The 115,343-nt window shown below is 55.9% G+C and carries 99 protein-coding genes, 1 pseudogene and 1 riboswitch (2 of these 101 cut by a window edge); of the genes and pseudogenes, 40 read left to right on the top strand and 60 right to left on the bottom strand.

Annotation, left to right across the window (positions count from 1 at the left end):
- On the top strand, positions 1–1,087 hold the 3' portion of the coding sequence (locus HC757_RS12485) for a M28 family metallopeptidase (protein ID WP_169564702.1). It extends 308 nt beyond the left edge of the window; the window shows 1,087 of its 1,395 coding nt (coding positions 309–1,395); the start codon falls outside the window, past its left edge; it ends in the stop codon at positions 1,085–1,087.
- 99 nt (positions 1,088–1,186) lie between these two features.
- On the opposite strand, the gene HC757_RS12480 is transcribed toward HC757_RS12485, so the two are convergent.
- On the bottom strand, positions 1,187–2,377 hold the full coding sequence (locus tag HC757_RS12480) for a class I SAM-dependent rRNA methyltransferase (RefSeq protein ID WP_169564701.1): 1,191 nt from the start codon (positions 2,375–2,377) through the stop codon (positions 1,187–1,189).
- A gap of 314 nt (positions 2,378–2,691) precedes the next feature.
- Here HC757_RS12480 and bufA2 point away from each other — a divergent pair, with 314 nt between their 5' ends.
- The 3 genes from bufA2 (at position 2,692) to HC757_RS12465 (ending at position 4,970) form a co-directional block, all read left to right on the top strand.
- Positions 2,692–3,156, top strand: a complete 465-nt coding sequence (gene bufA2 / locus HC757_RS12475) for a BufA2 family periplasmic bufferin-type metallophore (protein WP_169564700.1) — start codon at positions 2,692–2,694, stop codon at positions 3,154–3,156.
- Positions 3,157–3,225: 69 nt separating this feature from the next.
- Entirely contained in the window at positions 3,226–4,137 is a 912-nt protein-coding gene (gene bufB / locus HC757_RS12470) for an MNIO family bufferin maturase (protein WP_169564699.1), read from the top strand.
- On the top strand, positions 4,134–4,970 hold the full coding sequence (locus HC757_RS12465; RefSeq protein ID WP_169564698.1) for an HvfC/BufC N-terminal domain-containing protein: 837 nt from the start codon (positions 4,134–4,136) through the stop codon (positions 4,968–4,970). The genes bufB and HC757_RS12465 overlap by 4 nt, the downstream gene beginning before the upstream one ends.
- A gap of 31 nt (positions 4,971–5,001) precedes the next feature.
- Here HC757_RS12465 and HC757_RS12460 read toward each other — a convergent pair whose 3' ends face one another.
- Positions 5,002–5,673: a nitroreductase family protein gene (locus HC757_RS12460; protein WP_169564697.1), complete on the bottom strand. Its 672-nt coding sequence runs from the start codon at positions 5,671–5,673 to the stop codon at positions 5,002–5,004.
- A 399-nt stretch (positions 5,674–6,072) separates the two neighbouring features.
- Here HC757_RS12460 and HC757_RS12455 point away from each other — a divergent pair, with 399 nt between their 5' ends.
- The 7 genes and pseudogenes from HC757_RS12455 to HC757_RS12430 all read left to right on the top strand — a co-directional run bounded on the left by HC757_RS12455 (position 6,073) and on the right by HC757_RS12430 (position 11,775).
- Positions 6,073–6,465: a hypothetical protein gene (locus tag HC757_RS12455; protein ID WP_169564696.1), complete on the top strand. Its 393-nt coding sequence runs from the start codon at positions 6,073–6,075 to the stop codon at positions 6,463–6,465.
- Positions 6,466–6,875: 410 nt separating this feature from the next.
- Positions 6,876–7,517, top strand: a pseudogene (locus HC757_RS12450) (DUF72 domain-containing protein); the annotation flags it as partial.
- A gap of 40 nt (positions 7,518–7,557) precedes the next feature.
- The gene (locus HC757_RS19190; protein ID WP_425313965.1) at positions 7,558–7,785 is read left to right on the top strand and encodes a hypothetical protein; all 228 of its coding nucleotides are present in this window, start codon (positions 7,558–7,560) and stop codon (positions 7,783–7,785) included.
- A gap of 312 nt (positions 7,786–8,097) precedes the next feature.
- Positions 8,098–8,889 (top strand): PhzF family phenazine biosynthesis protein, encoded by a 792-nt coding sequence (locus tag HC757_RS12445; protein WP_169564737.1) that lies wholly within the window; start codon positions 8,098–8,100, stop codon positions 8,887–8,889.
- Positions 8,890–9,069: 180 nt separating this feature from the next.
- A complete protein-coding gene (locus HC757_RS12440) occupies positions 9,070–9,843 on the top strand; it encodes a zinc metalloprotease (RefSeq protein ID WP_169564695.1) in 774 nt (257 codons plus the stop codon).
- Positions 9,844–10,211: 368 nt separating this feature from the next.
- The gene (locus HC757_RS12435; protein WP_169564694.1) at positions 10,212–10,415 is read left to right on the top strand and encodes a hypothetical protein; all 204 of its coding nucleotides are present in this window, start codon (positions 10,212–10,214) and stop codon (positions 10,413–10,415) included.
- Positions 10,416–11,094: 679 nt separating this feature from the next.
- A complete protein-coding gene (locus HC757_RS12430; protein ID WP_169564693.1) occupies positions 11,095–11,775 on the top strand; it encodes a sialidase family protein in 681 nt (226 codons plus the stop codon).
- 663 nt (positions 11,776–12,438) lie between these two features.
- On the opposite strand, the gene HC757_RS12425 is transcribed toward HC757_RS12430, so the two are convergent.
- The 7 genes from HC757_RS12425 to ohrR form a co-directional block, all read right to left on the bottom strand.
- A complete protein-coding gene (locus HC757_RS12425; RefSeq protein ID WP_169564692.1) occupies positions 12,439–13,479 on the bottom strand; it encodes a substrate-binding domain-containing protein in 1,041 nt (346 codons plus the stop codon).
- 340 nt (positions 13,480–13,819) lie between these two features.
- Positions 13,820–15,322, bottom strand: coding sequence for a lysine--tRNA ligase (lysS, locus tag HC757_RS12420; protein ID WP_169564691.1), 1,503 nt, complete (start codon positions 15,320–15,322; stop codon positions 13,820–13,822).
- A 53-nt stretch (positions 15,323–15,375) separates the two neighbouring features.
- Positions 15,376–16,474, bottom strand: a protein-coding gene (prfB, locus tag HC757_RS12415) for a peptide chain release factor 2 (protein ID WP_169564690.1) whose coding sequence is annotated in 2 segments (ribosomal slippage) — positions 15,376–16,398 and positions 16,400–16,474 — 1,098 coding nt in all. Because the reading frame shifts where the segments join, the coding sequence is not laid out codon by codon here.
- A gap of 172 nt (positions 16,475–16,646) precedes the next feature.
- Complete coding sequence (gene chrA / locus HC757_RS12410) at positions 16,647–17,810, bottom strand: chromate efflux transporter (RefSeq protein WP_169564689.1); 1,164 nt, start codon at positions 17,808–17,810, stop codon at positions 16,647–16,649.
- 103 nt (positions 17,811–17,913) lie between these two features.
- A complete protein-coding gene (gene rlmC / locus HC757_RS12405) occupies positions 17,914–19,092 on the bottom strand; it encodes a 23S rRNA (uracil(747)-C(5))-methyltransferase RlmC (protein WP_169564688.1) in 1,179 nt (392 codons plus the stop codon).
- A 120-nt stretch (positions 19,093–19,212) separates the two neighbouring features.
- On the bottom strand, positions 19,213–20,388 hold the full coding sequence (locus HC757_RS12400; RefSeq protein ID WP_169564687.1) for an FAD-dependent oxidoreductase: 1,176 nt from the start codon (positions 20,386–20,388) through the stop codon (positions 19,213–19,215).
- 77 nt (positions 20,389–20,465) lie between these two features.
- The gene (gene ohrR, locus HC757_RS12395) at positions 20,466–20,912 is read right to left on the bottom strand and encodes a transcriptional regulator OhrR (protein WP_169564686.1); all 447 of its coding nucleotides are present in this window, start codon (positions 20,910–20,912) and stop codon (positions 20,466–20,468) included.
- Positions 20,913–21,124: 212 nt separating this feature from the next.
- Between ohrR and HC757_RS12390 the strand changes: the two genes are divergently transcribed.
- A complete protein-coding gene (locus HC757_RS12390) occupies positions 21,125–21,316 on the top strand; it encodes a cytoplasmic protein (RefSeq protein ID WP_169564685.1) in 192 nt (63 codons plus the stop codon).
- 110 nt (positions 21,317–21,426) lie between these two features.
- Here HC757_RS12390 and ahpF read toward each other — a convergent pair whose 3' ends face one another.
- From ahpF to HC757_RS12365, 5 genes are all read right to left on the bottom strand, one after another.
- On the bottom strand, positions 21,427–23,034 hold the full coding sequence (gene ahpF, locus HC757_RS12385; protein ID WP_169564684.1) for an alkyl hydroperoxide reductase subunit F: 1,608 nt from the start codon (positions 23,032–23,034) through the stop codon (positions 21,427–21,429).
- A gap of 163 nt (positions 23,035–23,197) precedes the next feature.
- Positions 23,198–23,767 (bottom strand): alkyl hydroperoxide reductase subunit C, encoded by a 570-nt coding sequence (gene ahpC / locus HC757_RS12380; protein WP_169564683.1) that lies wholly within the window; start codon positions 23,765–23,767, stop codon positions 23,198–23,200.
- 235 nt (positions 23,768–24,002) lie between these two features.
- The gene (locus HC757_RS12375) at positions 24,003–24,746 is read right to left on the bottom strand and encodes a spermidine synthase (protein ID WP_169564682.1); all 744 of its coding nucleotides are present in this window, start codon (positions 24,744–24,746) and stop codon (positions 24,003–24,005) included.
- A 192-nt stretch (positions 24,747–24,938) separates the two neighbouring features.
- Positions 24,939–25,676: a dienelactone hydrolase family protein gene (locus HC757_RS12370; protein ID WP_169564681.1), complete on the bottom strand. Its 738-nt coding sequence runs from the start codon at positions 25,674–25,676 to the stop codon at positions 24,939–24,941.
- A gap of 75 nt (positions 25,677–25,751) precedes the next feature.
- Positions 25,752–26,753: a 2-hydroxyacid dehydrogenase gene (locus HC757_RS12365; RefSeq protein WP_169564680.1), complete on the bottom strand. Its 1,002-nt coding sequence runs from the start codon at positions 26,751–26,753 to the stop codon at positions 25,752–25,754.
- A 283-nt stretch (positions 26,754–27,036) separates the two neighbouring features.
- Here HC757_RS12365 and rluA point away from each other — a divergent pair, with 283 nt between their 5' ends.
- On the top strand, positions 27,037–27,711 hold the full coding sequence (gene rluA / locus HC757_RS12360; protein ID WP_169564679.1) for a bifunctional tRNA pseudouridine(32) synthase/23S rRNA pseudouridine(746) synthase RluA: 675 nt from the start codon (positions 27,037–27,039) through the stop codon (positions 27,709–27,711).
- A 95-nt stretch (positions 27,712–27,806) separates the two neighbouring features.
- Complete coding sequence (gene asnC / locus HC757_RS12355; protein ID WP_169564678.1) at positions 27,807–28,268, top strand: transcriptional regulator AsnC; 462 nt, start codon at positions 27,807–27,809, stop codon at positions 28,266–28,268.
- Between the two features lie 181 nt (positions 28,269–28,449).
- On the opposite strand, the gene HC757_RS19110 is transcribed toward asnC, so the two are convergent.
- The 4 genes from HC757_RS19110 to HC757_RS12335 all read right to left on the bottom strand — a co-directional run bounded on the left by HC757_RS19110 (position 28,450) and on the right by HC757_RS12335 (position 36,362).
- Positions 28,450–32,247 carry a S8 family serine peptidase gene (locus HC757_RS19110; protein ID WP_342343067.1) on the bottom strand — a complete coding sequence of 1,266 codons (3,798 nt, stop codon included), beginning with the start codon at positions 32,245–32,247 and terminating at the stop codon, positions 28,450–28,452.
- A gap of 786 nt (positions 32,248–33,033) precedes the next feature.
- Positions 33,034–34,146, bottom strand: a complete 1,113-nt coding sequence (locus HC757_RS12345) for a succinylglutamate desuccinylase/aspartoacylase family protein (RefSeq protein WP_169564677.1) — start codon at positions 34,144–34,146, stop codon at positions 33,034–33,036.
- Between the two features lies 1 nt (position 34,147).
- The gene (lysC, locus tag HC757_RS12340; RefSeq protein ID WP_169564676.1) at positions 34,148–35,503 is read right to left on the bottom strand and encodes a lysine-sensitive aspartokinase 3; all 1,356 of its coding nucleotides are present in this window, start codon (positions 35,501–35,503) and stop codon (positions 34,148–34,150) included.
- A gap of 140 nt (positions 35,504–35,643) precedes the next feature.
- A riboswitch (Lysine riboswitch) is annotated at positions 35,644–35,819 on the bottom strand.
- 111 nt (positions 35,820–35,930) lie between these two features.
- Positions 35,931–36,362, bottom strand: coding sequence for a DUF3293 domain-containing protein (locus HC757_RS12335; protein WP_169564675.1), 432 nt, complete (start codon positions 36,360–36,362; stop codon positions 35,931–35,933).
- 576 nt (positions 36,363–36,938) lie between these two features.
- Between HC757_RS12335 and arcA the strand changes: the two genes are divergently transcribed.
- Positions 36,939–37,655: a two-component system response regulator ArcA gene (gene arcA / locus HC757_RS12330; RefSeq protein ID WP_169564674.1), complete on the top strand. Its 717-nt coding sequence runs from the start codon at positions 36,939–36,941 to the stop codon at positions 37,653–37,655.
- A 129-nt stretch (positions 37,656–37,784) separates the two neighbouring features.
- On the opposite strand, the gene HC757_RS12325 is transcribed toward arcA, so the two are convergent.
- The gene (locus HC757_RS12325) at positions 37,785–40,028 is read right to left on the bottom strand and encodes a S9 family peptidase (protein ID WP_169564673.1); all 2,244 of its coding nucleotides are present in this window, start codon (positions 40,026–40,028) and stop codon (positions 37,785–37,787) included.
- Positions 40,029–40,300: 272 nt separating this feature from the next.
- Between HC757_RS12325 and HC757_RS12320 the strand changes: the two genes are divergently transcribed.
- Together HC757_RS12320 and ppa are read left to right on the top strand one after the other, a co-directional pair.
- Positions 40,301–41,299 carry a class 1 fructose-bisphosphatase gene (locus HC757_RS12320; RefSeq protein ID WP_169564672.1) on the top strand — a complete coding sequence of 333 codons (999 nt, stop codon included), beginning with the start codon at positions 40,301–40,303 and terminating at the stop codon, positions 41,297–41,299.
- Positions 41,300–41,408: 109 nt separating this feature from the next.
- A complete protein-coding gene (gene ppa / locus HC757_RS12315) occupies positions 41,409–41,939 on the top strand; it encodes an inorganic diphosphatase (protein ID WP_169564671.1) in 531 nt (176 codons plus the stop codon).
- A gap of 446 nt (positions 41,940–42,385) precedes the next feature.
- On the opposite strand, the gene HC757_RS12310 is transcribed toward ppa, so the two are convergent.
- From HC757_RS12310 to HC757_RS12280, 7 genes are all read right to left on the bottom strand, one after another.
- Positions 42,386–43,171, bottom strand: a complete 786-nt coding sequence (locus HC757_RS12310; RefSeq protein ID WP_169564670.1) for a toll/interleukin-1 receptor domain-containing protein — start codon at positions 43,169–43,171, stop codon at positions 42,386–42,388.
- A 740-nt stretch (positions 43,172–43,911) separates the two neighbouring features.
- On the bottom strand, positions 43,912–45,159 hold the full coding sequence (locus HC757_RS12305) for a dicarboxylate/amino acid:cation symporter (protein WP_169564669.1): 1,248 nt from the start codon (positions 45,157–45,159) through the stop codon (positions 43,912–43,914).
- 405 nt (positions 45,160–45,564) lie between these two features.
- Positions 45,565–46,785 (bottom strand): phosphoenolpyruvate carboxylase, encoded by a 1,221-nt coding sequence (locus tag HC757_RS12300; RefSeq protein WP_169564668.1) that lies wholly within the window; start codon positions 46,783–46,785, stop codon positions 45,565–45,567.
- A 38-nt stretch (positions 46,786–46,823) separates the two neighbouring features.
- The gene (locus HC757_RS12295) at positions 46,824–47,492 is read right to left on the bottom strand and encodes a hypothetical protein (protein ID WP_169564667.1); all 669 of its coding nucleotides are present in this window, start codon (positions 47,490–47,492) and stop codon (positions 46,824–46,826) included.
- Positions 47,492–51,181 (bottom strand): ATP-binding protein, encoded by a 3,690-nt coding sequence (locus HC757_RS12290; RefSeq protein ID WP_169564666.1) that lies wholly within the window; start codon positions 51,179–51,181, stop codon positions 47,492–47,494. Before HC757_RS12290 ends, HC757_RS12295 begins: the two co-directional genes overlap by 1 nt.
- A 669-nt stretch (positions 51,182–51,850) precedes the next feature.
- Positions 51,851–52,054 carry a hypothetical protein gene (locus tag HC757_RS12285; RefSeq protein ID WP_169564665.1) on the bottom strand — a complete coding sequence of 68 codons (204 nt, stop codon included), beginning with the start codon at positions 52,052–52,054 and terminating at the stop codon, positions 51,851–51,853.
- A gap of 332 nt (positions 52,055–52,386) precedes the next feature.
- On the bottom strand, positions 52,387–52,716 hold the full coding sequence (locus HC757_RS12280; protein WP_169564664.1) for a hypothetical protein: 330 nt from the start codon (positions 52,714–52,716) through the stop codon (positions 52,387–52,389).
- Positions 52,717–54,027: 1,311 nt separating this feature from the next.
- Here HC757_RS12280 and HC757_RS12275 point away from each other — a divergent pair.
- From HC757_RS12275 to HC757_RS12250, 6 genes are all read left to right on the top strand, one after another.
- On the top strand, positions 54,028–54,627 hold the full coding sequence (locus HC757_RS12275; RefSeq protein ID WP_169564663.1) for a hypothetical protein: 600 nt from the start codon (positions 54,028–54,030) through the stop codon (positions 54,625–54,627).
- Positions 54,628–54,694: 67 nt separating this feature from the next.
- Entirely contained in the window at positions 54,695–55,294 is a 600-nt protein-coding gene (locus tag HC757_RS12270; protein WP_169564662.1) for a metallophosphoesterase family protein, read from the top strand.
- Positions 55,295–55,474: 180 nt separating this feature from the next.
- The gene (locus HC757_RS12265) at positions 55,475–56,014 is read left to right on the top strand and encodes a nuclear transport factor 2 family protein (RefSeq protein ID WP_169564661.1); all 540 of its coding nucleotides are present in this window, start codon (positions 55,475–55,477) and stop codon (positions 56,012–56,014) included.
- Positions 56,015–56,236: 222 nt separating this feature from the next.
- Entirely contained in the window at positions 56,237–57,157 is a 921-nt protein-coding gene (locus tag HC757_RS12260; RefSeq protein ID WP_169564660.1) for a manganese-dependent inorganic pyrophosphatase, read from the top strand.
- Positions 57,158–57,397: 240 nt separating this feature from the next.
- Positions 57,398–57,976, top strand: a complete 579-nt coding sequence (locus HC757_RS12255; protein ID WP_211164395.1) for a hypothetical protein — start codon at positions 57,398–57,400, stop codon at positions 57,974–57,976.
- Positions 57,973–58,557: a hypothetical protein gene (locus HC757_RS12250; RefSeq protein WP_169564659.1), complete on the top strand. Its 585-nt coding sequence runs from the start codon at positions 57,973–57,975 to the stop codon at positions 58,555–58,557. Before HC757_RS12255 ends, HC757_RS12250 begins: the two co-directional genes overlap by 4 nt.
- 70 nt (positions 58,558–58,627) lie before the next feature.
- On the opposite strand, the gene HC757_RS12245 is transcribed toward HC757_RS12250, so the two are convergent.
- From HC757_RS12245 to HC757_RS12225, 5 genes are all read right to left on the bottom strand, one after another.
- The gene (locus HC757_RS12245; protein ID WP_169564658.1) at positions 58,628–59,098 is read right to left on the bottom strand and encodes an HAD family hydrolase; all 471 of its coding nucleotides are present in this window, start codon (positions 59,096–59,098) and stop codon (positions 58,628–58,630) included.
- Positions 59,099–59,333: 235 nt separating this feature from the next.
- The gene (gene nudC / locus HC757_RS12240) at positions 59,334–60,263 is read right to left on the bottom strand and encodes an NAD(+) diphosphatase (RefSeq protein ID WP_169564657.1); all 930 of its coding nucleotides are present in this window, start codon (positions 60,261–60,263) and stop codon (positions 59,334–59,336) included.
- Positions 60,256–60,621, bottom strand: coding sequence for a winged helix-turn-helix transcriptional regulator (locus HC757_RS12235; RefSeq protein WP_169564656.1), 366 nt, complete (start codon positions 60,619–60,621; stop codon positions 60,256–60,258). Before HC757_RS12235 ends, nudC begins: the two co-directional genes overlap by 8 nt.
- Positions 60,622–60,865: 244 nt before the next feature.
- Entirely contained in the window at positions 60,866–61,558 is a 693-nt protein-coding gene (locus tag HC757_RS12230) for an MOSC domain-containing protein (RefSeq protein ID WP_169564655.1), read from the bottom strand.
- Positions 61,559–61,604: 46 nt separating this feature from the next.
- Entirely contained in the window at positions 61,605–61,865 is a 261-nt protein-coding gene (locus HC757_RS12225; RefSeq protein WP_169564654.1) for a DUF2024 family protein, read from the bottom strand.
- Between the two features lie 224 nt (positions 61,866–62,089).
- Here HC757_RS12225 and HC757_RS12220 point away from each other — a divergent pair, with 224 nt between their 5' ends.
- Positions 62,090–62,668 (top strand): MarR family winged helix-turn-helix transcriptional regulator, encoded by a 579-nt coding sequence (locus HC757_RS12220; protein ID WP_169564653.1) that lies wholly within the window; start codon positions 62,090–62,092, stop codon positions 62,666–62,668.
- 84 nt (positions 62,669–62,752) lie between these two features.
- Here HC757_RS12220 and HC757_RS12215 read toward each other — a convergent pair whose 3' ends face one another.
- Positions 62,753–63,688: a diiron oxygenase gene (locus tag HC757_RS12215; protein WP_169564652.1), complete on the bottom strand. Its 936-nt coding sequence runs from the start codon at positions 63,686–63,688 to the stop codon at positions 62,753–62,755.
- Positions 63,689–63,964: 276 nt separating this feature from the next.
- Here HC757_RS12215 and HC757_RS12210 point away from each other — a divergent pair, with 276 nt between their 5' ends.
- The 3 genes from HC757_RS12210 (at position 63,965) to HC757_RS18940 (ending at position 67,648) form a co-directional block, all read left to right on the top strand.
- Positions 63,965–64,978 carry an FAD-binding oxidoreductase gene (locus HC757_RS12210; protein WP_169564651.1) on the top strand — a complete coding sequence of 338 codons (1,014 nt, stop codon included), beginning with the start codon at positions 63,965–63,967 and terminating at the stop codon, positions 64,976–64,978.
- A 27-nt stretch (positions 64,979–65,005) separates the two neighbouring features.
- Entirely contained in the window at positions 65,006–66,367 is a 1,362-nt protein-coding gene (locus HC757_RS12205; protein ID WP_169564650.1) for an LVIVD repeat-containing protein, read from the top strand.
- A 66-nt stretch (positions 66,368–66,433) separates the two neighbouring features.
- Positions 66,434–67,648 (top strand): glutamine amidotransferase, encoded by a 1,215-nt coding sequence (locus HC757_RS18940; RefSeq protein WP_211164394.1) that lies wholly within the window; start codon positions 66,434–66,436, stop codon positions 67,646–67,648.
- 399 nt (positions 67,649–68,047) lie between these two features.
- Here the strand turns inward: HC757_RS18940 and HC757_RS12195 are convergent, their stop codons facing one another.
- The 5 genes from HC757_RS12195 to HC757_RS12175 all read right to left on the bottom strand — a co-directional run bounded on the left by HC757_RS12195 (position 68,048) and on the right by HC757_RS12175 (position 74,157).
- Positions 68,048–68,269 (bottom strand): thioredoxin domain-containing protein, encoded by a 222-nt coding sequence (locus tag HC757_RS12195; RefSeq protein WP_211164393.1) that lies wholly within the window; start codon positions 68,267–68,269, stop codon positions 68,048–68,050.
- Between the two features lie 243 nt (positions 68,270–68,512).
- Complete coding sequence (locus HC757_RS12190) at positions 68,513–69,331, bottom strand: isocitrate lyase/PEP mutase family protein (RefSeq protein ID WP_169564649.1); 819 nt, start codon at positions 69,329–69,331, stop codon at positions 68,513–68,515.
- Between the two features lie 234 nt (positions 69,332–69,565).
- Positions 69,566–71,173 (bottom strand): flavin monoamine oxidase family protein, encoded by a 1,608-nt coding sequence (locus tag HC757_RS12185; RefSeq protein WP_169564648.1) that lies wholly within the window; start codon positions 71,171–71,173, stop codon positions 69,566–69,568.
- A gap of 31 nt (positions 71,174–71,204) precedes the next feature.
- A complete protein-coding gene (locus HC757_RS12180) occupies positions 71,205–73,139 on the bottom strand; it encodes a thiamine pyrophosphate-binding protein (protein WP_169564647.1) in 1,935 nt (644 codons plus the stop codon).
- Between the two features lie 316 nt (positions 73,140–73,455).
- Entirely contained in the window at positions 73,456–74,157 is a 702-nt protein-coding gene (locus tag HC757_RS12175) for a DUF3581 domain-containing protein (protein WP_169564646.1), read from the bottom strand.
- A 459-nt stretch (positions 74,158–74,616) separates the two neighbouring features.
- On the opposite strand from HC757_RS12175, the gene HC757_RS12170 reads away from it, so the two are divergent.
- The 3 genes from HC757_RS12170 to HC757_RS12160 all read left to right on the top strand — a co-directional run bounded on the left by HC757_RS12170 (position 74,617) and on the right by HC757_RS12160 (position 77,258).
- Positions 74,617–75,789, top strand: coding sequence for a porin (locus HC757_RS12170; protein ID WP_169564645.1), 1,173 nt, complete (start codon positions 74,617–74,619; stop codon positions 75,787–75,789).
- Between the two features lie 98 nt (positions 75,790–75,887).
- Positions 75,888–76,460 carry an FMN-binding protein gene (locus tag HC757_RS12165; RefSeq protein ID WP_169564644.1) on the top strand — a complete coding sequence of 191 codons (573 nt, stop codon included), beginning with the start codon at positions 75,888–75,890 and terminating at the stop codon, positions 76,458–76,460.
- A gap of 9 nt (positions 76,461–76,469) precedes the next feature.
- Complete coding sequence (locus tag HC757_RS12160; protein WP_169564643.1) at positions 76,470–77,258, top strand: PepSY-associated TM helix domain-containing protein; 789 nt, start codon at positions 76,470–76,472, stop codon at positions 77,256–77,258.
- A gap of 217 nt (positions 77,259–77,475) precedes the next feature.
- On the opposite strand, the gene HC757_RS12155 is transcribed toward HC757_RS12160, so the two are convergent.
- Positions 77,476–79,989: a S8 family serine peptidase gene (locus tag HC757_RS12155; protein WP_169564642.1), complete on the bottom strand. Its 2,514-nt coding sequence runs from the start codon at positions 79,987–79,989 to the stop codon at positions 77,476–77,478.
- A 517-nt stretch (positions 79,990–80,506) separates the two neighbouring features.
- Here HC757_RS12155 and HC757_RS12150 point away from each other — a divergent pair.
- Both HC757_RS12150 and HC757_RS12145 read left to right on the top strand, forming a co-directional pair.
- On the top strand, positions 80,507–80,902 hold the full coding sequence (locus HC757_RS12150; protein ID WP_169564733.1) for a curlin: 396 nt from the start codon (positions 80,507–80,509) through the stop codon (positions 80,900–80,902).
- Between the two features lie 13 nt (positions 80,903–80,915).
- Entirely contained in the window at positions 80,916–82,427 is a 1,512-nt protein-coding gene (locus tag HC757_RS12145) for a curlin (protein ID WP_169564641.1), read from the top strand.
- Between the two features lie 105 nt (positions 82,428–82,532).
- On the opposite strand, the gene HC757_RS12140 is transcribed toward HC757_RS12145, so the two are convergent.
- From HC757_RS12140 to HC757_RS12110, 7 genes are all read right to left on the bottom strand, one after another.
- The gene (locus HC757_RS12140; protein WP_169564732.1) at positions 82,533–83,198 is read right to left on the bottom strand and encodes a response regulator transcription factor; all 666 of its coding nucleotides are present in this window, start codon (positions 83,196–83,198) and stop codon (positions 82,533–82,535) included.
- 273 nt (positions 83,199–83,471) lie between these two features.
- Positions 83,472–84,269: a CsgG/HfaB family protein gene (locus HC757_RS12135; RefSeq protein WP_169564640.1), complete on the bottom strand. Its 798-nt coding sequence runs from the start codon at positions 84,267–84,269 to the stop codon at positions 83,472–83,474.
- Positions 84,270–84,272: 3 nt separating this feature from the next.
- Positions 84,273–84,650 (bottom strand): curli assembly protein CsgF, encoded by a 378-nt coding sequence (locus tag HC757_RS12130; protein ID WP_169564731.1) that lies wholly within the window; start codon positions 84,648–84,650, stop codon positions 84,273–84,275.
- Positions 84,651–84,672: 22 nt separating this feature from the next.
- Positions 84,673–85,047 (bottom strand): curli production assembly/transport protein CsgE, encoded by a 375-nt coding sequence (locus tag HC757_RS12125; protein WP_244623501.1) that lies wholly within the window; start codon positions 85,045–85,047, stop codon positions 84,673–84,675.
- Positions 85,048–85,910: 863 nt separating this feature from the next.
- Positions 85,911–86,282, bottom strand: a complete 372-nt coding sequence (locus HC757_RS12120; protein WP_169564638.1) for a hypothetical protein — start codon at positions 86,280–86,282, stop codon at positions 85,911–85,913.
- A 566-nt stretch (positions 86,283–86,848) separates the two neighbouring features.
- Complete coding sequence (gene ssb, locus HC757_RS12115) at positions 86,849–87,520, bottom strand: single-stranded DNA-binding protein (protein ID WP_169564637.1); 672 nt, start codon at positions 87,518–87,520, stop codon at positions 86,849–86,851.
- A 33-nt stretch (positions 87,521–87,553) separates the two neighbouring features.
- Entirely contained in the window at positions 87,554–88,921 is a 1,368-nt protein-coding gene (locus HC757_RS12110) for an MFS transporter (RefSeq protein ID WP_169564636.1), read from the bottom strand.
- A gap of 197 nt (positions 88,922–89,118) precedes the next feature.
- Between HC757_RS12110 and uvrA the strand changes: the two genes are divergently transcribed.
- The 3 genes from uvrA (at position 89,119) to HC757_RS12095 (ending at position 95,082) form a co-directional block, all read left to right on the top strand.
- Positions 89,119–91,956, top strand: coding sequence for an excinuclease ABC subunit UvrA (uvrA, locus tag HC757_RS12105; protein WP_169564635.1), 2,838 nt, complete (start codon positions 89,119–89,121; stop codon positions 91,954–91,956).
- Positions 91,957–92,096: 140 nt separating this feature from the next.
- Positions 92,097–93,074 carry a M28 family peptidase gene (locus HC757_RS12100; RefSeq protein WP_169564730.1) on the top strand — a complete coding sequence of 326 codons (978 nt, stop codon included), beginning with the start codon at positions 92,097–92,099 and terminating at the stop codon, positions 93,072–93,074.
- Positions 93,075–93,255: 181 nt separating this feature from the next.
- Positions 93,256–95,082 carry a DEAD/DEAH box helicase gene (locus HC757_RS12095; protein WP_169564634.1) on the top strand — a complete coding sequence of 609 codons (1,827 nt, stop codon included), beginning with the start codon at positions 93,256–93,258 and terminating at the stop codon, positions 95,080–95,082.
- A gap of 84 nt (positions 95,083–95,166) precedes the next feature.
- Here HC757_RS12095 and HC757_RS12090 read toward each other — a convergent pair whose 3' ends face one another.
- A complete protein-coding gene (locus HC757_RS12090; RefSeq protein WP_169564633.1) occupies positions 95,167–95,784 on the bottom strand; it encodes an HAD-IA family hydrolase in 618 nt (205 codons plus the stop codon).
- A 298-nt stretch (positions 95,785–96,082) separates the two neighbouring features.
- On the opposite strand from HC757_RS12090, the gene HC757_RS12085 reads away from it, so the two are divergent.
- Positions 96,083–97,015, top strand: coding sequence for a TAXI family TRAP transporter solute-binding subunit (locus tag HC757_RS12085; protein ID WP_169564632.1), 933 nt, complete (start codon positions 96,083–96,085; stop codon positions 97,013–97,015).
- Positions 97,016–97,020: 5 nt separating this feature from the next.
- Positions 97,021–98,925 carry a TRAP transporter permease gene (locus HC757_RS12080; RefSeq protein ID WP_169564631.1) on the top strand — a complete coding sequence of 635 codons (1,905 nt, stop codon included), beginning with the start codon at positions 97,021–97,023 and terminating at the stop codon, positions 98,923–98,925.
- 32 nt (positions 98,926–98,957) lie between these two features.
- Here HC757_RS12080 and HC757_RS12075 read toward each other — a convergent pair whose 3' ends face one another.
- From HC757_RS12075 to metB, 8 genes are all read right to left on the bottom strand, one after another.
- Positions 98,958–99,212 carry a cysteine-rich CWC family protein gene (locus HC757_RS12075; RefSeq protein ID WP_244623489.1) on the bottom strand — a complete coding sequence of 85 codons (255 nt, stop codon included), beginning with the start codon at positions 99,210–99,212 and terminating at the stop codon, positions 98,958–98,960.
- Positions 99,209–99,595 (bottom strand): GFA family protein, encoded by a 387-nt coding sequence (locus HC757_RS12070; protein ID WP_169564630.1) that lies wholly within the window; start codon positions 99,593–99,595, stop codon positions 99,209–99,211. Before HC757_RS12070 ends, HC757_RS12075 begins: the two co-directional genes overlap by 4 nt.
- An 82-nt stretch (positions 99,596–99,677) precedes the next feature.
- The gene (locus HC757_RS12065; protein ID WP_169564629.1) at positions 99,678–100,703 is read right to left on the bottom strand and encodes a DUF2955 domain-containing protein; all 1,026 of its coding nucleotides are present in this window, start codon (positions 100,701–100,703) and stop codon (positions 99,678–99,680) included.
- 15 nt (positions 100,704–100,718) lie between these two features.
- Positions 100,719–101,777, bottom strand: a complete 1,059-nt coding sequence (locus HC757_RS12060) for an HlyD family secretion protein (RefSeq protein WP_169564628.1) — start codon at positions 101,775–101,777, stop codon at positions 100,719–100,721.
- A gap of 21 nt (positions 101,778–101,798) precedes the next feature.
- Positions 101,799–102,284 (bottom strand): MarR family transcriptional regulator, encoded by a 486-nt coding sequence (locus HC757_RS12055; RefSeq protein WP_169564627.1) that lies wholly within the window; start codon positions 102,282–102,284, stop codon positions 101,799–101,801.
- Positions 102,285–102,511: 227 nt separating this feature from the next.
- Complete coding sequence (metF, locus tag HC757_RS12050) at positions 102,512–103,402, bottom strand: methylenetetrahydrofolate reductase (protein WP_169564626.1); 891 nt, start codon at positions 103,400–103,402, stop codon at positions 102,512–102,514.
- A gap of 197 nt (positions 103,403–103,599) precedes the next feature.
- Positions 103,600–105,993 carry a bifunctional aspartate kinase/homoserine dehydrogenase II gene (locus tag HC757_RS12045; protein WP_169564625.1) on the bottom strand — a complete coding sequence of 798 codons (2,394 nt, stop codon included), beginning with the start codon at positions 105,991–105,993 and terminating at the stop codon, positions 103,600–103,602.
- A gap of 33 nt (positions 105,994–106,026) precedes the next feature.
- Positions 106,027–107,193, bottom strand: coding sequence for a cystathionine gamma-synthase (gene metB / locus HC757_RS12040; RefSeq protein WP_169564624.1), 1,167 nt, complete (start codon positions 107,191–107,193; stop codon positions 106,027–106,029).
- Positions 107,194–107,407: 214 nt separating this feature from the next.
- Between metB and metJ the strand changes: the two genes are divergently transcribed.
- Both metJ and HC757_RS12030 read left to right on the top strand, forming a co-directional pair.
- Entirely contained in the window at positions 107,408–107,722 is a 315-nt protein-coding gene (metJ, locus tag HC757_RS12035; protein WP_169564623.1) for a met regulon transcriptional regulator MetJ, read from the top strand.
- A gap of 102 nt (positions 107,723–107,824) precedes the next feature.
- Positions 107,825–108,559: a sulfite exporter TauE/SafE family protein gene (locus HC757_RS12030; RefSeq protein WP_169564622.1), complete on the top strand. Its 735-nt coding sequence runs from the start codon at positions 107,825–107,827 to the stop codon at positions 108,557–108,559.
- 17 nt (positions 108,560–108,576) lie between these two features.
- On the opposite strand, the gene traF is transcribed toward HC757_RS12030, so the two are convergent.
- Positions 108,577–109,386: a conjugal transfer protein TraF gene (traF, locus tag HC757_RS12025; protein WP_169564621.1), complete on the bottom strand. Its 810-nt coding sequence runs from the start codon at positions 109,384–109,386 to the stop codon at positions 108,577–108,579.
- 151 nt (positions 109,387–109,537) lie between these two features.
- On the opposite strand from traF, the gene HC757_RS12020 reads away from it, so the two are divergent.
- On the top strand, positions 109,538–110,647 hold the full coding sequence (locus HC757_RS12020; RefSeq protein ID WP_169564620.1) for an energy transducer TonB: 1,110 nt from the start codon (positions 109,538–109,540) through the stop codon (positions 110,645–110,647).
- 235 nt (positions 110,648–110,882) lie between these two features.
- On the opposite strand, the gene HC757_RS12015 is transcribed toward HC757_RS12020, so the two are convergent.
- The 5 genes from HC757_RS12015 to HC757_RS11995 all read right to left on the bottom strand — a co-directional run.
- On the bottom strand, positions 110,883–111,437 hold the full coding sequence (locus HC757_RS12015; protein WP_169564619.1) for a response regulator transcription factor: 555 nt from the start codon (positions 111,435–111,437) through the stop codon (positions 110,883–110,885).
- Positions 111,434–112,765, bottom strand: a complete 1,332-nt coding sequence (locus HC757_RS12010; RefSeq protein WP_169564618.1) for an ATP-binding protein — start codon at positions 112,763–112,765, stop codon at positions 111,434–111,436. The genes HC757_RS12015 and HC757_RS12010 overlap by 4 nt, the downstream gene beginning before the upstream one ends.
- Positions 112,762–113,691 carry a dTDP-4-dehydrorhamnose reductase family protein gene (locus HC757_RS12005; protein WP_169564617.1) on the bottom strand — a complete coding sequence of 310 codons (930 nt, stop codon included), beginning with the start codon at positions 113,689–113,691 and terminating at the stop codon, positions 112,762–112,764. The genes HC757_RS12010 and HC757_RS12005 overlap by 4 nt, the downstream gene beginning before the upstream one ends.
- 163 nt (positions 113,692–113,854) lie before the next feature.
- Complete coding sequence (locus HC757_RS12000) at positions 113,855–114,772, bottom strand: pseudouridine synthase (RefSeq protein ID WP_169564616.1); 918 nt, start codon at positions 114,770–114,772, stop codon at positions 113,855–113,857.
- A 97-nt stretch (positions 114,773–114,869) separates the two neighbouring features.
- Positions 114,870–115,343: the 3' portion of an LON peptidase substrate-binding domain-containing protein gene (locus HC757_RS11995; RefSeq protein ID WP_169564615.1), read on the bottom strand. Its footprint extends 102 nt past the window's final position; 474 of the gene's 576 nt are visible here — the last part of the coding sequence; the start codon falls outside the window, past its right edge; it ends in the stop codon at positions 114,870–114,872.

The raw sequence follows: 115,343 nt of genomic DNA, 5'->3' as shown, positions 1-115,343 counted from the left end.
CTGCCTGGAGATAGTCAGGGTCGGCGAGACAGTCTCGGGCAAGCGCATTCCCAAGCCCACGGAAGTGGTCAATGTGATCGCCATCCAGAGGGGCAAGCACGATCCCAGGCGGGTGGTGCTGATGAGCGGCGATCTCGACTCGCGGGTCTCGGATGTGCTCGACGCCGACTCGGACGCCCCGGGCGCCAACGACAACGCCTCAGGGGTCGCCGGCACGCTGGAGGCGGCGCGGCTGCTGTCCCAATACCAGTTCGACGGCACTATCGTCTATGCCGTGCTCTCCGGCGAGGAGCAGGGCCTGTACGGCGGTGCCACCCTGGCCAAGTATGCCAGGGAGCATGACTGGCGGATCAAAGCCGTACTCAACAACGACATGATAGGCAATATCGAAGGCATCAATGGCGTCAAGGACAACCACAGCGTGCGGGTATTCTCCGAAGGGGTGCGCATCGCCGAGACGCCGGAGGAGGCCAGGGAGCGTTATTTCAGCGGCGGCGAGAACGACTCGGCCTCACGCAACCTGGCGCGCAAGATCAAGAGCCTGGCGGATCAATACCTCAGCAACCTGGATGTGATGCTGGTGTATCGCCTCGACAGGTTCGGCCGCGGCGGCCATCACCTGCCCTTCAACAAGGCCGGGCTGGCGGCGGTGCGCATCATGGAGACCAACGAGAACTACAACCGCCAGCACCAGGACATTCGGGTCGAGAACGGCATAGCCTACGGTGATGTGCTGGCTGGGGTGGATTTCGACTTCAACGCCAAGCTGACCGCGCTCAATGCCGTCAGCCTGGCGTCCATGGCCTGGGCGCCGGCGCCGCCGGAAGCGGTCAAGATACAGGGTGAAGTCTCGGCCGATACCCGGCTGAGCTGGCAACTGGCGGATGCGGGGAACCTGGCCGGCTATCGTGTCTACTGGCGCCTGACCACTGAGCCCGAATGGAGCCACAGCCGCTATGTCGGCAAGGTGGACAATTTCACCCTCAAGAATCTGGTGATAGACAACTATCTGTTCGGCGTCGCCAGCGTCGCCGCCAACGGCAACGAGAGCCCCGTGGTCTTCCCCGGTGCCGCCGGCGCCTTCTAGCAGGCCGAATGGCTTTTAAAAAAACGGGCACCCAGGCGCCCGTTTTTTTTCGCTTGTGCCCATAGGGGCGCAGCCTGCCACATGCCGTTATCGGGCGGCTTACCAGACGCGGGCCACCAGCCCCTTGAGGTAGAAGCCCTCGGGGAAGGCGCTGCCGATCGGGTGATCGCTCGCCTGGCTCAAACGCTCGATGAACTGGATGTCGCGTTTGGCATCCAGCGCCGCATCGGCGACTATCTTCTGGAATAAGTCTGCCGCCATCAGCCCCGAGCAGGAGAAGGTCAGCAGCACGCCACCCGGGTTGAGCAGCTGCAGGGCGATCATATTGATGTCCTTGTAGCCACGGCAGGCGCCGTTGAGTTGGGCCTTGTTGTCGGCAAACTTGGGCGGATCCAGCACTATCACATCGAAGCGCTTGCCCTCGTCGCGGTATTGGCGCAGCAGCTTGAAGACGTCCGCCTCCTTGTACTCCACATGGCTGTCGTCCAGCTCGTTGATCGCCATGTTGAGCCGCGCCGTGTCCAGCGCCAGGCTGGAAACATCGACGTTTTCGATCGACTTGGCGCCGGCCTTGGCGGCATACAGACCGAAGGTGCCTGTGTAGCAGAAGCAGTTGAGCACAGACTTGCCCTTGGCGAAGCGGCCGGCGATGGCGCGGTTATCGCGTTGATCCAGATAGAAGCCCGTCTTATGGCCCTTGGTGACATCGACGGCTATCTTGATGCCGTTCTCTTCTATGATGAGCGGCATCTCGGGCAGCTCGCCATGCAGCAACCCCGTGACAGGCGCCAGGCCTTCCTTCTTGCGCGCGTCCACGTCCGAGCGCTCATAGATGGCGCAATCGGGGAACTGCAGCGCCAGCTGGGCCACCAGGGTGTCGCGCCAGTAATCTGCGCCTGTGCTCAGCAGCTGACACACCAACACCTTGGCGTATTTGTCTATGGTGACGCCCGGCAGGCCGTCGGATTCGGCCGCCACCAGGCGATAGCCGGTCAGTCCCTGCTCGCGGATCAGATCTTCACGGCCGGCCTGGGCCCGTTGCAGACGCCGGGCGAAGAACTCGGCATCTATCTGCTCTTCCTTGTCGAAGGTCCACACCCGCACCTGAATTTGCGACTCCGGCGACCAGGCGCCGCGGCCAAGCCAACGGCCGTCATGGGCGACCACGTCGACGGTTTCGCCCGCCTGAGGTTTGCCCTTGATGTTATGTATGCCACTGGAAAATACCCAGGGGTGACGACGGTCGAGGGACTTCTCGCGTCCGGGTCTAAGTTTAATTCTGATAGCCATGAGTCTGCCTTATGAGAGGTGCGGCGAACGATAATGGCGCAAGTCTGGTCCACTATCCACAGGCGCGGATCATACCTCTTACGCGCCCGCTGTCAAAGCCGCAGGCCTGGCTCAAGGGAACCTATGCTGCAAATAACGCCATAGGGCTGAAATACCCGGGCCATTCGCAGGGTCTGTTAGAACACCCATGCATTGAGTATGGGGCTCGGATCGGATTGGTGGCTGCCCAAACCAAAATTATGCCTGGCTGGAAAAATGCTACTAATCTTATGCTTGCATCAACAACTGAATGCAATAACAGTAAGGAAGAAACAATGAACAAGAAAACTCAGAGCGCATTATCCGGCGCAGCATTGGCCATGGCCATGGCGAGCATGGCGGGATATGCCGGCGCGGCGGAGCCCATGCCCATGACCAGCGACAGTGCAGATTTAGTACATTGTTATGGCGTCAACGCCTGTAAGGGTCATAACGATTGCAAGACAGCCGAAAACGCCTGCGCCGGTCATGGCAAATGCAAGGGCACTGGCTTCGTCGCCACCACGGCCAAGAGCTGTGACATGGTCGGCGGCAAGGTCGCAGACGACTGGGTTGGCCAGATAGCCAACAGCGAACTGGTGCACTGCTACGGCATCAATGCCTGCAAGGGTCACAACGACTGCAAGACAGCCGAGAATGCCTGTGCCGGTCACGGCAAGTGCAAGGGCATGGGCTTCGTCGCCACCCCCAAGAAAGCCTGCGACAACATGGGCGGTAAGATGATGGACATGGGCAGCTAGCCTCACGCCCGTCTAACGGCAAGTGCCGGCCCCGGACGGGACCGGCCTTCTTCCCTCCAAGGAGAGACAGTGACAAACACAGTGATCACTCAGCCCTTCCTGGGTTTCGGCCTGGGACTGAGGACCCAACATTTCGAACATGTGCTGACACAGCAACCCGAGGTCGACTGGTTCGAGGTGATATCGGAAAATTTCATGGTCGGCGGCGGCAAGCCCAGGTATTACCTTGAGGCGATTGGCGAGCGCTACCCACTGGTGATGCATGGGGTGTCGCTGTCGATCGGCAGCACAGATCCCCTGGACATGGATTATCTCAAGGCGCTGAAACAGCTGGCAAACCAGGTGCAGCCGCGCTGGATCTCGGATCATATCTGCTGGACCTCCATCCACGGCATCAACAGCCACGATCTGCTGCCGCTGCCCTACACAGAGGAAACCGTCAGACACGTGGCCGCCCGGGTGCGCCAAGTGCAGGACTTTCTCGGTCGGCGCATCTTGCTGGAAAATGTCTCCAGCTACCTGTCCTATAAAGACTCCAGCATGGACGAGTGGCAATTCCTCAATGCCGTGGCCGAGGAGGCCGACTGCCTGATCCTGTTCGACGTCAACAACATCTATGTCAGCGCCCGCAATCACGGCTTCGAGCCCCTGGACTATATCCGTCAAATGGATCCCAGGCGGGTGCAACAGATACATCTCGCCGGTCACAGCGACTACGGCGACTATGTGATAGACACCCATGACAGTCCCATCTGCGATCCCGTGTGGGACCTGTACAGTGCGGCTTTAACGCACCTGGGTCCCGTCAGCAGCATGATAGAGAGAGACGCCAACATCCCTGAGTTTTCCGTGCTGGAGCAGGAGTTGGCAATGGCGCGTACCTTAGCCTTGCAGACCCTGCCACAACTGGCGGCCGACCATGGCAAACACCACAGCGCCGGTCTGCCGGGCCAAGATGCCAAGCGGATGGGCAGCCTATGAGCAAAGACCAACAACAGGCGGACAAGGGCCGCCTGCATCAGCTGCAACAGGACTTCATGGCCTACCTGCTGCAGGGCGAGCCCGGGCCGGCGCTGGCCGACAGACTCAAACGCCAGATACGGGATCAGGGCGGCATCAGCCTGGACACCCGCATCGGCATCTATGCCAACGCCTACAGGGTGCGGCTGACGGAAGTGCTGGAGACTGATCACCCCAACTTGGCGCTGTACCTTGGCGACGACCTCTGGAACACCCTAACCTCGGCTTTCATCCAGGCCAGGCCATCCCAGTTCAGATCCCTGCGGGACTTCGGCGATGCCCTGCCGGACTTCCTGCGGCAACACCCTCAATTCAATCAAGATCCCATCCTTGCCGATATCGCCGCCTTCGAGCGCCGGCTGCTGAACGCCTTCGACGCCCCCGAGCAGCCAAGAGCCGCTTTCGAGCAACTGCAAGGCCTGGCGCCGGCCCTCTGGCCCGGCTGTCGATTGAGGTTTCATCCCAGCGTGCAGCTGTTCAAATGCCACAGCAACGCGGTGGAGAGCTGGCAGGCATTGAAACAGGGACAGGCACCGGCAGCGGCAGATTATTCGGCGCAGCGGGCCTGGCTGCTGTGGCGCGGCGAGAGCCGACTGACAGAGTTCATCTCCCTGGCGCCCTACCAGCTGGCGCTGCTCGAAGGCTTCCTCGCCGGCGAGGACTTTGCCACTCAGTGTGCAGCCATGCTCGCCTATGTCGATGCCGATCAGGCCCCTGTGACTGTGCTGCAATCGCTGCAGGCCTGGTTCTCCATGGGACTGATAGCCAGGCTGGACCCAGGCCGGCAAGGCTGATGCAGGGCGCTAGCCGACACTGAGGGCAAGCTCAGAGGAAAGTGCTGATCTGCGCCAATGCCTTCTTGCGAATGGCATGCTCAGGCACAGTCGCATCCTCGGCCGGATAGCCCACCACCAACAACATATAGGGACGCTCATTATCCCTGTCCCGCCGACAGATCTTGCTCAAAAAGCTCATCGGCTTGGGGGTATGGGTCAGGGTGCCGAGCCCGGCATGGTGCAGCGCCTGGATCAGGAAGCCTGTGGCTATGCCAACCGACTCGTGGACATAATAGTTGCTCTTGTCGCCCTCCCCGGCCCCTGAGCGTTTCTGGCTGAAAATCGCAATCAACCAGGGCGCATGTTCGAGATAGGCCTTATTGGCGTCCGTCCCCAGAGGTTTGAGGGCATCGAGCCACTCCTCCCCGGCGCGGCCATCGTAGAAGGCCTGCTCCAACGCCTCGGCCTCCAGGCGGATCTGCGCCTTTATCTCTGGACTGGCTATCGCCACGAAATGCCATGGCTGGTGATTCGCCCCATTGGGGGCGGTTCCCGCCGCCAGCAGGCACTGCTCTATGATGGCCCGGGGAACCTGCCTGTCGGAAAACTTGCGGATAGAATGACGCCGCTTCAGCGCCTGATAGTTATCCGCGGCGCGGCGCAGCATTTCATCTTGGGGGTATTCAACAAAATCCGTTAGGGCTAGATGCAGTTCTGTCATGGCACTTCCTTGAGACTCTAGGTTAATAAACAGGCATATCCGTAAGCTAACAAAGAAATCGCCGACGGCACAGCCACAGAGATCATTTCTGCCATGGGCAATGCCTGACGACATCCGGATACCAGCCCGGATCCAACACAGGGACAGGGACTCAAGCGGTACTTTAAGGCGGCGAAAATCAGCCCCAAAGGCGCGCGGCCCAAGCCGGGCGCCACTCGGCAATCACAAGCTAACAGATTGTTTATGATGTAATAAATATTTCATCTTAGGCTTGCTTGCAAAAGGATCGGGCGTTGACTATTTTTTTTTGGCATCTTTTCGGATGCTGAAATTGGATACGGGTCATTTAGCGTGGTGTGTGCGCTCACCACCGACAACTCTTAAATAAGGAAATTAATCATGAATAACACAATCGATGTGCTGGTAATCGTTGACGCAGAAAGAGCCCTGGCAACAGGTAACTTGGGCGCGCATGTACTGTTAGCCGACAGCACAGGACAAAACAGCAGCACATGGGGCGCTGAGCTCACTACGACTTGCCACAATGGCCAAACCATCAACTGGCGTGTCGAAGCCGTTAGCCCAAGCAGCGCGGTTGCCATAGTGAAGTTTACCGGCCAGGCCATCAACACAGAAGTCATAGCGCCCAACAAGCAAACCAGCGGTTCCAATAATCCTTTCTGGACGTCAGAAGTGGAAACCCGCACTTGTGCCAACTACCAATACTCGATCGTATTGGATCTCGATGGCAAGCAAATGACCTTCGATCCATTCATCAACGTCGTAAGCTAAGCGCCGGCAGTTAGCACCGGCCAAGCTACAGGGCACTTACCCGAGTGACTCAAGTACAAGGCATGGGGCCGCATGGCGCCATGCCTTCTCCACTACCCGACACAGCTGCTTCATCGCCACACCCTGCCGCGCGCATATCATCCATGACAGCACCTCATTCAGCCTGAGCAAGCCGCGATTTGAACATACAGCAGCGCTCCAATGGTTTGACTCGCATTCGAATATCGGCACAATAAGCCTGTCCGGCACCCGCCGGCACCAACAGCCGCGGCCATGGACCGCAGCCGAGCAACGCCAGCGAGGAAACATCGCCCTTGAGCCCCTCATACCCTATCCCCCAGGGACTGAACCCAGCCCCGAACCCTGGCGCTGAACCTGATGCTAAACCTGGCCTCAGGCTGGGGCTGGCCATGTGGTCCCACAACCAGTGGCAACACAGCGTCTATGGCGCCGGCTGCCGCAGTGCCGGGCGCCTCGAACGCTATGCGCAGATCTTCAATACGGTCGAAGGCAACACCAGTTTCTACGCCACCCCGGCAGGTCACACTGTCAACAACTGGCATGCGGCCACCCCGGACAGCTTCCGTTTCACCTTCAAGCTGCCCCAGGTCATCACCCACAGACAACAACTGCAGCACTGCGACAGCGAACTGAGGGATTTCTTCAACGTGATGACCCCGCTCATGGGCAAGACAGGTATCCGGAAAATCCAGCTGCCGGCCCACTTCGGCCCCGAGGCCTTGCCGATACTGGCGCGTTTCCTCGAACGTCTGCCGAGCGGGTTGCCGCTGGGGGTCGAGGTACGCCACCCGGCCTTCTTTGCCAAGGGCGAGGCCGAGCGGGCGCTGAACCGGCTGTTGCATGGCAGAGGCTGCAACCGCATCATAATGGACAGCCGGCCACTGTTTGCGCTGCCGCCCCAAGATGCCGCCATCCGCGATGCCCACAGCAAGAAACCCAGGGTGCCGGTGCATGCCATAGCCACCGCCGCCAACCCTGTCAGGCCAACCGGACGAGGCGATTGCAGGGCTCGCCCAGGCCAATCCGGCGACCCAGCCGCCGCGAGACAACGACGCCTTCTTCGACAACTGGTTGCAACAACTGCCGCTGTGGCTCGGCGAAGGCAAACAGCCTTACCTGTTCATCCACACCCCGGACAACGCCGGGGCTCCCGAGTTGGCGCTGCGGCTATACCAAAAACTGCGCCACAGGCTCGCCATGGATGCCGAGTCTCCCCAAGCCAGACTCAAGCTGCCGGAGCTGGCCTTGTTACCGCCCGAACCACAACAGCCACAGTCACAGCTGGGACTGGAGTGGTAATAAGTCACAGCAGACCCGCCCCCACAGCTTGGGTCGAGCGGCCAAACAGCTAGGTGCAGCGACCCCGGTGGGCTTCGCATCGAATTTTCCCCCGGCCAGGGATGGCAGTCACTCACAGGCTATAGCCGCTTCGATGACCACTCATCGGCCGCCGATAACAGCAATGCTATTTACCTGTTGTTATGGTTGATGATGTAAGAGATAGTTGTTGCTTTCTCATGGGCAGGCTCGATAGCTAAGCAGGGTGAAGGCTGCAGTCAGGCCGACAGCCAGACACACCCCATGGCTCAATCCCCGAAGGAAACCACAGGCATGGAATTGGAAATCTATGTGATAGACGCGTTCACCAGTGAACAGTTCAAGGGCAACTCGGCGGCCGTGGTGCCGGTCGACACCTGGCCCCCGGCAGCATTGATGCAGGCCATCGCGACGGAAAACAACTTATCGGAAACCGCCTTCATCAGGCCCATGGCCGCCAGTGAGTATGATATCAGGTGGTTTTCACCGCTCACGGAAATCGATTTTTGTGGTCATGCCACCCTGGCCGCCTCCTTCGTGCTGTTTGAATATTTCAATGCGCCTGAGCAACTCAGTTTCCACACAGAAAAAGTCGGCAAGCTGACCGTCAGCCAAGGGGCAGAGGGACGGATTGAGATGAGTTTTCCCAATCGAATGCCCAGCCCGCTGGCGACAGTGCCCGCCGAGCTGCTCCAAGGACTGTCAATTCCGCCCAAGACGGTGTTGCTGAGCGAGCAGGCCTACTTCGCCGTCTATGACAGCGAGCAGGATGTATTGCAGGTCGAGACGGATAATGCACAATTGAAACGCCTGGCCCCCTTCGATGTGGTGGTGACCTCGGCCTCCGACAGCTACGATTTTGTCAGCCGCTATTTCTGGCCGGCAAACGGGGGCGATGAAGATCCCGTTACCGGTTCCATTCACGCCGGACTGGTGCCCTATTGGAGTCAGCGGTTGGGCAAAAACGTACTGACGGCCTATCAAGCCTCCTCCCGGGGTGGCCTGTTGTATTGCGCCCTGAGCGGCGCGCGCGTGCTGGTTGCCGGTGACGCCGTACTCTATATGAAAGGCAAGATTTACCTTTAATCCTGTATCAAATCAGTGGCCGCGGCCAAGGCAATGGTTGCGGCAGTTTTCTGGGCAAGGGCGCCGGCATTGACTATGGTTAATTATGCTCTTCAAGCGCATGTGTCGGATATAAACTCAGGCACCCAGGATCGCCGCTCTCTGTCCTGTAGGTGTCGTTTGATAACAGGATATGAGACGATGAATAATCTGCAAAAAACAACCTTGACCCTCGCCCTCCCCGGGCTGTTATTCTCAACTGCCGCACTGGCAACCCACAGCTGGGGCAGCTATCACTGGGCCCGCACCGCCAGCCCTTTCACGCTGCAGGTCATCGACAGCACCAGCGCCGACTGGCAGGGGGAACTCACTGAGTCACTGGCCCAATGGTCCCAGTCTGCAGTGCTGAATCTCCAGATCGGCGCGACAGACAACGGCAGCCGTACCCGCAAACGCTGCGCCATGGTCACAGGCAAGATGCGGGTCTGTAACGCCGCCTATGGCTACAACGGTTGGTTGGGGCTGGCCTCCATCAACCTGGACAGCGCGGGCCACATCATCAAGGGCACCGCCAAGATGAACGACAGTTACGCCAGCTACTGGACCGCAGAAGAAAAGAATCACGTCATGTGCCAGGAAATCGGCCATGTGTTCGGGCTGGGGCACACCAGTGAAGACGGCAGCAGCCAGAATACCTGTATGGATTACAGCCAATCGAGCAGCAGCCAATGGCCCAACACCCACGACTATCAGATGTTGGCCGACATCTATGCCCATCTGGACAGCTACGACAGCTTCGCCGACAGCAGCGAGCCCACCGGTAGCTGCAGGGGCAAGAAATGCGCTAACAAGGGCTTCGGCCTGGGTCACAGGATCTACGGCAACGAACACTTCGAAATCTGGGCCGAAGCCGAAGCCGACGGCACCCTGACGCTGCACCATGTTTACCTGGTCGATGGTCACGCACCACACTAGCCTCAGACTCGCCGCCCCCATCCGGGGACGGCGGTTACATTCAACGGGTAATTAACCTTGTTTTCGAGCGCTTTCCTCAGTAGATTAATACCTTAGGGCACAAGCCCAAGCTGAAGAACAACAGACGAAGGACAACAGACAGAGTCAGGACGACAAGCCTGCTGCCATCCATGGCAAGACTCACGCAATTTGTTCCGTCGCCCTGCGGCAACTCCGAAGGGGAATGACTGTAACCTGTGGCGGTGATTGCTGGCTGGAGCCGGAAATGAGTGATGGATCTCCTCATTCTATATAGTGGCATTAATGATTAAAAAATAAGACGATTCCATTTACCTCTCCTAGTGACATTAGATAAAACGGAGGCTTGTATGAAGTATGAATGCCCAGAATGTTCGCGGACAATTTTTAATCGAAGACTGGATAACTGTGAGTTTTGCTCAGCTGCTATACCCGAGAATTTAAAATTTTCAGATGCTGATAAAAAACAAATAGAAAATGAACATCAAGAATTAATGAAACGTGAGTGTGAAATAGAGCCACCACTGCGTCGATATGTCGGTGGAGCTTTTTAAGTTAAGATGCCCCGTTCACAAATAACTGTGGCATTCCGTCAATTAACACCTGGCTAAAAACCGGCCCATACGCATAAAAAGTGATGGATATTCTTACCCTCTTTACAGGACCTCTTTAAATATTGTTTCCGCACAAGAAGAAACAAGTCTTCTCAGAGTGGAACACTCTGGACACCAACTCGTCACGCTACGAAATGATGGGGAGAATTTTCGAACACCTTACCATCTGATATCATTTAAAAATCAAGGGTGAGCGCTAATGCATTGCAGTTACAAAACAACAAAAACATCAATTGTTTTATTCATCCTCTTTATTTCAGGCTCGATTTCAACTTCAGCAAGTGAAGACAACCGGCCCTTGCGAAAAGAAAATATCGTCAGAATAGAACAGCCTCCTGAAATCCAATACAATAGTGCTCTTATTCAAGAGAAAGGTCTCAACATACTAGTGTATGAATCCTGGGACGGGTATCACGTTCGCAAAGGAAATTTACATTACTCACAAGTGGATATGTCGAAATAAAAAATAAAATTCACTCCCCAAAAGGTTGTTTCAGCACACAAAAATGCAAAAATCAGAACTTCAGTTAGCCAAGTCACAATAAACAATGATGAGTGGCTCTACTATATCGAATCAAAAAGCTACAAGTCTGAGGCTATTGCTTATAGAGCAAAACTTGTGGATAGCAGCCTGGTAGAACAACAAAGACTCTCATTGGAAATGCCTATATCCCCTGCAAGCAATGCCAAGTGGCATGTGGTTGACGGTAATAAAGTGGGCTTGGTCTATAGAGAGAAGCTATGTTGTAAATTATACTTTTCCATCAGCAATAATGGCATAGATTTTGATAAACCTTCATATATAGGAAATTCTGGTTCTATGCCATATCTTTCATCCTTTAGTGATGGAAAGCTTCTTTATTTATTTCAAAAAGGTTTCAAAACAAGCAAGACAAAAGCGAATGGCGAACCAATATTTATTATGAAATCACATTTTAGAATGTCTAACGATATGGGTAAAACATGGGGTGAGCCTACTCCTCTCACTTTAACCAATGCTACTGTTCATGATGCAACAGCTGTTTCGAGATCTGATGGCAACATGGACATTTATTACTCTTATCCTGTCGATGAGGAAGGGGAGCTGTCATTGTGGCGCAGATGTATTAAAAGTAACGCCAAGCTAGGTGATGAGGAATTGGTGGTTGAACATGATTTTGGCAATATTGCCAAGCCTTCTCCTCATCGTTTGAAAAATGGTCAAGTGCTTATCACATTTGTAGAACAAGGAAAGGTAGTATTGGAAGGAGATCATAATATCCATGCAGCCGTGATATCGAGTGATGCAATCTGCAACTGAAAAGAACAAGAGAAACCATAGGTAGAAAGACAGGACAGGCACAACTCTTTACTTACAGGTTTCACCCAGCCCCCTTCGAAGTTGCCGCGGGGCGTTGAAGAAAGTCGCGTAACGCCGACAGGACGTCGGCGTAGCTTTCGGGCTATCGATTCAATCAAGAGCCCGATGCCCCATCGGAAGCGTTAGTGACTTTCGAATAAGCCCAAGGGGCTGTCAACTTCGTGGGGTGGCACGGGGAGCTCCAGAACAGCAGGGTAGGACAGAACTCATTGCGACTCTACTCTGCTGCCAATGAGTACACCAGAATAAGCACTGTTGCGCCAATGGCCGTTGGCGGCATGGATGCCGCCGTCGAGCCGACAGGGATGTCTTCACGGCGTGTCATTGGTGTAACAGTGCGAAAGCCCACGGCAGGTGATGAGTAACACAGATATTTACAGTGACTCTATCAGTAGGATAGCGGCGCCGATACCGACAGTGGGTATCGACATCAGGCTGAACGGATAGTGGCGGATAGTGGGGACAGCCAAAACTCTTTTTCAACCTCAATTGCAGCCGCAGGTTACACATCCCCTTCGGAGTTGCCACGAGCGTTGAAGACGCTTTATTAAACCAAAGTCGCGTAACCTCGACAGGGCGGCAAGGGGTGAGCCAAGGCTGGGCTCAATAGACCCCCCTGGTGCCGGCCGAATCATTCGCTTCGACGCCTGTGCATGTCCCGGTATTCTCCCGGGTGCAGGTATGAAACCCGAGATAGCTGAATTCGGTTGACGGCGCCTTGCCCGTCGTCAGGTACTGGTGGAGCATTTCCGCCCCCAGGCGCCCCATTTCGAAGGGACGCTGGCCGATATTCACGGTAGACAGCGCTTGCTCGAGCGCCTCGAGCTGCAGCGCTTCGGTATCGGCGGAGATGATCACTGTCTCGTGACTACTGATCTGCCGCCTGTAGGGTGTCATCCGCGTTATGTAGTGGGGTGAAAACTGGGCGAATCCCGCCACGGCGATGAACACGGGCACGGACTTTTTCAGCACCAACTCCAGCTGGTTCAACGCCATGTCGCGTTTGCCCGAAGTATAGAAGGGGCACCTGTCATATTCCTTCCAGCCATTCGCGTCATCGAGGCGCTGGCCCGTAGCCTCACCGGATAAGGCGAAGCGCACCCCACGGATCCGCTCATCAAGATTCGGGGTGCTGACGTTGCCGGACTGGATACACACCAAGGTTTGCCCCTGGGTCTTGAACTGCTTGGCGTAGTTGCCCAGGGCGACACCCAGATCGAAATTATTGGTACCGACATAGGCCAGGCGGTAGCCACTATGTTCCGGCAGGAGATCTGAGTCGAAGGTGATGACGGGAATATGCCTGGCTTTGGCCGACACCAGGGCATGCTCGACCAGATATTGAGAGTCTGTGGTCGAAACCAGCAGGCCATCGACGCCGTGCGCTATCATCTCATTGATGGCAATCACCTGCTCCCTTATGTCCTGAAAATACTCGGGCCCACCGTATAGGCAGTCAATCCTTAGTTCGGCACTGGTATGCGCCTTGGCGTAAGCCTGGCAGCCATGCAGTGACTGCTCGTAAAAACTGTCCTTCTTGGTCTTGCCTATCAGCCCCAGGGTTAGCGTCTCCTGGGCCAGAACCTGGGGAATGGCAAACAAGGCCCCCAAACAAAGGAGAGGGAAGAGAGATAAAGCTTTCATGGCGATCGTCCCTGTAGAGCTAGGATTTCCTTTATGGCTTTAAGTAAAAGCCACTAAATATCATAGTACTATACGCCTATAGCGGGAGAAAACGAAAGCCCAGTGCCCAGCCTTTGCGCCAGGTCACACGGCCGAGCCCGGCGCCGCCGGCATACCCAAACGGCCTCGCTGCATGTCACAGGGGGAGCTATGCAGTGACCAATGCCAGACAATGAGTGGCTCGGTAGCCCCCCTTTGACACGGCAAGCCTGGAGCCATAACCAGGATGAATGAGCAAAAAAAACCAGCCCTGAGGCTGGTTTTTTCGTTAGTGCACCGCATCAAGGCGAGCCGTAGCGGCTTAAACCTGTGGCCGCATCGCCGGGAACAGGATCACGTCACGTATGGTGTGGGTGTTGGTAAACAACATCACCAAACGATCTATGCCTATGCCCTGACCCGCAGTCGGTGGCAGGCCGTGTTCCAACGCAGTGATATAGTCGGCGTCGTAGAACATGGCTTCGTCGTCACCCGCGTCCTTGGCATCGACCTGGGCCTTGAAGCGACTGTCCTGATCTTCGGCGTCGTTGAGCTCGCTGAAGCCGTTGGCCACTTCACGGCCACCGATGAAGAACTCGAACCTGTCGGTGATGAAGTGGTTGTCATCGTTGCGACGCGCCAGTGGCGAAATGTCCGCCGGGTAGCCCGTGATGAAGGTAGGCTGCATCAGCTTGGGCTCGGCGGTTTCACCGAAGATCTCTTCCAGCAGCTGACCACAGGTCCAGAAGTCTTCGACCTTCATCCCCAGGCTCAATGCCAGTTCACGCATGAAACCGACGTTCTTGACCTCTTCATAGGTCATGGCCTGGATGGTGGCATTGTCCGGATTGTAATGCTTGATGGCGTCCAGCATGCTCATGCGGGTGTATGGACCGCCGAAGTCGACCGTATGCTCGCCGTAAGGCATGCTGGTGCTGCCCATGAGTTCCAGCGCGATGGAGCTGAGCATCTCTTCGGTCAGATCCATCAGATCTTGGTAGTCGGCATAGGCCATATAGAATTCCATCATGGTGAATTCCGGGTTATGGCGTGGCGACAGACCTTCGTTGCGGAAGTTGCGGTTGATCTCGAACACCCGCTCGAAGCCACCGACCACCAGACGCTTGAGGTACAACTCGGGCGCGATACGCAGGTACATGGCCATGTCGAGGGCATTGTGGTGAGTCACGAAGGGACGCGCCGAGGCACCGCCGGGGATCACGTGCATCATGGGGGTTTCAACTTCCATGAACTCTTTTTTGATCATGAAGTTACGGATAGCCGCAACCACTTTTGAGCGCATGATGAAGGCCTGGCGTGACTCTTCGTTGACGATGAGATCCACGTAACGCTGACGGTAGCGGGTTTCCTGATCCGTCAGGCCATGGAATTTCTCCGGCAAGGGACGCAGCGCCTTGGTCAGCAACTGGTATTCTTCCATGTTGACGTACAGATCGCCCTTGCCCGACAGGTGCAGCTGACCCGTGACCCCTATGATGTCACCTATGTCCAGCCCCTGATAACGCTCCTTCAGCTCACCCTGCACGCTCTTCTCGGCATAGGCCTGGATGCGGCCGGACACGTCCTGGATCACCAGGAAGGGACCACGCTTGGCCATGATGCGACCTGCGATGCTGGTCTTGAAGCCCAGGGCTTCCAGCTCTTCCTTGGTGTTCTGGCCATACTGTGCCTGCAACTCGGCGGCCTTATGGGTACGGCGGAAGGTATTGGGATGCGCATTGGCTTCACAAGTCGGGCGTATGTGCTCCAGCTTGGCACGGCGCTCGGCGATCAGCTTGTTTTCATCTTGTACTAAATCAGTCATCTCGTTTCTCATCTATAGCTTCAATTCGGTAGCGGTGGCTCGTTGCCGGCGGCTTACAGGCCGGACTTCAGGCTGGCTTCGATAAACTTGTCCAGATCGCCGTCGAGCACCTGTTGGGTGTTGCGGTTCTCGACCCCGGTACGCAAGTCTTTGATGCGGGCGTCGTCGAGCACATAGGAGCGGATCTGGCTGCCCCAGCCGATATCCGACTTGGCGTCTTCGGCGGCCTGCTTGTCGGCGTTCTGCTTGAGCATTTCCAGCTCATACAGCTTGGCCTTGAGCTGCTTCATCGCCGCGTCGCGGTTCTTGTGCTGGGACCTGTCGTTCTGGCACTGCACCACGGTATTGGTCGGCAAGTGGGTGATACGAATCGCCGACTCCGTCTTGTTGACGTGCTGACCACCGGCACCCGAGGCGCGGTAGGTATCGATACGCAGTTCCGCCGGATTGATATCTATGGTGATATCGTCATCAATTTCCGGATAAACGAACACTGAGCAGAACGAGGTATGGCGACGGCCGGACGAATCGAACGGCGACTTGCGCACCAGGCGGTGAACCCCGGTCTCGGTACGCAACCAGCCGAAGGCATATTCGCCGCTGAACTTGATGGTCGCGCCCTTGATACCGGCGACATCGCCGTCGGTGACTTCCATCAGCTCAGGGCTGAAGCCATGGGCCTCGCCCCAGCGCAGGTACATGCGCAGCACCATGTTGGCCCAGTCCTGGGCCTCGGTGCCGCCCGAGCCTGACTGGATATCCAGGTAGCAGTCGGAGACATCGTTCGGGCCGGAAAACATCCGGCGGAACTCGAGTTCCGCCAGGCTCTTCTCCAAATCGCTCAGCTCGCTGCTGGCCTCATTGAAGGTATCCTCGTCGGCTTCTTCTATCGCCAGTTCCAGCAGGCCCTCGACATCTTCCAGGCCCGTGTCCATGGTATTGATTGTCTTGACCACTGCCTCGAGCGCGGCGCGCTCTTTCCCCAGCGCCTGGGCGCGTTCGGGATCGTTCCACACTTCCGAGCTTTCCAGCTCGCGGCTGACTTCTTCTAGACGCTCTTGCTTGGCATCATAGTCAAAGATACCCCCTAAGGAGCTGGGTGCGGTCCGCGAGCTCCTTAATCTTGAATTTTACCGGATTGACTTCAAACATGAATTTCCAACTTAAATTAACGGTAGACACTGGTTGCAACCGCATATTTTAACCTAAGCGCGGCTTGAAACCTAGGGGGCTAGTCCAGGTTAGCGCCAGAATAGCGATGATTATTTTTACACCAGGGCCGACTAGGGCGCGTCCGCTCAAAATGCAGCCCCTCAGCGCAAAATTAACCTAACCACACGCCCGTGACCACACCGGCGCAGGCAAAGCCGGCCACCAGCAGCACTATGTGCGGCCGGAATAGCTTGAGGCAGCCGAAGCCCACCAACACCAGCGCCATATCCTGGGGCGAGACCACGCCGTTGCTGAACACAGGCCGGTACAGGGCCGCCAACAGCAGCCCCACCACGCAGGCGTTGACCCCGGCGATGGCGGCGGCAATTCTGGGACGGGCGGCGATGAAATGCCAACTGTCCAGGCCCACCAGCATCAGCAAAAAACCCGGCAGGAAGATGGCCCCGGTCGCCACCAGGGCGCCCAGCAGCGGCTGCTCGAGCCAAAGCTCGGCCCCCAAAAACGTCGCCAGGGTAAACATGGGCCCGGGCACGGCCTGGGCCAGGGCATAGCCTGTGAGGAAGCGATCGCCGCTCATGGCCTGGGCGACATGGGTCTCCAGCAGCGGCAGCACCACATGACCGCCGCCGAACACCAGGCTGCCCACCTGATAGAACTGGGCGAACACCAGAGTCAGGCCACTGCCCTGGGACAGCCAATAGAAGGAGGCCAACAGCAAGGCGCCAAACAGCCCCAGCCAGACCGGATTGAGCCTGATGGCCGGCGCGCTAGTGGCCGCTTCCCCCGCCTGCTGGCCGTTGAGCCAGACAGCACCGGCGATGGCCCCAAGACACAAGAGCAACAGCTGCGCCCCCATGGCGGGCAGCAGCAACATGGTGACGGCGCTCGCCAGCATGAGTCCTTGGGTGAGCTTACGGCGGCAAAACTGGCCGAACATGCCGAGCACCGCATCAAACACCACCACCACGGCCAGCAGTTTGAGACCATGGATGACGCCGTTGAAATAGCCATTGTCCAGCCATTGGGCACTGGTCACCGCCAGCAAATACAAGAGGATGAAGGATGGCAGGGTGAAACCGGCGAAGGCGGCCAGGGCGCCGTTCAATCCGCCGCGGTAATAGCCTATGGCGAAACCCAGCTGGCTGGAGCCAGGCCCGGGCATGAATTGACTCAGGGCCACCAGGCCGGCGAAGCGCTTGTCATCCAGCCAGCCCAGCTCCTTGACGAAGGTCTGGCGGAAATAGCCTATGTGGGCCGCCGGGCCACCGAAACTCACCAGCCCAAGAGAGAGAAAACGTAAAAAGATCTGCCACATATAGCTAAGGTTCCCTGCAATGATACGACTGGGCCAGATTATGACATCAAGATGCCCCAGAGATGACATCCGGGGGAATAATTTTGCCTGGGCCGGGTGCGACTCAGGCCTCGCGTTCCAGCATCAGCAGCACTTCGAAGTGATCCGTGTGGGGGAACATGTCGAACAGCTGCACCTTGGTGATCGCATAACCTTGAATATGGGCCAGATCTTTGGCCAAGGTCTTGGGGTTGCAGCTGGAATAGAGGATAGCCCGGGGGGCGAACTCGCTCAGGGAGCGACACAGGGCCTCGCCTATGCCGCGCCTGGGCGGGTTGACTATGATGAGATCCGGCTTATCTGCAGCGCTTTCGCCCCTGGCGAAATCGGTGGAATCCAGGGCGCTGAAGCTGACCTTTTCCAACCCCATGGCCGCGGCCGACATTTTGGCGCAGGCGATGGCCTCGGCCTCTATCTCTATGCCTGTTAAGCTGATGTCTTTGGCGGCGCAGTGCAGCCCGAAGCCGCCGACGCCGCAGAAGAGATCCCAGAGGCTGGCCGGCTTGAATTCGGCCACCCAATCGCGGGCCGTCCGGTACAGCTGGGCCGCGACCTGCGGGTTGGTCTGGAAGAAACTCTTGGGGCGGATATACAGAGGCACATCGTTGAACCTCTCTTCCAGCCGGGTCTGCCGGGTGAGAAAGATCTCTTCCTCGCCTTCGAGGATCGCCATATGCACAGGCTGTATGTTGACCGACACCAGCTTGATCTGCGGATATTCCGCCAGCAGCTTGGGCAGTTCACGCTCGATGCGCGCTATGGCCTGGTGGGAGCGCAGCACAAACCTGAGCATATACTCACCTTTGGCCTGACTGCGGGTCAGGAGCACAAACTTGAGCTCGCCCTTGGCCTTGGAAACCTGGTAGGGCGGCAGACCCGCTTGGCGCACGAAGGCCTCGAGTCGATGCAGCAACCGCTGCATGTCGTCGGGATAGAGACTGCAATCGCAGAGGCTGACCGCCTCGCCGCTTGGGCTGAGCAGCCCCAGGATTGGCTGATGGGCGGCGCCCAGGGCCACCATCTTGGCCTTGTTGCGAAAGGCGGTTTCGGCACTCAACACGGGCGGCAAGTAGGCTTGCACCGCAAAATTGGCCAGCAGCGCCTGTAGTTCGCGGGTCTTGGCCGCGACTTGCTCGGCCATGGGCAGCCGAATATGACGGCAGGACAGGCATAGACCAGACTCAAAATAGGCACACTTCACGGCAAGATCACTCGGCTGTATCCGAACCCATACAGGGCTCATGTTAGGGCTCATGCCAAGGCTCATATTAGAGTCTCATATTAGAGCCTCATATTAGAGCTTTGGCTGAAAACGCCACACTCTAGCGTTTTTCGGCGCAAAAATCATTATTCATCACCCGGGCTAAGACAATTCCAACTCATCGACATCGGCGAGTCGCGCCCTGGGACCCAAGGTTTGGGTTAACCAGTCGATGGCCTCCTTGGCCGTGCGTCTGAAGGTGGTCAACTTGCCGCCGTACAGGCTCAAGAGCCGCGGGTGGCTGGGCCGGCATTGGAGCAACGCATCCCGCGGCCGCTCGAACGCATTGCCGGACTGACGCGGCAATACCCGCACACCACAGAAACTGTCGAGGATCTTGGCGCTCAGCGCCGCTACATCCCCCGCCGCCGGGAAATAATGCGTATATATGCCCAGCAGATAGTCGATTTCCTCCCGGGTCGGCTCCGGCTTATTCCCCAGTGACGACAGCACAGTCTCAGTGGTGCCGATCAGCGTCTTGCCATACCAGGGCATGACGAAGATCACCCGCTTATCGAAACAGGACTCAAGATACAGTATGCCATCCAGCGCCTGGATATCCAGCAACAGGTGGGTGCCCTGTACCCAGTCTATGGCCTCGGCGGCGATCGCCGGGGTGACGCTTGCCAGCACCCGGTTGACCCAGGGGCCGGCACAGTTGATGACTGCCTTGGCGCCGACCATCCGCTCGGTTCCCTGGTGGCGATAGCCGACGCGGCAGAGCTCGGCACCATGCTCTATCTCCAGGCAGCTGGCCTGGGTCAACACAGTGGCACCGAGGGAGACGGCGCTGCGCCCGACCGCCCGGGTCAGCAGCTTGTCGTCGGTCTGGGCATCCCAGTATTGAAATACGGCCTTCAGCCCCTGCAACTTCAGGCCGTGGATTTTCGGCCAATGCATGGCGGGAATGGATTCGAAGCGTCCCAGGGAATCGAACTCACTCAGCACGGCATACAGGCTCAGACCGGCGCGTATGGTCCATGGGCTGCGCCGGCTGTCGCTGTACACAGGGATATAGAAGCGCACCGGCTTGACCAGGGTTGGCGCCAACCTGAGCAAGGCACGGCGCTCGAGCAAGGACTCGCGCACCAGATGCAACTGGGCGGTTTCCAGATAGCGCAGGCCGCCATGGATCAGCTTGCTGGAATTGGCCGAGGTCTGGGCCCCTATCTCGCCCTGCTCCAGCAGCAGCACGGAATAACCGGCGGCGCTGGCACACTGGGCCACGCCGACGCCGTTGATCCCGCCACCTATGATGACCAAGTCATAACTTTCCATGTAACTTCCTTAAGCTGCGATCCCAATATAAGAGCCCTGCCCTGTGTCTAGAGCCCTGTATCCAGCGTCTCTAATCCTCAGTCCTGGGCCGGGCTGAGCCGCTCCAGCGCCTGCTCGCATAGGGCCTTCAAGGCCAGCAGCTCTTCGGTGGAGCCGCCCACCTTGCAGCGCATCTGTTCGGGAACGCCCCCGGCGGCGAGTTTCAGCTCGCCACCCGCCTGGGTCAGCTGCAGTACCCGCACCCGCTCGTCACGCTCGCTGCGGCCACGGCTCACCAGCCCCTTGGCCTCCAGCCGTTTCAGCAGCGGCGTCAGGGTACCCGAGTCCAGATGCAGCCTATCCCCCAGGGTCTTGACGCTGATCCCTTGCTCCTGCCACAACACCAGCATGACCAGGTATTGGGGATAGGTCAGATCCAGCTTGTCCAGCAGGGGGCGATAGGCCCGCACCATGGCGTTGGCGGCGCTGTAGAGGGCGAAGCACACCTGGTTGTCCAGGCATAGGTTTTCATCGGCTGCAGACATTTTCACACCTAAGAGAGATAATCGATATAAGTTGTGTGCAATATACTTCTATTCCCGGAAGAACGCCATAGCCCATAACGCCATAGCCCAGAGGGCCGCGCGCCATGCCAGAACCCAATATGCGCCGCCGGGAAAACATTGATCATGCAGGCTAAAGTTTGGCCTGCCTGGGCCGATACAAGCTTTATCCATGGAATGTTAGAGAGACCCAGATGCCACTCGCTATCAATGCCCCGGCTCAGCCCAACAATGTCAGCAACGACAACGTCAATGTGAAAGTCATGCAGCTGGCGAAACAGCAACAAGAGATGCAGGGCGAGATGGTCATGCAGCTGATCGATGCCGCCGCCATTGCCCCCGCCCCGGTGAATAACACGGGCCACAACATAGATGTGATGGTCTGATACGGAGAAATGCGGCGGCTCACGCAAGAGCCGGGCGGATGTTCAAACCACAAAAAGCCAGCACTCGTGCTGGCTTTTTGTTGGCTTTTCACTGCCATGCTCCCTGAGCCTTAGGCCGCCTCGACGTCCTTCTCGGGGGCTGCGCCCTTATCTAGGCTCTCATCGCTGTGACGGATCAGGTAGTCGAAGGCCCCGAGTGAGGCGGTCGCACCGCTGCCCATGGCGATGATGATCTGCTTGAATGGCGAGTCGGTCACGTCGCCGGCGGCAAAGACGCCTGGGATAGAGGTTTGCCCGCGGGCATCGACCAAGATCTCCCCCCTGGGCGTGAGCTCGAGCGTGCCCTTGAGCCATTCGGCGTTGGGCACCAGGCCTATCTGCACGAAGATCCCCGCCAGCGCCAGATGATGGCTGGCGCCCGTCTGCCTGTCTGTGTAGTTCAGGCCATTGACCCTGGTGCCATCGCCGGTCACCTCAGTGGTCTGGGCCTGGGTGATGATCTTGATATTGCCCATGGATTGCGCCTTGCGCTGCAACACCTCATCGGCACGCAGCCTGGCATCGAACTCCAGCACCGTCACATGTTCGACCAGGTTGGCCAGATCTATGGCCGCTTCGATACCCGAGTTGCCGCCGCCGATCACCGCCACCCGCTTGCCCTTGAACAGTGGACCGTCGCAGTGGGGGCAGTAAGCCACGCCCTTGCCACGGTATTCCTGCTCGCCTGGCACATTCATTTCACGCCAGCGGGCACCCGTGGCAAGTAATACAGTGCGGCTGCGCAGCTTGGCGCCGCTGGCCAGTTCGAGTTCGAACAGTCCCTGGCTTGTCTGTCCGAGGGAGGCGAGTGACATGGCTCTCTGGTTGTCCATGATGTCGACCTCATAGTCGCGCACATGGGCTTCCAGGTTGGCCACCAGCTTGGGCCCCTGGGTCGCCTGTACCGAGATGAAGTTTTCAATGCCGACGGTTTCGGCCACCTGCCCCCCAAACTTGTCGGCAACTATGCCGGTGCGCAAGCCCTTACGGGCCGCATAAATGGCCGCGGCGGCGCCCGCTGGGCCACCACCGACCACCAGCACCTCGAAGGGGGCTTTGGCATCGATGGCCTCGGCCTTGCGGCTCGCGGCCTTGGTATCCAGCTTGTTGAGTATTTCGGCCAGGCTGATGCGGCCCTGAGCGAAAGGTTCGCCGTTCAGATAGACGGAAGGCACGGCCATTATGTTGCGCTCATTCACTTCGTCCTGAAACAGGGCGCCGTCGATCATCACATTGGTGATATTGGGGTTGATGGCCGCCATCATGTTGAGCGCCTGCACTACATCAGGGCAGTTCTGGCAGCTGAGCGACACATAGGTCTCGAAGCGGTAAGTGCCAGGCAGCTCACGTATCTGCGCTATTTGTTCGTCGCCGAGTTTGGTGGGATGGCCACCGCTATGCAGCAGCGCCAGCACCAGCGAGGTGAATTCGTGGCCCATGGGCAAACCGGCAAAGCTTATCCTGGTGTTGCTCTGTGGGTTGACCAGAGTCATCGCCGGTGTGCGCTCGCCGTCGACGGCCTTGAGGCTCACCAATGGGGAGAGGCTGACAATGTCCTCGGCCAGGCGTCGCAGTTCCAGCGACTTATTGTCCACATCAGCCGACACGAGCAGCTCAACCGGTGTTTTGAGGTTTTGCAAATAGGTTTGCAGTTGATTTTTTAAATTCGTATCTAACATGACGACTCCCTGGACTGTCAGTGATTGGCTGCGCGCACCCGATATAATGATGTGAATGACTGCATTCACCCGAGTCGCTTCTGTAACTTGACTGGCCTGCAAAGGCGGTAAGTTGTCACCCGGGCACAGAACCTGCCCGGGTGACTCAGGCTAAGACCTGGCCTTAGATCTTACCGACCAGATCCAGGGAAGGCGCCAGAGTGTCGTCACCCGGTTGCCATTTGGCCGGACAGACTTCACCGTCATGGGTCGCCACATACTGAGCGGCCTGAATTTTACGCACCAGCTCCTGGGCGCTGCGACCTATGCCCAGATCATGCACTTCGCTGACCTTGATCTGTCCTTCTGGGTTGATCACGAAGGTGCCGCGCAGTGCCAGGCCTTCTTCCTCGATCATCACGCCGAAGTTACGGCTGATGGCACCTGTGGGATCGGCCAGCATGGGGAATTGGATCTTGTTGATGGTATCCGAGGTATCGTGCCAGGCCTTGTGGGTGAAGTGAGTGTCGGTCGATACCGAATAGACTTCCACGCCCATGGCCTGCAGCTTGTCGTAGTAATCGGCCATGTCGCCCAGCTCGGTTGGACAGACGAAGGTAAAGTCGGCCGGGTAGAAGAACACCACGGACCACTTGCCCAGTAGATCTTGCTCTGTCACAGGGACGAATTCGCCCTGGTGGAAGGCGGTGGCGCTGAAAGGTTTGATATGGGTGTTGATGATAGATTGAGTCATTTGACGCTCCATTTTCTGCTTGAAAGTAACAGGAAAACTTCATCTTCCCTGTCGATGGAAGTCATACTACGCAATCGGAAAAATTAATTGTAACGGATAAAAACTATCGGCTTAATCGGTTTTTTATAATGGGATGCCAGGGGCTCATGCCCCGGGCATCCGGCTCAAGGCTGTGAGCCCCCAGGGGGCTGGACTCAGGCAAGGCCATGCAAGTACGGCCATGAAAGTGCGGCGGCTATTCCCATGGGCCGAAGCGGGTCAGGGAACGGCCGAGGGCGAAGTCCAGTTGCTGTGACAAGTCCTGGGCCGCGGCCTTGAGCCCAGACGCCGTGGCGTCCTGGGGCACCTTGGCGGCGAACACCACCCAGTTGCCACCGCCGGTCAGGCAGGCACGAACCTCCTTGAAATGCACTTGCAGATGGGCCAGCAGCTCTCTGTCCTGGCTATGTTCCTTCCAGCAGTTGAGCACCAGATGCCCATCGGCCTTGAGCTGGGCGGCACAATGGCCGATGAACCGCGCCGAGACCTGGCCCTTGTCTATGCCTTTCTCGACATACATGTCGGCGAAGATCACATCGACCTTCTTATGCCCTGCGTCACTCAAAAACTGATTGGCGTCCTGATGAATGATGTTGAGTTTCTTGCCGAGCGGCAGCTGAAAAAAGCGCTTGGCCAGGGCGATCACTTCCTCCCTGAGCTCTACCGCCGACAGCTTGATGCCGGCATCGAAGCGCCGCAGCGCATGGATTAGGGCGCCGCCACCCAGTCCCAGCACTATGGCGCTCTTGGGACGACAAAACAGCAAGATCAACAGCATGGCCTGCACATAGGTGTGCTGGGGAATATGAGGTGCCGCCTTGAGCAACTTGCTCTGCTCGTCATTGTCACCGAAAGACAGGACTCGGGCCGTGCCGTCATCGAACACGCGGATCGGCCCGAGGGCATCCTGGGTTTCATGTAACAACTTCATATCGGACATGGGCTGGCATCTCGGCGCAAGACGGGCTTGAGCAATGGGCAAACGCGGGCGGTTCGTCATCGACTGGATAACGCCGCCGGGCATTCGTCGGGGTTTCAATTGGGCGCTATTATGCCAAATCCCACCCGGCTTGCCTGCATTTATCTCGCCGTTTGCCGGCCTATTTGCGGCGAGAAGCAGGCAAAGCCGGCCTTAGCCGAGCAAGCGCTGGAAGAAGGCATTCGCCTGCAGGTACATCTGCAGCGCCAGGGCGGGATCGTACCTGTCACCTTCGTCACGCATGAAGGCATGCTGGGCATTGACCTCCAGCCAACTGAAGTGACGCCCCGTATCCTCCAGCCTGCGGTGGATCACTTGCCTGCCTGCGCTCGGGACATGGGGATCTTGCTTGCCCCACACCATGAACAGCTCTCCCCGAATGTCCGCCGTGCGGCTCAGAGAGTCATTGCCCGCCTTGCATGGCAAGCTGTTGGAGTGGATATCCGTCGCATACAGACAAAAAGCGCCCTCAAGCCGCGGATTGAGCGCGGCACGGTACGCCAGATGCCCACCTATGCAGACCCCCATGGCGCCGACCTTGCCATTACAAAACGCCTGGCGAGCGGCAAAATCGAGCAATGCCTGGGTATCGCTGTCATGTTGTTCCAGCGGCTTGGCAAACTTATCCTGGTTGCCCTTGTCTTTACCCACATCATCGTAGGCCAGCACAGTGCCCGGGGGATTGAGTTCGTGAAATACCTCGGGCACCAGCACCACAAAGCCATGGCCCGCCAGCATGCAAGCCGCCCTGGCGATGGGAGCGGTTTGCTGGAAGATCTCCGAATAGAAGATCACAGTGCCGAAACGGCCCTCGGCGGCCGGCCGATACACATAGGTGCGCATCTTGCCGGTCTGAGTGTCGATATCCTGAACCTCTGTGGTCACTAACATAATCTCTTACTCTCACTTAAGCGAATTTGGTCCCTCGCTCGCACTGAACTTGCGCGAGAGCCTGACAAATAATTTTTAATACAACTCATTAGCCGATGATTCGCCCCTGAGCAGTGTCTGCACATTGCCCAAGGTGGTACCGGCTATGGCATTGAGCGCCTCTTCGGTGAGGAAGGCCTGATGGCCGGTGAAGATCACATTGTGGCAGGCCGACAGCCGGCGAAACACATCGTCCTGGATGATCTCGTTGGACTTATCTTCGAAGAACAGCTCCTTCTCGTTCTCATACACGTCCATCCCCAGGGCGCCAATCCGGCCCGATTTCAGGGCTTCCATGGCATCCGGGGCATCCAGCAGGCCGCCGCGGCTGGTGTTGATCACCATCACCCCAGGCTTCATCTGCGCGAAGCTATCCTTATTCAGCAGATGCAGATTGTCCGCCGTCAGCGGGCAATGCAGGCTGATGATGTCACACTTGGGGTACAGCTCGGCGAGCGGCAGATAGGCGATACCTAGCTCAGCCACCTTGGGATTGGGGAAAGGATCGTGGGCCAGCACCTTGCAGCCGAATCCCAGTAATATCTTGATGGTGGCCAGGCCTATCTTGCCCGTGCCTATCACCCCGACGGTTTTGCCGAACAGGTTGAAGCCGACCAGGCCCTCGAGGGAAAAGTTGGCGTCCCGGGTGCGTTGATAGGCCTTATGTATCTTGCGGTTCAGGGTCAGGATCAGGGCTATTGTGTGTTCGGCCACAGACTCGGGAGAATAGGCAGGCACATTCACCACCTTGAGCCCCAGGCGCTTGGCGGCCTCGAGATCTACGTTGTTGAAACCGGCGCAGCGCATGGCGATGATCCGGGTGCCGTGCTCGGCCAACTCGCTCAACACGGCGTCACTCAGGTCGTCGTTGACGAAGGCGCAAACTACGCTGGCGCCATGGGCCAGCTTGGCCGTCTTGGGGCATAGCCGGGAATCGAAATAGTCTATCTGAATAGCCGTTCGGGTAGCAGGATCGGCATTGATGCGGTTGAAGTGCTCTATGTCGTAGTGCTTGGCACTGAAGAAAGCCATTTTCATCTTTAAGGCTCCAGACTGGCAGAAAAGTGGGGGTCCAGGCAGAAGTTTAAGTGAATCGCCCCGGCTTGTCCTTGCGTAAGAGCGCATTTTAGCTCGGATTCTCCTTTGCTACTCGCTCTTTGTCAGCCGACACCGGCGGCACCGGCACTTGCCTTTACTGCGGACCTTGGCTGCGGGCCATTCCTCAGATCGGCGCAGCCCAGCAACGGCCCAGATGATAGGGCTTGCACCCATACGAATGCGAGGGTATCTTTGCCGCGCACAGATAACCAGGCCAAATCTCATGACTGACTTTATTTACCAACCGCCGACCACCCCTTGGCTGGAGATACTCTACCAAGACAAAGACATCATGGTGGTGAATAAGCCCTCGGGGCTCTTGTCTGTGCCTGGTCGGGATCCGGCCCACAGCGACAGCATCTATTCACGCATTTTGGCCCAGCATCCCAACAGCCAGATAGTCCACCGATTGGACATGGCGACCTCAGGCGTCATGGTGGTGGCCCTGAGACGCAGCGCCGAGCGTGAACTCAAGCGCCAATTTCGCGACCGCGAGACCCATAAGATCTATTTCGCCCGGGTCGCCGGCCATGTCAGCGCCCCCTGCAGCGTCGAGCTGCCGCTGATCTGTGACTGGCCCAACCGCCCCAAGCAGAAGGTCGATCACCAGCTCGGCAAGCCATCCTTGACCCATGTGGAGATCATCAGCCGCGGCCGGCGTTCGACCCTGGTCAGGCTCACCCCTGTCACCGGCCGCTCCCACCAGCTGAGGGTACACATGATGGCACTCGGTCATCCCATTCTCGGCGATGGCTTCTACGCCGATCCCCTGGCCAAGAGCCTGGCAGCGCGACTCTTGCTGCATGCCGCCGAGCTGAGCTTCACCCATCCCTACAGCGGCGAAGCCATGAGCTTCAGTTGCGAGGTGCCCTTTGCAACCGCCGAGGGAAATCAATAATTCACTGTTTGCATTAAAAGCCGCTTTAGCTCTGGCCAATTATCAGCAAAAGACGTAAATTTATCGCTATTCGTAAATTTATAGAGCACTAAGCTGTGGATGCATCATTTCAACGCGATCAACTAGACAATCAAATCCTTCAGGCCCTGATGCAGGATGCGCGCACCCCCTTCGCCGAACTGGCCAAGCGTTTCGGGGTCAGCGCCGGCACCATTCATGTGCGGGTCGAGAAGATGAAGCAGGCGGGGATCATCACTGGCGCCCAGATCACTGTCAATCCCAAGGCCCTGGGTTACGACGTCTGTTGCTTCATAGGCATCAATCTCAAGAGCGCCGGTGACTACCCGGCCGCCATCGCCAAACTCAACGCCCTGGAAGAAGTGGTCGAAGCCTACTACACCACGGGCAACTACAGCGTCTTCGTCAAGGTCATGTGTCAATCCATCGACGGTCTGCAACATGTGCTGATCAACCGCATCCAGTCCATAGATGAAATCCAGTCCACCGAGACCCTCATCAGCCTGCAAAACCCCATAGTCAGATCGGTAAAGCCTTAATTCATGGCAGTGGAATAGGCGTGAATGGAACAGCCGCAGGAGCAGCAATAACCAACAAACCCATGACGGATATCCTGCCCACTTGCCATATGTGACTCGCTTTATAGCGACCCAGTTGGGGGAAATAAAAAAGGCTAACCTGAGGTTAGCCTTTTTTCGGTACTTATTAACTATCGCAAGTTTATGCCTTCAGTTTACGGCGTGTCCAAGCGAACGGCACCAACAGCAGAGATAACCAACCGAGCGCACCACCATCGTCGCTTGGCTTGTCACTCACGGCAATAGATACTGACTGAGTATCTGAGTTGCCTTGAGTATCGGTCACTGTCAGATTGAACGACAGTACATCACCGCCTTCTCCTACTTCGGGAGCCTTGAAGCTCAAGTTACCGCCTGATGTATCGGTAGCAACGACTTTGCCTGCCGTCTGCACCCATTTATACGTCAGAGCATCATCATTACCATCTGAAGATAAGGTACCATTGACAACTACGTCCTGAAGCTCTTGCACAGCTGTCGGCGCACTTATGTTGGCTACAGGGGCAACCTCCATAACACCAAACTTATAAGTCTTCTCGACCATATCGCCATCGAGCTCATCAGTCAGTTTAAGTGCAAAGGCATCACCCGCCTTAGTCGGCACCAAATCAAACCCAACCGATAAGTTTTCACCCGAGTCCGCTTTCTGAACCACGGTCCAAGTAATAGTGTTGCCTTCCTGAACTCCGCCATTGGAGATATTCTCGACTTTATGTCCGGCGGACATCTGAGCCGTAAATAAATATTCCTTATCTGCATCCGTGAAGTTGGCGGCAACCTCGAAGCTGACTCTGTTCGCTTCTCCGGCAACCATGCTGTCAGAAAGATTGGCAATTTGAGTCACTTCATCTTTACGTGTGATGCTGAACGGCACTTGCTTCATTGCACTCATATCCCCGGACTCGAGAATAAGAATACCATTCGCGTTTTTATCCGTATCCCAGTCGAAAGTTAAGCTGAATTTACCCGCTTCCTCTTTGACTTTCACTGACGCTGTGTCACTCAACGAATCTGCGGTAGGCAGGACTGAGGTTACAGACAAAAGCACATCGTCGCTACCACCCGGAGTAGATGCCTTATAACCATCGACCAGCACATAATATGTACCGGCAGGCAGATTGGTGAAGGCGACTGACTCATTGGAGTCAGGACCTGCACTACTACCTACTAGTTCATCATCATCAACACCATAATGACGAACGATTCTCAGATCCACATCCGGCGCAGTCTCAGATGAAGTGCTGAACTTGATGTTAGGCACTACTTCGCTAAAGGTCAGCGCAATTCCATCATAACCATCTTCAGGCACTGACAATACTTGAGGCGCGATCACATTGCTCGACTTGTCGTAAATACCCGCTTTGATATTGGTCAAGTCTTTCGCTACAAAGCCGCTGTAGGTCATGCTGCCGACGGTACGTCCAGCAACTATATCTATACTGCCCGGTAAGTTATCGCCATTGGCCATAACAGCTACCGGCAATTTAACTTCCGGCATGCCTTCCGCTGCCAGCTTGATATTGGCAAAGTTCCAACCTTCGCTGGCGGCGGCAACATTTGCTGTTACAGTCAATTCCTGAGTCGCGCCCTCAGCCAACTCGAAACTCGCCGGAGTGACAGTCAGTACCAAACCATCGGCCACGCCTAACGTGCTGGCAGTCCAGCTGCCGGCTTTGGTTGCCTTAACAGTACGGGTCCAAGTACAAGTGTCGACACACTTGGCGTTGGCCATAGTCGGTAAGTTGATCTGTGATGGTTGGCCACCCAAGGCAGGATCGGCTTTCACATAATCGACATAAGTTTCATCCATCACCAGTCCCGTCTTGGCGGCAGCTTCAATATCAGCAAAACCCGCGCCCATATCGAAGAAATCCGACGGTGTTTTGCCATCGTCCTTGAGGGTCTTTTGATTCGCTGTCAGCATCAGCGCCGATTGGATCTCGGCTGGCGTCCATTCGGGGTGAATGCTGGCCAACAGAGTCAAGGCGCCGGCAACATGCGGGCTGGCCATGGAGGTACCGCTCAGGAATGCAAAATTGCTGGGATCTGGAAACTCCTTGAAAGCAGCAGACTGAGAGTCGGCATAGGCGGCATAGATGCTCACACCAGGGGCAGCAATCGAAGGTGCGATCACGTCCGGCACAGACTTATTCGGCCCACGCGAGGTAAACTCGGCAGCGACACGTGCCAGCTTGTCATCATGGACGACTTCAGTCCCTGATATGCTGGCAGTGTGACCTTTACCGCTTGCGAGCCAGGCTCTCAGGGTATCCCCCTGGTCCGCATCAATATTGATGGCTGGTAATACGTGAGCATCTGCCACTACGCTGTTGGCGCCACCTTGCACGTTTGCCAGCACGAGTGCCGCTGCACCGCCGGCTTTAACATTTATACCTTTCGCAGTCCTGGCTATTGCACCACGATCGCACACAACAATAGTGTTTGGAGCAAAGGTATTCTCAGGAAACTTTTTCAAACATTGGGCTGGATCGCCTTCTGGGTCGTTAGGATTTTCGAAGTCACCAGCATAGACAATAGAGCCAGTGAAGGCACCGCTAATGGACTTACCTGTGATTTTCGTCGGAGCAGCTGTGTCGCCACCGGTAAAACCATCCAAGGTCTTCTCTGAGAAATCACGATCATGTGTATAGGCAGCTACAGTTGTGATCCAAGGTGCATCTCCGGGAGAACCCACAGTTTCAGGACCAGGACCTGAGTTACCGGCAGAAGTAGCCACATGGATACCCGCCTTACGGGCAGCCAGGAATGCCAATGCATCCGCATCATTCCAAGGATCACTTGAACCGCCGCCGATAGAGTAGTTAAGGGCATCTATACCATGTTCTATAGCATCTTCAACGGCAAGAACCGTCAACGAAGGCAGACAGCCATTAAAACCTATGGCATCATCCTCACCGGGTACACACACTTGGTAAGCAACTATGTTTGCATGCGGTGCCACACCAGACATACGCGCAAATTTGATATCTGTATTACCGCCTTCAGCATCAACAATAGCTTGATCAATCAGCACATTACCTGCAACCGTACTGGCAGTGTGGGAGCCGTGGCCGTTGTGATCCTCACCGTTGGCAGGGACATCAATATCGTGATCTAAATAGCCATCAGTCACCGCCGGCCAGCTATGCACACCAATCAGTTTATCATTACACAATCCAGGGAAGTCACCGGCGCAATCACCAGAGTAAACACCCGGCCCCCATGGATTGGTATGATCGTATCCATCGCCTCCTATGTCGGCAAATGAGGGATGGTCGGTATTGATACCTGTATCTATGATACCTACTATCATACCTTCACCTTTGCTCTCGACACCCGTGGCTTCACCGTTCCAAACGGTCGGGGCCTTGATGATTGCCGGGCCAGAATCAGACATAGGTTTACGCAATATTTCCCGGTTAATATGGGCAATACCTGGGACACTGGCAAGCTTGGTGGCTTGAGCCTGTGTCATTTCGATGACCATACCATTATAAGCTAAGGTTGTGCGTTGCTTTACATTCAACTCACCGAGCAACGCCGTCGCTTTCTGTATTACACTGTCTTGGCGCTTGTTAAGGAATGAACGATATGACTTAACGTTCTGACTGTTAACATCCAGCTTACGACTCTTGCCCTTAACAACATCAGATGATGTGGCTTGGTAGCCTTCGATACCACCTTGATAAAGAGCTACGGGGCTCTCAAGCAGACGAACAAAATAACGATAAGTTCCAGAAGGAAGATTGACCTCAGGCGTAAACACAGCACTATGACCAGCATTCAAATCCTGAGCAAAGCCCTTGGAATGCATAGCAGTGATGAAACCCGATTTTAAATTTGGCTTGGAAATGGAAACTTCTAGTTGGCTCGCGGCTTCGACGCTCATTGCCATAGACATCAGTGCGGCTGACACCGCAATTGCTACTTGACTTTTCACCTGTTATATCCTCAAACACCTGAAAGTGCTTTCTCGTTATAATAAAAATCGTCCATTCACCGATAAACTCTGGTCCGCTGATCCTGCAGAAACCCTCGAGTTAAGATGATACTCTCAGCATAGTTAACCAAGAGCTAGACTTTTTAACACATGAAAAACATATCGGCAAACAAATCACTAAAAAAGCGTCATAAAAATGACTTTTACGCCCAACAAATCACCAACAAAAAACATTAAAACCATGAATCACAAACACTTAGCGTCAAAGTGACGGTAAAATGACAACATCCAATAAATCATACAAACAAGCAACCAATTAACAACATAGCGAGCGGTAAATATCCACTTTATCGCACCGAATAAGGTTTCCTAGCCATCTGGAATAAGCGGCATAGAAAGGCATTGGAGAAAAATACTATTGAAGACTCTATATAACAGAGGACTGGACTGGAGGCGGAATTGGCATTTGAAACACTGAATATATTAAGCGCTAAAAATATACCACCAAGAAATCCCTTTTCATTGGAAATGACGCCTCAAAAATAAACAATAAGTTGTATGTATAGAGTGGATGTTATCTATGCAGCGTACCGATAATTTGGCGTTGCCTCACCATCATGGATTAACCTGGATGCCGCCCATGCTATTGGAGCAGTCTCCACCTATTCTCACATTGCTGAATATCGCTTGAGGTATATTGAGTCGAGCCATAAATGCTGGCTGCCCAAGATGAAATGACCCGAGCTCAGAGCGGGACAAACTCAATCCCGCTCACAGAGCATTTGCCTAAGAGTCGAGTGGAAACACCTCCGTCATCACCTTATACAGCTCTGTGCCCTGATGCACCGACGCCGAGGCGAAGTGCAGTATCGGCACACAATCGACTGGCAATGAGATGCGGGTCAAGGCTTCCTCTGTGCCATAGTGATCCAAACGCAGCAAGTTAACCAGAGGCTCACCCGCCTTCAGGGGCTCGCCCACCCCGGCGACATATTCCACCAGGCCGGCCTTGGGGGCGTGGAACTTCTTATAATTGCGCAAATAACAGCCGTATCTTGCCATGGCTGCTGGCCGGACGCTCTCGGCTATCACACCTCTGTGGCTCAGATAGGTCAATATGCCTAGGGCATCGTGCTCGGCGTCGGCAAGATCTATCCGCTCCTGGCTGGCCAGCTCCAAGGTAAAGGCCGAGACGGCAACCCCCAAGTCACGTCCCTGAGATGCCGCATATTCGCTCAGACGCCACCAGGGGCAGAAGGCCGCCTCATCCATGGCGCCGCCGAAGCTGTTGGGTATCACCAGGGTATAAGGAATGGAGAAGTACTGCGCCGCCGACACTTCATATTCGGGGCAATACAAATGCTTGCATGACTTGGGGCCTGTGTGGAGATCCAGCACTATGTCGGCCCTGTGTGCCATAGACTGCAGGTTCAGCGCCAGTCTGTGGCCCGTGGTGATGCCCCAGTCATTGCTCAGTCTTTGCTGGCAACTCTCTACCAGGGCGCTGCGATAGGCCTGAATGATCCCGGCATCGTCCAGCCGCGCATGTTCGGCATACCAGTGCGGCAGCTCGATAGCAGAGTCCAGGTACTCACGGTTCCAGTTGTTGCCCGTGATGGGATCGAAACGCCCGAGGGTAAACTCACCGCTCTTCTGGTTGATCCCCAAGGGGTTGGCCAGCGGCACCAGAGTGATCTCGCCCAAGAGGCGGTAGTTTTCCAACAGCTTCATCAGCTGGAAGATCACCGCATTGCCCTGCACCTCGGCGCCATGCACGTTGGCCTGGATATAGACACTCGGGCCGGTGTTTGCTTCGGGTTGCAGCCGATATATGGGTATGCAGAGCGCCTGGCCCGCGGCCAGTTCCCCCACCTGCAACGACGACTTGCTCATCCTCATGCTAGGCGCCCTCGAACAGGTTCTGATGCAGCGCCGCCACCACCTGGGCCGCCTCGGATTCGGCCACCAGTACACAGAGGTTATGCGGGCTGGCGCCCTGACATATCATGCGCACATTGTGGGGCTCGAGCACTTCGAATACCCGCCGGCACACGCCCGGCGTAGTGGCAATTCTGTTGCCTATGATGGCCACCAAGGCCAGCTTGTCTTCCACCCTGACCCGGCAATGCTGTGACAGCTCCTGCAGCAGGGCTTCGCTGAGCAGACCATGGCCGCTGGAATCCGACCCCGTCTTGTCCAGGGTCAGCGCCACGTTGACCTCTGAGGTGGTGATGAGATCTACGCTGATCTTATGCCGCGCCAGGGTGGCGAAGGTTTCGGCCAGGAAGCCCTGGGCATGCAGCATCTGCAGGCTATGCAGATTGAGCAGGGTCTGATCCCGGCGCAGGGCGACGGCGCGATAGACGGGGGCGTCCTCCACCTGGTGCCGTATCCAGGTGCCGCCCTTCTGTGGCTCCTTACTCGAGCCGACAAACACTTGAATTTGCTGGCGCACCGCCGGCAGGATAGTCGCCGGATGCAGCACCTTGGCGCCGAAGGTGGCCATCTCGGCCGCTTCGTTGAAGCTGATCTCGGCTATGGGTCTGGCGTTGGGCGCCAGGCGTGGATCTGTGGTGTAAATCCCGGCCACATCCGTCCAGATCTCCACCGCGCTGGCCTTCAGGGCTTCGGCCAACAGGGCGGCGGAATAATCGCTGCCGCCACGGCCAAGGGTGGTCGTCCTGCCTTCATCGTCGGCCCCTATGAATCCCTGGGTGACGATAATCTGGTCTTGCAAGAAGGGTTGCAGGTGCTCATGAGCCAGGCAGGCGATGGCTTCTATCTGCGGCTCGGCCCGGCCGAAATGACTGTCGGTGCGCAGCACCCGGCGCACATCGAAGGCGCTGGCGATGGCCCCCTTCTCCCGCAGCACGGCGGCAAACAGCGCCGAAGAACATTGCTCCCCCAGTGACAGGAGTTCATCCATGACAGCCTTGCTGCGATTGAGCACCAGCATTTCACTCAATACCGCCATACGGCTCAGCAGCTTATCCAGCACTGCTATGATTTCCTGCGGACGCCCCAGCTCATCGACTATCTGATATTGGATCTGGGCTATCTGCTTGAGCAGCTGCAGCCGACGCTCGTCGTTGATGGTCGCCTGAGTCAACTCGACCAAGAGATTGGTGACGCCACTGGAGGCGCTCACTACGACTATGCGGGTAGCGGCATTGGCCAGCACTATATCTGCGCTGCGCCCCATGGCGTCATAATCGGCAACCGAGGTACCACCAAATTTAGCAACAACCAGGGACATTAGCGCACCTCCGCAGACAGCGAAGAAACGGGAAACACACGCGAAACGACTTGAGAAACTAACATGATCACACTCCGAACCTATGAGTTCGAAGAGCCTGGTGCAAAGATAACGCACCCCAAAGAAGGGAAACAGCAATCGTCACCAGAAGCTCTCCACCAAAAATCAGGTGACAATCGCCAGGATTCAACCTGAACGACCGATACCTCAGCGCACGACTCACTGAAATACCTCGGCGTTAATCTCCCTCATAAGCCGTCGCCGGAGTGTGTGCTCCTCAGACTTACTACCTAGTTAACGCTCCTCTTCTGTGCCTTCCCGGAGGAAGGGACGAAAAAAGTAGCAATAAACCCCTTGCCGAGTCAATGGCGTCAGCAAAATAATCCATCGAAAGTCGGTCGGCGGCGGTCCCGTCGACCCAAACGGCCTAGCCGTTCAACTCCGGCAATTCTGTCACTAACTTGACTCGCTCGGTAAAACTGCCCAGCTTAAGTTCATCCCTGGCGGCGATGCAGGGCAACAGACTGAGTCGCCCCTGCTCCACATAATAGATAGCATTTTGGTTGAAGCGCCGCCCCAGTTCGACGGCAAGCTCCCTGTCGATGAACACGGCCCAGCTCTTTTCCATGTGGGTCAAGTCGGCAGCCGCGCCCACCAGGGCCCTGTAGGGCCGGTGCAGTTTTTCGATTTCGGATTGCAATTGCCTGTCGAGCAAACGGTTCTGGCAGGGGGTCAACAGGGTTCCCAGCGGGTTGTGGGCACTTATGATGGCGAAGGAAAGCTGGCAGGAAAGGGATTGAGTCAATAAAAACCGCGTTTCGCTGTAATGGTGCCACAGGCTATCTATTGAGTTATTCATAGTCTCACTTTCGTAAAATGAACCCGATCCAGTGTAGCAGAGAGAATCCGAATGCCAAAGGATGTGAGCCGGCTCACAGTTTGATACGAATTGTTTTCTGTTTAAAATCATGCATTAATCTAAGAACAGTGCTTAAGCCGGCCAGGAGGCGGAAATTTGTTAACATTTCATTTGTTAACAAATGCCTAAAACGAGTACAATGCCGGCGGTTAGCAATCACTTTTTCCCCTGTTACTGCAACACAATTTGTTACATTTAACGGGAGCCATCGAAGTGGCTAGCAATACATACGTCTATAATGTGATCTACATTTGATTTAACAAGTAAACTTCAAAACAAAACAAGGGCTAAGGAACTAACTTAGTTACTGTTTATCGAAGTCGGTAGAGGTCGCGTTTTCCCTTTCTGCGAAAGGAATGCATACTCGACTAATCATGCAGTGTGTTGCCGTCCAGACTAGTCTTTTGAGAAACACTCATGTGGCTCAGTGAATTGCCAGCGTTTTATAGATATGAGGGCGCACAGCAGGCGGCTCTTATGGTTAGAATTGAATTGATTAATATTTAGGTAAATAGCATGCAAAACCCGCACATTCTGATCGTTGAAGATGAAGCCGTTACCCGTAACACGCTGAGAAGTATTTTCGAGGCAGAAGGGTATCTGGTCACTGAAGCTAATGATGGCGCAGAGATGCATAAAGCCATGCAGGAAAATAAGATCAACCTGGTGGTAATGGATATCAACCTGCCAGGCAAAAATGGTTTGCTCTTGGCTCGTGAGCTGCGTGAAATCAACAACATAGGCCTGATTTTCCTGACAGGCCGTGATAACGAAGTCGACAAGATCCTTGGACTCGAAATTGGCGCGGACGATTATATTACCAAGCCGTTCAATCCCCGTGAGTTGACTATTCGTGCCCGTAACCTTCTGACTCGCGTCAACAGCGCAGGCGCCGAAGTCGAAGAGAAAACCTCGGTGGAATACTACAAGTTCAACGGTTGGAGCCTGGAAATCAACAGCCGCTCTCTGGTGAGCCCACAGGGTGAAGCCTATAAGCTGCCACGCAGCGAGTTCAGAGCCATGCTGCACTTCGTCGAGAACCCAGGCAAGATCTTGACCCGTGCCGATCTGCTGATGAAGATGACAGGCCGCGAACTCAAGCCACACGACCGCACAGTCGATGTCACTATCCGTCGTATTCGCAAGCACTTCGAAAGCTTGCCCGATACCCCGGAAATCATCGCCACCATCCACGGTGAAGGCTATCGTTTCTGCGGCAACCTGGAAGATTAATCTTCATTTAGCCGCATAATAAAAATCCGAGTCCATGACTCGGATTTTTTTATGCTTGATGACGTAGGGGGTTAACGCCCCGCCATCCCGAGACCGGCGGCCTCGGGGCCGGCTCCGGCAGAAGCCGCCTTACTTCAGCTTCCTGTCTAAGAAGTCGCTCAGGGTCCGGTACAGATGGTTACGCACCGCCTCGCCGCGCATCGAATGCTTGGAGCCGGGATAATTCACCATCTCGAATAACTTGCCCTCATCCTGCAGGGCCTTGTAGACCCGGGTGCTGTTTTCGAACAAGACGTTATCGTCCGCCATGCCGTGGTACATGAGCAGGCCGGCGCGATAGTCCTTCACATAGGGCAACACGCTGCTGGCCTCATAGCCTTTGGCATTGTGCGCCGGGTTGGCCAGGTAACGCTCGGTATAATGGCTGTCATACAAACGCCAGTCGGTCACGGGCGCGCCGGAAATCGCCGCCTTGAAATAATCCGGCGCCTTGAACAGGCTCATCAGCGCCATGTAGCCGCCGTAACTATGACCATAGATGGCGATATTGTCGGCGTCGACAAACGCCAGGCTGCGCAGATGGTCCACCCCGGCCTTCTGATCTTCGACTTCCGCCGCTCCCAACTGCTTATAGATCACCTGCTCGAAGCGGGTGCCTCTATGGGCCGAGCCGCGATTATCCAACTGGAACACCAGGTAGCCCTGTTGCAGCAAATACTGGCTGAAATAGTCATGCTCACTCCAGCTGTTGGTCACCAGCTGGGCATGGGGCCCACCGTATACCCGTACCACCACGGGGTATTTTTTCTTTGCATCGAAGGGCACCGGCTTGAACAGGCGGTAATTCAGGCTTTGGCCGTCTTCGGCCTTCAGCTCGCCGAACTCCGGCAGCTGCCACAGGCCGAAATACGGATACAAGGGATGCCGCTCATCGACCCTATTCTGCTCGACCCAGGCCAGTTGCCGGCCCAAGGCATCGTGCAGACTGACCTGCGGCGGCTGCGACAGGCTGCTGAAATAGTCCAGATACACGGGTTTATTCTCGGCGAACACGGCATCGTGCATGCCCGAACCTTGGCTGACATTCTCTATCTCGCCGCCGTTAAGCGGCACCCGGTAGAGCTGCTTCTCGATCACCGTATCCTTGCGGCCGGAAAAATAGACCCAACCAGAGGCTTCGTCGACATACTCGAGCGCATCGACGGCCCAGTCGCCGTGTGTCAGCCGCTGCTTGAGCCTACCCTCGAGATCGAACAGGTACAGATGCTTGAAGCCGTCGCGCTCCGAGGCCCAGATGAAGGCCGGCTGTTTTTTCAGGAAGTGCAGATCCTGGTTCAAATTCACCCAGGCGTCGCTGCGCTCCTGCACCAGAGTCCTGGGGTTGCCCAACCCGCTCAGGGCCACCAAGCGCAGATCCAGCGCCTGCTGATCCCGGCTCTGCCATTGGAATGACAAGTGCCGACTGTCCGGCAACCAATCCACCCGCGGCAAATAGATGTCCTTGGCCGCACCCAGGTCGACCCAGTCGATGCGCTTATCCGCCAGAGTCACGACCCCGAGGGCGATCTCGACATTGTTCTTGCCGGCGTAGGGATAGCGCTGCTCGGTCAGTTTGATGCCATCGGCATAGATCTCGTTACGGGTGACAGACTCGACCCCAGACTCGTCGATGCGGGTGAAGGCGATGGCAGCTTCATCCGGTGCCCACCAGTAGCCCGTCATCCTGTCCATCTCCTCCTGGGCGACGAACTCGGCCATGGCGTTCTTGATCAGGCCGCCACCGTCAGTGGTCAATGCCGTTAACTTGTTGTCGGCCAAATTCAGCACATAGAGATTTTGCTCACGCACGAAGGACACATAATGCCCCTTGGGTGACAGGCGGGCATCTGTGGCGAAGCCCTCGCCCGTGGCCAGCGGCTCGACCTTGCCAGTGGCGAGGGAGACATAATACAGCTTGCCCGCGGCGGGGATCAGCAGCGCCCGGCTATCGTCGGCCCAGAAGTATTCCATTATGCCTTCGCCATAGATGCGCTGGCGCTCGCGACGGGCCTTCTCTTCATCCGACAACTCACCGCCCGCCAGCTTATCGGCATCGACCAGTATGCTGCGCTCGCCGCTGACGACATCCATCTGCCACAGATCATAGCGGTACTGGTTATCGGCGCGGCTCGCCAGATAGGTGACCTGTTTGCCGTCGGGGGAGAGCTTCAGCTCCCTCGGGCTGCTGCCGGCCAGCGCCGGCGAGGCATACAGACGTTCTATGGTCAGTGGAGTCTTGTTGCCCTCCAGGGCATTGGCCTGTTTCATACATACCTGACTGGTTAGGAGGAGTGGGATGGCTGTGAGGGCCGAGGCGATCCAATTTTTCGTCATTATTATTCCTGGAAGTACCACGCCGGAGGAAACCACCGGCGGTTAAGAGGCTGCCTCATTGTGCCTCAAGTGCGCAGAAAACCAAAGTCCACCGCCGGACGCCGAGCCCGGGTCCCGGCAAGCGCCGGACGGAGGCGCAGCCGTTGCAGAGAAAATCCGCCCCGTGCGCTGAAATTGTCACCGAACTCAGGTATCATTCGGCGCAAATAATACCAATACTGTATTCGGCCCTATCGGCTCGACCTCATACCCGCATTAGTAAAGGAAACAGCATGCAGACTCTGGCCCAAAACCTGACCTCACAGGCAGTAGATGCCTCACTGAGCCAACTTATCTTAACCCTGGCAGACACCTCCAAGGCCATCAGCCAGGCCGTGCGCCATGGTGCCCTGGCCGGAGTGCTGGGGGCGACAGAGCAGGAAAACGTTCAGGGCGAGACCCAGAAGAAACTCGACATCATCACCAACGAGATGCTCAAGGATGCCCTCAAGGCCGACGGCACAGTGCGCGGCCTGGCCTCGGAAGAAGAAGATCATGTGGTCGAAGTCAGCGAAACCGGCCAATACCTGGTGTGCTTCGACCCGCTCGATGGCTCCTCCAACATAGACATCAACTCCCTGGTGGGCACCATATTCTCTGTGCTGCCGGCGCCAACCGGAGAGCTGAGCGAAGCCAGCTTCCTGCAGCAGGGCCGCGCCCAACTGGCGGCGGGTTATGTGCTCTATGGCCCCTCGACCATGCTGGCATTGACCACGGGCCGGGGGGTACAGATGTTTACCCTCAACCCCGAGACCAACGAATATCTGCTGACCCAAGATGCGGTGAGCATCAGCAAGGACACAGCCGAGTTTGCCATCAACATGTCCAATCAGAGATTCTGGGAAGCGCCAATGCAGACCTATATCGCCGATCTCTTGCTCGGCAAGATAGGCCCGCGTGAGAAGTCGTTCAACATGCGCTGGATTGCCGCCATGGTGGGTGACGTGCACAGGGTGCTGTCCCGTGGCGGCCTCTTTACCTACCCGGCCGACAACAAAGATCCCAACAAGCCCTTTAAGCTGCGCCTGATGTACGAGGCCAACCCCATGGCGCTGCTGGTCGAGCAGGCCGGCGGCAAGGCCTCGACCGGTTACGAAAATATCCTCGACATCCAGCCGGAGCAGATCCACCAGCGAGTAGCTGTGATTTTGGGCTCGGCCAACGAGGTCGATGCTTGCCTGAGCTATCACGGCCTGGATTACAGCCAGGAGCCGGATCCCGAGCTTGGCTGATCACAAGCTGGCCTGAACCCGGCGCCGTCTCCAGGCGCCGGCTCACGGGGATCGCCTATACTGAGAGCCAAGAGCAGCATTTGCTGCCTATGCATCAAAGGAGTTCCCCATGAGCCTGAACGCCGTGCCTGCGGGCAAGTCCCTGCCGGATGATATCTATGTCATCATAGAAATCCCCCAGAATCATGATCCCATCAAGTACGAGGTGGACAAGGACAGCGGGGCGCTATTCGTCGACCGCATCATGACGGCCCCCATGTTCTACCCCTGCAACTATGGCTATGTGAACCAGACCCTGAGCCTGGACGGCGATCCCGTCGATGTGCTGGTGCCGACCCCCTACCCGCTGCAGCCCGGCAGCGTGATCCGTTGCCGCCCTGTGGGGGTGCTCAAGATGACGGACGAGTCAGGCGAAGATGCCAAGATAGTGGCAGTGCCACACGAGAAGCTCTCCAGGGAATACGACCATATTCAGGATGTTAACGACCTGCCACCACTGCTGAAGGCGCAGATCAAACAGTTCTTCGAGCACTACAAAGATCTCGACAGCGGCAAGTGGGTCAGGGTAGATGGCTGGGAAGATGCCGCCGCCGCCCGAGAAGAGATACTCTCCAGCGCAGCGCGTTTTGCCAAGGGCTGAGGGTTAGGGTATGAAAGAACGCTTGAATGAATGTGTTAGATGTACAGGCTCAGAGCTAACCTGACAGTCACCCGATTTTTCTGTGCCCGGCGCCTGAATCGGTGCCAGATGCTATTGTTTCGGGCTCAGGCATAGTCTTCCCCATGGCACGGTGAGTGAAATGAAGTTTCATGCTAACGAACGAGAGGCTGGGAAGCCGAGCAGGCTTGTAAATAGGGATATTGTTGCGAGTCCATCCCTGGATGCTCTACGGACCTTTTCCGTACAGAAAGTCCTTTTTCCGAAGGCCATGGGTCCGACTCTGCCAGCGCCGCTACGCTCACAGGTAACATTTAGGCCATGAACCGCAAGCATCCAGCTTCGTAGCTAAAAGCTTGGCAGGCTGGACGCGTATGTTGAGCTGTAATTTTCAATGTGACACAGAATATTGAACACCCTCTAGATTTTCATTTTACCGCAGCAAGAACGTCATCTAAACCTGAGTTATAATCGTGAGAAAAATTAGCATATTTTTTCATTTTCAAAAGGCTAGGAATCTTACAATCTTCAATTAACAAAGGAAGAACTTGAACCTCTCCTGATTCAATTTCGTCCCAATATTTAGCATGCCACTCTCGCTCAACCCATTTAGATTCAACAGAATTCTTAGACAACACAACAACAATAAAGTCAGCATCGTTTAATCCAGCTTCTATTTTATGTGGTATAGAGTCACCAACTTTTATTTTCCATTCATCTAGCCAAGGTGTATGTCCGAAATTGGATAAGTCTGTACATAATTTTCTAACAAAGCCTTTATCTATTGATGAATGAGATACAAATATTTTCTTACCCACATCTGATTCCCTGTATCGTGCATCTATCATTCTTTCATACAACTCATTTTCAACCCAAAGCAATTCCGTAAACTCATAAATATCAGGTAGATCTTTTTCTAATAAGCCCCAGCCTTGCAATTTATTTCTTAATTCAGATCTTCTTTTTCTTAAATCTTCTGTTGTTGCTGGAGATAAGTATTCATGAGGCACCTCTAGGTAATCTTGACACTCAGAAAGAGAGCCAAAATATACAATTGCATACGCTTCTCCTGGGACGTCGTCAGGATCTCCATTCTTTTCATAATCCCATTCAAAATCTTCGTCAACTTCAAACCCATCGTCATCATAATTACCAATTCTCCCTTTATGAGGCCCTCCGGTAATTAAAACTGTACCAAATAATAATTCGCTCATATTTTCCTTGAAAACATAAAATTTTAATAGTGCAACTTCACAAGCTAGACCCAGCCTGCAAGCTTGGGCAGGGCGCTTCGCACTATTAATCCTCTTTACCCCCAAGTTAACACAGCATCCAGCCATCGTCTGTAGGATATTCGTCATTTTTTACAGCATGTTAGGGTTGCCAGAAAGCATTAAAGAACTACTCTGGGCACCCACACAGTAAATAATGCCTCTATTCATACCAGCGCTATCCATTCGAAGAGATGATGAATCGGGTGCAGGCGCGGCTGTGACCTTCCAAAGCAGGGATGCTTTGGCTGTTCTCACAAGAAAATGCACACAAGGATGCTTGCTGCGTTTCACAGCAGTGCCTGCACTTAGAAGTAAATGCAGGCCAGCCATTATTAATCAGTCCATTCTGGAGTCGGTTTGGCATGACCTTCGCTTGGATGGCCAGGGCAAATCAACTGGACAAGCACTGCCATGGAAGTGACCGTCCGTGGCAGGGATGCCACGGCCGAGCTTACAGGGATTGTACTTGCAGCGTGTCACTGGAATGACAGTACTTAATCTATCGCACCGGCAAATTGATAAGACAAGCACTGCTAAATACTCTGGATGCTACATTGGCTATCGTCGATGTTCACACAGAGAGTGGACTGAGTGTTTCTCAATGCCATCACCCAACTTCCACTAAGAAAAATCCGGCCTGAGCCGGATTTTTATGTTGTCAGTTTACCCGAGAGAAGGAACTAGTCCTCATCCGTCTCAGTGATCTGATGGGCCTTCTCAGTCTGATCGACTATGGTCAACACGGCTGTGTCGCCCACCACGTTGCATGAGGTGAGGATAGTGTCTATCAGGCGGTCCAGCGCCGCGACTATGGCGAAGGCCTCTATCGGCAGGCCCATCTGGTGGATGAGCACCCCTATCATCACCATGCCGCCGCCGGGTACGCCGCCGGCGCCGACGGACAGGAGGAAGACGCTGAACAGGACCACGGGGATCTGCTCAGTGGTGATGGGCATGCCATAGGCGTTGGCGATGAAGAAGGTGGCTATGGTGATGTAGATGGACACACCGCCCATGTTCATGGTCGCGCCGAGGGGCACGCCGAAGCCGGCTACCGCATGGTTGACCCCGAGTTTTTGGGTCAGGGTACGCAGGGTCACGGGAATGGTGGCGTTGGAGCTGGCGGTCGAGAGGGCAAACAGCACCTGCTCACGCGTCTGATGGCGGAACTGTTTGGCCGTTATCGGGGTGAAGAGGCTGACGGCAAAGGGATAAACCACAAAGATCCACAGCGCCAGCATGCCTATGATGAGCCCAAGGTACTGCAACATGCTGAGGAATACCTTAGCCTCAAGCGTCGCCCCCAACTTGAACATCAAGGCGAATACCCCTAAAGGTGCCAGATTCATGACCATGCCGATCAACTTCATCATGATGTTATCCGCCGTCTGGAAGGCCTGCACCGCCCCCTTGGCCGTGTCTCCCAGGGCCTTGATGGCGCCACCGAGCATGAGGGCCATGAAGATCACCTGCAGCATGTTGCCCGACATGAAAGCGGCGATGGGATTGCGCGGTACTATGTCCACCAGCAGGGCCAACAGGCTGGGCAACTCGGTAGCGGTAATGGTCGCGCTGCCGGAGACGCTCATGTCGACGCCCTTGCCCGGGTCGACCAGCATCACCAGAGTGAAGGCCGCGGTAACGGCCACCAGGGTGTTGATGATGTAGAAGCCGAAGGTCTTGCCGCCGAGGCGACCGAAGCTCTGCATGTCCTTGAGCTCACAGACGCCACTGACGATGCTGACAAACACCAGTGGCACCACCAACATCATGATCATGTTGACGAACATGGTGCCGGCGGCACTGGCCAGTTCCACCAGGGTGCCGGAGAAGAAACCGACATCGGCGAGAAAATATTGAACGATTGAGCCCAGGAGCAGACCCGTGAATAGACCCATGAAGATCTTGGCAGACAGTGATTTGATCATGCAGTTAACTTCCCCGATTTCTTATTATATTACGGCACCTTTATCGTCGCGGCGCCTGTATATCTTGCTCACATTGTTAAATGCTGGCCGAGGATAGTGAAACATGCCGGCGGCGAATTCAATGAAAAAAACCAAATTTTTAGCACTTGTTGCTGACAAAGCAGGAATGACGGCCGACTCACAGCACATTCACCCTGGGTCACTTTGGCTATCCAGGGCCGCGTCAGCGCGCCTTGGGAAGTGCTTGGGAGCTGCTTGGGAAGAAGCCGGGAAGAAAGTGGGAAAGGCAATTGGAGAAGGAAATAGGGAAGGCTGGCAATAGAGAAAAGCTGAGGCCGCTTGCCACCGACGGCAAGCCGTGCAGGCCTTGCCATCTGTGGCTCGGGTAACACCAGGATCGAACGCCTAGGCCAACCAGAGTTCGACGTCGCGAATGATGAAGTTGCCGCTGTAGACGGGATGGGGCTCACCCAGCGGCTCGAGCTCGAAATAGGCCTTGTGCTCGTCCGGCAGTCCCTCGTAGCCGCCTATCACCTGGTACAGCCAGCTCTCGCTGTCCCATGGCAATTGCTGCTCGGCCAGATAGGCCAACGCCGACTGGCTCTTGCCCGACTCTATCACGGCGCAGAAATACTCATCCACCGCCAGCTTGAGCGGATTATCCGGAATGTCGAAGTCTTCGCTGACGCTCAGGGACACAGACACATCATGCTCGCGCCGCTTGGGCGGCACCTGGCTATGGCTGATGGTCTTGATCCTGGCAACCATCTCCATCAGCTCGCGCTCCTGCTGGCTGTTATGCACGTCCACCGCGGCCGGTGCCAGCAGGGCCTCGGCGCGGTTGAACAGGCTCGGCACCTGTTTATGGGACACATGATCCCCGGGCCTGTAGTCCGGGTGCAGATCTGTGTACAGCAGCCAGCCCTTGAGCAGCCGGGTACGGCCGCGAATTTGGCGGAAACGTCCCAACAGCTCCAACAACCTGCCCTGTACCAGGCTCAGCTCCTCGGCGTTGCGGCTCAGGCTCTCCTGCAGGGTCGTCACCAGCAACTTGCGCAGCTCGCGCACATCGCCGGCGATTTCCCCCAGCTCGCTGAACTGGAACAGCTCCAGGCCGCTGCGCAACTCACTCACCTGGCTCTGGGCCAACTCGTTCTCGCGGATCTTGGCGTTGATGGTGCCGACATAACCGAACTCGTTGTTGATCCGCCCCCAGAGCACCCGGGTCGAATAGGCCAGGCTCTCGGTGAAGCTGTAGACATGTTCGCTGAGATCGGCGAGGTAGGCCTCGGCGGCGCCATGATCGACGTTGCTCCTGGCCTCCTTGTAATGACTCGCCAGTGTCTTGATGGTGGCGAGCGCCGAGCCGACGTTGGCATCTATCTGGCGATTGCGTTCATCGCTGAGCGCCTCCTCCAGCATGGCGCGCACAGTGCGGGTCAGGCGCAGGTCCTGATCCGCCTCGGGCCGCCACAAGATCCCCGCCTTCTTCAGCTTGTCCACCGCGCTCGGCTCACAGGCCCCCTCGTTGACCGAGCCCGCCTGGTAGGCGTCCATGATGAGCTCGGCGTGGCGTCCCAGCTGCCTGAGCAGCCTGACACCGGCCTGATGCAGATTACTGCTCATGGCGCCCTCCTCTGTTAAGCTTCCTCATTGCGGCCATCCTATAGCAAGTCACGCTGGGTGGCGGTTTCGGCCTGGGCTTCCAGGCTGAGGCCTTCGGTCTCGTCGATGAAGCGGATCACTTCGTAGAGATAGTCCAGCTTGCCTGTGGCTATGTAGATCTGCTTCTCCAGGTTGGGGCGTGTCAGGTAACCCAGCTCCAGCAGGCGCTTGAACACCAGCTTTATCTGGGCATCGACATTGCTGCTGGTCGAGCCGAATAAGCGATACTGGCTGAGTTTCGCCAGCTGCTCACGAAACGCCGGGGTGTCTTCGATGCGGGTCTGCAGCTCGGTCAGGCGCACCGCGGCGCCTTCGGTCAGCGGCGCATCCTGGCCACTGGCCTCCTGCACCAACACCAGCCACTCCACCAGGGGGATCAGCGCCTGGCAGATGTCCTTGAACTGACTGGAGATCACCTTGCGCTCGGCCTCCCCCAACTGCAGATAACCACAGAAGAACACATCGCCCTCGGCGGCCGAAGCCACTGTGCGGTTGATCTGATTCAGGTAAGTCTCGACCCGCTCGCGGCTGGCGGCATTCTTCAGTGCCCGCCAACCGTCTTCGTTGGTGGTGCGGCAGATGAACTCGCCCTTCAATAACTGCTCAATCAGCACGCCGGTGCCCACCAGGGCGCTCTCGCCCGGGTTGTTATTCATGACTTCGGACATCAGACTGCCTCCCTCGCCAGACGCTGGCTCAACTTGTCGGCTATGGGGTTGCTCTTGGGCTTAACCAGCTGCAGCTTCTTGGTTTGTTTGTTGATTATGTAACGGTTGGCAAACAAGTTCAGCACCTCAGACTCAGGGTTCGGGAAGGCCCCGAGCACGGAAATATTGTTGTTCTCACAGGCATCGAAGATCTTCTTCACGTTGGTGTGATGCAGTGTGCCCAGCTCGTCTATCGGCCAGTGGATGGTGACATCGGCGCGGCCCCGCAGCAGGCGGGTGAAGGCCAGCAGGAACTTACACAAGATAAGATAAGCCATGCCGTGGCTGGAGGATTCGTTCAGCTGCCTGTCGGTGCGTATGATGAGATCGCTGTTGCCTTCCTTGAGGCGCAGCTCTATCTCCAGCAGTTTGGCGATGCCGCCGGTCAGGGCGGCGCGGCCTATGATGTCCAGGGCCCGGCGCATGCTGTTGGTGTAATGCTCATCCGGCAGGCCGTCGAAGCCGTCGCTCTTCCAACGCTTGAAGGCCTTGACGAACAACTCAAGCTCGGGCCAGAACTCCAGCTCGCTGATCCGCGAGCGGATGCGCACCGCAGACTCGGACACCCCATCGAGGAACAGCTCCTCGCCCACCTCGCGGGTGATGCGGGCGCTCTGGCTGGCGATGCGGCGGTCGATATCCGCCAACACCTCGTAGAAGGCGGTGAGATCGACGCCGAAGATGCGGCCCTGTTCCCGCAGCGCCGTGATGGACTGGGGCACCATGACGTTGAGCAGCTGCTCCAACTGGGGCACCAGCTTGCGGTAATCCAACAGGCGTATGCCCTTGTCGTTGATGAAGCTGGACTCCTCGCGGGCCCGCTCCCAGGTCTCCGCCAGGCCGGAGCCCGACTTGCTGGCGATCACAGAGTCGAAGTGCTCGACATATTGCTTCACGGATCCCAGCAGGTAGTCGCGCTTGAGCAACAGGTCTTCGCCCTGACGCAGGCGTTCGCCCAAGCTGCCCTGGGCCTCCTCGTTGTTGGCCGGCAACTTGAGATCGGCGAGCTTGCGCATCAGGGCGCGCAGCTTGGTGAGGTTCTCCGAGGCTTCCACCTGGGCGGCATCGGAGGCCTTGCGCTCAGTGTCCAGCGCCTGACGACGCGTCTTGACCTCGGCCGCCTTGGCCTTGAGCTGCTGCTCCAGCTCGCTGACGGCGCGTTTGACATCGCCAAGCTGGGTCTGCAGCTTGGGCTTGCGGGCGCGCCAGGTATGTTGATACCAGTCGTCGAAACGCAACACCTCGCTGCGGCGCTGCTCGGCCCTGGCTAGCTGTTCTTCCAGCGCGCGTATGTCGCGCTTGAGGGCGACTATCTTGTCTTCGTCGACGCCGCGGGACTTGAGCTCGTTCTTGTACCAGGTCTCGCAGGCCTTCTGCTCCGTCTTGGCATTGGCCTTGCGGGCCTCTATGTTGGCCCTGGTCTGGGCCAGCTGGTTATCCAGCACCCCGACCACTTCCTGCCAGTAGGCGTTCTTCTCCATCCGCGCCTCGAGCGCCTGCTCCTTCTGCTCCTCGAGCCAGAGGTTATGGGCATTTCTCAGCTGTTTCAGCTCGCCGTCGAGCTGGGTCAGGCGCTGCTGCGACTGGGCCTTGCGCTCGGCAAGCGCCTTGTTGATCTTCTCCTGCTCGGCGCGCTTCTCGTCGAACAGGCGGCGCAAATCGTCACGGCTATTCTTGTAGGCGGTGCGGGCGAAGGTGAGTTCGCGGCTCAGGCTGTCGAGCTCGGCGTTGGCGGCCACCAGGGCATCCTCGGCCTCGGCCTGCAGCTCCCTGGCCGCCGCCAGGGCTTCTTCGGCCTTGGCATGGCGTGCCCGCAGATCCTGCTCCGAGGCGGCGTACTCGGGCACCTCGAGCGCCTTGAGATCCAGCCCTATGCCGTAGAGACTCCCGAAGCCGGACTCGGATTGCTGCAGGGGCTGCAGATGCGGATGCAGGTCGGTTCTATGCAGCAGCTCGGGGGCTATCACCTTGCCGAAACTCTGCTCCCAGCCCTGGGCTTCCTTGCGCAAAAACTCCAGCAGGGTATGGGACTGGGGGAACAGCATGTGCTGCAACTCGTCCAGCTCCGTCTGGCGCTCGTTGACCCTGAGGCCGGCGATACGCAGGGCTTCGCCGGCCTGATCCCGCTTGGCGCGCAGCTTACGCTCGTCGCTGCTCAATCTGTCGACCTTGAGGTTACAGCTCTCCTGTTCCTCGTCGGCGCGGCTGATGCGCTCGTCGAAAATGGCCAGACTCAGCTTCTCTTCTTCTGTGTAGGTCACGCCGTCGAGCCGCAACTTGAGTTCGGCGGCGCTCAGCTTGAGGCCGTATTCCTGTTCGCTGAAGCCGGCCTTGCCGGCCTCCAGCCGCTCGCGCCATTGCCCGGCCAGCGCCTCCAGCTCGTTGCTTGCCAGCTCACGCTGCTTGTCGCGGGCCTCGCGCTGCTTGTCCTGCTCCAGATGCAGGGCGTCGAGTTCGCGGCCGAGCTGCTCGCCTATCTTGCTGCGCCTGGCGTTGTAGGCCGCCTCTATGTCCTGGTGTTTCTCCGTCTGCAGCTTGTGGCGTTCGCTGAGGTTTTCAAGATCGCTGCGCCAGCTCGGCAGGCTGTCGAGATCGGCTTTCGCCTGCTCTATGTCCGCATCCAGGAAGGCGCCATGCTGGTTCTCTATGGCATCGAGTTCATACTCGAACTTGGCGACATCGCCCTTGGCGGCGGACAAGTCCAGATTGAGTTCGTCGCGCTGCTCCTTCCATTCCTCGTCCAGCATCTTCAGCTGCAGATTCAGCTCCCTGGACAGGATCTGGTTGCTGTCCTGGCGCTGGGCCTCCAGGGTCTCGTCGTGGCGATAGCCCTTGGACAGGCTGGCGAGCCGCAGTTCGCTGCTCAGCAGCTGGTTGAATTCCTGTTCCAGCTTGTCGTACTCGGGGCGGATCACCTCGAAGCCCTGGATCAGCTGACTCTCGCGGATCCAGGCCTCGACCCGCTGGGGATTGAGGCGTGAACTCGGCGGATTGACCCCGTCTTCCTCCAGGATGGCGGCGATCATCGATTTGACCGTCTCCATCTTGCCTTCCTTGGAGTGCACCGCCTTGGCGAGCTTCTCCATGTGGCGCAGTGAGTATTCGGGATCGCAGAGGGAGAACTGGTTGGCATAGGCGCGCAGCTCGCCGCGGTTGCTGCCTGTGCTCAGCAAGGAGCGATCGTTCTGAATGATCGCCCTGAACTCACGGGTGTTGAGCAGATTGGTCACCGCCACCCCGTTACGTTTCATCTCCCGCCCGAGTTCGGCCATGGTGTGGCACAGCACGGTATCGCCGTTGCGCTGCTTGACATAGTCGTCCAGCTCGAAGCCCTTGGCGATGAATCTATAGTTGACCCCCTTGCCGTCGCCGGCCGAGGCCAGCACGGCCTGATACAGCAGGCCGTCGGTCTTGCGGTATTCATAGATGATGTAGCTGGAATCGTGGGGCAGATACCAGCGCTCGAAGCTGTCGCGGGTCGAGGGCACCACGCGGCTGGGGTATTCGCCATAGAATACCGGCACCAGCCGTTGCAGGGTCGTCTTGCCCGAGGCGTTGGTACCACATATGTTGGTGTGGCCGTCGAGGGCGAGTTCCACCACCCCGGGGAGATGGGTGTCGATGAGCACAATTCGAATCAAGCTTGGCATTTCTTTCCTTATTCAAACAAGGTCTAGAGTCGACCAAAAATCGGGCCTTGCTGACTAGGCTCCAGAGGTATTCTGTTCAGCGTCTTGTTATCCGGCGAATGGAGCAAACTGGCTGCGCCATTCGGGACCAAGCTTCTCTGGGCCCATGTTTCTCTGGGCCATAGCTCTCTGGGCTTTGCATGATTCACAGGCAAAGGATCAGCAGGCAAAAATGAGTTCTACGGGGGCAAAACTGGCCGCCAAACGCGGCGCCCCCCAAAATCGAGCCCCTAAAATAAGCCAAAGCAGGGGTATTGGCAATCGAGTGCCGTCCCCCAGGGTTGCCGGGCCCTTGGATGGGTCTTGTCCCCATCCGCAACGGGACGGCAATGATACGCCAAATTGGCGCCTCATGGCTAAAACCAGAGGTGAATAGTTCGCCGGTTGGCATAGAAGAAGGACGCGAAACCAAGCTGTTTATTTCGCTCAAGCCAAAGCTGGTACAAGTTAGCCATCCCATGAATTGAAATCCGGCACTATGACTCCAATGACACGCAGGCTCTTGATTTCAACATCAGCCATCCATGGATGCTCTAGGGCGCAAAAATGCTTCCATGCACACCAGCCAGTTCGCCTTGCGTGCAATAAAAAGCCCAGCGTATTGGCCGGGCTAAGTGCTTGGGTATGCTATTACCTGGATGTAGAGGCAGGGAAATAAGGACGTATATCGCCTAATATTTTTTCTCTGTCTAATATTTCCTTCCGGATTTTATCTGCCTCTGTCGAATCTAACAACCCTCTGTCTGCCAAACTTGCCAGCTGTTGAGTCAAATCATCTATCTCGTCCAGTATCTTATTGCGCAAGTCTTGCGCTTCCATTTCCTTGGTATTCATGTCTTTATCCCTGTTTAACGTTTTAGTTGAATTTCGACACTAGCATATTAATTTTTTGGTTTGAATTTATTTGGTGATGGGATTGAATCGTCCTTTCTGGGAGGTGGCTTGTGACGCCTGGCCGTTAGAAGTCGCCGGCTTGGTCTGATGGTGCCCCATGGGTGTGGCTGGTATAGATGGGTTGGTTTGATTGCTGTGCGGTGACCTGGCCAATTGGGGCGGCGGTGGCGCACTCGATACCGATGCGGTGGTTTTTCTGCAGGCAATAAAAAGCCCAACATCTTGGCTGAGCACATCGAAATTCAGTAATCAGCTATTCACTGGTACAAGTATCAACCTAGCAATTGGGATAACAATTCAACCAGCACATCTATTGCCGATGGTGAGACATTTAAATTCTGAAAAATGTCTGTAATATAGGTATGAACATGATTCAACCGATCAATTTCATCGATCAATCTTTCAAGTCCATCCTGAATAAAGTCTGAATTTCCCTCACAAAATTCAATTAAAGAATCTCTCTCCTTTTGGTTTAAAGCCTCAGCCGCCTTAACCGTGGCTGTAAAGTCTTCAAATATCCTGACCTTTAATGTGTGAAGTGATCCATCGGTCACAACTCCCAGGGTATGTTCTTCTCCTCCTGATACTACCGTTAATGTCATTTCACGCTCCTTGTAACATTCCTCTTCCATTAGTTTATCCCTTTACGATAATTAAAATCTAATAGTGGCTAGCAGTTTAATTTAATCAAGGCTTGATTGTCACTTGGTGATGGGATCGAGTCGTTCTTTCTGGGCGGTGGCTTGTGATGCCTGGCCGTTGAAGTAAGCAGAAAGTCAGGACAGGCAGAACACTTAGTTGAAAAACGATGCGGCCACAGGTTACAACTATCCCCTTCGGAGCTGCCGAGGGTGTTGAAGAAAATGGCGTAACGCCGACAGGAAGTCGGTGTAGCTTTCGGGGGGCATGGATGCACCATCGGAAGCGTTAGCTATTTTCGAATAAGGCCGAGGGCCATTCTTGCAAAAAAGTCAGCTCCGTGGGGCGTCATGGAGGATAACCGCTAGCGGTTGAGATTATGAGCGAGAGGCAGGATAGCCGAGCTGGGAGTGAAGCATATGGATGTGCTTCGCCGAGGTAACAACAGTCGAGCCAGGGCGAGTGAAATTGGTGATTTTAGAGTTTACGAGCGAGAGACATGGATGGCGAACTTAGAAATGCGGGGACAGGCATAACTCTCCCAGCTCTAAAGCTGCACCAATTGCTTGGGGATGCACCCATCCCCTTTGGAGTTGCCGCAGGACGAGCAGACAAATTGCGTGAGTGAGGCATGGATGCCGAGCTAGCCTCAGGTGAGCCAGGGATGGCGAATATGAGGCGCTAGCGAATTTGTCTGTGAGAACAAGGAGATTTCAACTCCGTTGGGGCGCCGGGGGAGATCCAAGAGGGGAACAGGCGCTTTTCCCCTCTTGGTCGGGTGTGGGTTGAAGACCCACGACTTTTACCAAACGCAGTTTGGCCGCTTTATGCTAACGCAAACCACAGTTTATAGAGTTCCCTCTGGGTCGACTATCTATGACAGAATTGGGGGTTGAAGACCCACGACTCTTGCCAAACGCAGTTTAGCCACTTTGTGCTAACGCAAACCACAGTTTATAGAGTTCCCTCTTGGTCGACTCTCTATGACAGAATTGGGGCTAAAGACCCACGACTTTCGCCAAACGCAGTTTGGCCGCTTTATGCTAAGGCCAGCCACAGGTTATAGAGTTGTCTCTTGGTCGACTCTCTATGACTGAATTAGGGGTTGAAGACCCACGACTCTTGCCAAATGCAGTTTGACTATCCTTTGCCACCGGCAATACAAAGAAATACAGGGATTCACTTCCTTGAAAAATCCCCTTTACTGACAATAGCATATTACTTACTGTGTCCCTCAGGTTTGAAGGTGCGCGCTTTTTTTAAGGACATTTTCCATGGATGAGTTGGTATTCACCATTGCCACAAAGGTAGCCGAGCATTACGGCAAGATGCTGACTAAGTTCAGGCCGGCCAGGCCGGGCAGTGAATATCTGGAGCAAAACCTGATCACCCTGTTTGGCCACCAGTATTTGCTGGCCCGGCCCGATGGCGCATTTTTCTCCGAAGTGCCTTTCATGGGCAAAAACTCTGAGCGCGGTTGGCCGAATCGGCTCGATGCCTTCGCCTTCTGTGGCGACACGGGCTATCTCATCGAGGCCAAGGGCATAGGCGAAAACCCAGCCAATATCGCCAAAGTCGTTGCCGATTTGGAACGCCTGAACTCCCCTCAATTACAAGACAGTCTCGATATTATGTTCAAGGATCGTAGTCACGTTCAGCCGAACCAAATCAAAAAGCTGGTGTTGGCCGATTGCTGGAAAAAAGAGATCGCCGACAGCTGGCAAGATCCCAGTGGCAAACTGATTGAAGACGCCGCCAAAGTGGAGATAGCACTCAGTACCAAATCGATTCATATCGGCACCTTTAATAAGTACCATTATTATCTGCTCATAGCGCAAGTCATGGAGTCAGCACAGACGTGCCACGCAGAATAAATTCCAAGTATGTACATGGCCAGAGACGATATTTTGAGCATTGAGATCATGATTGACGAGGTTTTTGATGAAGCTGCTACATGTGTCTGACTTGCACTTTCACCAGGCACAATTTGATTGGGTAATGGCTGCGTGCGAACAGGCAGATCTGCTTTGCATCACCGGCGATTTTCTCGATGACAGACTCGAGCAGTCTGTGACTATCCAGGAGCAGATCGCCTGGATTGGGCAATGGGCGGAAAAATTGCCTGTGCCGCTGCTCGTATGCTCGGGCAACCATGACCTGGTTGGCGAGCCTGGCTCGGTTAGCTGGTTACAGGCACTTCCCGGGGTATATGCCGACAATGCTATAGCCACCTTTGCCGGCATCAGCTTAGGTTGCGTACCCTACGGCACATCAAACTTCGAAGTCTATGCCCGGTGCGATGTGTTATTGCACCATGAACCCCCGGCGGGGTTGAACGTCGCTATCCAAGCCGGCCAGGACTTTGGTTCGCCAGACTTAAAGCTGGCGTTGAAGCATGGCGCGTTAGCGGCCCGCTGGATCTTATGCGGTCATGTGCACAGGCCGGTGAAGAAATTGTCCAAATATAGACAGCATCTCATCTCAAACCCGGGCGCGAACCGGCGGCACCCTATGCCGGACCATCACTGGATTACTATTTGAAACACAAAATGCATAGACAGATCCCTGCTTCAGGCAAGATGCTCTAGCCTTTAACGCCAAGCGCCGACATACTCGTACTCTTTATCCGACGCGCTTTATTCAAAAAAGTTTTAGCCACTTTCCCAGCCATTATCAGCCGTTTACGCTGGATTCAAACATGGGGCCTATCCAGGAGAAACTATGAAAAAAACCTACTTTACGGCGCTGATGACTGTTTACGCTGCCATCTCCATTGCTCAGGAGTCCAGTGCCCAAGAAATCAGTGTCCAGGAGTCCAGTACCCAGGAAATCAGTGCCCAGGCCCTGCCATTCGAAGAGCAGATGAAGTCATTGGATACCTGGGTGTTCGATGCGTTCAATCACTGTGCGGCGCAGGAGAGTCTGGATAAACATGCCAGCTATTTTGCGACGGATGTCGAGTTTTACCATGATAATGGCGGCGTCACCTGGAACCGTGACGCCATGATAGCCAACACCCAAAAATATGCCTGCGGCCATTATACCCGCGAACTCATCCCAGGCACTTTCAAGGCTCACCCGATAAAAGACTTCGGTGCCATTACCGAAGGGGTACACAGGTTTTGTCAGAGCGATACCCAGTCATGCGATGGCAAAGCTGAATTTGTGATGGTCTGGCGCCACGCCCATGATAAGTGGGAAATCACCCGGGTATTGAGCTACGGCCACGGTGCCAACACCCCGGAGCCGCAGGACAAATAAGCAGATTCAAACCTGTCACTGCTCTGGCTGCATGCGGCCAGTTTGCAGGAATCGGTCATCAGCATAGTGGCAGCCAACTTAGTCGCATCCTGGGGTCAAAGGCGCGCCAATCCCAGGGTGTCGCCAGACATATTTCGCGAATTTTCCCTCTGCCCCTCTTGGCTATTTCCCGATCCGCAAGATCTTTGATAAAATCGCGGCAATTTTAGAGGAGAGCCCCGAATGCCAATGTATGTTGTAGGTCACAAGATCCCCGATTCAGATTCCATCTGTGGTGCCATCGCCCTGGCCTACCTGAAAAACCAAATCGGCGAAGAAGCCATTGCCGCCCGTCTGGGCGAACTGTCGCCGGAAACCGCCTTCATCTTGGACAAATTCGGCTTCGAGGCCCCGGAGTACAAGACCAGCTACGCGGGTGAGCAGGTTTATATTGTCGATCACTCCGAGCTGACCCAGGCGCCGGACGACATAGCCGAAGCGACTATCGTCGGCATAGTAGATCACCACAAGCTGGGGGATCTGACCACCTCGACGCCGCTGGAGTGCTGGATCCGTCCCGTGGGCTGCAGCAACACCGTCATCAAGATGATGTATGACTTCTACCAGGTGGCCATCCCGGCCAATATCGCCGGCATCATGCTGTGCGCCATCCTGAGCGATACCGTGATCTTCAAGTCACCCACCTGCACCACAGCCGATATCCGCTGCGTCGAGGCCCTGGCCGAGATCGCCGATGTCGAAGACTTCAAGGCCCTGGGCATGGAGATGTTCAAGGTGAAATCCGCCGTCGAAGGCACCCCGGCGCGGGATCTGGTGATGCGCGATTTCAAGGACTTCAACATGAACGGCAAGCTGGTGGGCATAGGCCAGCTGGAAGTCATAGACCTGTCGGTGTTCGATGACATCAAGGCCGAACTCGAGGCCGACATAGCCGCCCTCAAGGTTGAAGGCCAGCGCCACAGCGTGCTGCTGCTGCTGACCGACATAATGAAGGAAGGCTCCGAGATGCTGGTGGTGTCCGACGACAACGAACTGACCAGCCGCGCCTACGGCAAGGCCACAGTAAACGGCCGCGTCTGGCTCGACGGCGTACTGAGCCGCAAGAAGCAGGTAGTGCCCCAGCTGCAGGAAGCCTTCGCTTAAGTTGCCCTCGCCACAGCCCTAAGCAAAGAGGCCGAACACAAGTTCGGCCTTTTTTGTCATTGGCAGCGAGGAGGGCGAGCCTGAGATGACAAATTGGAAGCTGTAGCCAATTTCCCCATGATGTCCTATTTAACTCAAGTGAGCAGCTTTACCCGACTCGGTTTTTCTTGTACTTTCCCATAACCGTCCAGATAAGTGCGGTCATGACAGCCAAATGGAATATTTTAAAAAGGAATTTAAATGTCGGCTACAGAGACAGATCTTGCTATTACCCCTCAAGAAAGAGCCTACCAAATATCAGGAAACCTAGAAGCATTTTGGAAGAGCCGATTAGATAAAAAAGACCCGGTTGCCCGCATAGGCTACGCATTATGGGTCACTGATGTCGAAAAATTAAGACAAGAAATCGGCAAGGGAGATCCAAAGTTCTGGAACTACAAGGGGTTTTCATACTGGGAATTTATGGCAAGATCGACAGTGGTCAACTTAGCCACCGGCCTGAATAAAGGCGGATTTAGAGGAAACTTTAAGGAAACCAGAGAGAAAATCAAGCAGGTCGGCATACGGGTAGCGCGTTGGCACATACGTTTTGTACAAGATGATTATAAAAACAAAACCGGCAATATAGCCGGAAAGTTAAGTTTAAAACAAATGGCAGATTACCATCATCTGGCGTTCAGTGAGTTTAATATACCCTCAAACTTTTATGGCGGGACCTGGCTTGAAGCCATCCCGGATGCCGCAGAATTTGCCTTGTATGGCGATTTATATTGTCATGATTGTGATTCCGATGAGGGCTACCGGGGGACGAGCCAATGAAGCCATTTTTACTGTTATTCCCTTTGATTTCACTCTCTGGCTGCGATCAGCAAGAGGTTGCATGGCAGCACTGGTGTTTTCCTGCCGAATATCTTTCACCCGCCAGCTCTATTGCATCGAATGCCGGAGACACCGCCTTCGATAGCCAGTTATCTGCGGCCCCCATACTCTTCTTCCCTGCGGAGTATGTGGCTAAGCATGTTACGGGTTTTCGCACCACAATATCCATGCCTGACGCAGGTCAGTTGGTGCAAAACTTGCCCGTCAACTTCCAGCCCGTGAATATCAGCGCCGAACTGCCATCCGACTCAACATTGGAAAGCCTCTTGCCAGGTACAGATCTGCTGGTATTGAAAGCGCACGACCCTTACCAATGGTCCGTTTACAACAAAAAAGAAGAAAAGCTGCAGCTATGGGGCAGTTGCGATCTGAACTCGAAGGAAGATTACGAGTGTTTCAGGACCATTCAGCATGATGGAGTTAACTTGCGATACAGCCTCCATAGAGACAACATCAAAAATTATCATGAGATTGACGAGCTGATAATTAAAAACCTTGAATACTGGCGCTGTGGATCATGACGTAGGAATTAAGACCTGATCTCAAGCTCTCGCTAATAGGCGCTCGCTAATGTAGCAGGCTGGCAAGTGTTCAGGCCCTCAGGGTTGCGATCAAACGCTTGGGATGCAGCAGCAGTTCCAGGGCGTCGACAATATTGCCGGAGACCAGATCTGCGCTTGCCAGGGTGGCGGCCGAGGCTCCTTCCTTCTGCAGCAGCGCGACCCCGACGGCGGCACGGCCCAGCATCAGACGATCGTTGGCACCGTTACCGACGGCGAAGACGCTGTCGGCGCCGAGACGCTCGATCACGGCCAACTTGGCCTCGGCCTGGCGCTCGAGTGGAATGATCTCCAGGGTCACCGGCAGCCCGGCCAGCTGGCTCCGGGCCAGGCCGAAGGTGTCTGCGGTGATCACGTGAATTTGAATCCCGGGCGCCAGCTTTTCAAATAATTCGGCCACGCCTGGGAGCAACTTGCCATCCGCCGCCAGGGTGCCATTGTAGTCCGAGACCAAGTGCTGCAGCGTCAGCGATGTAAAGCCGGGAATGGTGATTTCTATCATGTAAATACCGGATGATTGGCTATTGTTTCAGGCGAGTGCTATTGCCCGCACATTGCCCGTCCAGGTTTCGAGTTGCGGACTCTACTTGAAATTCATGGCAAAATTATTGTATCAGCATGACATTTCCATGAATCGCCACCAGAGAGCCAACCGACTGAAGCCCTCCCCTGCTGCCGGGTCCCGGCTCGTCCAGCCGCTCCTGGCGAGGCCGAAGAAAATCCGCCTGAGATCTGCGCTAACACTTTAAATCGCGCCAATATTCAATCAGGTAGCGCGAGATGGAATCGTGGCGGGTCAGCTTGAGGCCAGGGCCTTCGTCGCCCCACTCGCCAAACTCCGCCAGCTCTGCGCGGGAAAACCAGCGCGCCTCATCTATTTCATCTTTATCTATCCTGATGCTTTCCGTGGTGGCGTCGGCGATGAAACCCAGCATGATGGAGGCCGGAAACGGCCAGGGCTGGGAGGCGATGTAGCGCACATGGGTCACGCTTATGCCGGCCTCCTCCAGCACCTCGCGGCCTACCGCCTGTTCCAGTGTTTCTCCCGGATCGACGAAGCCCGCCAGGGTCGAAAACACCCCTTCGGGCCAGATAGCCTGACGACCGAGGAGGCAGCGCTCCACGCCATCGGCGAAGCGCCGTTGCACCAGCATGATCACCGCGGGATCCGTGCGCGGAAAGGTCAGATGGCCACAGTCGCCGTTGGGGCAAGCGCGCGCATGCCCAGCCTCTATGGCGATATTCTCCGTGCCGCAGCGGCCACAGAACCTATGGCTTCTATGCCAGAAACTCAGTCCCCGCGCCAGTGCCAGCATGGATGCCAGGGGATTCTCCAGTACCAAGGCGGCTTTGCGCAGATCGATAAACTCGCCAGCGGCCAGCGCACCGGACAGGGCAGAGTTGTCGAGGTGGGTCATATCCAGGGCGAAATAGGCGCACTCCTCCTTGGCCTCGTCCAGACCCAGGAAGATCCCCTGGGTCAAGTCCAGATGCGCGACATCGTCATGACTGAGGAGCAATGGCCGGTGGCTGATCTTGCAGAAGAAATTGTCATCAGAATGGGTCAACAACCAGCGACTGGCGTGGTTTATCCTGGCCGCCAGCCACTTGGGATCTTTACGATCAGCGGATGCGCGGTTGAGCATCATGGCACTGTATTTAAGCATGGCTATCATCCTCCGGCGAATTATCCTTCAGCCTCTGTATGTTGTCGGCCCATTGCCGGGCCCAGGGCGCCATGGGTCTGATCAATAACGCCAGCGCCTTGCCATGGGGCGTCAGGCCATAACCCAGGGGCGTTTTCTGTACCAAGTCCAGCTGGAAGAGCTCCTTTAGCCTGGTATTGAGCAAGGTCGGCGAAATATCCTCGCAGCGCGCCTGCAGCTGGCGGAAGGTGGCATTGTCCAGGCTCAATTGCCAAATGATGCCCAGGCACCAGGTGCGGCCCAGGAGATCGAACAGGGCCATGATAGGTTTACCGGTTTTCGAGCCTCGAACCTGGGTTCCAGGGATAGGGAGTGACATATTTTTCTCTTCATCGCCGCCATTTTTTGCAGCATACAATAACCGAATGCCGATTGCTACAGAAAGTGTAGCGTATGGTTTAGCCGTTGATTTGTAAGTTAAACTTAATTTTTATATCCATATGACATTAAAAATCAGCCACCCTGGAGTGAGTGGCTGTTGCTCAGGCGTCGCGCTTGCGTTGGAGCAGTACGGGGAGGAAGTCAGAAAATGCAGCCAGGGCGGCATAGCGCCAAGCCGGGGGTCATGCGGGTAAATCCATAAAACCAAACAGGCGTTTATTCCAATCTTCTACCAGGCCCGATTGCAAACGTTGCCGTACTTTACTTTGCCAGCTCTCTGAAAGCACCTCGCACTCTGAGAGTCGGCCCAGGAAGGCTTTATTCAAGGGGTCGTTAAAGAATCGCCATGCCACTTCCCTGACGGTTAGCTCGGGCCACTGCCGAGCCAGCAATGACATCCTCGCCTCTGGGTGCACATGACCGGGTGTTAGCACCCGAAACAAATACCCCCCATTACCATTGATTTGCACCGTCAAGGCCATGTCGGATCGCATGAAACTGTGATTCAACTTAAAGCAAGGTGAACGCGGCTGACTGACTTGGATCACGGCTTCATCCAATTGAAAAATGTCCCCTATGCATACGGTGCTTTCGAGAAAGCCTGATGCGGAAAGGTTTTCACCGAATGCCCCGGGGTTGAAGCCTGAACTTTCAGGGTAACGTTGCTGCCAGTAGTGATAATGCTCTAACGGATAGAGATGCAAAGCCCGCTCCGAGCCGCCATGGTGCTTCTTATCCGCTTGCTGATCGCCGTTCAACCCTTCCGGACTCAGCCAAATATTCCTCTCTATGGGGCGCTTATCTATGGCACTCGGCAAACCGGTCTCGAGGGGGGCCACCCGCCCGGACAGGACAGTTACATTAGCTGTTTGCATCGATTTGAAGTCCAAGTTTTCGCAGTAAATCCAAGCCGCAGCGCAACTAAGCAGGGCAGCCTTCGAGCTTGTAAATGGCGTATCCGTTGCGTGCCACTTCATCGGCAAATTGGGGTGCATCTGCTACCGTATGACAGAAAGTGCAGCCTCTGGGTTTGATGGTCGCCCCCTGCTCGCCTATGCTGTCGAGCCACTCGATCGCCCTTTGATGTGCCTTAACCTCGTTTCTTTCCGACAGCAACACATCGAAATGCAATATCTTCCCTGTTTTGCTATAGGCAAAAGTGTCAAAAACATGAAGTTTCATAAAAATTCCCTTTACTGTCGAATCGCCAAGCGTACATAGCACCAGGTAGCCTGCAGCTGTGTTTGGCAGACCGAATGCCTGAGTGTTATATGACCGAACCGGCCCGTTTAAGTATCAAGTTCGATAACTCAAAGTTTCGCATCGAAACTTTATTCATTTTATTCAGGATGCTACACTTGTCAACCTTGTTTCGAATGAAAACTTAACTGAGTAAACGGGTAGCTATGAAGAACAATGATGATATTTGCGACTTGCTGGAAAGGTTAAGCACCTTATTCCGTAACGAGGTCCGGCAGGCAGGCCTGGTTCATGGTTTGCACCCGGTTCACCTGGAAGTGTTATTTTATTTGAATAAATGCAACAAATTCAGCGATACACCAGCGGCAGTAAAGGATTTTCTGGGGGCAACCAAAGGCACCACGTCAAAATCAATCACCTTGCTGGAAACCAAAGGATATGTTGTCAAAAAACAAGACACTAAAGACAAGAGAGTCTATCACTTGAGTCTTACCGAAGCGGGTCGACAGATAGCTGCAGACAACATGCCGCCGATGAGCTTGCGGGCCGCTCTCACACGTTGTTCCGACAGTGAAACCTCCCCCCTTAAACAGCAGTTAGAGTCCTTGTTGGTGGATATACAGACGGCGACCAGCAGCCTGAGTTTTGGCCTATGCAAAACATGCAGGTTTCATTTAGCGAAAAATAACACGGCGTTTTTTTGCGAATTAACAGGGGAAGATCTCCCCAGCCAATATGGCGAATTAATTTGTCGTGAACACACGCTCAAGAGCCTCTGCGAATAGCAGCACAGAAAACCGCTTCGCCGGCCGCACTAATAAGCATGAGACAATCACACTTATTAGTGCCGACTTCACGAAAAATCACATTCAAGCGGCAATATTGCGCATATTGGATTCGTCAATGCCAAGACTATTCAATAATTTAGAAATACCTTGAATATCGACATTGATCGCGTTCCTGTTGCGGGCCCGGCAATCCTCGATGATGACTTTATATTTAGGGAAATCGATAGCCTCCAATACTCTTTCCCAAACATCCAGTTCATCATCGCCGAAAGCCTGCACGGCTTTTGGCAATACACTCAAATAGAGGCCTCTTTGCTGCTCGGATAATTTTGAAAAAATTTCCGCCATAGTGTAAGAAAACACGCTCGAATGACTCCACTCATCGGCAGCATGTGCTTCCACTGTTTTGTAGCATAGCGGCTGGAGCATATCGTCCTTGGACAAAGAGCCCAGATAATCTGTGATCAATGTTTCCGAGGCACATGCCACCGCCAGACGCACCAATTTCTTATCGTCATTAGTCTGGCAATCTCCCAGCATCTTATCTAAACGATGGATCAATTCAAACTTGGGCAGTTTGACTCTTTTCAGATCTCGTTCGCGATAAACAATATTGACACTTTTCACTGCCATCAGGGTGTGAAATGCCTCATCGATCAGCGCTTGGCTAATGGCATGTTGAATAACGTCATTTTGAGTACCAGGCAATTCGGCATCTATGATCAGGTCACAAACTGGAGTAATTAGTTTAGATTCAATCTGAATCGTTTTTTCATTATATATAATCCAGCCATAAGACAAGACCTTACGGCGTAATTCGGCATCGGCAGCCAACCAATCCGGATGGGTATGGAAGGGTAATAAATTATCTTTAAAGTCTTCTTTATTCGTATCGAAAGCAATATCCAGACTAGGGTCCCCATCGTGGATCATTGCCCTATTATTCCACAACCCAGTTAAACCATTGATTATGTTTATTATTTGATTATCTTCAGCGCTATGTGTCGAGTGATTCATGATTATCATCCATTGATTAATTAAGAATTTTTTACCGTAAACCATCTTGCTGACAAAAGGTTAAACAACGTTTTTTATATCTAGCCAAGATATTAGGCCAGCCATGGTATCGGTTCGAAACTTTAATGCAAGGCATTTTATTTTACAAGATCATTAAATTTTTACGACTCCAAAATCCTATCTCCACACTCAGGTTCGAGTTATAAAAAAAACTTGAAAAGCATGAAACTATACTTTAAGGTTTCGAACCGAAACAAGCAATCCAAGGGTAATAGAATGGAAAACCAAGCTATTTGCAAGGAAGTAAAGCAAGACGTTGCCGGAGTAAAAACCTTTGTTTTCGAAACAGAAACCAGATTCACATTTTTACCTGGTCAATTTATTACTCTGACCTTGCCGACTCAGCAAGGCCCGTTATTACGCAGTTATACACTGTCTTCATCACCGAAAAATGACAACTTGTTTTCTATCACAGTAAGGGCAGTGCCGAATGGCAAGGGTTCCAACTGGTTACACCAATATTTAGAGCCAGGAATGAGCCTGACTTACACAGGTGCTTATGGTCGTTTCATTCCTGCAGAATATGAAACACAAAAATTGTTATTATTAGCGGCAGGCAGTGGGATCACACCACATTTGTCCACCTTGAGGACATGGCGAGACAAGGCTGTAAGTGTCGATGCCCACTTGATATTCAGCGTTAGAAGCCCGGACCAAATAATTGAATATTATGAGCTATTATCCTTAGCCAATAGTATCAACGGATTAACTCTCACTATACTGCCGGAAATATTGGACAACCAAAGCTGGCACGGCATCAGTGGCCGGCTGGACGCACTATGGTTAACGGCACTCTGCCGCGACATAGCCGAAAGGCAAATATTTACCTGCGGGCCAACACCTTATATGCAGGCAATAAAGAAATATTTAACCGACCAAGAGATTGGCTTGAGCCGCTACCATGAGGAAGCTTTTGTTTCTCCTGACTTTGAGGCTAGCGTCCCTGCAACGGCAGATACCGAAGCCAACAGCTTCTCGGTGCATTTTGCCAAATCTGATATCAAGGTTAGCACTCAAGGACAAGAAAGCTTATTGGATCTCGCTGAAAAAGCAGGAATAAAGGTTAAAAATGCTTGTCGGGCAGGAATTTGTGGCGCGTGCCGAACCTTCAAAAAGTCGGGCAATGTCAACATGAGAGATTTGGGCGGCATACTCCCAAATGAAGTAAACCAAGGCATGGTTTTAATGTGCTGTAGTAAACCTACCAGCGATCTTGTGCTGGATATTTAATCAACACTTTATTTTGAAGGATGAAAAATGAAACCCTCTATACTTCTCGCCGCACTGCTCGCAACTGGAAGCCTGACAGCCAACGCCATGGCAAAGTCCGAAACACTGGCGCCTGCGGTCAACCTTGCCCCAGAACAAGCTGAGCTGACGAGCTATAAGCCTATTTCTCAAAGCGCCAAGCTTAAAAATGTGATGGTCGCTCTGGATATGATGGAGTCGGAGGTCATTTTAATTAACATTGAGACAGATGCCATAATCCAGCAGCGATTGGATGATCTGATCGGCTGGCCAGGTGGCAGGCCCCAGCACGTATTAGTCTCACCCGATGCGAAGTGGATCTATGTCACCACCGACGCCTCGGCAGACGTGGGAGCCAGCATAGTAGTGCTAAGGGTATACAATTATGCATGGAAGTGGGGATTTGCAGAACTGGAGATCACCAAAGTATTGCAGGCCGAACCTGCGGGTACCCCGTCAAGGTTCGATACTCCTATCCAAGTATCCCCCACACAACCTATCGCCAGCTGGACTCAACCAGCCATGACTCAAATACATGGGCCAACAATTTTACCTTATTCTGACTATGTCTATTTCACACAATGGACCGACAATAAAATTCGGGTCATAGATACCGAATTACAAGAATTTGCCAATGTCGATCCCATAGTCATGAATCAGGTCACGGAAAATACCCATGGGGTATTTTTCAACAAGTCAGGCACCCTGGGGATTTCTACCGGTTACTATTATGACAATGGTGATGTTGACTTGTTTTCGGTAGATAAGAAAACCGGTGCCTTGACACTGCAGAAGAAAATTCGTTTGGGCGATGAGCAAGCCTATGCCGCCTTCACCCACTTCAATACCTGGGTAGATGAACGTTATGCAGTGACGGCGTCGATGCAATTTGGTCCTACATCTCATACACCTGCGGGCGTGAGCATCTTGCCCCCGAGCGTTTGGATGATAGATACCTGGGAAGGCAAGGCTTGGCCAATTCTAGGCACAGCCAGTAACGATAATGAGGCTGGGGTATTGCGCTCCGCTTCCGATGTGACTGTCGCCGCAGGCAAACTCTATGTCGCTGAAGAAGACTCTATCGATGGCAGTTATGGTGATGACGGTTTCATCGCTATCTATGATTTAACCGACAAGAGTAACCCTCAGTTTATTAAACGTTTAAAACCTGGACAAGGGTTACCCACGGACTTTGCCGTCGCCCATGGTTTTGGCGTGAGTGCTGACCAACGCTTCATTTACATTTCAAGCTATGCGTCTAAGTACATTTTAAAACTGGATACCTTGACCGACACCATAGTGAAAACCTATGGCCCAGAGGACGGTTTGACCATGCCTCATGGTGGTTTCGTGTCGGGTGCCATTCGTTAACCCATAGTTGAGCGAGCGGGGCGCCAGCCGGCGTTCCGCTCATCCTGTACCCATTGGAAATAAAATATGAAAAAAGTAAATGTGATAAGGCATTTGGCCTTCGAAGATTTAGGCAATATCCAACCCGTCCTCGCCAAATTCAACGCCCAGATCAACTACATAGAAGCGGGTAAGGACGCCATCACCCCGGCACTGAACCAGTGCGATCTATTGGTGGTCCTTGGCGGTCCAATCGGGGTGTACGATGACAATGAATATCCCTTCATTCAAGATGAAATTGAGCTGATCCAACAAAGAGTCGCGGCAAAAAAACCGATACTGGGCATTTGTCTGGGGGCACAATTGATGGCTCGCGCCCTGGGTGCAAGAGTCTACCCAGGACATACCAAAGAGATAGGCTGGGGTAACTTGACCCTGAACCCAAATGTGGCGAACCCATTGGCCGCATTGGGCGAGCAAGCGATACTGCATTGGCATGGCGATACCTTCGACTTACCGCCAGGCGCCACCTTATTGGCCAGCAATGAAAACTATCCCAACCAAGCGTTCGCCATTGAAGATTTTGGCTTGGCGGTGCAATTCCACCCCGAGGTGACAGTCGCAGGTTTGGAGCAATGGTTGATTGGCCATACGGCCGAAATCGCAAGCACGGGCACGACAAACGTGAATTCCTTGCGCCTGGATAATACAGAAATAGGCACAAGATTGCAGCCCATAGCCCAACAGATCTGGGCCGACTGGCTGCGCCGTCAGGGCTGGACTCAGCAGGATGAAACCGGCAGCACTTCATTGAGCTTTAAAGGCAATCCCATAAAGGTTTTGGGGAAATTCCCCGAAGTGGGTCAAACTGCACCGGACTTCAGCTTACTCGACAGCAAATTAGCCCCGCTGACCCTGGCCAATTTACAGGGTAAAAAGGTCGTATTGAATATATTTCCCAGCATAGATACCCCTGTCTGTGCGCTGCAGTTGAAAACCTTCAACCAACACCTGGCGAGCCGGGACGATGTCACTCTGGTATTTGCCTCGCTGGATCTGCCTTTTGCCTATAGCAGATTCTGTGCGGTAGAAGGAATAGAGAACGCGATAACCGCATCCGACTATCAATCCCAGTCATTGGCGGAACATTATGGCGTGAAAATGCAGGGGGGACCGCTATCGGGTCTTTACGCCAGAGCGGTATTGGTGCTGGACGAAAACCAGACCATAGTACATGCCGAACTGGTCGATGAAGTCACGAATGAGCCGGATTACCAGGCCGCGCTGCAGGCATTGTCCTAAACATGGGTCGCAGACAGACCTGCCGGGATGGCAGGCCTTCTGCACACACCCTACCTCTTCGACTCAAACTGCCCTGCCCTGACTGACAGCAATCCTCAACCTCAATAGAAACATCGGGCCTACACTTTCGGCGCGCCATATTGCGAGCGGCATAGCTTTAAAGCGGCATGGTTTTCAAGCGGCGCCGGCGACTAACATGCGCTAACGGGAATAAGCGATTTAGATTAAGCTGCTTAGACCTTAGATTAAGTTACCTGGGTTTAGTTACCTGGATTAAGCCGGACGAGGGAATAGCAGAGGGATTGAGACCGGGGGTTGACGCTCATATCTTGGCGCCGGAGCATGAGTCTTGGAGCAGGGGCATAAAGGTGGCGACGAGCCACCTTTATCATTGTGCACTTACGCTTTCAAATCGGCCAGCGCTGCACCAAAGTTGATGTGGAAAACACCACCATCAAGCAATACCGCAGGTACAGATTTAATACCAGCCGCTTCCGCTTCGGCCAAACGTCCTGGTTGCTCACCCAAGTGAACGATTTCAGCGTTAAGGGCTTTGGCAACAGCTTGTTCAGCTTCAACACAGACAGTACAACCGGCATGGTAAAAAATAGGTTTGCTCATGATTTTATTCCTTTAAGTGTAAACCGCATTTAAGTTTCGTATCGAAACAAACCCAGTTTACCCATTCCTATGTAACTGTCAAATGGTTTCGATTAAAAACCTTTTTAGCTATTGAAACCCAGAATGAATTAACCGGCCTGGCGGTGCCGGACAATAGGCAGAGCCGCATGACTTACACACAGGCAAGCCATAGATGCCGGCGCCAAGGGTAAGGTTTCAGCCAATGACACGTTCGGGTGCAGTTCAGGCAAACAAGTCATTGACCCTGGCGAAGCTTAACTCCTTGGCCTCTGCTTCTGTCTGCTCCTCGCGGCCGCTTCCCAGGAAATGGGACGACGCGCGCAACAGGGCCGCATAGGCACCAAGGAAAGGGGCGGGGCCCTGGCTGAATCTCGATATCCCGGCCTCGAACAGCCCGGCTATCCGGCTGCCGCCATCCAGCAGCATGAAGTTCAGCGGCATATCGAGACCCTCGGCCAAACGCGCTGCGACCTGCTGCGAGTCTATGCCGGGAATGAAGCCGCAATCGGCGCCGGCGGCCCGGTAGGCAGACAGACGGGCCAGGGTCATGGCTATGGCCTCCTCGCCTGCGGCCAAGTCACGCAGGTAGACGTCTGTCCTGGCATTGATGAACACCTCACGGCTCGACGCCGAGGCGCGAATGGCGCCGATTTTATCGACCAGCAGCGCCGGCGGCTTACTCCCGTCTTCCAGGTTGACTCCGACAACCCCGAGGGCAAGCAGATCCGCGACCAAGGCGGCGACGGCCTGAGGCTCATGACTGTAGCCATCTTCTATATCGATACTCACGGGCACCTTGCTGACCCGCATTATGCCTTCGACGGCATGCAGCAACGCCGCTCGCGGCAAGGCGCCACCATCGGCATAGCCCAATGACCAGGCCAGAGCCGCACTGCTGGTCGCTATGGCGGGGGCGCCCGCCATTTGCAACAGGGCGGCACTCGCCGCATCCCAGGCATTGGGTAACAGCAGCGGCACTCTATGTGAGTGTAATAGGGTGAAGCTCTGTAAAAGTGATGCCGACCTGGCTGAGGTTGTCATGGTGTATTTCTCTGTTAGGAATGATGCCTTACTCTAGCCAGGTCGGGACCGAAATCATCGCGGGAAACGGCACTCAATCTCAAACAGGCCGTCGCCTGGGGTAGCGGCGCTGGGCTAAAACTTAAATGATGGCTGAAGTGATGGGCTTAGGTGTATGGAGGCAAAGGTTGCAGCATTCAAGCCTAAGCGGCTGCGAGTCAGGGCCCGGCTTTCGCCGGGCCCTGTGCATCAAGACTAGAGTTGCTTCATCAATCTGGCGAGCATCAGATCTGCCGTCTGCAGCGCTCCTTCGACCCAACCCTGGCCATCCGAATAGGCCTCGCCACAGATGAATAACCTGGCATGCTCCAGCGGCTGCACTATCTTGTGTTTCACCAGATTGCTTTGCACTCCTATGTTCCAGCTATTCCAACCGCCGCCATAGGGATCGTCACCCCAGTCACGAAATGCCGCCTGGGTCGGTTGGCTGTTGGCTTCCTCACTCGGCGATACGTCGTGCATCAGGTTCAGCTGACGGGTCACCTCGGTCACCATGCCGGCGGGGGCTTGGTGGGCGCGCCACTGAGGGTCTATGTCCTGTCGGTTGCACTTGACCGCGCTGAAGGCCTGGGCATCGCTCAGCGGCAGGGTTTCCAGCTGTTGCCGCCACGCCAGGCCACGTTTCTGCCGATAGCCATCCCAGAAGCCGACATTCACCCCGTCGTCGTAGCTGGCCATCAGAATGGCGGGGCCGCTCAGGGCCGGCTTGCCCTCGGAGGTTGGCCAGTAGTAGGTTTGGCGCACCGGCAAGTCTGTGACACTGCGTCCGGCTTCGATACCCGACTGCTCGACCCACCAGGGTTGTTGATAAGCGGTAAAGAGCTTGAACAAGGGCCTGGGGGTCACACTGGAGGTGAGCTGTTTCACCTCGGGCAGCTGTAACAGCGGACAGGTATTCTCCAACAAGTCCAGCGACCGCCGCGGCATCGCCAGCACCAAGTGAGTGGCGCTGCATTGACGCTCGGTCCCGTTGCAGCTGAAGTTCAGCTCGAACCGGCCATCCTCCTGGCTGAAGCCCATCAGTTTATGGCCCATATGCAGCTCACCATTCAGGGCACTGAACTCCTTGGCCAGCGCCAGTGGCACCTGCTGAAACCCCAGCTTGAAGCCGTGATAACTCACGTCATCACCGAAATCGGTCAGAAACCAGGGGATGGCATCGGCGGCATTCCAGTTCGACATGGTCGAGTCATAGCCGCCGGCATCGAGACAATAGTGGTAGTCTTCATTGGTCAGCACCTGTTGCAGCACATTCCAGAAGCCTTGCTCATACAGCATCTTGCCCTGGAATTCGGCCCGCTGCGCCATCTCGCGCCGCTCCCTTTCGGTCAAATGCGCCGCCGTGATGCCCGGCACTATCTCCTCGATGGCATCTATCATCACGGTGCCCGGGGTCTGGGCGAAGGCGGCAAAACTGTAGTTGTAGGGCAAGGCATAGGGATTGCTTTGGTAATCCTGCAGCCGCAGGCGCACCTCGCGCAGATAGGCCAGGTTGACCGGGGTATCCACAGGGAAAGGATAGAGTTCTATGGGTTGAGTTAAGGAGGCAAACTCGTTGATCTGTTTAAGCAAGGCATTGATCAGCGGCTGGCGCTGCGCATCCAGGATGCGCATCCCGCCGAGCTCGGCCACCATATTGTCCACCCCAGGGGCCCTGACCGACAGGAGCCGGCCGCCGATGCGCTCACTGCCTTCGAACAGGGCGATGGAACTACCCGGAAATTGCTTTTTAAGTTGCCAGGCGCTGTAAACACCCGACATGCCGCCGCCCACTATCGCTATATCGAAATGATTGTTCTGCATGGTTTTCATCCTTGATTATCTCTATGAGTTATTACGCCAGATAGCTGCCGGCATCCGGCGATATTTCATCCAGTAAGGCCTTATGGAAATAATTCAATGAAGGCAGTCTGCACACGCCATTGGCGAGCGCACTGCCACCGACGGCCTGAGGATCGCGCTGGGTACGGATATCCAGTACATAGGGCTTGTTCTGGCCGAGGACATAATCCACGGCCAAGGTCAGGGCCGGCTCCAGTTCCTCTACTTTTGCGACCACACGCCCCTGAATCCCCGCCCCCATGGCCGTGGCGATCTGGCAGAAATCCAACTGAGGGTGCTGCAACGACAGATAGTCCACTTCGTAATTGCGGTAGTCGGCACCGTCATCCGTGTCCAAGGTCAGCGGCTTACGTTTCGGCTGCCAGCCATAGGAGTCGATCACCTCCTCCAGGCCATTCTGCAGGGTGTGGTATTCCCTGTTGTTGGTGATGATATAGAGAACAGCCAATTGGTGCTTGGCGGCGGTCCACCAGACCTGTGGATAGAAGAGCGAAGAACCGTCACCCACGGCATTGATCACCAACTTGGGGGTCACCCCCTGCACGGCCCTGGGTTGCAGCTTGATCCCCAGGGACGCAGGCATGGACCACCCCAGGGAGCCACCGGAGACGCAGTAATAACTTATCGGCTGGCTCATTTCCTGAGTCAGCGGCATCAGATACTGAAAGCTGGCGCTGTCGGAGACGGCCTCGTGTACATAGACAAACTCCTTGGCCAAGTTACGGGCGACTATGGTCTGCGCCAGGTAATGGGGGATCAAGGCCGGATTGATACAGTCCTGCAGCCTGGCCTGAGACAGATAAGCCTGCCAGTCCTGGCGGCGCTGCAGACTGAGCCGACTCAAATGTTGATTGCGCTCATCCCGCTCCAGCAGCTGTTGCTTCGTCAGTGTCTGGTAAGCCACAGCCTGATTGATTTTTTCCAGGCTGGCCTTAACGCCACCGAGTACCGCATGGCTGCCGTAATAGTTCTTGCCTATGTCCCAGGTGTTGTTGGCCAGATAGAGAATGTCGACACTGTCGGGGATCAGCGGGCCATCGGCATAGTTGAACACTGTCACCTGCGCCTGGTTGCTGTAACCCACGAGGAAGGCCACGTCGTGCTCACCGAACAGGGCCTGCAGCATGGCCTGATTGCCGGGCAGTTCCCCCTGCCAGTGGTAGTCGTCATTGGGGAAGTTGGCCAGGCTGCTGAAGGTCTGCAACACCACGGGGGCGCCCACGGCTTCGGCCAGGCGTTGCAACTCCGCCGTCGCACCGGCATAACCTACCCCATCGCCGGCGACGATCAACGGTTTTCTTGCCTGGGCGAAACGGGCGGCCAGGCGGGCGATTTCATCGGCATCGCCGGCGAAATTGTCCGGGATCCTGGTGATGCCGGGGAGTCTCTCAGGCAACCCCGGAAGGGGCTTTGCCATCATAAATTCCCAGGGGATGGAGATGAACACAGGGCCGCAGGCGGGTGCCTTGGCCTCTTTGAAGGCGCGCTGCAGCACCAGGGGAAATTCGTAGGCGGTGCGCAATTCATGGGACCATTTACAGTATTGCTTGGCCAGCTCGGCAATGTTGGACGACAGCAAAGGTTCCTGGGTGACCAACTCATTCTGCTGCTGACAACACAAGATCACCAGGGGCACCTGGGAGCGACTGGCGTTGAACAGGTTGCCTATGCCATGGGCGATCCCAGGGGTGATATGCACCAGCAGCACCCCGGGTTCCCCCGTCATACGTGCCGCGCCCATGGCCGCCCCCATGGCGATGTTCTCGTGCAGGCATTCTATGTACTCGACCTTATTTTCCGGATAGGAAGTCCCATCTATTATGGGGATCTCGTTGGTGCCGGGAACACCGAAAATTTGCTTGATATTTAATTGATTGAGTGCGTCGAACAGATAGTCGCGCATTACGCGGGGCGGTAACGATTGCATAACTTTCATCCTTAAAAGCGAGCCAAATGTGAGGGGTGAACACCCGGCAGCCAATACGATGCCGAGTGTTCAAAGGTAGTTCAGGGATCCCCTTTGTTCAAACGCCATGGCAAAATTAAGGAATGTCAGAACAGCCAAATACTTAGGCTCATCCTGGGATGGCTGTCGGGGGGATTCAGTCAAGCAAGTACGGGGGCGGCAATGCAGGCTTCGGCACCTAAGCTTATGCCATGACGGCGACAGGGGAATGGGGAAGGAACACAGGGCATAGTCGGCTATGCCCTGGGATCTGCTCTCAGGCGGTCAATGCGCCGGCTTAGAAGGCGTCACGGTAGGATTCGTACTGGGCACACATCTGTTGTGCCTTGTCTTCCTCATAGGGACGCAGGCCGCTCATCACCAGGGTCTTCACCCCTGTGCCGACCAAGGTATCACCGCTGTGGAGTTCGAATGTCAGGGTCACGTCGCCACGCTTGCCGTCGATTTTCAGCTCTTGATCCACCAGGGACAGGCTGACGTCGACAAAATCCAGGGTGGTGAGATCGAATGACATGCTCTCGTAGATCACCAGGGGACGATCCGGATTGATCATCACCTGGTGCTGTTTCATCATGGGCACCAGGATATGGATGAAGTTCAGTCCCGAGAAGGCCACATAGCTGCGGATGAAGGCTTCGGTCTGGGCATCGCAGCGGCTGATGTCGCCGTGACGCTCGACATGCAAATAGGTCTTGTCGCGCCTGTCACAAATAGAGAAACTGTCGGCGACCGTCTCGGGGAAGATCAGCTCGACGCCATCACCCACCATGCCGGCAAAACTGAAACGCATCTTCTGGCTCAGGCCGTATTGGGTCAAGACCAGGGAAAACAACAAGTCACCGGGCACACAGAAACGTTTGGCGCCGACATCGTGAATAGGATTAAAGTCCTGGGCAATTTTCTTGGCGAAATCGCTGGCTTGCTGTGCTGAAACCGCGAGTGTCTGATCTTGTTTGGAAAAATAAGGCGCTAAAAACATATTTACTCTATCTATGGTGACTCTGCATGGGAGCTGATGACAAAATGAGCCCGCAGTTTACCCTAATTTCGACCAAATACTCATCCTATGACTCGATTCGGGAGCAGATAGCGGCTCGGCCATTCTCGTTCATCCAAATGGCCACAAGATGCCAATCGCCGGCTCGGCTGCGACGCTGACAAGCCACGGCACTTCAGAAGTGCTAGCTTTAACTGCCCCGGCACCTGTGATTGGCTGCTTTCATTTAGCATTCATTTAGTATTCATCCGGCATTTAACTTGCCATTCAGAATCTTAGCTCCGGCTCCCCGTGGGTTCTGTCCTCCATGGCCGGCGACGCCGAGCTCAGCATCTTTGATATAAATCAAAAATAAATGCGAATTATTTGCATTACTCGAATCAATTGGTAAAATCCTGCACAAATTTACACAAGACTTACAAAAATAATCGGGGATATATGATGAAGAAGACACTGCTAGCTACCGCACTGCTTGGCCTGTTTGCCAGCCACCAGGCCATGGCTTCCGAGGAAACTCAGGAACTGCGCAAGATCATAGCGCAGCAACAGAAGGTACTGAAAGACTTAGAGAAGCGTCTGGAAGCCACAGAACAGCGCGTCGAACAGACTGCCGATGTGGTCGAGGCAAGCGCATCGACCAAGAGCGCCACTAACATAGGCGGTTACGGCGAACTGCACTACAACAACATACATAACAACCTCAATGACACAGACAAGAAAGAGATGGATTTCCATCGCTTCGTGCTGTTCTTCGGTCATGAGTTCAACGACAAGACACGTTTCTTCTCCGAACTGGAAGTCGAACACGTTATCGCCTCTCACAAGGAAGAAGACGCAGGTGAAGTCGAGTTGGAACAGGCCTATATAGAACATGATTTCAGCGACAGCCTGACGGGTAAAGCCGGTCTCTTCCTGATGCCTGTGGGTATCATGAACGAAACCCACGAGCCACCTGCCTTCTACGGTGTTGAGCGTAACCCGGTCGAGAAAAACATCCTGCCCGTCACTTGGTGGGAAGGCGGTCTGGCGCTGAACGTCAAGGCGGCTCCAGGCCTGGCATTCGATGCAGCCGTAACCTCGGGTCTGAAAGTAGGAGAAGATTTCAAGGTACGTGGCGGTCGCCAAAAGGTATCTGAAGCCGCCGCCGAGGATCTGGCCTACACAGGCCGGGTGAAATACACTGCGGTCCCTGGCCTGGAACTGGCTGCCACGCTGCAGTATCAGTCTGACATTGCCCAGAGCAGCCTGGCCGACTCTGCCTCTGCCACCCTGTTCAGCGCCCACGCCATCTACAGCATCCAAAACTTCACGGTTAAAGCCCTGTATGCCCAGTGGGATATAGACAATGCCGCCGCCGAAGCCCTGGGCCGTGACAAACAGAAAGGTTTCTACATAGAGCCAGCCTATCGCTTCAACGAAAAAGTCGGCATCTTCGCCCGCTACAACGAGTGGGATAACGAAGCGGGTAACGGCAACGACACAGAAGTGACCCAGACCAATTTCGGTGTAAACTACTGGTTGCATGAGAACGTGGTCTTCAAGGCCGACTACGAAATCGTGGGTGGCGCTAAAGACGCCGACGGCTTTAACCTGGGAGTGGGTTACCAGTTCTAACCCGCCGGCGGTTTAGCCACTTGTCCTGACAAGGACACTCGAGTTAACCGGGGGCCAGATTGGCCCCCGTTTATTCCATAGGCTAAGTGAGGACCTCGATGACATCAGCCTTTATCCGTACCCTCTTGTTGGTCTCGGGCCTGAGTGCCATTTTTCTCTGTTTGCCCGTCCGGGCCGATGTCTATCAAAGCAACGAAGACTTCATAGCCCACGCCTTTAATGAACCCCTTAATCCCCCGGCAACCGGCGAGCCAGGATTAACCCAGCGCATCCCCAAACCCAAGCTGCTCTGGTTAACGGACGACAACAAAGCCGTCATGGCCTCGATCTTGGCCCACGACTATAACAAGCTGCGCTTGCGCTATTGGCAGCGAGGGCAAGATACTGTGTGGATTTTGGAAGAAATCGGCAAGGAATCTCCCATCACGGTCGGCATCCACATTCGCGACCAGCAGATAGTTCAGACCAAGGTGCTCATCTATCGTGAGAGCCGCGGCGACGAAGTGCGCCATGACTTCTTTACTGATCAGTTTAAATCCGCCAGACTAACCCAGGAATTGCAACTCGATAGGCATATAGACGGTATCACCGGCGCCACCTTGTCCGTCAGAGCCTTAACCAAGCTCTCGCGCATCGCCCTTTACCTGAACAGCCAGATCCCCCAAACATAAAAGTAATCTATGATCCGAAAACACCTGGACGCAACCCATAGAGCCTCGAGGCAGAAAAGCTTACGCATCAGAATCTTGCGTCAACTGCGGCCCTGGCATCGGCGTCTTGGCATAGTCAGCGTGCTGTTCGTGCTGCTGTTGACCCTCACGGGAGTCGCCATCAACCATAGCCAGGATTTCAATCTCGCCCAAAAACAAGTCCATCAAGGCTGGCTGCTGGATTATTATGGCATCCAGGTTCCGAACCATGTGGCGCAATTTGGCACAGGCGCGGCGCCCCTGCTCATCACAGACAAGCAGCTCTGGCACGGCAAAGCCTTGTTGTTGGAAACCCAGACCCGGCTCATCAGTGCCGCCCGCCTTGGGGAACTCATACTGGCGATAGATGCCAACCAACTGTACCTATTCGACAACCAGGGGCGGCTGCTGGAAACCCAGAACGCCAGCACAGGCTTACCCCAGGAGCTCCAGGCTCTCGCCGTGATAGGTGAGCAACAAGTCTGGCTCAGGACCCCAAAAGGCTACTATCAGAGCGATGACCAGCTCATCGACTGGGTGCAAGCCATGCCCCTGGCCCCCATAGCCTGGGCGACGCCATTGGCAGCGGCCTCCCCTGAGCTCGTCCAGAATGCCCGAGGTGCCAATCTCAATTGGGAACGTGTGTTGCTGGATCTCCACAGCGGTCGCCTCTTGGGTGCCACCAGCGTCTGGATCTGGGATCTCTTCGCCCTGGCCCTGTTGCTGGTCAGCCTCAGCGGTTTCTGGATCTGGTACAAACAAAAACCCGCCAAACACTGACACAGGCTGGCGACATGCGGCCATTGTGCCTCTTAGGGCGACGGCTTCGACTTCAGCGACAATACTGCCGCCTCAACCAAGCGACTCGGCTGCCAAGCCCGCATCGGGCTAAAATGGCTTGAGCCAGCTCAAGCCATGAGCCAAACCACGGCCCCGATGATTGAGATAAAAAAAAAAAAGCGGCCCTGAGGCCGCTAAAGAAGAGGCGCATGCTTAATCAGAAGCGTGCGGTCACGGGTTGAGAGCACAGGCTCGTCGTTACTTCACAGATTTTATACTCGACGGCGGCGGCTGCATCGGTAAAGCGATCCCGGTAACGGCTATCGTTGGCCGTGGTCGCTACCATTTCACCATCACGGTAAATCGCCACCGACTCGCCAGAGGCCCCATCCCAGATCAAATCGACCAGGGCGCTGCCACGGCGAGACAGCTTGGCCTGAGCCACGGCGACACTTATGCTGTGTTCAAATACCTCGAGTTGCGAGCTGGCGGCATCGGTATTGCCTTCGGCATCCGTGACCGTCAGGGTCACCCTATAGCTGCCCGCCATGGCATAAGCATGGGTTGGGTTCATCTCAGATGACACAGAGTCATCGCCGAAGTCCCAGCTGTAACCGACTATGTCGTCATCCCTGTCTGTGCTGCTGTTGGTGAAAACCACATCCAAGCCATCCAGACGATAGTCGAAACTCGCTACCGGCACCGAAGGCGCAGCATCACCCAACCCAGAGATCACCATGCCCCAGCTATTCAATGTTCCCGTATCCGCGCCCACATGATCGCTGACGGAGAGGGTCCAGGTGCCTTTGGCCATTTCACCGTTAAAAACGCTCAAATCCCAGGCTTGCACTAAGTCATCGGCATTGCCGCCGGCACGGTCGTGCAGCACAGCCTCGATTCCTGTCGGAGATCTGAGTCTGACCACGAGATCGCCAATCCAGCTATGACTGATGTTCACGTCGGCATTAACACCGAAGATCTGCACGTCATCGGCGACCTCTATCTCACTCACGATGCCAGTGGCATCATTATCCGGAATCGCGACGGCATCGTCGTTGCCATAAGTGAAGTCTGTAATGCCTTGAGGTAAGACACTGAGCGAAACTGCTTGTTGTTTCTGGAGACTGCCATCGTCCCCCGAAACGGTAATGCGATAATCTCCCCAGGGGGTAGTCGCGGCCGTCGTGACGTCGACTGTGAAGCTGTCCCCCGCAACCACCGAGTCTGTGGATAGGGACACGCCCTCGAGGGCGGGTGACACTGCCACACTCAGGGCGACTGACGCATTCCAGCCGGCGATGCTGCCGACACTGAAGCTGTAGCTTGTGTTAGCACCGGCTTCGATCGTTTGTGACATGGGAGTCACGCTGAAACGATAACCTGGAGCAGGATCGGCCAGCTCCAACGCCTTGGCCAGGTTCAAGCGCGTGCCGGCAACGGTTTTTCCCGTCAGCGCCGCGTTGGCATCGCCCGAGTCCATCAACAGTTGCTTCATCTCCAGCGGGGAGAGATCCGGATTGATGGACCAAACCAAGGCGGCGGCGCCCGTCATATGTGGGGTCGCCATCGAAGTACCAGAATAGGTCGAGTAAGTATTGCCCGGCGTCGTCGAGAGGATAGCCGTGCCCGGTGCGCCCATGTCGACACTGGTCAAACCCCATTGGGAGAAGCTGGACATGTTGTCATTACGATCGGTACTGGCAATGGACATGACGGCGTCGGAGTCATAGCTGGATGGATAATGCGGGTTGGCATCATTGTCTACCGCATCATTGCCTGCCGCCGCGAAGAAGAGGATCCCCGCATCACCGGCGGATTCGATCGCATCCTTCAATGCCTGGCTGAAACCACCGCCACCCCAGGAGTTATTGGTCGCCTTGATGTCGACGCCATGATTCAGCTTGAGATCTGTCATGTAATCGATACAGGCAATGGCATCCGCAGTCGAGCCCGAACCACCGGCATCGAGGAATTGGCAGGCGACGATAGACACGTCCCAGTTGACCCCCACCACACCGACACCATTGTTGCCCCTGGCACCTATGGTGCCAGACACATGGGTACCATGGCCGTTGCCATCCATGGGATCACCATTATTGTTGACTGCGCTGTAGCCATGAACATCGTCTATGACTCCGTTACCGTCATCATCTATCCCATTTCCCGGAATTTCATTGGGGTTGGTCCAGATATTGGCCGCAAGATCCGGATGATTGTAATCCACCCCGGTATCTATCACCCCTACCACAACTGAGGCATCACCCGTGGTGATATCCCAGGCCTCAACCGCATCTATATCGGCACCGGCCGTCCCGCCATTTTGCCCCGTGTTATGCATCCCCCACAGCGACACAAAGTCGGGATCATCTGGTGTCCCTATGGCGCGGACCAGATAGTTAGGCTCGGCATATTTCACCGCCGGATGCTGACTGATCATTTTAATGGCTTGCTCAACATTCGAGCCGGAGCGCAGCGACAGGCGTGCCAGCTTGCCATTCAATAAACGGGAGAATTTATCATCGACACCGTCAGCATTCGCATCCCTCATGGTGCCCCTGACCAAACGCCGGGCCGACATACGCTCTGGCTCGGTGGCATTATCTTTAAAAACAACGATCATGGAGTCTTTTATGTATTCGTGGCCGTTAGCCACCTTCGCCTGTACTGGCGCGGTCGAAACAGCCAAGATGCCTGCTATGGCAAGCGCCAACGGTGACAATTTATTCAACATATTCTCACTTCCTATTCAATCCCTGATATCACGGTCCCGGAACCACTTCCCTGTGCAGCTGGAGCTGGCATTGCATACTCACCATAACGGCCACAGCGTGAAAATCCGACGTTTCTGCACGACAGAGATTGTTGCCACACGCCCAGAGAAATTAAAAGGCTGTTAACATTTTTTACAACCTTACTACTAGGCCGATGGCGCTAGAAATGTGGCAAACAAACACCAGGGAATGGAAAAATAAAAGATAAAAACCATATAAAACAATAATAAACCACATTATTAATTTCTATACTCTGGGTCTGACTCCCGTTCGGCATAAATAGACTTTCTTCCGATTGTGACAATTTAATATGCCTGTAACTTGAGTTGTTAGCTTGACCCGGGACGGGAGTTTCCTGGCTCGAGTTGAGCAGAACTCACAGGCTAAGGCAGGTTAGCAATAAATGATCTTAGCGGTTCAAACCAAGATAAGGAGTGTCGAGTGCGAACATTAACATCCACTGCACTTATTGTTTTCATGCTGCTCGGCGCGGCCAAGGCGCCGGCCGCCGACATAGAAGATAATAGGTCGTTCCAAGAATTACCCGTCACCTTGCAAACACTTCTCGAAAGTTCCGGACGGGGCAATCTCATCGGCCTGGTCCAACTCGGTTCATTCAATCACGCCACTCTCATGCAGTCGGGGAATGATAACAGTGCCTCAGTGCTGCAAACGGGCTCCAATAACCAAGCAGATGTCGCCCAATACGGTGGGAATAACCGAGTAGCGCTGCATCAGGCAGGCATACGCAACCAAGCGGCCATTACCCAGATAGGTAATGACAACCTGGTGCAATTAAACCAACTCGGCAGTGCGAGCTTCTCAATAGAACAGATTGCAGATGGCGCCGAAATTACAATAACTCAATATTAACAGGGAATGTTCCATGAAATTAACTATGACGAAATCTATGATTGCATTGGCCATCACGGCTGGATTGGGCATGAGCTCGGCGGCTTTCGCTGGCACGGCCAACAGCGCCAGCATCAGTCAAACGACCAATAGCTCAGAGGCGGTTGCCGGCCAGGATGCCTATGTTAAACAAACAGGCATTCTCAATGCCGCCGTTATCAACCAAGAAGGCGATTTTCAGTCTGCCACAGTCAAACAAGATGGGGTTTGGATGGAAGCCTACACAGACTCCAAAGGCACGGCTAACAGGATAGAAGTGGCGCAGACAGATGACTGGCACATCAGCAAGATCAGTGTCGACGGCGACACCAATACCACACTGGTAGCCCAGGCTGACTATTTCAATGAGTCCGGCATAGAAGTCGCTGGGGATAATAACAGCGCAGAAGTCATCCAGGCCGGTCAGCGCAATGAAAGCGTCGTCGAACTGAATGGCGATGACAATACCGCACTCATCAACCAGGAAGGCGCGACCAACTTCGGCGTTTTCCGGGTTGAGGGCCAAGGTAACGATGGCAGCATCACCCAAATTGGCGATAACAACGTCGCGGGTATGATTTCAGCCGATATTACCCCCAACATAGGCAACAACAACGATATTGAAGTCTATCAGCAAGGCAGCGGCAATTTGGGCGCGGTAAAAGGGGCCGCCGGTGACGACAATCATTTCGATATATCTCAAACCGGCGACAACAACACAGGCTTCGTCTATGCCATGACGGGCTCGGATAGCGAGATTGAAATCAGTCAACGCGGCACAGACAATACCGCCTTTCTGGCCGGGGTGACAGGGAATGACAACGACATAGAAATCACTCAGGCCGGCACGGGCAACATCATAGGCGATACAAAAATCGCCGAGATCCAGGGCAATGATACCCGCCTGGACATAGAGCAGGAAGGGAATAACAATACGGCCGAATTCCAAATCTGGGGCAATGAAAACAATATTTCACTCGACCAGGAAGGGAATAACGCCTTCACCACGTTCGGAGTGTACGGCGAGGACAATAGTTTCAACCTGAGCTCCGACGGCGACAACAATACAATCACGGCGTTCGCCGAAGGTGAGGATAACGATATTGAAATCGCCCTCGAAGGCAATGACAACTTCGGCTATGCCGACGTTCAGGGCAGCGACAACGAAGTGGATATCGAACAGGATGGCAAGGATAACGAGGTGCTCATCACTGTCATAGGCACAGACAACACGGATGTCGAAGCGACACAAACGGGTGAGCTCAACCTGATAGATCTTATCCTGGGCGGCGATGAAAACACCGCCATGATCACCCAAACGGGTAATGGCAACTGGGTGGGCGGCGAAGCCGATTCGGCCTTTGTCGTGCAGGGCGATGGCAACAGCTTAGTGATAGCCCAAGCGGGTAACGATAACCTGGTGGCAGGATCTCAAACGGGCAGCAATAACAGCATAAGTGTGACCCAGTCCGGTGATTTCAACACTGCGACCGTGATCCAGAACTAAGGCGGGATGCCGGCAATAACAATAGGGAGCCCCGGCTCCCTATTGTTATGTCAGTCCATGCCGAAACCAATACAACTTAAGAGACAGCTTAAGGGCTTGTTGAATTCAGGAGCAGAGCCTGAAATGACTCTGATATGTTTGTGCCCACCTTAACAATTCGACCCTATTCCGCGACTGGGTTTTTCTGAATATTGATGAAATATGTGCCTTAACCGTGTGCTCGCTGATGCAGAGGCTGTGGGCGATTTCCTTGTTTCTGGCCCCGCTCGACACGAGATTGATGACGGTTCGTTCCCGACTGGTGAGCATCTGCAGCATGACAGCCGTATCCTGCACGCCCTCCTTGTCACCATCGAAGCGCTTGATCAGCTGGCTGAATACCCTGCTGATCAGGCTGCTGTCATACCAGAGCTCACCGGCAAGCATCTTCTTTAGCCCTGTCAGTAGTGAGTCCATGCCTTGATCGGCAAATAACAGCCCCTTGATCCCGAGTAATAATGCAGCCTCTGCCTCCAATCTATCCTGGTCAACCTGGTAAAGCGCGACAGGAAATTGGGCGATTAGCCGTGAAGCTACTAAAGGGATCCCCTTGTTATCCAAGGCCATGCCGCGTTGCGGCACGAGACAGAAACTATGATCATCTTTGTCCACGGATAGCTCTGAAATCTGGCTGACAACACGTGTTTTCAAACCTACAGACTCGGCCAATATCGCTAAATGGCATGGAGCCGAAATCTGATGGATAAACACAAGCTCATCGATTTTAATCATGTACATCTTCTCCCTGACAATGATAGCGCCCCCTCCTTTTCAGGATGAACCCTACTCTTCCTAGTCCATTAGAATGGCACCACGAGCCCAAGCAGTTCCCTTCTACCGTCAACGCCATCAATGGCGGTACAACAGACCAACAAATTGGCATGGTAGAATAAATTAACCCAAAAATTCAACAGCAAACAGAATTAAACTCCGAGGCATACAGGCCAGTTCCAAACCTGGATGCAGCAACCCGCTGCGCCGTCTCGGCCAATAGCCTAGGCTGCGTCATGATGACGTCATAGTCATGTTGGCGGCCTTGACCTCTGCCGAATTCCAATACCCCAGCTTGACCCCCCTAGCCACCATTTCCGCCACTGCGAGTTCTATGGCCTTTTGCACGCAGAATTGCACCGGCTCGTTAGTGGTGAAACCCACTTCCGCTTCTGCCAGTCGATTCAAACTGGTAAAGCGCATTAAGCCGGCACGCATCTCCTGTGAGAAGACACGCTTGGTCGCCGACACAGACATCATCACCTTCCCGCTATGTACGTCGACGGCTCTCAGGTAGATGGTCACTTGATCTTCCCGGTACAGCTCCGAAGCGCCGATACCATAGTATTCGACCCCGGCACCACCCGAGCTGATATTGGTTTCGTAACTTATTATGCCCCCTTCCAACAGCAGCCTGGCATTGGTGAGCGGGGGGATATCCGGGTCAACGGCATTCCCCGGCTGCTTCTTGCTGATCTTCCTCTCCGTCAACAGATCTTGTAACCCCTCCCGTTCGACGGGAATGAACCATTTAGAGTCCAATAGGGTCTGGATCAAGATGGAGGTCGCCCCCTGAGTCACTGCCGTCGAAAAAGAGCTGACATTTTGCTGTGGCTTATATTGCCCGGTTTGATCCCTGAACGAATAAATCGCCACTGGAATAGGATGGCTGGGCCCAGGCTTGGCTTGCAGCGCCAGCATGGTCTCGCTCACTGGGTTCAATTGAGCTTCGATGATGTTCAGTTCCGGCTTGGGGATCAAGCTGCAGGCCGACAGGAGCAGAACGCCCAGACAAGGTATGATGTTTCTCATCCCCTAGCCTCCAAAGGTCGGCATTTCAATGACTGTCACTTCACCCGTCAGCAGGTTGGTGATAGTCAGCATCACGCCGCCACCGACCGAAGCCACTTCGATGCGAAAGTCCCCTGTGTCATAAGTACCATCGGTGATCTCACCATTGGCTACGCCACGGGTTATGGTATTCATGATATTTCGCTCGAGTGATTCCTTGAAACGTGTCACAAAGTCCTTTTCCGTATCCTCGGCCTTGTTGTCGTTTTGGGCATTGGCCTTATTCAGCAGATAAGCGCCATTGAGTGGCGAGCCACCAAAGCTGGGATTGTTCGGGGTATAAACCAGTTCCGTACCTTGGGCATAACTGGCTGCTACGGCCGATGCCGTCATGATTAACATCCTGTAATTCACTGCTGTCATCCTAATAATCGTCTGATACATCGGCCATCTCACCCGTAATGGCGTTGGCTCTAACCTTGGCGATATAGTCAATAGTCAACAATATCGCCTGTTCGGCCCTCTCCTTGACCGGGCTGGCCCGGCGGCCAAAGTAAGTCATATAGATTTGAGTGCCGTTGACGGCTACCCTGAGTTGCGTGCCCGCCTGGGGGAAAACAGTTTCATTCAGCGTGACATTGAAGCCTTGGGTAAAGGGCAGATCCCTCCAGTAGCCTGAATAATAAAAACTGAAATCTTTACCGAAGCGGGTCAGTGTCCTGTCGATCACCAATCCACTGATTTCAATCTCTGCCTCTTCGGCCATCACAGGCCCCATCAGGCCGAATATCAGTGGCATCAATATGAGTCTGTTTAACATATGCCGGCGTTATCCTATGATGTATTGGCAATATTGAGCTGCGCCAATGACAGTGCCAAGCAGCTATATACTTATGCCATTGTTCCCGTTAAAAAAAGCCTGTTCACAATAACAGCAATCTGAATGGCTGGTTATCCACCTAGAGCAGGAAGATGACAAATTGGCAAGTTAAACCCGCAAAACAGAAGAAAGGATTAGTACTTTTGGGTGATGCGGTTAGCGTATTCATGACTGCTATGACCTGGTTCGACTGTTACAGTCCGAATCTCGATGCCAACTATGTTAGGCTGCGTTGTTACCTAAATAGATGAACCTATTGCAATCTTTGCGACAGGAGCCTGTAAGTACTCCCCAGAACCGACATGACATGGGGAAAATCCAAGCATAGCATCTGCAATTAATTGACCTGAATATAACTAAGCACTCTTTATCGGTAGATAGGCTATCGAAACCGCGTCAATGCGCAAAGGTCAGTTTAATTCCCCTTTGCTGGCACTGGCAGTCGTGAAGCTGCTCACCAAAGCCATGAGACTGGGTATGCCAGTTCGTCAGGCTGTCAGCTGGCGGCGAAAAACGGACTGGGGATTGGCTTGCCGGTGAATGATTTGCTCAACAGGCCTCTTTGGTGTGCCGCTCAATGTTGTCGCAGCCAATCACGGCAACAGTGTTTATTGGGTAGAGAGTACTTTTTGGAGGAGACCTGATCCCGGGAAGTATCTGATATCAATAGAGACTCCCGATAGCGTCAGGAGCTATGGGTGTCTTGGTTATTTTTGTCTACCGTTCTGCAAACAACAAAAAGGAGAGGCTATCGCCTCTCCAAACGTCATACCGCCTGCCGCTTACTTACCGGTTTCATATTCCATGGTCGCGGTGTTGGTCTGTTCCCAGGTACCATCCTGATACAGGATAGTGGCACTGGCTTGATTGACTGAGTAGGCACGCACTGTGACACCGCAGGAAGTTCCGCCGGAACACTTGGCATTACCACTCCAGATTACCGACTTGACCATCTTGTTGATGTTGACGATATTGTATGAACCCGAGGTGCTGCTGCCGAAACTGAAATCTAAACCGCTGCAGTGAGCCGTACCATTGCCATAGACATTACCGCCGCTCTTGACGTTAAGGTGACAGACCAGATCGGCCGCAAGTGCAGACTGGGCGAAACAGAGAACCGAAACGGCCCCCAAAGCTTTCAACATTTTATTCATAATAAATCCTTGTTTCTTCCATGCTTATTGGAATATTTCCACCGCTCGTTCTTGAGCAGAAAATAAACTAAAACTAAATTTACATTTATGCAACAGTTTTAATGTAGAAGAGCGACAACCCTGGAAGCTGAACATCACAGAAGCAGGGCAGACACATGGCTTTTAAAACCCAAGTGCCGAGGTAAACCCGGCTGCCGAAGGAGTTCTCTCCCCATCTAAGTTGCTGCAGGGCAAATGGAAATCGGTAATTTTCGCGCTTATGAGCGAGAGGTTGGGATGCCTAACTGACTTGTTGACATGGACGTCATTGGATAGGACGTTATTGGACAGGACGAGCAGTTCTCCTTGCTCGACGCTCGCTTCAAGCTCTGGGGCTTAAAGCTCAGGGGCTGAAAGCCGACGATTTTCGAGCATAAGGCCCCATAAGGCTGCCCCTCTCCCTCCCAAAAAAAGACACTCGGATCCCAGCCAACAAAAAGCCCCGCAGATTAACTGCGGGGCTCATGATTTCCACTCTCGGCTCAAGTCAGACTCAAGCTTCGGCGCTCATGTCGGCGCGGGATGGCCTAGAATGGAATATCGTCATCCCAGCCATCATCCAGGTCTGGAGTGAAGTTTTGTTGTGGCTGCTGTGGCTGTGGCGCAGGACGTTGGGCCGGGGCCGGCTGCTGGTAGGCAGGAGCCGCCTGGGGCTTAGGCGCATAGCCTTGCTGTGCCGGCTGCTGCGGTGCCGCTGGCTGGGCATAAGTCTGTTGCTGCGGTGCATTGTATTGCTGTGCAGGCTGCTGAGCCGGAGCCGCCTTGGGGGCGTACTGCTGCTGCGGCGCATTGCCATAGCCCTGGTTACCTTGAGGGGCGCCGCCCATGGGCGCGCCCTGGCCACCCTGTTGGTTGCGCGAACCCAGCATCTGCATGCTGCCGCTCTGATCTACCACTATCTCGGTAGTATACTTGTCCTGACCTTGCTGATCTTTCCACTTACGGGTCTGCAGCTTGCCTTCCAGATACACCTGCGAACCCTTGCGCAGGTATTCACCGGCAATTTCCGCCAGCTTGCCGAACATCACCACACGATGCCATTCGGTACGTTCTTGCTGTTGACCCTGTTGATCTTTCCAGGACTCACTGGTTGCCACTGTGATATTTGCAACTGCATTGCCATTGGGCATATAACGAACTTCAGGATCTTGCCCCAAATTGCCAACCAGAATTACTTTGTTCACACCACGACTGGCCATCAAAAATCTCCTGCGATCTTCACTAAAACACGATTAATTGGGAGAGCCTAACACAGCTCTGGCTTGTCTTAAATCGAAATACTCATCTACCTTTAAATATGCCACTTTCTCCTCCAAGACCACAATAGCCTCGGCCACACCCGGGAGTTGTGACAGGCGTGTCGCCATCACCTGAGCCTGGCTCTTGTCCGCAACCTGCGCCGCCAGGGTATAACTTTTTAACATCACAGGGTTAGCCATCCCCAGGGTCAGCAACAGCCATAACAGCATGAGTCCGAGCGCCAACTCGAATACCCCTTGGGCACCCAATAACTGGTAAGCCCCGCCGCCGAGCATGCCGCCGCAGAAGGCCCCCAGGAACTGACTGGTGGAATAGACCCCCATGGCCGACCCTTTCTCCCCGACCGGGCAGAACTTGGCGATGAGGCTGGGAAGGGAGGCCTCAAGGTAATTGAAGCCGGTGAAGAATAAGAGTATGGCTATGCTCAGGGCCGTCAGACTATGGCTGAACAGCGCCATCCCTGCCAGCGCCAGCATCATGATCACCAGGGCTATCTGGAAGGTGGCCTTGGTGTTCTTCTTTTTCACCCCTATGATGATCAGCGGCACCATGAGGAAGAAGGCGCCGATGAAGGCCGGGAAATACAGCATCCAGTGCTTCTCTTTCACCAGGCCGGCATCCACCAGATCCAGCGGCAGGGCAACAAACACGGCCGTCAACACCAGATGCAGGATGAAAATACCCGCGTCGAGACGGAACAATTGGGGATCGGCCAGCATGCGCCTGAGCCGCGCCGGCGCCGCGACTGTATCGCCTCTTGGGGCCTGATAAATAGGATTCGGCACCAGAGCCTGCACTATGACCATGCCGAGCACCGCCAGCGCCGCAGTCAAGATAAAGAGCCCGGACAGGCCAAGATGCTGGGCCACTATGGGGCCGACCAGCAGGGCCAGGGCGAAGGAGAAGCCTATGCATATGCCTATGATGGCCATCACCTTGGTACGCTGCTCGTCCCGGGTGAGATCCGCCGCCAGTGCCAACACGGCGGCGGCGATGGCGCCCATGCCCTGTACCGCCCGGCCAAACACCACCCCATAGATGCTGTCGGCATTGGCGGCGATCAGGCTGCCGATGGCGAACAACACCAGGCCACCGAGGATCACCGGCTTGCGGCCTATCTTGTCGGATAAGATCCCCATGGGGATCTGCAACAGCGCCTGCGTCAGGCCGTAGGCGCCTATGGCTATGCCTATCCATAAGGGCGAGAAACCACTCAGATGCTGACCGTAGAGCGCGAAGACGGGCATGATCATGAACAGCCCCATCATGCGCAAACCGAATACACTGGCCAAGGAAAACGCGACTTTCTTCTCTGTGCCAGAGAGTCCGCTAGCTGCCATGATTTTGTCCCGAGGTGAAAAATTGCGAGGGGCGCATGTTACCACAGGCGATTAATTTAGCTCAAAAGGAATCCGCCCAAAGCAAACCCTGGGGAGCCGGGGGCTGCGAGAGCAAAACACACAATCCGCTAAACTCGGCGGCGGAACTGTGCGATACTTGGGCTCTTTTTCTTCAGCATGTGAACCTAGAGCGATAGATGGATAAGATTGAAATACGCGGTGCCCGCACGCACAATCTCAAAAATATCAACCTGACTATCCCCAGGGATAAACTCATTGTTATTACAGGACTATCCGGTTCGGGCAAGTCCTCCCTCGCCTTCGATACCTTGTATGCGGAAGGTCAGCGACGCTATGTCGAATCTTTGTCCGCCTATGCGCGCCAGTTCCTGAGCCTGATGGAAAAACCCGATGTCGATCATATCGAGGGCCTGAGCCCGGCGATTTCCATAGAACAGAAATCCACCTCCCATAATCCGCGTTCCACAGTCGGGACCATCACGGAAATTTACGACTATCTGCGCCTCTTGTTCGCCCGGGTTGGCGAGCCTCGCTGTCCGACCCACGGCCAACCGCTGGCGGCCCAGACGGTGAGCCAGATGGTGGACAAGGTATTGGAGATGCCGGCCGACAGCCGGCAGATGTTGCTGGCGCCCGTGGTCAAGGGTCGCAAGGGCGAGCACGTCAAGTTACTCGAAGGCTTATCGGCCCAGGGCTATATCCGCGCCCGTATCGACGGCGAAGTCTGTGATCTGACAGATCCTCCGACCCTGGACCTGCATGTCAAACACACAATAGAAGTCGTAGTAGATCGCTTCAAGGTGCGTGACGACATACAGCAACGCCTGGCGGAATCCTTCGAGACGGCGCTGGAGTTATCCGGTGGCATCGCCATCATCGCCAGCATGGAAGAAGGGGCCAAGGAAGAACTGGTGTTCTCGGCCAACTTCGCTTGCTCCCAATGCGGTTATTCGATGGCGGAATTGGAGCCGAGGATCTTCTCCTTCAACAATCCAGCCGGCGCCTGCCCTACCTGTGACGGCCTGGGGGTGCAACAGTTCTTCGATCCCGAGCGGGTGCTCACCAATAGCGAGCTGTCACTGGCCGGCGGGGCGATCCGCGGCTGGGACAGACGCAACTTCTATTACTTCCAGATGCTCGGCTCGCTGGCCGAACACTATAAGTTCGACATAGAGCAACCCTTCGAACAGCTGAGCGACAAGGTGCGCAAGCTGGTGCTCTACGGCTCGGGCAAGGAAGAGATCGCCTTCAGGTACATCAACGATCGCGGCGATGTGGTGGTACGCACCCACCCCTTCGAAGGCATACTGAACAACATGGACAGACGCTACCGTGAAACCGAGAGCAACTCGGTACGCGAGGAACTGGCCAAGTTCATCAACACCCAGGCCTGCCAGGGCTGTGGCGGCTCGCGCCTCAGGGAAGAAGCCCGCAACGTCTTCATCGATGAACTGAACCTGCCGCAGCTGACCAATTGGTCGATTGGCGAGGCGATGGACTATTTCACCGCCCTGGAATTCAGCGGCCAGAAGGCGCAGATTGCCGAGAAGATCCTCAAGGAAGTGCGGGATCGCCTCGGCTTCCTGGTCAATGTCGGCCTCAACTACCTGAGCCTGTCACGCTCGGCCGAGACCCTCTCCGGCGGCGAGGCCCAGCGCATCCGCCTGGCGAGTCAGATAGGCGCCGGCCTGGTGGGCGTCATGTATGTGCTCGACGAACCCTCCATAGGCCTGCACCAACGTGACAACGAACGCCTGTTGCAGACACTGATCCACCTGCGGGATCTGGGCAACACCGTCATAGTGGTCGAGCATGATGAAGATGCCATCCGCATGGCGGATCATGTGATAGACATAGGCCCGGGCGCCGGTGTCCACGGCGGCGAAGTCATATGTGACGGCTCCATAGAAGATATCATCGCCTGCGAGGCCTCGGTCACGGGCCAGTACATCTCGGGCAAGCGCAACATTCACATCAAGGAAGCGCGCACCGCCTTCGACAAAGACAAGGTGATAGAGCTGTTCGGCGCCCGCGGCAACAACCTGCGCAACGTCGACCTGACTGTGCCCGTCGGCCTGTTCACCTGCGTCACAGGCGTGTCTGGCTCCGGCAAGTCGACGCTGATCAACGACACCTTCTTCAAGATAGCCCATCGCATGCTCAACGGCGCCACGGTCGATGAACCCTCGCCCTTCGATCGCATCGAAGGCATGGATCACTGCGACAAGGTGGTCGACATAGATCAGAGCCCCATAGGCCGCACCCCGAGATCCAACCCGGCCACCTACACAGGCATCTTCACCCCGATACGGGAGATCTTCGCCGCCACCCAGGAATCCCGCCAGCGCGGCTACCAGGTCGGCCGCTTCTCCTTCAACGTCAAGGGCGGTCGCTGCGAGGCCTGTCAGGGCGACGGACTGATCAAGGTGGAGATGCACTTCCTGCCGGACGTGTATGTCCCCTGCGATTCCTGTAAGGGCAAACGTTACAACCGCGAGACCCTGGAGGTCAGGTACAAGGGCAAGAACATTCACGAAGTGCTGCAGATGACGGTCGAGGATGCCCGCAGTTTCTTCGATGCGGTACCTGCCATCGCCCGCAAACTGCAGACCCTGATGGATGTGGGCCTGTCCTACATACGCCTGGGGCAGAGCGCCACCACACTGTCCGGCGGTGAGGCCCAGCGGGTCAAGCTCGCCAAGGAACTGTCCAAACGCGATACCGGCCGCACCTTGTATATCCTGGATGAACCCACGACCGGGCTGCATTTCGCCGATATCCAACTGCTGCTGGACGTGCTGCATAGGCTCAAGTCCCACGGCAACACCATAGTGGTCATAGAGCATAACCTGGATGTGATCAAGACCGCCGACTGGATCATAGATCTGGGTCCAGAAGGCGGCGCCGGTGGCGGCATGATACTGGCGACCGGCACCCCGGAAACCGTGGCAGAGCATCCGAGTTCACATACGGCGCGCTTCCTCAAACCCCTGCTGGCCCGGCTGCCCCAATAAGCGGCAACGGTTGCAGCGACGCCCCAGCGCTCAGGTGCTAGGGCGTGGCTCTCCCCAAAGCGCCCCGGGGCGAACAAGCTGCACTCTCCCTGGGCAGCTGTGTTATTGTCGGTTCAATGACTCCTTGGTTGCAGCCGAGAATGCCTATGTATCGCGCCTTGCTCCTCACCCTATTCCTGGGACAACTCCTGGGCTGCGCCCATGTGCAACCAAGTTGCAGCGCTCGCCCGACGCAGGTCTGGGCGGATCTGCCGCAACTGGAAGCCGATATCAGGGTGCTGACCAGTGACGAGCTGGCGGGGCGCAAGACGGGCACCCAGGGCGCGGCCCTGACCCGGGCATATCTGAGTCAACGCTTCGCCGACATAGGCCTGCAACCCTGGCAGCCAGAGTTCGCCGTCCCCTTCAGCTATGAGGCAGGTTTCAGCGAGCGCCAGGGGGTGAATCTGGTTGGCCTGCTTCCGGCCGGGGTGCCGAGCCGGCACTGGCGTATCCTGGTGGCCCACTATGATCACCTGGGCGGGCAAGGGACGCGGATATATCACGGCGCAGACGACAACGCCTCGGGCGTCGCCGCCCTGCTGCAATTGGCCGCAAGAGCGCGGCACCTCAGACAGGCGAGCGGCGCCATGACAGACACCAACCTGATGTTCGTGGCGACCGATGCCGAGGAGCCAGGCTTATATGGCAGCCGGGCCCTGGTCGAGCAGCTCAAGCAGAGACTGCCGAAGGCGAAATTTGAGCTGATGGTCAATCTCGACATGATAGGCCACCCCAGCCATCCCTATGGCATCTACCTGGAAGGCAGTCGCAATTTCAACCAGTTCGCGCGTTTCCGACCACGGCTGTCGGCCGCCAATGGCCTCTGCATCAGACTCAGTCACCCCAGAGCTATAGGCCGCAGCGTCGAGCGGGTCGACTGGTTGCGGGCCTCGGATCATTATCCCTTCCACCGGGCCGGTATTCCCTGGCTGTATTTTGGGGTGCCGCCCCATGCCTATTACCACACGCCGGACGATACCCCGGATAAAATAGATCTGCCTTTCCTCGGCGCAGTGACCGAGTCGGCATTTGAATTAATTCAGATAAATCGAGAATTTTTAACAAATCTGCCTTAAGTGGCGCGGTTCTTGCTGTATTTTAGCCCCTATTTGGGATAAAAATAGCGACTGTGATTGGTAAAGGCGGAGTGATGCTGCTATAATCTGGCGTTTTCGGTGCGGGAAATCGACACGGGGTTGATTTTCTGTCTGTGAAACTTAAGCGCAACTCCGTGCGCATCCACAAGGCTACAACCCAATGTCATCCAATGAAAGAACTTTCCGCGAACTCGGCCTGTCCGAGAACTTGTTGCGTGCTCTCGACGAGCTAGGTTATGAAAAACCAACGCCTATTCAATCTGCCAGTATCGATCCCCTCATGGCAGGCCAGGACATCATAGGTCAGGCACAAACAGGTACGGGTAAGACCGGTGCCTTCGCATTACCCTTATTAAACAAGGTCACCAGCCAGACGACGCCACAGATTTTAGTCCTGGCACCCACCCGCGAACTGGCGGTGCAGGTTGCCGAGGCTTTCGCCAGCTACGCCAAATTCATGAAAGGCTTCCACGTGCTGCCTATCTATGGTGGCCAAAGCATGCAGCAACAGCTGAATGCCCTGAAACGTGGTCCTCAAGTCATAGTAGGCACACCGGGTCGCGTCATGGACCACATGCGTCGCGGCACCCTGAAGCTGGATTCCCTGAAAGCCCTGGTGCTGGACGAAGCCGATGAAATGCTGAAAATGGGCTTCATCGACGACATCGAATGGATCCTCGAGCATACACCGAGCGAGCGCCAACTGGCCCTCTTCTCTGCCACCATGCCGGAACAGATCAAGCGTGTTGCCAATCAACACCTTAACAAGCCGGTCAACATCAGCATCGCCGCCAGTCACACCACGGTCGACTCTATCGAGCAACGTTTCGTGCAGGTTTCTCAGCACAACAAACTCGAAGCCCTGGTACGGGTACTGGAAGTGGAAAACACCGAAGGCATCATCATCTTCGTGCGTACCCGTAACTCTTGTGTCGAGCTGGCCGAGAAACTGGAAGCCCGTGGTTATGCCTCATCCCCCCTGCACGGTGACATGAACCAGCAGGCCCGTGAGCGCGCGGTAGATCAGCTGAAACGCGGCAAGCTGGACATATTGATCGCCACAGACGTCGCCGCCCGCGGTCTGGACGTTGAGCGTATAGGTCACGTAGTTAACTATGATATCCCTTATGATTCAGAAGCCTACGTTCACAGGATCGGTCGTACCGGTCGTGCCGGCCGTACAGGTATGGCGATACTGTTCGTGACCAACCGTGAGATGCGTATGCTGCGCACCATAGAACGTGCCACCAACAGCCGCATCTCGCCCATGGCCATTCCAACGCCGGAAACCGTTGCCGAACGCCGCCTGTCACGTCTTGGCGAGCAGATCGCCCAGACCATCAGTGGCGATTTGGAATTCATGAAGAATGCGGTTGCCCAGCTATGCAACCAGCTGGAAGTGGACACAGATCTGCTGGCCGCGGCCCTGCTGCATCAGGTTCAGCAGGAACGCCCACTGCAATTGCCTTCTATCCATGAACGTGCCCGTGACAGCCGTGATGAACGTGCACCACGTGAACGCAGTGAGCGCAGCGAGAGAGGCGAACGCCCACGTCGTGACGCCCGTCCATCACCGACCAGCTTCGGCAGTGCCGAAGCACTCAAAGACAACCCGGACATGAAGATGTGCCGTTTCGTCATAGATGTGGGTCGTGAAAATGGTGTGGGTGTGGGCAACATAGTTGGCGCCATCGCCAACGAAGCCAACATAGACAGCCGCTACATAGGCCAGATCCAACTGTACGATCAGATGACGACCGTCGACCTGCCGGACGGCATGCCGAAGGAAGTGCTGCAACACCTGAGGAAGGTACGCGTCTGTGGCAAGCCACTGAACATACGTGAAGTGGGCGATCAGGTACTGCCGGATGCCGGCCGTAGCGCACCGCGTCGTCCCCGCAGCGACAAGCCCATGGGTGATCGCAAGCCTCGCGGCGACAAGCCACTGGGTGAGCGCAAGCCGCGCAAACCACGCGATAACGGTTAATCACAACCACGACAGCCCAGGCTGTCGCCGATAAAAAAGGAGCCTATGGCTCCTTTTTTATTGGCTCGGATTTATTGCCTAGGATCAAGTGCGCTCGTTGGGCCAGGCGCAGATCAATTCATGGTAACAGGGGATCAGCAGATCGGCCTGAGAAGCGTAATCCGGCAAGGCATCCGGGCAATAGAGGCCACTCCTGGCACCGGCATTGCGCGCCGTTTGCAGATCATAAATATAGTCACCTATGTAGAGCACCTGCGCCGCCGGGATCTGCCATAGATCGCAGATCCTGTGCAGGCCGTCGGGCGCAGGTTTGGCCCTGGCATCGTCACGGGTCAGCACCGTGGTTATTTCTATCCCAAGCTTGTCGATAGTCAGCTGCGCCGCCGCCCGCATGTTACGGGTCAGGATCGCCAGCGGCATGTCCAGCTGCTGCAGATAACAGATCAGCTCCCTGGCGCCGGCAACCCAGCTGGCCGCCGCCGAGCTGGCCATCTCATACTCATGCACCAGCGCCTGGGCCCGTTGGCGTTCCCCGGGATCCCTCAGCTCATGCAGATGGGCCAGGATATCCGTGCCCGAGGCGATCCCCAGCTCACGCCTCAGGCCGGCGAAATCCGGGTTGGAATGCGCCAGGGTACCGTCGAGATCGAAGATCACCGCACGTATGTCTGTCAGCTTAAAATCATTTTGCACTTGGCTCACTCTGGTATTCCCGGGTTACTTTGTCTGTTGTTTCTGCCTTGCTCTGCAGTGTATGCCATTGGGCTGCGGTTCATCTTCTGCAGCGCCAGTTAAGCTTAGCCTGCAGGTGCAAGCTTATGCCAGGCTTAACTGAATCAACCCGGCAATTCGGCGCCGCGGCGCAGCCCCAGCTTAAGCACCAGGCTGTTGATCTCGACGTGAATGATGACTGGGGTTATGCTGACTCTTCCACTAAAGTCTCACAGCGCTCCGACCAGGTTAGCAATACACTGGCATATAAAAATTAAAGGACTAGATCATGACCTCAAGACTCAAACGCACCCTCCTGGCCCTGTCGCTCGCCATCAGCCTGCCCGCAGGCGCCGCCAACTACAGCATAGGCACGGGCAGCCAGAGTGGCACCTATTATCCGCTTGGCGGCATGCTGGCCAAGGTGTGGAGCGACAACATAGAGAATTTCAACATGCGCGCCGAAGTCACGGCCGCCTCGGTGGAAAACATCATCAAGGTCTCCTCAGGACAACAACTGGTTGGCATAGCCATGGGCGACTCGGTCGCGTCCGCCATCCAGGGACAGGCGCCGTTTCGCAAGCCACTGGATGTGGCCGTGCTCTTCGCCCTCTATCCCAACGTAGTGCAATTTATCGTGCCGGCCGACTCAAGCATTAACACCATAGCGGATCTGAAAGGCAAAAAGATCTCCGTTGGTGCCCCCGGCTCGGGCACCCGGGTCGGCTCTACGGCGATCCTCGAGGCACTGGGTATTCACCAGGGCGACTTCAAGGCCCAGAGCCTGAACTACACGGCCACCACCAATGCCCTCGCCAATGGTCAGATAGACGCGGGTGTCATCATAGGCAGTGCCGGCGTCGGTGCCATCACCGAACTGGCGCTGACCCGGGATATCCGCATCCTCTCCTTCAGCCAAGCCGAGCTGGCCAAGGTGCATGCCGCCCTGCCCGCCTACAGCGGCATGGAGATCCCCGCCGAGACCTATAGCAAGGTCACGGCATTTACCGCCCCCGCGGTATGGAATGTCTTGGTGGTGAAGAAAGATCTGGATCCGGCGCTGGCCACCCAGATGCTGGAAACCGCCTTCGGCAACATGGACAAGATAAGCAAGGTGATAGCCGACGCCAAAAACGCCACGGTCGACAACATGGACAAGCTGCAGGGCGTGCCGCTCCATGCCAGCAGCCAGGCCTTCCTCACCAAGATGAAGGGCCAATAGCCCGGATGGAACATCAAGCCCCCCCAACCGCCAAACTTGGCGGTTTCGATTATCTGATAGGCGCCATCGCCATCGGCCTCACCCTGTTTCAGATCTGGCATGGTCTGGCGGCCGAGTTGTCGGCGCCCGTGTTCTTACCCCTGCACCTGAGCTGGGTGCTGGTGCTGATCTTCCTGGTCAGCCCCAGCTTTGCCAAGACGGCGCCCAAGCCGATATATCACTTGGGGCGCGGGCTGGACTTCCTCTGCGTCTGCGCCAGCGTCTGGGCCGGCTATGTGCTGTCCAGCTTCGACTATGACGATCTCAGCTTCCTGATGGACGGGCTGACCTCCATCGACCTCTATAGCGGCGCCCTGTTGCTCTGCTTGCTGCTGGAGGCCACCCGCAGAACCGTGGGGGGGATCATGAGTGCCATCGCCATACTCTTTCTCGCCTATACCTTGTATGGCGATGTGCTGCCGGAGCAATTTGCCAGCAAGGGTTTCGAGCTGCAGGAGGTGATCCGCTTCCACATCTTCTCCACCAACGGGGTGTTCGGTGCGCCGCTGGCCATCTCGGCCGGGGTGGTGTTCGTGTTCGTGATGTTCGGCGCCCTGCTGCAGGTCACCGGGGCCGGCCAGTTCTTCATCGACTGTGCCTTCGCCATCGCAGGCAAGTATCGCGGCGGCCCGGCCAAGGCCTCTGTGCTGGCCTCGGCGGCACTGGGCTCCATCTCCGGCTCGGCGATCGCCAATACCGTCACCACAGGCGCACTGACCATACCCATGATGAAAAAGCTGGGCTATAAACCTGAGCAGGCGGCCGGCATAGAAGCCGCGGCCTCCACTGGGGGCCAGATAATGCCGCCTGTGATGGGGGCCGGCGCCTTCGTGATGGCGCAGTTCACCGGCCTGCCCTATGCGGAGATCCTCCTGGTGTCCATCGCCCCGGCATTGCTGTATTTCTTCTGCACCTTGCTCTATGTGCATCTGATGGCCTGCAAGCTCGGCCTCGAAGGCATGACCCAGGTGGAGAAGATAGGCGCAGTGGTACGCCAAGGCTGGCATTATCTGGTGCCACTGGTGCTGATCACCGCCCTGCTGCTGCTGAGCTATTCGCCGGTATTTGTGGGGCTGGCGGGCTGCCTGGCGATAGTGGTGGCGGCATTCAGCCGGCGCAAGACCTGGGTATCGGGGGCGGCACTCCTGTCCGGCCTGCGGGGCGGCGCGCTGATGATCTTGCCCATCAGTGCCGCCTGTGCCACCGCTGGGATAGTGGTAGGAGTGGTAGGTCAGACCGGCATAGGACTGCAATTCACCCAGGCGCTGCTGGCCCTGTCCGGCGGCTATCTCTGGGGGGCCTTCATACTGATCGCCCTGGCCGCTGTGGTACTGGGCATGGGCCTGCCGGTGACCGCGGCCTACATAGTCCTGTCTGTGATGGCGGTGCCGGCACTGAATGAATTTGGCCTGCCGATCCTCACCGCCCACCTCATCGTCTTCTGGCTGTCGCAGACGTCCAACGTCACCCCGCCGATAGCCCTGGCGGCCTTCGCCGGCGCCGGTATCGCCGGTGCCTCGCCGATGAAGTCTGCGGTGCAGGCCTTCAAGCTGGCCTTCGGCTTCTTCATCATTCCGCTGATGATGGCCTACTCGGGCCTCTTGTGGCGGGCCGAAGAAACTGGAATGGAGTTCGGCCTGGCGATCCTGGCCACCATGGGGCTGATCGTCGCCTTCGCCTGTGGCATAGAGGGGCGGCTGGTCAATGGCCTCAAGCCAGGCATTCGCCTGTTCTTGCTGGCCATCGCAGGCAGCATGTTGGTCGAACAACCCTTGGTACGCATCGCCGGCTTGCTGGCGCTGGGACTGGTGTTGTTGTGGGATTGGCGCCGCGGCCGGCCAACGCCGGCCTCTCAAACCCCGGGGCTCTGAACTCTAAGCGCTAATTCTAGGCCTAAGCCCTGTCAATCCAGGCGCTTATAGCCTGAGGCGGCTTCCTGTCGCAGCCGCCTCAGGCAAGCTTCACAGATGCAGGCGCCGGCATCGACCGGCTTGACGGCATCGGCCAGGGGCGGAAATGTCTGCTGCGCGCACCAGCAATCCTCAATCCCCCGACCCGCCAGCACGGCACAGTGATTCGCCTGGCGACATAAGGGGCAAAACTTGGCCCCGCTGTCTCGTTCCTTAAGCGGCATGGCGGCCTCTCCTGTGCCCGTCATTCTGTTTGCCTGTCGCTCGGATGATTGACGCCATCGAGCAGGGGAATCTCCCCCAACTCATAGGGATCCACGCCCTCGAGGCAGGCCACGTTGAAGGCATATTCGCCCGGTTCGGATCTGCGTTGATGATGGGTATAGATGCCACAGACGGAGCAGAAGAAATGTTTGGCCGTGCGGGTGTTGAAGCGATACAGACTCAGCTTGTCCTCCCCCTTGAGTATCTTGAGATCTGCCAGCGGCACGGAGGCGACGATCGCCCCGCGCCGGCGGCACATGGAGCAATTGCAGCGGCGCAGCTTGACCAGCCCATGGGGCAGACTCAGCGCCAACACCACGGCGCCGCAGTGGCAACTGGCCTTGTGTAACGGGTGAATCTTTTGCATCTGTCTATCCTCCTCTTGCCTGATCCCTGCCCGGCTGACCGTCATCATATCCCTCCGGTGACAGTCACGACAAGCGTCCGGCCTAGCCGAAGCGGGTCGCCTCGAAGCTGTTGAGGAGTTTATGCAACAGATAACAGGCCAGCAGGGTGGCGACGATCGCCACCGAGATGCTGCCGACCCGGTAGAAGGCGCTGAAGATGAAATCCTTGCCCGGTGCCAGGTATTGGCCGAAGAGGATACCCAGGGTGGTCATGGCGCCGAAGCCGACACCCGAGCCGCTGGCCTCCTTCACATGGGCCAGGGAACAGAGCATGAAGCCTATCCACAGCAGCGGCACTATCAGGAGCAACAGCCCGGACCAATCATAGAGGATGAACTGCACCAGCAGGCCTAGGGTAACCCCGAGCACCGTGCCCATGGCGCGCTTGCGGGCATAACCCAGGGCGCCGTTCCAGTGCATGGGAAACAGCAACAGCACTGTGGTCGCCAGCGCCGATAAGGAATCGCTGAGATCCAGCACCTGGAACACCAGGTAGGACAGGGTCGCGACCCCGGCACCGAGCAGGGCCTCATGGCGCATGCGGTGTGGCGCCTTGAGGCCTGGCTTGGGAGGCGTCCTGGGCGTGACATCCGGCCACAGGACCGTCATCAACAATGCCAGCAGCACAGACAGCAAGGTGGCGCCGAAATTGGTGACTATCAGGGTATTAAGATCGACCTGGGGGTAACTGGAAAAATGCAGCATTATGCTCAGGTTCAGTACCCCACTGGCCCCGAACAGGAACAGGCTGCCCCTGGACATGGCGGCAAAGCGGTAGAGGAAGAGCACGAACACCAACGGGGTCATGATCCCCGGCTGATCGCCGAACAGGCCACCCAGCAGGCCGACCTCCAGCCCGGACACCAGCGAAGACAGCAACATCTGCCGTATCACATGGGCACTCACTCTGGGCACCAGCCCCAGCAGCAACATGGGAAACACGGTGAAGAATACCCCGTAGTTCAGGCCGAACAGCTTGCTCAGCAGGAAGCCGGTCGTGGCGCCACCGGCGATCCGCAGACACTGGCGCACGTCATTGGCGGTCAATGGGATATGGTTCAATAGCATGCTGGGCTCCGCGGCTTAGTAGATATAGTGCAGCAGGCTGATGGCCTTGATCTGCGCCCAGGCCAAGGCACGGGTGACGCCGTTGTCGGGCAGCAGCTGTACCGTTGCCCTGGCTCCCGCCGGCAGCCGGTGATCCAATTCCTGCTCCAGCTGCAGGTGCAGCCGCAAGCGCTGGGCATCACGCACCCAGCGATCCGATTCCACCGGCGAGGCCAGTCGGCCGTTGGCATCGAACTGACCGGCACTCACGCCGGCATCCTGACTTATCACCCCGGCGGGATACAGGCGGCCAGGCTCGCTGTCGAAGGCGATCAGCGCCCGGGAATCCGCCGCCAGGTTGCGCAGGCTCTTCTCACGAAAATCGGCGATGATATCCAGCTTGTCCGATACCAGCGCCAGCAGCGGCTGGCCCTGGGTGGCGAAGCTGCCGACTTCGAGCTGCAGGTTGGTGACTATGCCGTCCTGATCGGCGCGCACCCGGGTATAGCTGAGGTTCAGCTGCGCCTTGGCCAGCATGTTGCCGGCCTGACGCAACTTGAGGTTGCCTTCTCCCTCGCTGCCGCGGCTGACTCTCAGCTTGTCGACCCTGGCCTTGGCGGCGAGTAGCTGGGCGTGCGCCGAGGCCGCATCGCTGTCGGCCTGATCCCTGAGTTGCTGCGATACCCCATGGCTGGCGAACAAGGCATTCAGACGCTTGGCCTCGCTGCGTTTCTGCGCCGCTATGCTGGTGTTGGCCTTCACCTCGGCCTCGGCCGCCAGCAGGGCCGCATCCAGCTCGGCATTGTCCTGGCGCGCCTGCTCCAATGCCAGCTTGGCCTGTTCCAGCGCCAATTCGAACGGTGCCGGGTCTATCCGGAACAGCAGCTCGCCCTTGGTCACACTCTGGTTGTTGGCTACGCCTATGGCCAGGATCTTACCGCTCACCTGAGGAGTCACCTTGGTCACTACCCGGGTGGCCATCGCCTGGGGCGTCAGCGGCATGGCGGTGTCGGCAAACAAAAAATAGCCAAAAACCAGGGCGAAGCCCAGCATGGCCGATTTAACTAAACGGGAAAAATGTTGATCCGGTGTCATCTCGTGTCTCACTTATGTCTGCTACTGACTGTCTTGCTTGGGCGTGGCACCGGCGGTCGCCAGTTTGGCACAGGCGTTGTCGCTGATGAGGCCGATGATCCGCTCGAATTCGCTCAACTCTGTCTCGCTTATTCCCTGCAACAATTCCCTTCTGACCTGCATTATGTGGGCCTCCACCTGCGCCACCAGTGCGTGTCCGGCCGGGGTGAGGCTGACGATCCGCGCGCGCTTGTCCTGGGTGCAGGCATGCCGGCTCACCAGGCCCTGCTGCTCCAGCTGTCCCAGGGTGCGCATCAGCGAGGCCACTTCGATCTCCAGCGCCTCGGCGAGCACCTTCTGGCTCAGGTTATCCCCCAGGCGCACCAGCTTCCACAGCGCGGTCCAGCGCGAATAGGTCAGGCCCATGGGCTGCAATTCCATGCAGGCCACGTTGCACCACAGCCTGTGCAGGCGTCCCAGACGCTCCGCCAGCGACAACTCTCTCAACCTCTCAAGTTCGGTTTTCATCAGCACACCCAATTTACTTAGCCTGCTAAGCATTATAGTTAGTTAGCAGGCTAAGTAAATAGCCGGGATGAAAATCTTGCCCTCACCGGCCGACATCCCAGGGCTAAGCCGCCGGAAAACCTGGCAATTAAGGCATAAAAAATTTGAGTGACGGGAAATCCAGGCAAGCAGGCATAAAAAACGCCGGCTATGCCGGCGCTCTATTGGGGAAAACTGTGCTGGACGGATCAGGCCTTGGGCCTGACACCCAAAGTATGGCAGATGGCGTAGGTCAGCTCGGCGCGGTTGAGGGTATAGAAGTGGAAATCCTTGACCCCTTCGCGGGACAGCACCTTCACCATGTCGATCGCCACGTTGGCACCGACCAGCTGGCGGGTGGCGGCATCATTTTCCAGCCCCTCGAATTGCTGGTGCAGCCAGCTCGGCAGCGACACATTGGTCATGCCGGCGAAACGTTTCAGCTGGGCGAAGTTGGTCACAGGCAAGATGCCTGGCACTATCTCCACGTCTATGCCGGCGGCGACGCAGCGATCGCGGAACCTCAGGTAGGACTCGACGTCGAAGAAGAACTGGGTGATGGCCCGGCTGGCACCCGCGTCTATCTTGCGCTTGAGGTTGATCAGATCCGCCTGGGCATTGGCGGCATCCGGATGCACCTCCGGATAGGCGGCAACCGAGATGTCGAAGTCGGCCACGCTGCGCAGCAGACGCACCAGATCGGCGGCGAAACGGGTCGGCTTGGGGCTGCCCGCCGGCAAGTCACCGCGCAGCGCCACTATGTCACGCACCCCGGAATGCCAGTAATGCTTGGCCAGCTCCAGTAGTTCCTCGTCGCTGGCATCCACCAGGGTCAGATGCGGCGCCGCCACCAGCTTGGTCTCATTCTGGATGCGCTCTATCACGCCGTGGGTACGGTCACGCACCCCGGAATTGGCGCCGTAGGTGACGGACACAAACTTGGGATTGAGCGGCTCCAGCCGGCGCACCGAGTTCCAGAGTATCTGTTCCATTTCAGGGCTCGAGGGCGGGAAGAATTCGAAGGACACATTGATGTCGCCATTGAGCTCAGACAGACTCTGGTTCAGCGAATGTGAATGTTGTGCGTGGTGAAAAGCCATGTGTGCTCCCTCGAAACCTGTAATGTTATTCTTAACGGACGTTTAGACGTCTATATGTCCACATACTAGAGAAACTGAGAGTTAAGTCAAGTCAAAATATGCCCTCATGGGATCATTTTCAGCATGGGGAAAACCAGACAATAAAAAAGGGCTCGAATGAGCCCCTCCTGCCGTGAAATCTTGCCGAGCCTAAGACGTCATTCCAGTAACAGATCGCGGCAGATCTGCGCCAGATCCGACTGCACCGCGGCGGCCGTGACCTCACGACCGGCGCCCGGACCGCGGATGATCAGCGGATTGCCCTGATAGAAGGCGCTGCGGATCACGAACACGTTGTCGCCAGGGGTCAGGTTGGCATAGGGGTGATGCCTGTCCACCCACTGCAGGCCGACCTCTGCCTTGAGCTCAGCGTCCAGGCTGTCGAGCGAGGCGACATACCTGAGCACCTTGTTTTGCTCGGCTGCGGCGGCAAACTGCTGCAACATATCCGTATCCAGCTCGTCGATGCGGGCGACAAACTGCTCCAGCGGCAAGCCGGCGAGCGCCTCAGGTACCAGGGAATTGAGCTGGATATCCGCCAATTCCAGCTCCAGACCTATTTCGCGGGCGAGGATCAGCAACTTGCGCTGCATGTCCCGCCCCGAGAGATCGTCCCTGGGATCCGGCTCTGTGATCCCCAGGCCCTTGGCCTCAAGCACCAGTTCCGAGAACGGCTTGCTGCCATCATAGTTTTCGAACAACCAGCAAAGGGTGCCGGAGAAGATGCCACCGACGGCCTGGATCTTGTCACCGCTGTTATGCAAGTCGTTGAGCGCATGCTGAATGGGCAGGCCCGCACCACAGCTGGCGTTATAGCGCCAGAATAAGCGTCTGTTGCCCAGCTGTTGTTTCAATTCTCGATAGAAGGCCAAGGGACCCGAGCCGGCCAGCTTGTTGGCGCTGACCAGGTGAATGCCGCGAGCGAAGAACTCGGGATACTGCAGGGTCAAACTGGCGCTGGCGCTGATATCCAATGCCACCAGCTCATCACAGTCGAGCCCTTGCAGTTGTTCCAGGAGTCGATCGTATTGCCAGGCACAGGCGTTTGCCTCGAAGTCTGGGCGCCAATTGGCGGCATCTATGCCTGTGTCACAGAGCAGCGCTCTTTTCGAGCCGACCAGGCCGAGGAGTTCGACGCTGGCCTCGAGTTCGTTACTGAGTCCTGCGGCCGCACGGCCGAACAAGTCTATCCAGGCCTGACCTATGTTGCCGACACCGAGCAGCACTACCCCTATGCGCATTCTCGGACCGGCGCAGCGGCGGTGTACCTTCTGGGTCAGGAGGTTCACCTGTGCCTGGGGCACCAGGGTCACCAGGCTGGAATCCCCCGAATACAGGGGCCTGGCATCGCGGCTCAGCAACCGGGCGAAGCTGCGTCTGAAGTTCGCCGCATCGGCGCTCACCAGCGCCACCAGCCCCAGCTGATTGTCGACCCTGAGATCTTCGAGTGCGAGTTCGGCCGCCAGGGTCTGCAACAGGGCCGACACCTGCTTCTCATTCTCCTGGGTGAAGGCCAATTCGACCCTTTGCTGCGCCAGTGACCAATGGGCCAGGGGCATCAAACCGGCTTGCTCGAGCAACAACAACAGCTCGCCCAATTCATGACCCAGCTTGAAATTGAACAGTGAAACGCTACTCAGGCTGGTCACCACAGGGGCACTGGCCGATGAGCTCTGTGGTGCTATCAGGGTAAAGTCCGTGTGTGATGCATAGCTGGAGCGCACCGCCAGGCTGACGCGGGTGTCAAACAATGGCTGCAGGGTACGGGAATGCAACACAGGCGAGCCCAGGCGGGCCAGGCGATCGGCTTCGGCCAGCGACATGCTGGCAAGCAGCTTGGCATCGTTGATCTTGTTGGGATCTGCGTTGAACACCCCTTCCACATCCGTCCATATGGTCACCCTCTCTATGTCGGCCAGGCTGGCGATCAGGGTGGCGCTGAAGTCGGAGCCGTTGCGCCCCAGCAGCAAGGTGTCACCCCGGGTATTGGCGCAGATGAAACCCGTGATCACCAGGCGCTCGTTGGGATGGGCGGCCAGCAAGGCCTGCAGCCTGTCCCTGGAGTCGGCCACCCGGATCTTGGGCACGGCGCCCTCGTCGGCGATCAGCAGGCCACAGGCATCCACATGGGAGGCGGCCACACCCGATTCGCGCAGCAGCGCCGCCATCAGGCGTGCCGACCAGCGCTCACCGAAGCTCACCACCTGGTTGAGCTGGTAGTCGTTGCGCAGCTCCAGCGACAACAGGCTGATCAGCTGAGCCTTATCGGTCGCCAGGCGCTCACGCAGTTCCCTGGCATGCTCGTTGGATAACAGCTGTTCTATCAGATTCTGCTGATAGGCTATCAGCTGCTGCAGCTCTTCCTGCCATAGCTGACCGTCGTCGCGCAGCGCCAGCAATTTATAGAGGAAATTGGTGCTCTTGCCCGCGGCGGATACCACCACGAGATCGTCGCTGTGGCCATGGGTCAGCAAGATATGCACCACCCGGCGGTAGCAATCTGCGTCGGCCAGACTGGAGCCGCCAAATTTGTGCAAATGACAACGCGCCATGGGTTACTCCTTAATCAACTTTTTAACTTAGTGTTACCGGCGACAGGCGGCGACGGCCGCCAGGCCGGCACTGATATCGGCCAAGAGATCGTCGCCATCTTCGATACCGACGGACAGCCGCAGCAGGGTGTCCTTGATGCCGGCGTCGCAACGCGCCTCTGGCGCCATCGCCCTGTGGGTCATGGTGGCAGGCACAGCCACCAGGCTCTCGACCCCACCCAGGCTCTCGGCCACGGAAAACAGCTCGAGTGCCCCGAGGAAGGCCACCAGTTCGGCCTCGCCGCCTGCGAGCTCGAAGCTCAGCATGGCACCGAAACCCAGTTGCTGCCTGGCGGCTATGGCATGGCCCGGATGGCTGGCGATCCCTGGGTAGTAAACCCGGCTCACCTGTTCGCTGGCCTGCAGCAGCTCGACGATGCGCTGGGCATTGCGTTGATGTTCACGGATACGCACCGCCAGGGTGCGCAGCCCCCTCAGGGTCAGGTAGCTGTCGAAGGCCGAGCCCGTCAACCCCAGGGTGTTGGACCACCAATGCAGGCGCTCGCCGACTTCCGGGTCCTTGGCCACCACGGCGCCGCCGACCACGTCGCTGTGACCATTGATATACTTGGTGGTGGAATGGAGCACCAGGTCGGCGCCGAGCAACAACGGCTGCTGCAACACCGGAGACAGGAAGGTGTTGTCCACCAGCACCAGGGCACCGACCTCATGGCTGGCACTGGCGATGCTGGCGATATCGACCACCCGCAGCAGCGGATTCGATGGAGTCTCCAGCCAGACCAACTTGGGTTTCTGTGCTATGGCCTGGGCCAATGCGGCTTCATCCCCCTGATCGACCACGATCAATTTGAACGCCCCCTTGTTCGCCAGGTTGGTGAACAGGCGGTAACTGCCGCCGTAGCAGTCGTGGGGCACCACCAGGAGATCGTCAGGGCCGAGCAGGCTGGTCACCAGGGTGATGGCCGCCATGCCGGTGCAGGTCACTATGCCGGTACTGCCATGCTCCAGCTTGGCCAGGGCTTCACCCAGGATACAGCGGGTCGGGTTACCCGAGCGGCTGTAATCGAACTCTCTGGGATTGGTGTGACCGTCGAAGGCATAGTTGGTCGACAGATAGATGGGCGGCACCACGGCACCGTGCTGAGTATCGCTCTCTATCCCCTGACGCACTGCCACTGTGGCTAATCGACGCTCAGTCATGTTCGGCTCCTGAAGGCTGGAATTGCACCATAAAGATGTCTGGACGTCTAAATGTACCTAAGCCGGACAGTAGCGTCAATAAGAGTTTGGCCGTTTGGACGTCTAAACATAAAGAAATCCATTCCTAATCATGGTGAATTCGCAGCAATAATTTGACTGTGCTTCGTAAGGGGTTAAAATCTGCCCCGAATTTAAAGATTTTACAGGTGAGTGCATGACTGAATGGAATGGTGAATACATCAGCCCTTATGCTGAACATGGGAAGAAGAATGAACAGGTCAAGAAGATCACTGTCTCCATTCCTCTGAAAGTACTGAAGGTACTGACCGACGAACGCACCCGTCGTCAGGTCAACAACCTGCGTCATGCGACCAACAGCGAGCTGCTGTGCGAGGCCTTCTTGCACGCCTACACGGGTCAACCCTTGCCAGATGATGCAGACTTGTCCAAAGACGCACCGGACAGCATCCCGGGCGAAGCCAAGCGTCTGATGGACGAGATGGGCATAGAGTGGGAAGACATGGAGTAAGCATTTGCTTACCCGAGTCGAAAAAACACAGTAATAAACATAAAGGGATCGGATTGCGATCCCTTTGTGTAACCGGGACCTTAGCTTGCCCATGAGCCATTCATGATAGAAGTCCACACCCTGGCGCTGGCGTCACTTATCATCTTCTTCGGCGCCCTGACCCAGAGCCTGATAGGGTTCGGCCTGGCGGTGGTCGCCAGCCCGCTGTTGTACATAGTGGATCCCCAGCTGGTGCCGGCGCCCGTGATCATGATGGGCTTCGCCATTTCCCTGCTGTCCCTGCTCAGGGACAGAGGACACCTGGAGTTCGGCGGCCTGCAATATGCCCTGCTTGGGCGCATCCCCGGCGGCCTGCTCGGCGCCAGTCTGCTGCTGTTCGCGCCGCAACCCCTACTCGGCCTGGCGATCGCTTTCATAGTGGCCAGCGCAGTGCTGTTAAGCCTGTTCAAATTCAGCCTGCCGATCAACAGAATCAGCCTCTTCTGTGCCGGGGTCGTCTCGGGTATCTTCGGCAATATTGCCGCCATAGGTGGGCCGCCCATGGCCATACTCTTGTCGGGCAAAGATGCGAGACAGTTTCGCGCCGCCCTGTCGGCCTTCTTCATCTTCAGCTCGCTGATCGCCCTGGCCATACTGGCGCTGACCGGACTGCTGCAAGCCAAGCACCTGTGGTTGTCCTTGCTCTTGCTGCCATCCGTGCTCGCCGGCTATCTGGTGGCGGGACGCCTGATTGGCTTGGTCAACAAAGACAAGACCAGGGCGGTAACCCTGATCTTATGCGGTGTGAGTGCATTGGTATTGACTGTGAAGTCTAGCCTGAGCCTCTTGGCCCAATGAAGGGGGCGAACCCTACATCAGAAATGATAGGAAGTTTGCAACACCGCGCCCATCGCATCATCCGTGCCGTACATGCCGACCAGATCCAGATTGAACACGCGTCCAAGGCTAACCCCTGTGCCTATGGAATAACGCCCGGCCGTCTTGGCCTCAAGATCTTGCCTATACCCGAGGCGCAATGACAACCAATCGGTGGCCCTGAGCTCACCGCCCATGCGCCAATACTGGCTACCGTCAATGTCGGCAAACTCATAGTGACGGGTAAGCTCTATGTCCGAGCTCAGGGTCAGCATAGACCAATCATAGGTGATGCCCGCAGTGACGCTGGGGGCGGCCCTGTAGGTCTGTATCCGCCCCAGGGGGTCGACCCTCTCCAACTCTCGCCTGAACAGGTTGCGGCCCGAGACGCCCAGGGTCAGCCCCTCGGTTAATTCCATGGCGACCCCGACATCCAGATTGAACCCGAGATCTTCGTTGCGGTAACTGTCGTTATCTAACTCACCGGCCTCAAGGTTGTTGCCAGCCATGGCATAGTAATGACTGTCTAGGTATTGCAACCCGGGGGAGAGCCCAAGCATGACAGGCATGTTGACTATCGACAGCGGAAAACTCAGCGCTAATCCGAGATCCGGCACCGAGCCTGCAGTCATCTGCCCCCGGGACAGCAAGTCGGTCTCCGCCGGCGAATTGCCGGGATCCAGGCGATGCAGATGGATGAAGCGGTTAGAGGCCGCCATGGCGCTCAGGGCCTCATAATCGCCCTGAGCGCCATAAGATGCCGCGCAGTAGATAACTGAGCATGCCAGTGCCAACCACTTCAATTTCATCTCATTCATCCTCTTGCTTTTATCGTTTAAAGATAGCTCAAGGCCAAGGCGGCGCCGTAGATTTTTTCCAGACCAACACATTTACCGCCCTGCGCTTGCAAGGCGAATGCGGCCAAGGTACTCTAACCAGGTAAATATAAGGATATACAATATGTTAAATGGAAAATTCTGCACTCTTGCCTGCGCTGTGGCGTTAGGCCTATCTTGCTCATCAGCCTCATTGGCCAGCGACTCCCCTTTTACTCGGGCCTACAGGGACTACCAAACGTCAGTGCAAGCCGGAGATGTGGCTGAGATTGAATCCAGGGCAGCAGCGGCCTATCTGCTGGGTCAAAGCATTTATGCCAAAGACAGCTTAGATCTGACCAATCTGGCCTTAAATTGGGCCACTGCCTTGAGTGGGCTCTCGGCTCAATTCCCTATGACAGAGGATGGGAAACGCCATAGGAGCCAAGCCTATCGCCTGTATGAAACGGCGTTAGTCGTCTATGTACAACATTACGGTGAACAGGCCCTGGAGCTGATAGATCCACTCCTGGGTGCGGGGGGAAGCGCTGATGAGCCCAAGGATGCCAAACGCCATCTGGAACATGCCATTGACATTGCCGAGAGGAATGACAATAGTCGACTCGTGGCTGATGCAAAAATGGCGGCCTTCAATACCTTGTCCAAGACGAATCTCTATACCCCTAAGGTGAGAAATTATGCCTTCGAGGCCTATGACATTTATCGTCAGACATTGCCGGAAAATGCCCTTGTCAGAGTCAAAGCCACCTTCATCGTCGGTGCGATCAAGTTCTCACAGAAGCAGGATAACGAAGCTGAGGCTTTACTGCTTGAGGTGATAAAACAGTTCGATGTGTTGGACTACACTCACCCCTTCGCCCTCAGCGCTCATGCATATCTTGTGGAACTGTATGAGCGGCAAGACGAGCGAGAAAAATCGACCCGACATTGTATCGCCATCGGCAGCATGCGCCCCTGGTCAGAGACTCAGGAGCAAACGCCCTTGTTCAGAGTGGCTCCCGACTACCCCATGTCTTACCGCAAACAGCACAAGAATGGCTGGGTCCAGGTTGACTTCACAGTGGATGAAAATGGCTTCGTCACCAACCCAGTAGTTATCGCCTCCCAAGGCGGCAGCTTGTTCGAGCGGGAAAGCTTGAAAACCATCAAGAAGTGGCGTTATGCTCCAAAATTTGTCGATGGCAAGCCGTCTCCCGCCCAGACCCGCACTATGCTGGAATACCGTATCGACTAGTTTTGTCGAGCAGAAACGGTTTCTTGAGTAGCTTGCGCTGCAGGGTCCGCCTGTGCATTCCCTGCCTGTACGGCTATTGGCAACGGTGATCCGCCGCAGGTTTCTTGAGTAGCTTACATTGCAGGGTCCGCCTGTGCGCTCCTTGACTGTACGGCTATTGGCAACGGTGATCCGCCGCCGGTTTCTTGAGTAGCTTACATTGCAGGGTCCGCCTGTGCGTTCCTTGACTGTACGGCTATTGGCAACGGTGATCCGCCGCAGGTTTCTTGAGTAGCTTGCGCTGCAGGGTCCGCCTGTGCATTCCCAACTGGCGGGCGGTGGCAGATACATTGCCCTGATTGGCACTGAGCACCTGCTGAATATGCTCCCATTCCAGCCTCTTGGGGCTCAGTGGTGCTTCATCGACCCACTCATCCAGTTCGCTCTGCCGGCTCGGCGGACTCATTTGCGCCAAGGCGGTCAACAAGGTCTGAGTGTCGACGGGCTTGGCCAGGTAGTTGTCTGCCCCGAGGCGAATGGCCTCGACCGCCGTGGCTATGCTGGCGTAGCCCGTCAGCAATATCAGGGTGACTCGGGGCAATAGCTGCCGCAAGGGCACTATCAATCCCAGGCCATTGGACTCTGCCAGTTTCATGTCGAGCAAAATATGGCTGGGTTTGAATTGACGCGCCGCCAACAGGACCTCATTGGCATCATGGCTCAGGCGGCACTCGAAGCCATGACGCCCCAGGCGCCTGCCAAGCACCTCGGCCAGGGCCAGATCGTCTTCTATGATCAATAAGCGGTTCATGCCTTTTCCCCCGCGAGCGAGGCGCCGCCAGCTGCAACATAGGGCTCCATGCCGTCCTCCTCAGCCTCCGCAACCCGCAGCACAGGCAGCCAGATTTCCGCTACCGTGCCCCCCTCAGGATGGTTACCCATGAGCAATTTCCCGCCGAGCCGCTCCAGGCTGGCATGGCTGAGCAGCAACGCCGCCCCCATGCCTTTGGGGTTACGCACCAGGCTGCTGCCGAGCTGTGCCAAGAGTTCGGGAGCAATGCCCGGGCCAAAATCCCGAATACCGATGCAGAGCTGCCGCTGCGGCCGGGAATAGCGGACACTCAAGTGCACCTCAGCGTCGACAGCATGCTCCAGATTGGCACGGACGGCATTTTCGAGCAGCGCCATGATGGCGGGGATCAGGCTCATGTCGGTCAAGATGCAGATCCGCGCCAAGGCGTCTGCTTCTGCGTCCAGGAGCCAGTCCACCCGGGTCTGGGGCATCAGCAGCAAGATCTTTTGTCTCAGGCTGCGAATCACCGCATCGACCCTTTCCTCCACTTGTCTGCCGGAGCGGATAAACTCGGTGGCGGAGCGCAACTCGTTCAGCGTGTGTTCGCAGCGACTCAAGGCCGCATCCATCTCTGTGATAGACACAGACGGCCCGCCAATGTCTTCTTTTATCTCATCATGCAACAAACGCAGGCTGGACAGCGGCGTCGCCAATTGGTGAGCCATCTGGGCCGAGGCCGTGCCCAGTGCCAACAGTTGCTCCTGCCTCAGCTGGGCCTCACGCATGTACGCCAGTTCGGCATCCTGACGGCGCATGCGTGAGGCGATCACGGCCACACTCGTGGTCATGACCAGTGCCGAGATCAAAAAATTGAGCCACATTCCCAGGTAGTGCGAGCTCATGTCCATGCCATGATGCTGCATCTGCTCGGCGGGCAAACTGAAGAGCATCAGGCTGTAGGCCAGGGTCGACAACAGGGTCAAGAGCCAGGGTGCCCAGATGGGTAAGGTCACAGCCGCCAGCGCTATGGGCAACAACAGCAAGGAAATGAAGGCATTGGTGGCACCGCCGGAGAAATACAGCCAGCTTATCCAAAACAGGCTGTCGACGGCCAGAGCGACAAACAAGCCGGATCTGGTGGCGAATAGGGCCTTACCCAGCCTGAGGGTGAAGCCCAGGTATAGCGCTTCCAGCACCCAGATAAGGACCAAGGAGTCAAGCTGCAGGCTCAGGCCGAAGGTATCGGCGGCAAACAGGCTGAGAATAAGCTGCAATACCAGGGCCAGACTGCGCAGCAACGCCACCTGGGCCCTGGAGTTGGCCGTGATCAGGCCGCTGACTCTCACTGTGCAGCGTCTCCGGCCAGCATGACTCCGGCCTCGGCCAATGCCGGCCCGGACAGCGCCAGTGCCGCCTCGACACCTGCCCTGAAGCTCACCCCAGGCAAGATCCCCAGACGTGCCAAACGCTCGCACCCCAGGGTGCAGTCATGGGGGCGTTTGGCGCTGTCACCCGGCTCATCCATGGGGTGCAGATGAGCCGTATCCAGCCCGAGCAAGTCGCCCAAGGCCAATGCCATCTGATACTTGGTCAGGGTTTCCCCGGCGCTGAAATGATAAATGCCGCTCAGAGGCCGACCTTGCAGCCTCAGGCTCAAGAGCTGCGCCATGGCGGCAGCGACATCGGCCGTCGAGGTAGGGCGGCGCATGGCCCAGTGGTCCAGCGCCTGTGGGCGCTTGTCGAGCAGAGACTTCAGCAGCACGAGCACCGCCGATTCCTCGAGTCGCTCGACTCTGCCATAGAGTATCGGCAACCTGAGCACGGCGGCGTCGGGAACTGTCTCGGCCACTATCTGCTCGCCGCGCCACTTGGACTCACCGTAAAAGTTCAGTGGATTGGGCCTGTCCTGCTCTGCGTATGCGGGCGCTGTGCCGTCAAACACATAATCGGTTGAAATATAAAGCAGCCAGGCACCGTTGGCCTTAGCCGCCTCGGCCAAGGTACGGGTGGCATTCAGATTCAGCGCCAGCGTCGCCCGAGGATCTTGCTCGGACACATCGGGGCGGCGCTCCGCCGCACAGTGAATTATCACCTCGGGCTTATGGCTGGCGATGAAACGCCGGACCTGCTCCGCCTGGGTCAGATCCAAGCTATGTTGCCCCGCGCCGACACGACTCAAGCCGGTGGCGACCAGCCTATGCTCGCCCTCGAGTCGGGCACAGACCGCCCTGCCCAACAGGCCAGTGGCTCCGGTGATCATAATATTTGCCATGTTTTCCCCTGACGCTCATCTGTTGCTGACTGGGCTTAGTCTATGGATTATTGCCTGATTGCGCACGGCTTTATCACCAGGGATGTGACGCAGGTGGCGCTTCCCCGGCTCGGCCACTAACACCCAGAGCCCACTCCTGCTCGGCGTTTGGCGCCGGCCCAGGCTAGAGCGTCAAACCCTCACAGGCCAGATCCCGGCTTCGACCGCTGACGGGATCGATGAAGCTCAGTCGCCTGGCCAGCAATTGCAGCGGCTTGGCGAAATCATCCGGCCCCTTGGGCTGTAATTGCGGGTAAAACCTGTCGTTGAGCAAGGGCATGCCCAGGCTCTGCATATGCACCCTGAGCTGATGTGTCTTGCCCGTGATGGGGCTGAGTTCGAATAAGCCCAGGTCGCCCTTGACCGCCACCAAGCTGATTTCCGAATGACTGTTGGCCTCGCCCTCTGTTACTCTCATGGTGAAGCTGGGCAGGCCCTTCTGCAGCCGGTTCTTCACTGTCCAGTGCACCGGCAACTGCAGCTCACCGGCCGCCAGTTGCGCCTGCAGCGCCGGGGTCAGCCGGGCCAATGCCTGATACTCCTTGCGTATCTGCTTATCGACAAACAGGGCATGATACAGGTGCCGGGTCTCAGGGGTGACCGTCATCAAGATGATACCGGCCGTCTCCCTGTCCAGCCTATGTGCCGGGACTATGGTGCTGATACCCGTCTTCAACCTGAGCCTATGCACCAGGCATTCGTTGACGAAGTTACCGCTCGGGGTCACGGGTAAGAAATGTGGTTTATAGACGAGGATCGCATGCTCATCCTGATGCAGTATCCGCTCTTCGAAGGGGATCTTGGCCTCGACGGGCACCTCGCGGTAGTAATAGACCCTCGCCATGGGGCGGCATGGGGTCTCCTGTGTTATCAGGCTGCCATCGAGCCAGTGCACCTTGCCCTCCAGGACCCGAGTTCGCCAGGTCGCGGCATCGATACGATTGAAATGTTGCACCAGAAATTGCAGTACCGTCGAGTCCGGGTCAATTTCACGGGGCAAGACGACATAGGAGGGCTGAGCGGCGCGGGCACTGGCGGTCATATTCAAGTTCTGGTCGATAAGGCAGCGGCAACGAAAGCCTTATTCTAGCCGCTTTTCGCTTTTTCAGTCCATAGCCTGAACCCAAGCCGGGCCTGGGCTACTCGACGTGGGACTTGATCAACTGCAGCACAAAATCCATGGTCTTATGGCAATCGGGTTGGTTCACCAGCAGCAGCTTATCCCTGTTGTACATGGGCAGCACCTCGAGCCAGCGCTGACTCACCCATGAAGCATCGTCCAGATTGACATGATTGTAGAGCTCCAACAATTCGGGATTGACATGGTAGAACTGTTCCAATGCCGCACTGATCAGCTCGAACTCGCCGCTGATGGGTTCCTGGGCCCAGTTCTGGCATGGCAGAGTGCTGGCGAGCCATAGCTTGTCCAGCTGCTGAGCCGCCGAGAGGATTTTCACCCGCTGACGCCCTTCCAGCACTATGCTGAGGCTGTCGTCCTGCAGCTGATTGAAGTCGATGATCTCGCACTGGGTGGCAGTGGGATAGCAGGGGGGCTGGCCGTGTCGCCTGGCGGTGGCGAAGGCCAGTGGGTAGTATCCTTTGAAGACATTGGC

This window comes from Shewanella salipaludis, from assembly GCF_012911865.1.
In the GTDB taxonomy this organism is placed as follows: Bacteria; Pseudomonadota; Gammaproteobacteria; order Enterobacterales; family Shewanellaceae; genus Shewanella; species Shewanella salipaludis.
This window is presented reverse-complemented; position numbering and strand designations above follow the sequence as displayed.

What these genes read in the sequence shown, in the direction of transcription:
- HC757_RS12460 (WP_169564697.1), bottom strand. Translation starts at nt 5,673, where the DNA reads ATGACAGAACTGCATCTAGCCCTAACGGATTTTGTTGAATACCCCCAA.
- HC757_RS12165 (WP_169564644.1), top strand. Translation starts at nt 75,888, where the DNA reads ATGACATCAGCCTTTATCCGTACCCTCTTGTTGGTCTCGGGCCTGAGT.
- HC757_RS12150 (WP_169564733.1), top strand. Translation starts at nt 80,507, where the DNA reads ATGCTGCTCGGCGCGGCCAAGGCGCCGGCCGCCGACATAGAAGATAAT.
- HC757_RS12190 (WP_169564649.1), bottom strand. Translation starts at nt 69,331, where the DNA reads ATGACAACCTCAGCCAGGTCGGCATCACTTTTACAGAGCTTCACCCTA.
- HC757_RS12425 (WP_169564692.1), bottom strand. Translation starts at nt 13,479, where the DNA reads ATGAAAGCTTTATCTCTCTTCCCTCTCCTTTGTTTGGGGGCCTTGTTT.
- ohrR (WP_169564686.1), bottom strand. Translation starts at nt 20,912, where the DNA reads ATGTCTGCAGCCGATGAAAACCTATGCCTGGACAACCAGGTGTGCTTC.
- HC757_RS12000 (WP_169564616.1), bottom strand. Translation starts at nt 114,772, where the DNA reads ATGACCGCCAGTGCCCGCGCCGCTCAGCCCTCCTATGTCGTCTTGCCC.
- ppa (WP_169564671.1), top strand. Translation starts at nt 41,409, where the DNA reads ATGAGCCTGAACGCCGTGCCTGCGGGCAAGTCCCTGCCGGATGATATC.
- HC757_RS12370 (WP_169564681.1), bottom strand. Translation starts at nt 25,676, where the DNA reads ATGTTAGTGACCACAGAGGTTCAGGATATCGACACTCAGACCGGCAAG.
- rluA (WP_169564679.1), top strand. Translation starts at nt 27,037, where the DNA reads ATGACTGACTTTATTTACCAACCGCCGACCACCCCTTGGCTGGAGATA.
- HC757_RS12295 (WP_169564667.1), bottom strand. Translation starts at nt 47,492, where the DNA reads ATGTCCGAAGTCATGAATAACAACCCGGGCGAGAGCGCCCTGGTGGGC.
- HC757_RS12455 (WP_169564696.1), top strand. Translation starts at nt 6,073, where the DNA reads ATGAATAACACAATCGATGTGCTGGTAATCGTTGACGCAGAAAGAGCC.
- HC757_RS12305 (WP_169564669.1), bottom strand. Translation starts at nt 45,159, where the DNA reads ATGATCAAATCACTGTCTGCCAAGATCTTCATGGGTCTATTCACGGGT.
- HC757_RS12335 (WP_169564675.1), bottom strand. Translation starts at nt 36,362, where the DNA reads ATGAATAACTCAATAGATAGCCTGTGGCACCATTACAGCGAAACGCGG.
- rlmC (WP_169564688.1), bottom strand. Translation starts at nt 19,092, where the DNA reads ATGAGCCCTGTATGGGTTCGGATACAGCCGAGTGATCTTGCCGTGAAG.
- HC757_RS12245 (WP_169564658.1), bottom strand. Translation starts at nt 59,098, where the DNA reads ATGATAGAAATCACCATTCCCGGCTTTACATCGCTGACGCTGCAGCAC.
- HC757_RS12345 (WP_169564677.1), bottom strand. Translation starts at nt 34,146, where the DNA reads ATGAGGATGAGCAAGTCGTCGTTGCAGGTGGGGGAACTGGCCGCGGGC.
- HC757_RS12390 (WP_169564685.1), top strand. Translation starts at nt 21,125, where the DNA reads ATGCCACTCGCTATCAATGCCCCGGCTCAGCCCAACAATGTCAGCAAC.
- HC757_RS12445 (WP_169564737.1), top strand. Translation starts at nt 8,098, where the DNA reads ATGGAATTGGAAATCTATGTGATAGACGCGTTCACCAGTGAACAGTTC.
- HC757_RS12195 (WP_211164393.1), bottom strand. Translation starts at nt 68,269, where the DNA reads ATGAGCAAACCTATTTTTTACCATGCCGGTTGTACTGTCTGTGTTGAA.
- HC757_RS12045 (WP_169564625.1), bottom strand. Translation starts at nt 105,993, where the DNA reads ATGGCGCGTTGTCATTTGCACAAATTTGGCGGCTCCAGTCTGGCCGAC.
- HC757_RS12125 (WP_244623501.1), bottom strand. Translation starts at nt 85,047, where the DNA reads ATGCCACTGATATTCGGCCTGATGGGGCCTGTGATGGCCGAAGAGGCA.
- HC757_RS12230 (WP_169564655.1), bottom strand. Translation starts at nt 61,558, where the DNA reads ATGCAAACAGCTAATGTAACTGTCCTGTCCGGGCGGGTGGCCCCCCTC.
- HC757_RS12225 (WP_169564654.1), bottom strand. Translation starts at nt 61,865, where the DNA reads ATGAAACTTCATGTTTTTGACACTTTTGCCTATAGCAAAACAGGGAAG.
- HC757_RS12015 (WP_169564619.1), bottom strand. Translation starts at nt 111,437, where the DNA reads ATGAACCGCTTATTGATCATAGAAGACGATCTGGCCCTGGCCGAGGTG.
- HC757_RS12070 (WP_169564630.1), bottom strand. Translation starts at nt 99,595, where the DNA reads ATGCAAAAGATTCACCCGTTACACAAGGCCAGTTGCCACTGCGGCGCC.
- HC757_RS12270 (WP_169564662.1), top strand. Translation starts at nt 54,695, where the DNA reads ATGAAGCTGCTACATGTGTCTGACTTGCACTTTCACCAGGCACAATTT.
- HC757_RS12020 (WP_169564620.1), top strand. Translation starts at nt 109,538, where the DNA reads ATGTTAAATGGAAAATTCTGCACTCTTGCCTGCGCTGTGGCGTTAGGC.
- HC757_RS12435 (WP_169564694.1), top strand. Translation starts at nt 10,212, where the DNA reads ATGAAGTATGAATGCCCAGAATGTTCGCGGACAATTTTTAATCGAAGA.
- traF (WP_169564621.1), bottom strand. Translation starts at nt 109,386, where the DNA reads ATGAAATTGAAGTGGTTGGCACTGGCATGCTCAGTTATCTACTGCGCG.
- uvrA (WP_169564635.1), top strand. Translation starts at nt 89,119, where the DNA reads ATGGATAAGATTGAAATACGCGGTGCCCGCACGCACAATCTCAAAAAT.
- HC757_RS12285 (WP_169564665.1), bottom strand. Translation starts at nt 52,054, where the DNA reads ATGAATACCAAGGAAATGGAAGCGCAAGACTTGCGCAATAAGATACTG.
- HC757_RS12055 (WP_169564627.1), bottom strand. Translation starts at nt 102,284, where the DNA reads ATGAAAACCGAACTTGAGAGGTTGAGAGAGTTGTCGCTGGCGGAGCGT.
- HC757_RS12365 (WP_169564680.1), bottom strand. Translation starts at nt 26,753, where the DNA reads ATGAAAATGGCTTTCTTCAGTGCCAAGCACTACGACATAGAGCACTTC.
- HC757_RS12255 (WP_211164395.1), top strand. Translation starts at nt 57,398, where the DNA reads ATGTCGGCTACAGAGACAGATCTTGCTATTACCCCTCAAGAAAGAGCC.
- HC757_RS12060 (WP_169564628.1), bottom strand. Translation starts at nt 101,777, where the DNA reads ATGACACCGGATCAACATTTTTCCCGTTTAGTTAAATCGGCCATGCTG.
- HC757_RS12275 (WP_169564663.1), top strand. Translation starts at nt 54,028, where the DNA reads ATGGATGAGTTGGTATTCACCATTGCCACAAAGGTAGCCGAGCATTAC.
- HC757_RS12480 (WP_169564701.1), bottom strand. Translation starts at nt 2,377, where the DNA reads ATGGCTATCAGAATTAAACTTAGACCCGGACGCGAGAAGTCCCTCGAC.
- metJ (WP_169564623.1), top strand. Translation starts at nt 107,408, where the DNA reads ATGACTGAATGGAATGGTGAATACATCAGCCCTTATGCTGAACATGGG.
- HC757_RS12400 (WP_169564687.1), bottom strand. Translation starts at nt 20,388, where the DNA reads ATGGAAAGTTATGACTTGGTCATCATAGGTGGCGGGATCAACGGCGTC.
- HC757_RS12095 (WP_169564634.1), top strand. Translation starts at nt 93,256, where the DNA reads ATGTCATCCAATGAAAGAACTTTCCGCGAACTCGGCCTGTCCGAGAAC.
- HC757_RS12205 (WP_169564650.1), top strand. Translation starts at nt 65,006, where the DNA reads ATGAAACCCTCTATACTTCTCGCCGCACTGCTCGCAACTGGAAGCCTG.
- HC757_RS12185 (WP_169564648.1), bottom strand. Translation starts at nt 71,173, where the DNA reads ATGCAGAACAATCATTTCGATATAGCGATAGTGGGCGGCGGCATGTCG.
- HC757_RS12215 (WP_169564652.1), bottom strand. Translation starts at nt 63,688, where the DNA reads ATGAATCACTCGACACATAGCGCTGAAGATAATCAAATAATAAACATA.
- chrA (WP_169564689.1), bottom strand. Translation starts at nt 17,810, where the DNA reads ATGTGGCAGATCTTTTTACGTTTTCTCTCTCTTGGGCTGGTGAGTTTC.
- HC757_RS18940 (WP_211164394.1), top strand. Translation starts at nt 66,434, where the DNA reads ATGAAAAAAGTAAATGTGATAAGGCATTTGGCCTTCGAAGATTTAGGC.
- HC757_RS12210 (WP_169564651.1), top strand. Translation starts at nt 63,965, where the DNA reads ATGGAAAACCAAGCTATTTGCAAGGAAGTAAAGCAAGACGTTGCCGGA.
- HC757_RS12310 (WP_169564670.1), bottom strand. Translation starts at nt 43,171, where the DNA reads ATGAGCGAATTATTATTTGGTACAGTTTTAATTACCGGAGGGCCTCAT.
- HC757_RS12120 (WP_169564638.1), bottom strand. Translation starts at nt 86,282, where the DNA reads ATGAATAAAATGTTGAAAGCTTTGGGGGCCGTTTCGGTTCTCTGTTTC.
- HC757_RS12325 (WP_169564673.1), bottom strand. Translation starts at nt 40,028, where the DNA reads ATGACGAAAAATTGGATCGCCTCGGCCCTCACAGCCATCCCACTCCTC.
- HC757_RS12250 (WP_169564659.1), top strand. Translation starts at nt 57,973, where the DNA reads ATGAAGCCATTTTTACTGTTATTCCCTTTGATTTCACTCTCTGGCTGC.
- HC757_RS12140 (WP_169564732.1), bottom strand. Translation starts at nt 83,198, where the DNA reads ATGATTAAAATCGATGAGCTTGTGTTTATCCATCAGATTTCGGCTCCA.
- HC757_RS12005 (WP_169564617.1), bottom strand. Translation starts at nt 113,691, where the DNA reads ATGGCAAATATTATGATCACCGGAGCCACTGGCCTGTTGGGCAGGGCG.
- HC757_RS12075 (WP_244623489.1), bottom strand. Translation starts at nt 99,212, where the DNA reads ATGACGGGCACAGGAGAGGCCGCCATGCCGCTTAAGGAACGAGACAGC.
- metF (WP_169564626.1), bottom strand. Translation starts at nt 103,402, where the DNA reads ATGGCTTTTCACCACGCACAACATTCACATTCGCTGAACCAGAGTCTG.
- HC757_RS12320 (WP_169564672.1), top strand. Translation starts at nt 40,301, where the DNA reads ATGCAGACTCTGGCCCAAAACCTGACCTCACAGGCAGTAGATGCCTCA.
- lysC (WP_169564676.1), bottom strand. Translation starts at nt 35,503, where the DNA reads ATGTCCCTGGTTGTTGCTAAATTTGGTGGTACCTCGGTTGCCGATTAT.
- HC757_RS12440 (WP_169564695.1), top strand. Translation starts at nt 9,070, where the DNA reads ATGAATAATCTGCAAAAAACAACCTTGACCCTCGCCCTCCCCGGGCTG.
- HC757_RS12260 (WP_169564660.1), top strand. Translation starts at nt 56,237, where the DNA reads ATGCCAATGTATGTTGTAGGTCACAAGATCCCCGATTCAGATTCCATC.
- HC757_RS12375 (WP_169564682.1), bottom strand. Translation starts at nt 24,746, where the DNA reads ATGTCCGATATGAAGTTGTTACATGAAACCCAGGATGCCCTCGGGCCG.
- HC757_RS12030 (WP_169564622.1), top strand. Translation starts at nt 107,825, where the DNA reads ATGATAGAAGTCCACACCCTGGCGCTGGCGTCACTTATCATCTTCTTC.
- HC757_RS12080 (WP_169564631.1), top strand. Translation starts at nt 97,021, where the DNA reads ATGGAACATCAAGCCCCCCCAACCGCCAAACTTGGCGGTTTCGATTAT.
- HC757_RS12220 (WP_169564653.1), top strand. Translation starts at nt 62,090, where the DNA reads ATGAAGAACAATGATGATATTTGCGACTTGCTGGAAAGGTTAAGCACC.
- HC757_RS12465 (WP_169564698.1), top strand. Translation starts at nt 4,134, where the DNA reads ATGAGCAAAGACCAACAACAGGCGGACAAGGGCCGCCTGCATCAGCTG.
- HC757_RS12065 (WP_169564629.1), bottom strand. Translation starts at nt 100,703, where the DNA reads ATGCTATTGAACCATATCCCATTGACCGCCAATGACGTGCGCCAGTGT.
- HC757_RS12280 (WP_169564664.1), bottom strand. Translation starts at nt 52,716, where the DNA reads ATGACATTAACGGTAGTATCAGGAGGAGAAGAACATACCCTGGGAGTT.
- arcA (WP_169564674.1), top strand. Translation starts at nt 36,939, where the DNA reads ATGCAAAACCCGCACATTCTGATCGTTGAAGATGAAGCCGTTACCCGT.
- HC757_RS12085 (WP_169564632.1), top strand. Translation starts at nt 96,083, where the DNA reads ATGACCTCAAGACTCAAACGCACCCTCCTGGCCCTGTCGCTCGCCATC.
- metB (WP_169564624.1), bottom strand. Translation starts at nt 107,193, where the DNA reads ATGACTGAGCGTCGATTAGCCACAGTGGCAGTGCGTCAGGGGATAGAG.
- ahpF (WP_169564684.1), bottom strand. Translation starts at nt 23,034, where the DNA reads ATGTTAGATACGAATTTAAAAAATCAACTGCAAACCTATTTGCAAAAC.
- HC757_RS12160 (WP_169564643.1), top strand. Translation starts at nt 76,470, where the DNA reads ATGATCCGAAAACACCTGGACGCAACCCATAGAGCCTCGAGGCAGAAA.
- HC757_RS12100 (WP_169564730.1), top strand. Translation starts at nt 92,097, where the DNA reads ATGCCTATGTATCGCGCCTTGCTCCTCACCCTATTCCTGGGACAACTC.
- HC757_RS12290 (WP_169564666.1), bottom strand. Translation starts at nt 51,181, where the DNA reads ATGCCAAGCTTGATTCGAATTGTGCTCATCGACACCCATCTCCCCGGG.
- HC757_RS12235 (WP_169564656.1), bottom strand. Translation starts at nt 60,621, where the DNA reads ATGTCACTCCCTATCCCTGGAACCCAGGTTCGAGGCTCGAAAACCGGT.
- bufA2 (WP_169564700.1), top strand. Translation starts at nt 2,692, where the DNA reads ATGAACAAGAAAACTCAGAGCGCATTATCCGGCGCAGCATTGGCCATG.
- HC757_RS12300 (WP_169564668.1), bottom strand. Translation starts at nt 46,785, where the DNA reads ATGAGCAGTAATCTGCATCAGGCCGGTGTCAGGCTGCTCAGGCAGCTG.
- HC757_RS12170 (WP_169564645.1), top strand. Translation starts at nt 74,617, where the DNA reads ATGAAGAAGACACTGCTAGCTACCGCACTGCTTGGCCTGTTTGCCAGC.
- HC757_RS12110 (WP_169564636.1), bottom strand. Translation starts at nt 88,921, where the DNA reads ATGGCAGCTAGCGGACTCTCTGGCACAGAGAAGAAAGTCGCGTTTTCC.
- ahpC (WP_169564683.1), bottom strand. Translation starts at nt 23,767, where the DNA reads ATGACTCAATCTATCATCAACACCCATATCAAACCTTTCAGCGCCACC.
- HC757_RS12175 (WP_169564646.1), bottom strand. Translation starts at nt 74,157, where the DNA reads ATGTTTTTAGCGCCTTATTTTTCCAAACAAGATCAGACACTCGCGGTT.
- HC757_RS12145 (WP_169564641.1), top strand. Translation starts at nt 80,916, where the DNA reads ATGAAATTAACTATGACGAAATCTATGATTGCATTGGCCATCACGGCT.
- HC757_RS12180 (WP_169564647.1), bottom strand. Translation starts at nt 73,139, where the DNA reads ATGCAATCGTTACCGCCCCGCGTAATGCGCGACTATCTGTTCGACGCA.
- ssb (WP_169564637.1), bottom strand. Translation starts at nt 87,520, where the DNA reads ATGGCCAGTCGTGGTGTGAACAAAGTAATTCTGGTTGGCAATTTGGGG.
- lysS (WP_169564691.1), bottom strand. Translation starts at nt 15,322, where the DNA reads ATGACTGATTTAGTACAAGATGAAAACAAGCTGATCGCCGAGCGCCGT.
- HC757_RS12265 (WP_169564661.1), top strand. Translation starts at nt 55,475, where the DNA reads ATGAAAAAAACCTACTTTACGGCGCTGATGACTGTTTACGCTGCCATC.
- HC757_RS12135 (WP_169564640.1), bottom strand. Translation starts at nt 84,269, where the DNA reads ATGAGAAACATCATACCTTGTCTGGGCGTTCTGCTCCTGTCGGCCTGC.
- HC757_RS12155 (WP_169564642.1), bottom strand. Translation starts at nt 79,989, where the DNA reads ATGTTGAATAAATTGTCACCGTTGGCGCTTGCCATAGCAGGCATCTTG.
- nudC (WP_169564657.1), bottom strand. Translation starts at nt 60,263, where the DNA reads ATGCTTAAATACAGTGCCATGATGCTCAACCGCGCATCCGCTGATCGT.
- HC757_RS12130 (WP_169564731.1), bottom strand. Translation starts at nt 84,650, where the DNA reads ATGTTAATCATGACGGCATCGGCCGTAGCAGCCAGTTATGCCCAAGGT.